Genomic DNA, 115,343 nt, shown 5'->3' on the forward strand with positions numbered 1-115,343 from the left:
CCCTCTTTAGAGGGCCACCACTAGAGAAAGACCCTTATAGGGTCAGAGCAAACCACCCGTTTTACGGGTGGTTATGATTATAAAGGATAATAAAAAATAGAGTTACTTTCCTGATCATATAATGCAGATGTTTTATTATATAGTAAATACAGCACATATATATTAACTAAAGGTACAAATAAGCAAATAAGCCAAAAAATACTACTATTGGTATCCATCAAGCGTCTACATATCATAGTAATTACAGTATATGTAAGATAAATGTATAAAGTATATCTTAGAATGGATGGCTCAATAGTATAAGTTACAACAAAATTATACATAATAAAAGCTAAAAACACATTAAACATATGCCACTGACGAACAGTACTGCGTCCATAAAACCATAAACTATCTATTAAAATGCTTTTATAGATATCAACCCAAAAAGGATATGTATCCTGACGACTATAATATAACTTTAAAGTCTTGATCTGCCCATCGGTTAAATCATTTCTATTGCCCCAACACACATCAATAACTTTATTATCAAAAATAATCCCATTAGTTTCAATAGTATTATGAGCAGACCACAATTTATCGATTCCAAATGCCCAAAATAGTATCAGCCCCATCAGAAAAGGAAAGAACATCTCAGGTGTATCTACGCTCCATAGTACCTCATTCCCCAATATATAGTCAGTAGTGCCTCTAAAGCTAAAATTAGAACTAGAAATAGTAATACTTTTACCCAAAAGTAAAACCATTACTAAAGAAATCATTATAATGACATTAAGCCAATTAAGAGAAGCCTTTTTATAATAATTCAACCGCATGTAATTTGTAATAAAAACAAAAAGAATATAAAGAGTATGCCCTACATAAAATAACATATTATAGTATTCTTGATTATATATTCTATCAAAAGGAAGAGAAAGCATGAAAATATTTGCTTCTATGCCCAAGAAAACTAAAATATTTATTGAAAGATAAGTTTGCACATTCATCGTAAGTGTTTTAAGATTTCTTACATATTGAATTAACGCTACTACTTCAATTTTAAACTTACTAAATTCATCAACTAAAAACTGTTTCATACTTTTAATTATCATATAGATACCAATAATGGTGAAAGTTTTTAGCAGTATTTTATATAATCCAATATAAAACAATCACCGAAAAAAGATAGATTTCAGAACTAATGGTAAATGAATGCACACAAATGCTACCCTCTTTTACGTCTTAAATAGTTATAAATATAGTTCCATACCACATAAAACAAAAGTATTATAACATATGCGATAACAAAGAAATAAAAATCTACTTCATCTTCAATCAACTCTGGATTTGTGACAAGACTATATGGAATACATATAAGTAAAAAAAGTACTAAGACTCGCACAAAATAATTATAAAGTTTTAAAAACATATGCTTACTCCTAACATAAAACCTATATATTCACAAGGTTTATAGTCATTAATATAATCAAGAATATGATGAGAATAGCCTGTTTTGTATTTAACAGTTCATAGGTCTCGTTAAATGTATCATTCTTAAATGCCTGTATTAGCAGTTTTTCTTGTTTACTGAATTCCAAGTATAAATCTAAATGACATCCAATTGCCACTAGTATTGCTATTTTGAGATATCCCTTATATATATCCGATTTCATAGCGCAAATTAAAGAGATATCAAATAGCATAAGCAGAGTAATACATATAAGGATTTTATGGATAAAAGATGTATTATACATGATTGTATCCCTATAGAGAGCATAACTTATAACCTAAGCAACTCCGTCAAAGAATGTAATGACTGTAATTTCTCGTGGGCAGTTGATACGGATTGGGAACCAGTGTCCTGTACCATTATTAACGTAGCATACGCTTTGTTCTTCTACATAGCGACCTTTTGTATATGGTGTGCCTGTTGGTACTAACGGCATACCCATGAATACGATTTGACCTCCGTGGGTATGTCCAGATAGCGTCAACGGAATCTTTCGTTCAATAGATTCTTCGAAGAATTCAGGGTGATGAGCCAATAGAATAACAAAGGCATAGTCTGGAATTCCAGATAAAGCTTTGTTAATCATGGCTTCCCGGTTATCCTTTTTACGATCGTTATCATACGCAACGCCCGCAATATATACAGGTTGTTTGCCACCCATGATTTGAATATTACTATTCACGAGAATATTCATAGGTGTATTTCGTTTAAGTGCGTCAAGTACCTTATTTACATCGTGATGATACTCGTGATTTCCCAAGATAAAGTCAACCCCATCTGGGATTTGTTTTGCAAAGGTTGTCAGTCTTTCACAGACTTGTGGCAACCATGCAAGCTTATCAATGAGATCGCCAGTGATAACAACGCGATTAGGTTTTTGTAAAAGCGCTAGTTTTAGGATTTCATCAAAGTCATCTAAATCGATACTCGGTCCTATATGAATATCACTAAGTTGAACAATTTTATAGTTTTTCAAACCAGGTGGTAGGTTCGTGTAGCCAAAACTTTCATGAGTTACTACTACCTCTTGTTGACCTGCAAAGGCAGCATAACTAGAACCACCCATAGTAGCCAACGGAACTATAGTTGCAGCAGTTCTAAAAAAAGCACGACGGCCTGTTCTATTTTCCTCTGGTGTTTTGCTCCAAATCTTATTGATTGTCCAATATAATAGACTAAGTATGATAAATACAGGAATCGCTAGGAATACACCAAAGAGGAATCCGTAGCTTTCAGTACGGAACATATTCATCAAAGGATAGTACATCGTACCATATAAATCCACTTGATTGAGTATATAGTATCGGATAGCCGCGAACCACGCACCGATAATGATGATATAGCCCACCCAGGCTGGCCATTTCTTTTTAGGCTTCCACAAGTTGAGGAATAGAGCCCAAAATCCTACCAGACCTATTGCGAGGATGGCAGAAAAAATGATATTAAATAGAATTCTCATTCATTGCTCCTACAAATTACTTTGCGATTTCCGTCAGTTTACCATGAGGTCCCGCCCAAGCATAGTCGGAGAACTCATCGCGCTTGATGAGCATCCAGTCCTTTGGTAATTGCTGTTGGATATCTGCAATCGATATATTATTAGCGTCCCCTGTGTACGTTAAATCACCGCGGAATGCTTTCATAAACCATTTTCGGTGAGAGAAAACATGTGTTATTTCTTTCACAAGTACTGGTTGCAAAAATAGATCAAATCCAAGGGCCTGAACTAATTCCTCAAGGCCTCGTTCTCCATCCTCAAAGACAGATACCATTTCCACAGATGGGAATTCCCACATGGATCGTAAAAGTCCACGGTTCGGCCGTTTATGCAATAAATAATAGCCTTTATACTGCAAGATCCCCACAAATAAAGGCACCTCTACTACCTTTGTTTTCTTGATGCGCACAGGCAGTTTATCTGTATCCTTATGTTGGTATGCTTCGCACATATTTACGATAGGACATTCGCCACAGCGGGGTGTCTTTGGAATACATACGGCAGACCCAAAGTCCATCAAGGCTTGGTTAAAGTCGCCAGGTCGATCGTGAGGTAAAGTCTCCTCTACGATAGCCGTAATAGCCTTTTTACCTTTAGTGCTCAAAATATCATCAAAGATGCGATACAACCGAGCATAGATGCGCAGTACATTGCCATCTACAGCCACCTCTGGTTCGTTGTACGCCATGGATAGCACAGCCCCTGCCGTATAAGAACCTACACCCTTCAAGGATTCCATGGTCTTACGGTCATGAGGCACGATACCGCCGTAATTTTCAACGACGTCCTTTACGCCAAGACGCAAGTTACGAGCACGACTATAATAACCAAGCCCTTGCCATGCGTGAACCACCTCATCTTCGGAGGCCTTTGCCAAATCCTCCAAGGTTGGAAATAGACGCATCCAGTTATCATAATAGGGTTTCATCGCCTCAATGCGCGTCTGCTGACTCATCACCTCGGAAACCCAAATCTTATAAGGGTCCCCACAACCGCGCCACGGCAACTCCCGTTTATGTACATCATACCACGCCAATAGCTGTGGCACCCACTTTGGGTTCTTTTTATCAGTCATATTACCTCAATATATTATAAATTTAGGAGCCTAGTACCACTTTCATGGCTACATAGTCCCTTTTTCATACTTCAATATCCACTAATCAATAATTTTAATGTTAAATTGTAACAAATAGTACGCTTATCATCCGTTAATATACAAATCAATGCGCGCCAAGTGTTCGCTTTCAAGAACAGTATCAACAGTGGTCAAATCCATCTTGTCCACCATACTATTATCTCGACCAAACACGATAGGCCCTTTTAACTTCTTTCCTTCTAACAACATCGGCAACCATCTACGATCACCATCCCACATATGTTCGTAAGGAATTTGATTAGGCTCTAACCAATGAGGCTCCATTTCGTCTGTTTCCTCTACATCGCCTGTGAAAGCACGCAAGAAATACACATAACTCACGTGCGTTAAGCTTTCATCAAAAGGAAATTGAAAATCAAAAGCCGCGACACATTCTAAGTCTTCAGGGTTCCCCTGAAGGCCAGATTCCTCATAGAGTTCGCGAATGGCACACTCTCGGAAGCTTTCACCATCATCAAGTTTACCACCGAAACCATTATATTTATTAGCCCCAAAACCACGCTTCTTACGCCCTAACAATATACGATTTTGTTCATCAATGGGAAATACAAGCGTCGTTGGTTTCATAGGGCCTCCTTAGTCACAAAAATAACACACTATTATTATACCATTATTTCATGTACGAATGTGCTAGTTGTGGTATGATTAAGAGTATAGAATTTCTTACAAGGGAGGAGGCACATGATGAACAAACCACTTAGATTTAATATCGAATTAGGACGGACAAAGCCCGTCAATATTCGCAATGAACAAGTGCGTTGTCCCTTCTGTGATCGTTCCAAATTAACGGATATTCTCGATACATCAGGCCATATTATATGGCTCATGAACAAGTATCCTGTATTAGAAAAAACTTGGCCTACCGTCATTATCGAAACGGAAACTGACGAAGGCGAATTTTCTACCTTACCTACAGACGAAGCCGCCCATATTCTCCAATTTGGTCTCGATAAATGGCGCGAAACTCGTCAGCGTAAAGAGTTCAAATCCGTACTGTTCTTCAAGAATCATGGCTATATGTCCGGTGGCTCTATTCGTCATCCTCACAGCCAAATCATAGGCCTTGAGAATTACGATTACCACAAAGATATTACGGTGCAAAATATGGAGGGTTGGCTCTTACACGAGGATCAAGATGTACGCATCACCTTGTCTACCCATCCGATTATCGGGTTCTTTGAGTACAATATTCGCTTTAAACCAGATACACCGGTTCGTGCTGTAGCCCTTCGACTACAGCAAATTTTGCGCTATGTATTGCATAGTGTAGCAAACTTTAGCCAGTCCTATAATTACTTTGTATATAATCTTGAGGACGGCTATGATTACATCAAAGTAGTGGCGCGCTATGTAACGACGCCCCTCTATGTAGGATACAAAATACCACAAACTTGCGATGAGGGACGAGCTGCTAAAATCAAGCACGATATTACGCCTTATTTTCAAGCTACTAAATAGCTCTAACCATATACCGTACATAATTTGATATATAATTTTATATATGGTTTTAACCATACATATTTGAAAGGATTTTTATGAAAGTATTTGCCATCGGCGACCTCCATCTATCTGGCAATCCTCCCACAAAGCCGATGGATATTTTTGGTCCTCACTGGAATGATCACTGGGCCCGCATCAAAGAGCATTGGAATGCCAATGTAAGCGATGAAGACATCGTCTTTCTCGTAGGCGACATGAGCTGGGCCCTCCGTCTCGAGGAAGCGGTCTGCGATTTACAAGAAATTGCATCTCTACCTGGTAAAAAATATATGATTCGTGGCAACCATGATTATTGGTGGGCATCAGCGAACAAGATGCATAATCTCATGGGCGACACTATTACCTTTATACAAGGTCACGGCACCGCAGAACTCATCCAAACCGAAGAAGGTCCGCGTCTTATTGCATTCGGAGGAACGCGTGCCTACCTCTGTCCTGGAGACGCCCACTTCTCTCCGGAAACGGACCAATCCATTTACGATAGAGAATTGATGCGTACCGAAGCGGCACTTCAAGAAATGGATAAAGCAATACATAAAGTGCTTGAAGAACTCAGGACGGAAACAAAGGTCTGTATAACAGAATCATCCGGTTCTAAAAAGTCCTATTCACCAACACCTGATTCTATTATAGATATAGAGACTATTCCTGTAACAAAGTTATTGTTGCTACATTACCCTCCATTTAACGAATCCAACGCTCCTTCTGGCTTTACGGACCTCATGGAGCAATATATGGTAGATATCTGTATCTTTGGCCACTTACACGATCAAATTTCCTTTAACCGGATTCCAAAGGAATTTGGTACGACAAAACTAGAATTGGTATCTGCAGACTATCTAGATTTTAAGCTAAAGCAAATTATCTAAGGAGAGACCATGAGTCGTATTCATAAAGAACATTTACAAGCTGGCTATATCTTTGGTGACAATGTTAACCAAGAATATATTTACTTGCCTTCTGGTGAGGTAGGCACGGAGCATCCGTTAGCAGTCCTAGAAACACCAACGAAGCGCGAAGATATTACATTGGACGAAGCAGTCCATATGATTGATACCCTAACACTAAAACGTTGTAGCCACCCTACACTAGGTAAAAAATCATTTTAATAACGCCATCAATAATGTAATTAATTGAACAAAATAATAAAATAGCGGATAGTTGACTATAATCTGCACTCCAGAAAAGGATCATAATTTCTGATTTCTGAAAGTGCAGATTGTTATTAACTCAACTATCCGCTAGATGAAAAGAGGCTGTTTATCACGGCCTCTTTTGTTTTTTCTTTAGTTTATAAAAGAACTATTTTGTTGTCTTCCTTTTAGTTTAAAAGGTTATTTCAAGACAAGTAATTACTTCGCATTACGCTCGATATGACTACCGTAAACATCTCTGTAATCATTAGTTTGCTTATTGTCTTTATTGTTTACACGAAGTCGTTCTACCTTATGACGATCATTGTCTTTACCAGAGATTCGATCCACGCGAGTACGATCCAAGTCACGAAGACGAGCCAATTCAGGATTAAATTCGTTAATCGCACGCCCCATTTTGCCATCAATTGGGGCACCCAATTGTAAAGCACGGTAAATGATCGCAGCATACTCATAACGAGTCATCGCACGATTGCCTTTAAATTCGCCATCAGGATAGCCTTCAACAAGACCTTTATCAGCCAAGTCTTTTACATATTCATAAGCCCAATGATTAGCTGGTATATCAGGGAAGTTCACATCTTTCTTGTCATACTGAGGTGCCATTCCCATGGATACCTTCATTTGTTGAATCTCTACATTTTGGGCTTTTACAATGGCCTTTAAGTCTTGAACCTCTTTAGCCAAAGCTACTCTAGAAGTAGATACACCATTTTTTTGACCTAATTTCAATGAAACGCCGGCATTGACCATGTTTTCACCGTTACCCATGGATCCAGCTACGCTGAACATAGTGTCTTCATTTGGTCTGTAGAAAGCACCTAATGCCATCGCATTTTCACCGGCATAGTTACCGTAACCAGCCGCAAAATTCCATTTATCATCAGGATCAAAATCCAATGGATGAATAGCCGCTAATGCAGCCGCACCAGCACCAACTTTTCCTATTTTGCTATTTAATAGGTTCACACCATTACTAATACCGCTAGTAGCTTGATACAATTGGCTACCGTTAACGGCATCTTTAGATGTAGCGGATACTTCACCATCGGCTACATTAGTGATTTTATTGCCACCATTATTTAGACCTTTATTGTCCAAAGAAACATTACCAAATTTAACTTTATCTACAGATACTTTGTAATCAGTACCACCAGCAGCATTTGTGCTTGTAGTTACAGTTACATTATTACCTGCAGAAATGCTAGTATGTTTTTTAGCTTCTTTTAATGCTTCTGTGGCTAAAGTCTTATTATATTCAATACGACGTTCATGACTTTCGATACGCTCACTATGATTTTCAATTCGAGCATCATGATTATCAACACGATTATCTAAATAATCTAAACGCTTATCTTGATTGTCAATACGTTTTTCTTGATTATTCATACGTTCAGTTTGATTTTTTAATTGAATGTCATGATTTTGAATTTGATCTTCATGACGAAGTAAATCAGCATCTTGACGAAGATTTTCTTTAGTTAAACGAGTAATTTGATTATCATGATTTACAATTAATTTATTATGTTTTTCTAATTCTTGACTATGTCCATTTAAAATATCTTCATGTTTTTGTAAGACATCTGTATGATCTTTTAATTTTCGTTCATTGTCGGCAATTTTTTCTTTATTTTTATCGATTTCATTAATATTATTTTGAATTAATGTATTGTGATTATTAAGAATTCCGCCCACTGTATTTGCTACTGCATATAATTGACTACCATTTATAGCATCCGTGCTATCAGAAGATACTTTCCCAGATGCTACATTAATCACCTGACGTTCTTTACCAGATGCACCAACACTCGTAACGCCGTTACGAGCTGACCCTACCCCAGCAAAGCCGGAATAGTTAATACCATTTATATTAGCTTGTGTTTCTGTTGTGGTAGCTCTATCGGTAGATGCATTGCCTAAGAGAACACTATTTCCTTGTGTTGACGTCACATTACTGCCCAGTACATATGTATTTGCTTGCGCTACGTTATTTCTAACCCCAAAAGCGCCAGAATCAATGCCAGAGACAGAATTACTGCTACCAATTCCAACTCCACCACGTGCAGTAATCGTATTACCTGAACCTAGTGCAACAGCATTTGCAGCACCAGCATTAGCATTATTACCTACAGCAGTTGCACTCTCTTCAGCTTTTGCATTATATCCAACAGCTACTGAACGATTTCCCTTTGCTCTAGCATCATTACCATATGCTGAAGAGAAATTACCAGATGCCTCAGCATTAAAGCCAGTAGAGGTACTTGAAATACCATTAGCCTTTGTACTATTACCAACTGCAGTAGAACCTTCAGCAGATGCTTTCGCGGATGAACCAAAGGCATTTGAATTACGTCCAGAAGAAACAGATCCATGGCCTATTGCAGTGGCATTCTCGCCTTCCGCCCGTGCACTCCGACCGATAGCATTACTATTATTAGCGGTTGCCTGCGCACTTCGTCCGATAGCCAGTGAGGTTCCACCAGATGCGGTAGATGACTGACCTACAGCAGTTGAATACGAACCGGATACCGTATTTCTGAAGCCTACTGCCAAACTATGGTCACTGGTAACCGTGTTTTCATCACCAAAGTGACGTGAATACTCTGTCGGATTTCCTTGTGCTTCTACATGTAATACAGTTCCCGTGCCTAACGCAAGTAGTATTGCCAATGATAATGCAACTTGTTTGCTTTTCATCGTTTACTATTCCTCCCTACATCTAAAATTATAAATACAACGGATAATATATTATCATTTATAATATATATTCAACAAAACTCAGCATAAAATACGTCCGTTATTAAATAATGTATTATCATTATCCTTAACTATTATTGTACTTTAAATATTAAATGAAGTAAACGAAATTTTTAATAAAATCGATAAAAATATCAATTTTATCGATAAATAAAAATTCTACCAAATTCATCATACTATAAATTAATAGCATAATAACAATATAAGGAGATAAGATTTATCTTATCTCCTTATATTGGCTATATTAACTATATTCATTATATTAGCTATACTAATTATTCTAGTTATATTGTTTGCTTTAGCTATATTACTTAAAATAGCTATATTGGTTATTTTAGCTAATCTTGTTATACTAGCCTATTAGCCCAAGAATCCTCCATGGCCCATAGCTATACAATCTTCTTTGGTGATTTCATCATCTGCAACAAGACGTGGCACAATTTCATCAAAGGCAGTCGGTTTACTGAATAATACGCCCCCTGGTACACCAAGGATTGGTGTGCCATCTGCACAGTAAGCAATGCAAACCATGGACCCTGGTAACACTGGTAATCCATAGGTAACTACGCGATCTGCATAGCGTTTAATGGCTCCTGGGGTGAGATCATCTGGGTCAACGCTCATACCGCCGGTACAGAAAATTATATCCGCGCCTGCGGCTTTCACCTCATCGATAGCCGCCACGATATCGTCTGTATTATCCGTTACAATTTCGTGAGCTACCTTTGTAACACCAAATTCAGCACAACGTTCTTCAATGATTGGTGTGAAAGCATCTTTAATACGACCTTCAAATACTTCAGAACCAGTCGTAACAATCCCCATTGTTTTGCGCACGAACGGCTTTACATGTAACAAAGGCTTACCATCAGCAATTTTCTTTGCATCTTCTACTTGTTGTTCTTCTAACAATAATGGAATACAACGCATACCTGCTAATTTATCACCAGCTTTCACAGGTGTATTATTAAATCTCGTTACAATAGTCAGCTCACCAATGCTATTGATAGCATGTAAGCGTTCCACATCGACCTTGAAAAGACCATCTACATCTGCAATGGCTTCAATTTTACCTTGTGCCATAGGGCCATCGTGCATATTTTCGCCGCCTGCCATATGGTACAAAGCACGAGCTACATCCTCTTCGTGCAAGAACCCCTCATCTTCTGGCTCCATTACAAATACATGTTCCTTGCCAAGATCCAAGAGTTTAGGAATGTCCTCTTCTGTAATTACATGTCCACGGCGGAAGGGCGTGTCTTTCACCTCACCGATGACGATTCTTACGAGATCGTGTAATAATATTTGCCCTACGGCATCTTGTGTTCTAATGGATTTCATAATATCTCCCAAGTCATTAATAACAAAATACGCTATTGTATAACATCAAAATGTATTTAATACTATTATTCAATGCTAATATGTTTAAATAGTACAGAGTAGACGCACTACTAGCATACCAATCCAACAGAGGGTTAAACCACCCACTACTTGTACCACACCGTACCATAATGCTTGTACATAGGATTCAGCCATCATAAGCTGTAGCATTTCAAAGGCAAAGGTTGAAAAGGTGGTAAATGCGCCGAGCCCACCTACAACGAGGAAGAATCTCGCCCACTGAGGTAGATCTGGCTTTTGCATATAAAGGCCTAAGACTAAACCGATAATGAGGCAACCAACGAGGTTTACTACTACCGTACCATACGGAAAAGAGCTGACCTTTGTCATAACCCATTCACCGAGAGCCATACGGCATAAGGCCCCAGTAGCGCCACCGAGGGCAACGGCTATGTATTTTTCCATATTGCCTCCTTTACTCACGATAACATACTAGATGGTATGATCACATTACTATAGCATACATGTAATACTACTTTCACAATTCGTGTAATTATCTGTAATAGCCGATAATTATCTAGTTTTCTATATTAGTCAGATGCTAATAATCTCAGTATACTATATTTAGAGAGTAGGGAAAAGGAAGGAGTCCCTATGAACCCCTCGTCTACACCGCTCACCGAACTGCGGATCAACACATACGAAGACCCGTTTTTACAACATCAATATGTTTGTTTAGGTCATAAAATTGCCATTATTCGCCTATCCCTAAATATGTCTCAACAAGAGTTAGCTCGTCACATTGGTATCAGTCGTAGTTATTTAAGTAAATTAGAATGTGGTACAGGCATCTCCGGCATGTCTTTGGAAATTCTTTTTAAAATCGCCCAAGCCTTTCAAATCAACGTAGGTCAACTCGTAAGACTGCGTGTTGTAGATTATAAAAACTGTAATGCGCACCTAACATCACACTATAAACGACTAGAGCTTCTGAACCACACCAAAAGAACGTCTCGAAACAAAATAAGAACAAACTAATCCGATAGACTAAAAGAACAGTTAATTAAATACAACAAATAATAACTAATTTATATCAAGATGCTCTAAATACTCTAAATGAAAATTGAATTTACTATTCAAAATAACAATCAAAAAAGCTCCGTCAATGGCGGAGCTTTTCATATGTCATTATGCCTATTACATCAGCATCAGCATCAGCATCAGCATCAGCATCAGCATCAGCATCAGCAGGCATTATACTTCATTAAGTTTTTTATGCTGTACTTCCGCATTTGCTTTTTTGAAGATAAATGCATTGTTGATATGCTGACGCATAGCCGTTTCTGCTGCTACTTCGTCGTGGCGTTCAATAGCGTCTACGATTTGGTCATGTTCATCATCACAGTCATGTGTACGTACAGCATTGAAAGAACTGATGTACATGTCACGATTAACGCGTTCACGGAAACCTGCTAGATAATCTACAATACGTTCATTGCCAGAGTAATGAGCAATCATTGTATGGAATCGGCTATTCACATCAACACGTTCTGTGGCATCTTCAATTTCATGCATCTCTTTACAAAGGGTTCTTAGCTCTTGTACTTGCTCAGGTGTAGCATGACGAGCACATAATCTAGCACCAAGTCCTTCCATTACTTCGCGAACTTGGTAAAGTGCTACAATTTCTTCTGGAGTGTCAGCTTTTACAGTAACGCCTTTCCAAGGAACGATAACTACGAGATTATCTTTAGCTAATTTACGGAATGCTTCACGTACAGGTGTAGCACTCACTTGTAATTGTTCTGCAATCTTTACTTCGTTAAGCTTCTCTTGAGGCATCAATTCGCCTGTTAAGATAGCTGTTTTTAATGTTAAATATACTTGTTCACTGAGAGGTAATCTTTCGATAGAATCCACTGCGGACAATTTGTATTTATCTTTTGAACTTTGTCTTCCCATTACTAGCCCCTAAACCTTACTAACCATTCGTGCTTTCAGACTTTCAAAGAACGGTTAAAATGAGTATAATATAGTATACAACATATCTTAGAAAGTATGTTGTGCGAAATTAAGTATATACATTACAATTATAGAACTCATCATTAAGACTGTCAATTTAACTATAGATAATAGCTATATCTCATTTTTGAAAGTAAGGAAGTATACTATGAGCCGTTGTTTGATTATCATCAACCCTGTCTCAGGAGGAGGTGCAGCGCGCCGTTATGCCCTCGATTTACAATGGAAATTGAGTACCTTGTTCGAAACGATTGAGGTCAAATTCACCAGAGGCGAAGGCGATGCTACACGTTTTGCTAAGAACGCTTGTGAACGCGGGTTTGATGCCGTATTCTGCATGGGTGGTGACGGCACTGTTAACGAAACCGTTAATGGTATTGCCCAAGGTGGATTCTCCTGTACCTTTGGGTTTATTCCCGTTGGTACAGTAAATGATATGTCTCGTGCGCTCGGCATTCACCAAAATCCAACGCAAGCTATCAGACGTATCGATATCAATGAAACTCGAACCATTGATATCGGCCGTTGTAATGATCGGTATTTCTGCAATAATATTGCAGCTGGCGTTATTCCTAAGGTTGTAGATGAAGTTACACCAAAGGAAAAGAGCATACTCGGCCCTCTCGCGTATTTCTTGAGAGCAGGCCAAGCGTTGTTCACTACAAAGGACTACACGTACCGCATTAAAACAGAGGACGATGATTTCATTTGCAAATCTCCTCTCGTTTTAGCCCTACTTACCAATGTAGTATCTAGCTTTGAGCGTTTTATGCCAGAAGCCTCTGTAGATGATGGTTATATGCGTATCATCATCTTCAAAGAATATTTTATCCTCGATATTCTCAGCGTATTACCACTCATTATCAGTGGTGCCATCTATAACTCTCGTTATACAACGACATTAACTGTGAAAAAAGCTCATATCGAACTTCTATCTGACGTCGATGATTTATCGACCAATATGGATGGTGATGCAGGTCCTGCTATGCCAGTAGACATTGAAGTATTGCCGCGCGTACTCAAAGTATTTGCACCTGCAAAGCATAAAAAGAAAAAAGCCTTAAATCTGCCTAAACTACCACATATATAACAAGTAATTGGTAACACAAAAGCTCTCTATCAACGAATAGAGAGCTTTTGTGTTTATTAATTTATAAGAATCTATACACTTTAGTCCACGATGATTGCATCGTGCAAGCGGAAGCTATAAATATAGCAAGCTTTCACGGGCATCCCCGTCAATCGCTGCAAGGCCTCTTTATAGAGATCCATTTGGATTTTATAGCGCTTGATAAGGTCTTCTCCGGATGTAACACGATCCGTTTTATAATCTACGAGAACCCATTCGCCATCCTCCTCAAAGGCCGTATCAATAATACCTTGAAGGAACAGATTTTCCCCATCCTCTAAAGTATCGTATACGCGTTTTCCTTCAAAGAGCATGCTAAACGGCAACTCTCGTTCGATACGTTTTGCATTGATAAGGCGCTTACCAAGATCAGAGTTGAAAAATTTATACAAACTTGTATCGCTTAATAAATTCCGTTCTTCCTCTGTAAAAGTCCCTTTCGCCACCAATGCATCGAGTTCTTTCGTCAAAGAAGCTTGCGTATACTTCACAAGAGGTAGCCATTGCATAGCCTCATGCATCAAGGTACCCCATTGAGCACCGGTCAATACATCATCTTCAGACTGTAATGCTTGTGGCTTTCGACCGAATACGGAGTTTGCTAGGGCATCTGCTGAAACTTCTACCGTTGCAATCGGTTCATTCAAAGTATCAATAGTTCCTGCTTCAAGTTCTCGTTCTTGGAATCGTCGCTTCAATTCACTAACAGAAATTTTAGCAGTACGTCGTGTAGCATCGTTGTATGGATAGATATAGTTAAAACGGTCCACGATTTTCTGCGGTAATTCTACGGAATTAACAGCTTTTAAGTCCCGCACCTTATTGATTGTTGTCTCGTCAATATCCGCTTTGTAATCGAGATCACCATAGAGAGAACCATCATGAATTTCAACCTTTAAACGACACTGTTTATCAGGCAAATCAAAATAGGTGGGGCCTTCGTACTCGATGGCTACGCGCAATGGATTACCGCCATCTAAATGACGAGCAAAGCCCATCATCATCCAGTCTAGATAGGTATTAGCTTGTGTAATAATATCTGTCGGTAACTGTTGAGTTTCTACGGAAGCCGCATTTTTAATGAGCTCACCTATGGTGCTTAACACACCTTTAGAATTTTTAAAGCCTTTAATAAAGCCTGTCATGAACAGCTTATCTCGTGCCCGTGTCAAGGCAACATAGAGAATGCGCTGCTCCTCCGCCTTGAGGGCCGCTTCTTTTACGTCTTTCACATAAAACCAAGGCATGGTCGGGAAGGACACTCGAATATCTGGGAAATACCCTTTCAAACCAAGACCTGCATTTTTATCGATAAGAAGCTCTGAACGCAAGTCCATCATGTTGAATCTTTTTTGTACACCAGATAGGAACACTACAGGGAATTCAAGGCCCTTACTCTTATGGATGGTCATAAGGCGCACCACATTGTCTGCCTCGCTCACCACATTGGCAAGAGGCATATCTTGGTTGCTGTCGCGTAAGCTTTCCACAAAGCGCAAGAACCTAAAGAGCCCACGGAAGCCAGAGGCTTCATAGCCCTTGGCTCTATCGTATAAGGCGAGCACATTGGCACGGCGAACGAGGCCATTCGGCATAGCTCCCACATAGTTTACATAGTCTTGAGATTCGTAAATATCCCACAACAAGTCGGTCACACCGTGACGACGCGATAAGGTGCGCCACCTTTCCATATGCTCAATAAAGGCCAATAAACGCTCATCTTGAGCCTCTTCTGCATAGGCTGGCATAAGAGACCATAAGGAGCCCTCACCAGACAGGCGCAATGCACCTAGTTCGTTGGCATCAAGGCCTACGAGGCCAGAGTGCAACACGGCAGCCATCGGCAAATCTTGTTCCGGATTATCTATGACGGATAACAACGCCAATAAGAGTTGAATCTCTTGGGCTTCAAAGTAACCGTCTCGCTCATTTACCACCGCAGGAATCCCCGCTTGCCGCATGGCTTCTACGGCACGCGTCCCCCAGCCCGCTAAGGATCTGCGCAAAATAGCAAAGTCTCGCCACTCGATTTGACGGAATGTGCCATCTGGATTTTGTACCTGCTTCTTAGCAGCATGGATTTCTTTGATTTTTTGAATGATAAAATCTAGCTCACGCTCGTTGTTTTCAGGGTCATCCCCTTCATCTTCGTCACTTTCACTAGCACCAAGGGTATCCTTACTCACATCTAAGAGTTGCAATTCTACGTCACCACCGACCCAATCCTCAGGCGCATCCTCCACGATACGGCCAGGAATGAGCGATTCAGCCTCTGTGTAATTGAGCTCTGCCGCGTCTTCCGTCATGATTTGGTAGAACAAGAAGTTCGTAGCCGCCAAAATATTTGCGTCAGATCGGAAGTTTTTTGCCAAGTCGATACGACGTTCTACCGCATCATTGCCGCCGTACGTATTATATTTCTCCATGAACAGAGAACTATCGGCCATACGGAAGCTATAAATAGCCTGCTTCACGTCCCCCACATAAAACCTATTATCGATGCGAGAAATCAAGTTAATAATCGTCTCTTGCACGCCGTTCGTATCTTGGTATTCATCAACCATGATTTCTTTGAAAGTATCTTGTAGTTCCTTCGCTACTTCAGATAGCTGAGGATCATCCTCTGTGCCAGGCTCAACGAGAAGGGCCAAGCATAGATGCTCAAGGTCGCTAAAATCCATGATGCCTTGCTCTTGTTTCATATCCCGATACGCTTGATGGAACGCAATCGTCAGTTCTACTAACCCTTCTATGATTGGATATTGAGCCTTAAACTGCTCTTGCAAGGTAGCCTCCGGAACGGTGAATATAGCGGTTTGCATAGCTTTGAGGTCATCTTTATTTTGACCACCCAAAGATTTAAACTCTGCCACCAATATAGGGTCATAGGCTTGCGCCTCTTTTGAGCCCATACGGAACTGATCTTTAATAAAGGTATCCATATGTTTACAAGCTTCCCCCATGTCGTCCCAAGTTTGAGCCGCTGAAAGCATGCCTAGTGCAGCCAGTTGATTATCGTATATGTTTTGCCATTTATGAGGTCCTGTTGGATCGAGCAAGATTTGTTCCATCCGCTCTAAGCGCTCGCGAATGCGATCGATGACAGCCATGTGATTAGACCACATATATTGACCCCACAACGTATCACTAGGGTTTATGTCCATCGCCTCTTTATAAGGCTCTAAGGCTTTGCGTAGCCATCCATCGGGATTGGCGAGGGACATGGCGTAGTTATACAGGGACATAATCTTCGCCGTTAAGCCTGCATCGGATTTATCATCGCTGAAGAAATCCGCTAGCTCATAGATATTATAAAGGCCCTCTTCATAGGATTTAGTTAACAAATCGGCTAATACCTCTTGTTGTAGCAATGCCATTTCTGCTTCATTGCCGATGCGCGCTGTTGGATTAATGTCGAGCTTATAGAAATAGGACCGGATTACCCATTGGCAAAAGGAGTGCAATGTAGAAATATGAGCAGACGGCAACAGATTGAGCTGTCGTTCAAGGCGCGCTTGTAGTGCAGCATCATCTGTAGATTCCATGGCTTTAGCCAAGGCAAGGCCAATACGAGCGCTCATCTCTTGGGCCGCAGCCTTTGTGAAAGTTACAACCATGAGTTCTTGAACAGATAAGGGATTATCCATGTCCTTAAGGCGCGTAATAATGCGTTCTACGAGGACCGCTGTCTTACCTGAACCGGCAGCGGCCGCAACAAGTAAGGTCTGATTATCTAAGGAGGAATCCTTAGGCGCTATAATAGCAGACTCCTGCTCTGGCGTCCATTTAACACCCATGGTTTTCACCTCCTTCGCTACTATTATTTCCGTCATTATTGTTATTTCCGTTATTGCTGCTATTTCGGTCGTTATTGCGATTCCCATTGTTATCGCTATTTTCGTCGTTTAAGACCTCTTTCATCCGTTCTAATGCATCATCTTCGGACAATTTAGACAAATAATTATATCGATTACGGCTAGAGTCAAAGCGACATACCGTTCTGTAGTCGCAGAATGTACAAGGTCTAAGGCCATTCAATTGATATGGCTTAATCGGGAACTGCCCTTCCCCAATGTGACGACCCGTCTCAGCCATCACGTGATTTGTATAGCGGCACATTATGTCAAATTCACCTGTAGACTTAACCTTCCGCAAATCTCTGCTAGAAATGGTTTGATCTTTTTTCGTAGCAATCGGCACATAAGGCCCTCGCTTAGATCCATAGGACAAGAACTTATTGTCAATATGCGTCAACAACTCTATATCATCGGAGAAGTACCCACTGTTTTGCCAAGCATCGCTTTCATTAGCCAACGAAACCGCATCTTCATAAGATATAGGCGCATCAGCAGGGATTTTAGGGTTCTTCACGTAAGAGTAAACCACCGCCGCAGGGGACATAGATCCGCCATGTGTTTTACCATAAGCGGACTCCAAAGCCAACAGATAGGTCATGAGTTGCAGTTTAAGTCCATAATAGACATCTTGGGCCGTCACATGAGCACCACCCGACTTGTAGTCGATAACCATGCCATAGGTTTGATCATTTTTTGTATATTCGTCGATGCGGTCAATTTGACCGATGAGTCGCAAGTAACGGTTTTCACCAAGAGGGACTCGAATAGGATCCCAGCCACCTTGACGACCAAAGTCTTGCTCTAAATACTTCGTATCAAAATCGCTGCGCTTAGACCACTCTATGAGGCGGTCTACCGTCACATGTAATGTTCTCTGTACACGCTGTTCAATGGCCTTTTGGTAGGCATCGCTCGTTTCTTCACCTAGCTGATTTTCTTGCAAGATTTCGTCTGCCACAGTACGGCATAGATTTTCTTGTTCCTCTTCGTCGAGGTCACGCCATTGTTTGTTATTTTCTAATAGATAATTACCTAAGCGCTCTAAATTAGCATGTAAGAACGTACCGATTTCAGGAGCTCCAAAGGAGCGTACTGGACGTGGTTCTAGTTTCAAACCATATTGGGCATAGAACTTAAACGGGCATTGTTGGTATCGTTCAAGGCGTGTCACAGAACCAGACATGTAGCCTTTAGACAAGAATAGACCATTCACTAAATCCTGCGTTATGACAGGCACATCGTTGTTATCTCGAATGCCACGTGACACCTCCGCTAAACGAGGACGATAGGTTTCGCTTTCACGAGCCCAGTTATAGAGTCCCCACCAAAGAGGATTGACCTCATAACCACTAAAGAGAGCCCCCCAACGCTCAGATAGCAATGACAGACTTTGGAGTGGGCGCCACACGTAATCTGCCTCTGTATCAGGTGCAATGGAGAGAGGAATATCTACTGCCTGATCTATGTACCCAAGAGATTCTAATCGTTTCACAACGAGGGATGGCTCAAGACCTGTTCCATCCTCACCAGAGCCCGCATAGGACAAGGTCAACGAATCAGACGCCCGTGTCATGGCGAGATATAATAGGAAATTCTCGTTGAAAGCCTTCGGCAAGGCCCCTTCTGCTAAGGTAATTCCTGCATCGGCCAATTCTTGACGCTCCTTATCCTTAATGAGCCCTTCATCGCCCATACTTTGAGGGAATACACCTTGGTTGAGACCCATTACAAACACCTTAGGCCACCACTGGCTGTAGCCACGTTCGATGGTAGTAATCACCACATGATCTAAAGAAGGTGGAATCATAGAGTAGTTTACATCGCTAAGGCCTTCTTCGAGGAGGAGCATCATCTCATCCAGAGTCAATATTTCATCCTTCATGACCATAGAAATTTCGTCTATAAAGGAAAGAACCGCATTATACATCTGTTCATGACTAGCTTTGGATTCTTGATCACCTATAGTTTCTGCGTCCTTCGCCCATTCATAGAGCCGCTCTGGCACTTGTAAGATTTCTAATAAACCATAAAGTTGTGTACCCCACTCAGCCCCTGTATGACCCTCCGCATTAGCAGCAAAGTCAAACCATGGAGATAATATATCCATAATGGTTTCTCTTGCTTTGTTAACACGTGCTCTGCGTGGTGCATCTACGTGGCTCTCTTCATCTTGCCCCTCATGAAAGCCTCGTAGGTACGGCCAGCTTTCACGTTCCCATTTATAATGGTCGATACCAAACTCGAGAACGTAGTTCTCTAACTCATCTACAGCCTCACGAGTAAGCGGCATCAAGTCCGTCTTGAGCAATAGAAACATGCTGTCCCGACTATAGTTATGACGCACGATATCAAATAGAGCCGTCAATAGCTCGCCTAATGGATGGTTTTTCATAGGCCGCTGACGGTCAATAAAGTGCGGAATGCCGTAGCGAGCAAAAACCTTTTCTAAAGTGTCACCATAGGTTTCAGACTCGCGGAGCATAATACATACATCTCGGTAACGAGCCTCTTCAGATGAGTCTATATAGGCTAAAATACGACGAGCCACCGCATCGGCTTCGCGTTCCCTGTTATAGCCTCGAATAAGCGGAATCATTGCATCTGTAGTATTTTTCTTACTAGGGCTAGCAAAATAATTAGCCTCTAGCGCTTGAACGATTTGAGGTCCTCGTTTCCCATCAAAGCCAACCCAGTTGATACTAGAGCCATAACGAGCAACTAAGGTGTCGTAAATCTCTAAAGGGCGGCTGAAGAGATGCTCCCCTCGACGAACTAGATTTAACGCCTTTGGGGCCATCGGTAAATCGATAGTAATAACGGCTTCCTTTGCCAAGTCAAACAAGGTATAAATCAACTCGTAGTGTGTGGGCGTAAACCAATGAAAACCATCGATAAAGACGTGGCTATTCTCCATGAGAGGAGATTGTGGCAAAGCCTCTACGATTTCCATGATAGGATCGATGTCGCGCTCCCCATGACGACTGAGTTCCTCTTCATAGGCGGACATACAGATAGCTAGCTCGCGCAATTTCTTTTGTAATACATTATTTTTAACAGATTCTGCCCCTCGTTCTAGATCAGCAGGGCCTACACGGAAGGCGCGGAATTCAGAAAAGAGCTGTTGCAATACGGAGGAAAACTCAGGCCGCTTTGTAGCCTGTTCTAACAGCCCCAGTTCCTTTTGCTTTCGTTTCATTACAAGGCGCAACAACATAGACCGGCCAAAGCTTGATAAACTTGATTGACCAGCCCCTTTTGAGCCTATCGATTGATATACCTGATAACCCAAACGCCCAAAGCCTACGACACGAACCGTAGTAAAGCCTTTTTCAGGCATAAATTCAGCTAGCTCCCGTTCTACCCGATAGGTGGCAGGTTCAGGAACAAGTAAAATTATTGGTTCCCCTGGACAATCTGTCATGACCTGACGTATGCGCTCATATACGGCACGTGTCTTGCCTGATCCAGCCCGTCCATAATAGACGCTAATACTCATGAGACCTCCCTAGTGAAACTTTCACCATCTCAATTGATGTAATTCACAAATGTATGTTGCTCATATCATTTAACGCATTAGATATAGCACTACACAAATTAGTTGTAGCACTATACGAATTAGATATAGCATTAAACGAAGTTTTTCGATATAATAAATTACTATACTGATTATTATTATATAGTAATATGACATTCTATGGCTAATTGTACAATATTTGACTCATCTGATTATATTTATTTATAATTAAGATAATATTTTATATTTTATTTACAATTAGCATGAATTCCTATATAATACAAGTTAGTATCTGTGTTATTTGTAAAATCATGTATTTAGGAGTAAATTATTATGAACAAAAAACATTTAGCAACTGCTTTTGCAGTATTTGCAGCGACAACAATGTCTTTCTCTGCTTTTGCTGCAACTATCGATGCTAATGCACGCGCTTATGAACGTGCTTCAGCAGAGCAATATTCTTATCCTGCACCACAAGCGGCTACGCCAGCTTACCAAACTAGTTATGCCACAAGTGCACCGCGCCCTGGTTACAAACCATTGCCAGCAGTGCCTTATACAGCAGGCGATATGGCTCAACAAATGCCTGTATCTAAAGAATTAGGTGATCCAATCTTTGTGGCACCACAAACAACAGCTGTAGGTCTTCAAATCATGGATCCTATCCCTACTGAAGCCCAACCGGTATACCAAGAAACTGTAAACTCCGTAACAGCTAATGGCAACGGCAGCTCCTACGTTTCTCGCTACAAAGCTAACCAATTAAATGCGTTTGACTTATTGTTAAATGGCAAAACTTACACATATGACTTGCCTGCATACACTAATGGCTACCAAGTGAAAACTGCTAGCTCTTACAACCGTGCTGGCAACGGTGTTGCGAATGTATTCTCTACAAACGTAATCACTGAAGCAGTTGTAAATAACAACTCTTTGCGCATCACTGTAAACATGACTCAACCAACAGCTGTGGCAGCTGCTAAATTGCGTTCCATGCAACAATCTGGTCAAGTAGCTAGTGGTGAAGTAGCTGCATTGTTCGCTTACAATGAAAGCTATGATGGTGTAAAACAAGCCGCTCATTATGATATCTTCAACAACAACGGTCGTTACATTGTTGTTAAATCCGGTGCTGTAACTGTACCAAATGGTGCGCAACACCCTTACGCAACTGCATTATTCGCAGTAACTGAAGACACTGTAGCAGCTGTAACCGTATCTGGCAACACTGCTGAAGCTTCTGATTTAGTAAAAGGCACTGCATACGCAATTGCACAATCTGCTAAGGTGTCCAATAACAAAGTATCTACTAAATCTAAAAAATAATTCGTTACGAATTTATTTTTATCTGGTGAAAGCCCCCAACTTTCACTAGCACAAAAGACTATAAATCACTAACTCCCCCAATGAGGCAACTCATTAGGGGAGTTTTTATGTTCTTTATATTACGTTGTATTATAATCCCGTTCCAGTTCTATTATAGCTCCGTTATAATCGCGTAAAGACCTCTAATGCCTTATACGCCATTAATCGATAACCACGCTCGTTGGGATGAACCTCTCCGGCAAAGACAATTTGTCCAATTTGATCTGCTTCAAACAAGGTAGTATAGAAATCTATAACTTTAATATTATGCGCCTCTGCGTAAGCTTTTAGCTGTTCATTAACCTCTCGTACAACCAGATCCAATCCGTCCATATCGCTATCAATTTGAGTTTCTAAACCGATGATTACCGTCCCTTTTGTACTAGCTAGCTCAATAGCTTTGACCAAAGTCTTGTACACATAGGTACTATCTCGACCTTGTAAAATATCGTTAGTGCCACACATCAAGAAAATATGACGTGTTGGATCGGATACAGCAGTAACCGCCCAATTTTCAATATTATAAATCATACCCTGTACGGAGCAGCCATCTTCACCGTAGTTTGTAAAATTAACACCCTCTATGGATGCATCACAGATTTCGACCCAACCGCGTCCATAGGGCACATCATAGCCACGCGTAATGCTATCGCCAAAACAGATGATTTCCATCTTCACCCCTCCCTCCTGTACTATGACTTAATCATATAATAAAAGAATACCATACACAATATACATATTAATTACAAAAAAGGATCCGTTTTGATCTGCCCTCCAATTAGACGCAATTTTTAGAAGAGCAATTCATGTACGGATCCATTTATATTATTTAAGACGAATAAAGAATAATGCACATGCACCAATAATAGGAGCTATAGCGATAGACATCAAAGACATTTGGTAGCTACCCGTCATGACAAGGACATTGCCCAAGAGAAGTGGTGCCAAGAGTGCACCAATTTGGTTAAACAAGTTTACAAAGCCCGCTGTAGTACCGCGCAAATGAGGTGCTGCAGATTGAACTACGAGAGCATTGGTCAACGCACTATGCATGAAGGCCCCAATACCAAGAATCGGACCTGTTATAAAGAGCATATTTGGATTTGACGTGCTTGCAAACAAAATTAAAGCTGGCCCAAACAAGAACATAACGAGAGCCGCTAAATGGTTCTTCTTAATTGGTAAGATATCAGATAAAATACCGATCGTTGGTTTCGCAATTAGCGCAGCCGTACCGAACACGCTCATGACCTGGCCTGCATAGATAGCCGTTACACCTAATTGTTTAACCATGTATAAGTTCGCCCATTGTGTTACGCCCCAAGTCGTACCTGTTGCGAAGAATCCCGCAATCGCCAAGCAACGAATGTTACGGTTAGAAACGATATGCTTCAAGTTTTCTACTAAAGACGTTTGTCCTACGCCAAGCTTAGCAGCCGCTTCGGAAGCCTCTGCTTCTCGTTGTGCGAGAATTTCTGCACTCGGCTTACGCACCGTGAAGTAACATAATACGAGTACTACCAACGGCAAGATGGCTGTAGCAAGGAATGCAGTTTGCCAACCGTAATGTGTAGCCACATAAGGTGCGTAAAGGTTTACCGTAGTAATACCAAAGGAGGTACAACTCATGAAGATACCTACGGCCGCACCCCGTTGGTTCGGACCGAAGTGATCGCCGATAGCACTCAAACAAGAAGCTTGTACAGGACCAGACATAACGCCTAACAAGAAGCGCAAGCCCCAAGCCATGTTATAGTCTGTAATGGTACTCATCAAAGCCGTTACAGCAGCCATACCAATCAAACTAAACAAGATAGTACGTCTATAACCGATTTTATCGGCTAAGATGCCGCCTGGTAATACCGTTAAAGCATAACCAAAGTAAAAGGCCGAAATATGTTGAGCCCCCATCTTGGCTGTAAAATGCAATGCCTCATTGAGGATAGGCATAACAGATGCCCAAGACAAGCGCATAACAAAGCTCAACAAGAACGTGAGCCACACGCTAAGGAGAATTAAAATCTGAGTTCGCGAGAAACTAAGTCGATTCATACGAGCTCCTTTCTACAGAAAACCTAATAAATATATCGATAGCATATCATAGTGAGTAAAGATTGAAAAGCCCTCTAGGCATAAACCTAGAGGGCTTTATTATGTGGCGGAGAGGGTGGGATTCGAACCCACGGCCCCTTGCGGAGTCACTGGTTTTCAAGACCAGCTCCTTAAACCACTCGGACACCTCTCCATAACGGTATTATTATATCAAATTGGTCTAATAATAAGCAACAACGTAATACGTAAATAAGCAATAATATAATACATAAGCAAGCAAAAAAGCTGACTTACAGCCAGCTTTTTCATTTGTATTTAACATTTAGTATTGCCCTAATCTATTAGTTATTTGTCATATATGTTAGAATAGGTCTTTTTTCCACATGCCGATGATAGCAATGATAGAACACACCACGGAAATACCTACTACTTCGTAGAATCCATTCGGATCATCCTGGAACGGCAACGCCACATTCGTTCCCCACAGACTGAATATGATTGTCGGCACTGCCAAAGTAATCGTAAGGGCCGCCAACATTTTCATCACCATATTAAGGTTATTTGAGATAATCGATGTAAAGGCGTTCATCATATTCATCAAGATATTAGAATACATTTCAACCATCTCGATGGCCTGTTTATTCTCGATGATAACGTCTTCCAAAAGATCCTCATCCTCTTCATACATTTTAAGCAAATGTCTATAAGTGCTGTGACCACGCAAGCGCAATAGGCGTTCCATAACAGTTCCATTCGTACGCAACGCAGAGGTAAAGTATGTCATGGATTTCTGTAATTCCAATAGTTGGAAGAAGTCTTTATTCTTCGTCGTATGACGCAACTGAACTTCAATATCGTCAGTACGGCGGTTAATTTGTTGTAAGTAACGTAAGAACAATGTGGCTGTACGGTACAAGATTTGGAACAAGAACCGCGTCTTTTTATATGTATAGAATGTAGACAGTTGGTTTGAAATGAACGGATACAACACCTCGGACTCTTCAAGACATACAGTAATGAAGAAGTCAGGCGTCAAAAAGATGCCAAGTGGCACCGTATCGTACATATCATTACCGCGAATCGCAGGAATGTTGATAACCACGAAAATATAGTTGTCCTCTAATTCCACGTGAGAACGTTCTTCCATATCGAGAGCGGTCTTTAAAACGTCCGTTGGAATTTCCGTCAAAATATTGATGAGGGACAACTCATCGGGGTCTGGGTTCACCAAATTTACCCAAGAACCTTTTGTGGCATCTGATACAGTGCAGTCTGAAACCAACTCTTCTTCTATGTGTTTGTACACCGTGATCATGCTATCCCTCCTTCCAACGAACATATAGTAATCATCTAATAAATTATATACTATTTTATAGCTATTATTCAATTCAATTGTGAAAGTTTTGTTTATGTAGTATATACATAAACCACTTTATGTCTATTAACAATGCACAATTGTATATGTTAAAAGCATCTCAAAACATCCTTTTATCAAATCTACCAAAAAATCTAGCGAGCACATAGATTAATAAAGCTGCTAAACTAAAAAATCCACCAAAAGATTAAACCACTAAAACTTACAGTGAGTAAGTATGCAAACAAATAATCAGCAATATATCATTAGGTTAAATCTTATAAAAATAACCTCTATACTAGCTTATCGCTAATATAGAGGTTATTTGTTTTATCCTACTCTGTCAAATCAGAATCATGTCATTTGTTATATTTCTGCATTAATCTATAAGATTACTTTCACCAAATTAACGGCGCAAGATACGAATAGAGTTCAAAATACAAAGAATGGATACGCCAGTATCACCGAATACCGCCCACCACATGGATGCATAGCCCATAAGGCCTAGCGCCATGATAAGAATTTTAACGGCAATAGCGAATACTACATTTTGCCAAGCAACACGCAATGTTGCTTTGGACAAGTCTAGGATATGTGCAATGGCAGTCAAAGATGGACGCATGAACACAACATCTGCCGCCTCGATAGCCGCATCAGCACCACTACCCATCGCGCCACCTACATCAGCACCTGCAAGTACTGGAGCATCGTTGATGCCATCCCCTACGAACATAGTTGGACCATATTCAGAGCGAATATCTTGTACAACAGACAATTTATCTTGAGGCAACAACTGAGCACGTACAGCACTTACGCCAGTTTCTTTAGCAATGTAATTTGCACTTGCTTCAGCATCACCTGTAAGCATAACAGTTTTAATATCTTGACCATTAAGATTAGCAATCGCTTCAGCAGAGTCTGGGCGAGCTTCATCGGCGATGATGATACGACCTAAGTATGTATTCCCTTCTGCGACAAGAACTTCTGTGCCATATTCAGCAGCTTCTGTTGGATAGCCTTGCACATTATAGCGTTCCATAAGACGACGGTTACCAATAAGTACTTGTTGACCATCTGCCATACCTACCATACCTTCACCAGCTAACTCTTGAACGAAATCAGAAGGTTCCACTGTAAGGCCTTGATCTTTTGCTTCAGACACGATGCTTGTTGCGATTGGATGTGTAGAAACGGCTTCGATAGCTGCCGCCATGGATAACAATTGACTGGAACTTACATGAGAGCCTACAGTTTCTACGCTGTGAACTTTGAACTCACCAGATGTGATAGTACCAGTTTTATCAAGAGCTACTGCTTTCACATTAGCCAACGCCTCGATAACTCGACCACCTTTAAGCAAAATACCGTGTTTAGAAGCATTACCGATACCGGAGAAGAATGCAAGTGGCACACTAAGTACCAATGCACATGGACAGGAAATAACGAGGAATGTTAAGGCTGTATAGATCCATTTATGCCATTCACCTGTAATAAGGGATGGGATGATAGCAACCACCAAGGAAAGAGCTACAACAATTGGTGTGTACACACGAGCAAAACGCGTAATGAAGCGGTCGATTTTAGGTTTGGAAGATGCTGCATTTTCCACGGCATCAAGAATTTTAGTAACCATGGATTCTTCAAGAACCTTGTCCACACGCATCGTAATGCGGCCAGATTCGTTGATGCAACCAGACATAAGTTGAGTGCCAGGTACAGCGCGAACCGGTACAGGCTCACCTGTTACAGGAGCTGTGTTAACGCGAGTTTCACCTTCAAGAACTGTACCGTCTAGAGGGATTAAATCACCAGGACGAACTTCGATAGTCCAGCCTACTTCAACCTTTTCAGGAGCCATAACTACGATTTCACCGCCACAGCCTGTGTCTACAACGCGCACCTCTTGAGGACGCATATCGACAGCGTTCATGATTTCTGTACGACTACGATCAGTTGCTTTTTCTTCGAAGAACTCACCAATACGGTAAAACAAGATAACGCCTACTGCTTCAGGCAATGCGTCGATTGCAATGGCGCCCAATGTAGCGATAGACATCAAGAAGTTCTCATCAAATACTTGACCTTTTAAGATATTACGACCTGCGATACGCAATACTGGGAACGCAAGTAAGATATAGGCAATATAGTAAATTGGAGTTTCAATACTCTCTGGCAAGCCGATGGATGGGACAAAGGATGACAAAACTTCATAAATCATGAATAACAAACCTGCTACGATGACTACAATTGTTACAGCATCACTACCACGATCCTGGTCAGGACCATGATCATCCATAGCCGCTTTAGATTTACGCTCGTAATCCGCTACGGTTACGCCCTCTTCGATGGCATCACAAATATCTTGAATGTCACGTTTAAGCGCTTCACGGTCTTCCCAAGAGCCGGTTAATTTTAATTGATGTGTAGCAAGTGTAAAATTGGCAGTCTCTACAACATCCATTTTACGGATACGATCTTCAATTTTTGCTGCGCAGTTCGCACAGTTCAAATCCTTCAACAACAATGTTTCTTCCATGATATCTCCTTTGATAATAGTGAAAGTTTCTATCCTGTATTATAAGTTAATTTATTGTCTATTTCTAATACTTATTAGACATATCTTGTTTCATATCTTGTTATATATGTTCCTAAACATTATTCATCAGATATTTTTATTTATATGAATATCTGTTCATATGTTTATATTACATCAAAGGAGATTAAATGTCAATACAAAATCATATTCAATATATATCAAATTTTATTTACTTTAGTTCTAACTATATTCACCTTATATCAAATTTCGTTCTACCAGGAATTTATGTGCTACATCAGCTGGCAGTTGATGTTCCGTTTCAACGGCGTAATTCATCTTCGCCATCTCTTGATCTGTAATCGTATGATTTAAACTTTCTAATACAGGCCGCAGTTCAGGATGAGCAATCAACACTTCGCTACGTACGACATTACCAGCCATATAGGATGGATATAAATGTTTATCATCTTGTAACACCGTAATCGGTGCAATACTTAATTGACCATCAGTCGTGAATATCGGCATTGCATCCACCTCACCACGACTAATAGCCGTATATTTTAGCCCTATATCCATATCTTTAGTAGCTTTAAAGCTCATACCATATACGCGTTGCAATCCAGCATAGCCATCCTCACGGCCAAAGAAATCATATTCCCCTCCTAATGTTAGGGATGGTGCTATACGAGCAAGATCGGAATATGTTTTTACGCCATAACTCTGAGCGATTTCATTACGCACCCCTATGCCATAGGTATTATTAAAGCCGTACATGCCGACCCACTCAAAATTATATTTCTCTTTGTAGGCCTGTGAAAGCTCATTAAATAGGCTTTCATCATAAGCATCTGTACGTTTCAGCACAGCAGACCAAGCCGTACCGGTATATTCAGGATATATATCAAATTGGCCAGAAAGCATAGCTGGTTGAATATTGGATGTACCACCGCCTACACCTTCTGTAACCTCTACGGTTAAATCAGTCTTCTTCTCGATTAATTCTTTTAAAACATTCCCCAAAATAAGCTGTTCCGTCATAGGTTTCGTTGCAATATGAATAACATCGGTCTTCACATGACGGCAATACATAGCCCAGCCACCTATACCCATTGCAATTAGCGTCATAATCGAAACAAATATAATCGTATAACGCTTCATATGAGGGCTAATACGCGTTACTCTTTCACCTAGAGAAAATAGCGCATCAACCGTAATGGCTAATAGGGCAATCAGTAGACTACCTGCAATAGTCAAAGCACTTTGATTTGTTGTAATCCCCCTATAAATCGCCACACCTAAACCACCAGCACCAATAAAGGATGCAATACCCGTTAAGGCAATGGTCATAACGAGCATGGTCCGTATACCAGCCATAATGGTCGGCATAGCCAAAGGAATCTCTATATTCCACAAGCGTTGAATCCGCGTGAGTCCCAACGCAATTCCCGCTTCACACATGGCTTTATCAATCTGGTTAAGACCAGTAAATGTATTTCGTACCATCGGTAATAAAGCATATATAACCAATGCAATAATAGCGGTCGTATTACCGACACCGGATACATACAATAAGAGACCTAACATCGATATAGAAGGAATCGTATATAGGAAATTGACCATTACCATAACTGGCGCAGCTAGCCTTTTATATTCGTATATAAGAACACCCAACAATCCGCCGATAATGATCGCAACAACAGAAGCTAATACTGAAATTTCTATATGCTCCCATAATAGCTGGAGGAAAAAATCATAGCGATTTATAAGTAATGATATGACATCATGCATTACATACACCGCCTTTCTAAGTCAAAAAACACGAAAAATTATATAGGTATATTAGAGTCAACAAAACTAAAGAAATCTTTATAAAGCTATATTTACCCATGATACTATTATATACCTAATTATTTCTTAACTCTAGTCTATTTACCATACACAGTAAAAGCCATCATTTATATTTATATATCATACAAGTTTAGCTCTTTAATATATCTGAAAGGAATAACAGTTCCTTGTACAGATAGAATTTGTAATTGCTCACTAATCATATCAACAGCTCCTATAAGTTCCGTATATTTTCGTTTGTTGTAGTAAACGATTCGTACCCACTCCCCACAACGTACAGATTGTAAAACTGTATTTAACTCGTCTATTTGATCCTCTGATAACTCTGCCCGATTTTCTTTTGGCTTTGCTACAGTGGCTAATAACGCTTCAAATCCCCTCAATGCCGCAAAGGGCATAAATTGTTTTGCTCGCTGTAACCGAGACATGCGATGTTTCATTAATGTATACCTCCCCTTACGCGACTAATGTATTTCCAATGTATCCATTATAATATCTATTCCCCATTATGACCGCCTACCAAGGTATTTCTAAAGCGCATGGTTCCTTCCTCTTGTAAGCTCGATGCACGCAAAATAGAATTCTTACCAAACTGTTTCTTAATGGATAGCATAGCCTCTTGTACCTGTCGCTCTTTTTCCTCTTCATTTGTAGTAAGAGTGCTAAATAGGTCCACCTCTTGAGGTATGGCGGATCGATTGACTAAATCCTCAAAGCTGATTCCTATGCGACGGATGAGCTCATTTTTACGGCAATGCTGCTCGTATAATTTAATAACTGCCGCCGTTAACACCTGCAAAGAGTCAGTGTACTGCTTAAGCTTTTTAGAACCTCCTGTAGAGCGCATCATTTCATCAGCATAGCCGATATGAACGTGAATATGGTTCGTAACCCCTTTGATTTGTAAAAGCTCTAATACCAAGGACTCTACCATTTCGCGCATAGGCACGTATGCCTCTTCATAGGTATAATTACGCAACAAAATCTGACTGTGCGAGATAGAGTGCTTAATAGGTCGATACGCATGGATATCCGCAATCGTACAAGGCTCACGGCCCCAAGCATGGTCAATGATGAGCTCTGCATTAATGCCAAACTCCTTGTACAACTTCGTCTCTGGAATCATAGTAATACCATGTAAGTCATAAGCACCATACTTATGCAAACGATTAGCTATGCCCTTACCAATCTGCCATATATCGGTCAAAGGCTGATGATACCAGATTGTCTCTTTAAAAAGGCTTTCATCAAGATAGCCTATAAAATCAGACGCATGTTTCGCCAAAATATCAAGGGCAATCTTAGCAAGAAACAAATTTGTTCCGATTCCAACGGTGGCATAAATCTTCGTTGCCACTAGCACCGCATCAAGCAACATCTGCGCCAACTGACGAGGCGTCTTTTTATATAGTGGTAAATAGGGCGTAATATCGATGAAATACTCGTCGATAGAGTACACATGCACATCTTCGGGCGCCACATACTTGAGCAAGGTTCCATAAATCTCAGCAGACACCTGCATATACCGCTTCATATGTGGCTTCACCGTCAAATACTCAATATACGGTGGAATCTGAAATAATCGGCTGCGATTTTTAACACCTAACTTTTTTAAGGCAGGAGAAATAGCCAACGTAATAGCCCCCTTGCCACGAGAACCATCGGCCACCACCAGAGGCGTCATAAACGGATCCAGTCCTAAATCGGCGCATTCTACAGACGCGTAAAAACACTTCAAATCAATACACATATACAGCCGATCCGTATCAGCTGAACCCATACAAACACCTCCCTAAACCGCTAAACAAGTAGCTTTTACAAAAATTAAGAACACAAGAATTTGTATGACTAGTATAACAAAAAAACAAAGTATTTTCAAACATATGTTTGTTTTTATGCTAGTAAATTTATAGAAAATAAAAGCACCTAACTCTAGATATATAATCTAATGTTAGATGCCATATGTTTAACAGACTATTAAAGATAGCTAATTTATTTCTATCAAAACAAACTTAATAACACTAATCCCCCTAATACAATTGAAACAGCGCCATACTCAATAGTTATCGTCACATTATCTATACTTACTTCTCCATTTTTTGCAAGCACACCTGTCGGACTAAATTGAACCATAGGTCCACTGGTTGGTGCAAAAGGAATATAAAACTCTACACTCTCAGCAGTATGAGTTTCACCATTCAAAATATACTTAATATCATAACCATAAATATATCTATCCGCACCAATCACTCTAAATGGTATTTCCTTTGTAACTCGTGGAAGTATAGACACAATCGTTACTGGAGTTCCATTGTGACGTAATAAAAATCGTTTGATAATTAAATACAACCCACTAATTATTAACCCAAGAGCCACACAAAAGAAGTAAAACACAAAAAACTCAGTACCTCTAACCATCATACGCTCCTCTCCCAACAATACAACGAAAACTATCGAGTGCCACTATATTGATGGGACACCTTCATATCTACAGTGATAAAAAGAAAGGACTATACTTATGCAGCGACATCAGGTCACGAGGAGCAAAGAAGTATAGTCCTTTCTTTTTAATTAAAATGTAGCTGTGTTATGGGGCCCCATCAATATAGGGCACCCCCACGATAGTTTTCATTATTGTTCCGGCCCTAAGTCTCGGAATTCTACGTCTCTAAATTGTGTTAATTCTCCAACGAATTGGAGTTCTACGGTACCGATGGAGCCATTACGATGTTTACGAATAAGGACTTCTGCATTGTCCCCTTTTTCGGAGTTTTCATCGTAATATTTATCGCGGTACAAGAAGATAACGATATCCGCATCTTGCTCGAGGGAACCAGATTCACGAAGGTCCGAAAGTACAGGCCGTTTATCTGGTCTGCTTTCAACACTACGAGATAACTGAGACAAAGCGATAACCGGTACGTTAAATTCACGAGCAATCAGTTTAAGATTACGAGAGATTTCGGACACCTCTTGTTGACGATTTTCACTGCCCTTACCAGCATTTCGACCTTGCATCAACTGAATATAATCGACGATAACGAGATCGAGGCCATGTTCCACCTTGAGACGGCGCAATTTAGAGCGCATATCTTGTACGGTAAGACCCGGCGTATCATCGATAAAGAGCTTGGATTTACTCATGCGATCCGCTGCGGCAATAACCTTTTCCCAGTCAGCAGGATCCATGTTCGCACGGCGCAATTTTTCAGAGCTCACACCTGCCACGGAGGACAAAATACGACCAACGAGCTGTTCCTTGCCCATTTCCAGGGAAAAGAACGCCACCGTCTTGTCGTACAACATCGTTACGTTTTGAGCGATGTTCAAGGTGAAAGCTGTTTTCCCCATCGCAGGACGAGCCGCTACGAGGATGAGGTCAGATTTTTGTAAGCCGTTGAAAATATGGTCCACATCTTTAAAGCCTGTTGGCACACCTGTAATAGCACCATCATGCTGTTGCAGTGCATTAAGTTTATCTAGATTAGATAAAACCACTTCACCAATAGCTGCAAAGGAGGATTCAGACTGAGTTTGACCGCTTACGTCTAGCACCATTTGCTCTGCCTTATTGAGGATTGCCGTCGGCTCATCTTCGCCAGCATACGTCATGCCTACGATTTTATTCCCTGCATCGATGAGGCGGCGCAACTGAGCTTTCTCGCTGATGATTTTCGCATGTTCCTCTACATTGTAGGAAACCGATTCATTCGCAAGAGATGTAATATAAGCAAGACCACCTACTGCATCAAGGCGCTTACGACGGTCTAGTTCTTCACCAACTGTGATAAAGTCAGCCGTCTTATTGGCATGCACGATTTCTAGAATAGCATCGTAAATAATACGATGTGCATCTCGGTAAAAATCTTCAGATTTAAGAATACTCGTCACCGTATCTACAACGGCACCCATATTGGATCCATTAGTTAATAAAGCCCCCAAAACGGCCTTTTCCGCATCTAGATTATGCGGTGGAATGCGTACATCCATGATAATCCCCTTCACACAACCACTATGGATAAAAGAATTCACCATACTCAAAGAGCATGGTGAATACTATTATTCGGCTACTACATTAACCTTGATAGTACTTGTAATTTCAGGATGAACACGAACTAATACGTCATGTACGCCCAATGTTTTCAATGGTTCTTTAATTTCGATTTTCTTTTTATCGATATCTACTTTGTATTGAGCTTTAGCAGCATCGGAAATATCTTTAGCAGTAACGGATCCGAATACACGGCCTTCTTCGCCCATACGAACTTTTACAGTTACTTCAACCTTAGTCAATTGAGCTGCCAAGATCTTAGCTTCGTCATTTGCAACGGCTTTATTATGAGCAATGGATTCTTGTTTTTGTTTCGCATTATTTACGTTAGTTGCTGTACCTTCAAGGCCGAGGCCTTTTTTGATCAATACATTACGACCATATGCGTCGCTAACTTCAACGATTTCGCCCTTTTTACCAACTTTTTTAACGTCTTCTAACAATACTACTTTCATTGTTGTTCCTCCTCTTGTTCTACGGAATGAAGCGCATCAAGAGCATGCTCCAAAATGGCCTGCTTCGCTTCCTCTATGGTCATACCTTGTAATTGAGCACCAGCCACAGTTCTATGACCGCCACCACCCAAGGCTTCCATTACAACTTGTACGTTCACCTTGCCTTTGGATCGAGCGCTGACGCCGATACCGCCATCATTTAGGGAATATAGTACAAAAGCTGCTTCAATATCTTCATTACTAATGAGCATGTCCGCACTTTGTGCAGCCAACGCCATCATATCCTTCAAACCTTCAGGCGCTACGGAAATAGCAATCCCTTCAGTACGACTTGCTTCAAATACCATTTTAGCACGCAATTGGATAGAATCGAAAGTTTCAATAAACAATTGTTTAACTCTGTCGATATCCGCTCCTGCACGGCGCAAAAATGCTGCAGCCTCAAAGGTACGCGCACCAGTTTGTTGAACAAAGTTCTTCGTATCTAATACGATACCTGCATAAATGCCTGTAGCTTCCGCTTTTGAAAGTTTCACAGGAACACCTGCATATTGTACAAGCTCTGTTACGAGCTCAGATGTAGACGATGCAGATGGTTCCAAATAGGTAAGTAATGGATTTTCTACAAAGTCCGCTGCACGACGGTGATGGTCGATAACGATGCGTCGTTCAGAAATTTCAAGCGCCTCTTGAGCCGCCACCATTTCCTGACGATGCGTATCACACACGACAGTGAGCGTATTCGCATCTACCCATACTCTTGCAGCTTCTGCAGTAATAATATTCTCTTTCCAGAACTCTGACTCATTAAGAACATTCACCATTTTATCGATGGCGCTAGTTTCTTTTGAAAGCGCAATGCGCACGTCTTTACCAAGTGCTCGAGCAATGGCTGCTACACCGATAATGCCACCTAAGGCATCATAGTCTTCGCGCTGATGCCCCATGATAAGGATCTTATCAGAATCAATCATAAGCTCATGTATCGCTTGAGATACAACACGAGCACGAACGCGCGTATTCTTCTCAACGCCTGCCGTATTACCGCCAAAGAAGCGCGTACTTTCACCATCCATAATACACACTTGGTCACCACCGCGACCTAATGCAATATCTAAGGCTGCACGAGCACGGCCAGATACATCTTTCACAGAACCTACATTTTCACTAATACCAATAGAAATCGTAGCTGGTACTTGACGCGGAGAAGGTACTTTACGGATTCGTTCGAGCACTTTAAACCCGTCTTCCTCCATCTCATGAAGCGCACCACGAGAAATGGCAAAGGTATACATATCATCTTGGAAGTTACGAATAAAACCTTCGTAGCGGTCAATTTCATCCATGATGATATTATTTATATCTGTCCAAATACTAGTATACTCACGATCACTAAGACCTTTTGTCAATTCTTCGAGATTATCAATCTGAATCATGCCCCATACAGGCTGTCCCTCTTCCGCTTTAATACGGGCCTTTTCTAGGTCAGTAATGTCCTTAAAGTACAATGCCATCACTGCATGTTCCGCAAGTTCATCTTCGCTATCAATATCTGATCGCGTATCCCGAGGATCGATAAATTTATAAATAATTTGGAAGTATCGATTTTCATATTTTTCCGTCATATATCCGGACTTACCCCAGATTTTATCGATACGGAAACCAGGCAACAAAGCAGACATTTTTTGGAGCTTATTCCAATCCACCTTAACCCAGTCAGCGAAAACACTATTATTCCACACCAATGTGCCTTGCTTATTAACAAGAACAATCCCCATTGGCAAATTTTGTAAAGCAAAATTAGAAGCTTGTGTGACGTTTTTCATCATCGCACTAAACTGTTCTCTTGCTAAACGACGCCGGTTATGAAGGGTATTATAATTAACCAAATACGCCGCTACTACAATGATTAATGCTAAAATTGCAATAGCCCAACTTAAATAGGCCAACAATAATAGCAATAATACGAGAACGGCAACAATGGTAATTTCTAAACCTTTCCATCTCCGTTGAAAGGATTTCATAACGGCCTCCTTTCTATTACTATTGACGCGCTTTGTAACGTGTCCGTAAATCTAAAAACATATCTATAACACCAAATATCGCTAGTGCTTGTCCAAAGAAGAAGGCATATACACCAAGTAATATCCACTTCAATTTATTACTCATGCGATAACTACTCATTAAATCTGCTAAAGCAGCAAAGCCATGAACAGAACACATAGAACTACCAAGAAGAACTAAATTATTACTAATAGTTGTAATCCATGAAGACTCCATATTAATATGTGGAGCGCCATAAATCCCAATGATACCAAGTGCATATAAACCAGCACTCCAAATAGGCATCTTCCATTCTTCAATCGGTAAAAATCGAGGTATGGAAATATGTAATCGCTTGCCTAACCATATAGATATCTGAATTGTTACATAACTATATGCTACTGCGGCTATTGCCACAGCTACAAAAAACATATCCTTCAAAGAAGCAGTAAGCTTATTCATTCTTTCTAAGAATAAATCCGCTTGCTCTTGTGTCATATTAGGATTTGTTTGTAACGCCTGTTCTGCTAATGTACGAGCTTGTTCAGTTATTTGAGTATCTATCATTGATAAGTCAATACCAGATATATATACTTGTGAAATTAGGCTAACTAATACAGCAATAAACATGGCAATACTAGGAAGTAGTAACCGTTTAATCGTTCCCAACGAAAGACGATTGCCTTCTCCAACCCCTACGCCTACAACAGAAAATAACCCTACGGCCAATCCATTCCATGGTCCGAATAACACTACTGACAAAAATGTAGTAATAACGGCTGCCGATATACTATACTTGCGGCCCCATTTTGTTCCAATTATTCCAATCGCTGCAGGCGTAACCAAAAATGCTAAAAAAGCGAAACCAGGCACATATACACTGATAGCACCTAGCATAACACCTATAGCACTAACAAACGCAGTTTCTACCATCGCTCTTGTATTTGTTTTATTCATAAATCACCATTCTTACATAAGAAGATATATTAATTGGTATCTTTTAATTATAACAGTTTAAAAGGGTAACTTCAAATACCCCATATAGTAGACAATTGCGATAGTGGTGCTATTTATAGTACTGGCAATACATATAAATAACGAAAAATAGGGAGCCACCTAAAGTAGCTCCTCATCTCATATTACCATATGTAATTGACGCATCATTTCAAATACATTCACATATGAAACATCAAAATGCTCACATATATCCGGTATTTTGACTTTCGTAGTGCTTGGTCCCGCTAAGGTTTCGTGGGTTACAACCACACCCCTGCGGACACTCGCATAAGCTATAAGCCAAGGATCCGCTTTAGCCAAAAAGCGATGTTTTTCTGCATCCTTATATTGTTGATTTGACATCACATATTCAGCGATATCTACATATGAATTTTGTATCTCATCATCATTTGTCGCTTCAGTAAATGTCAAATAATGAGTGTTAAACCAAGTAGATAACTCATCATTACCGCTCATAATTTCATTTTTAATGTGATCAATAGTTAAAATATTACCTCTACTGCGAGATATCAACTCATTCCAGAACGATGGAACAATATCAAACCCATAATAGCGGTTCTTTGCATCTATAAAGGTATTACTATCAAGAACATACATAGTTTTTTCTCCTAAAAACTATACTCATTCACATATTTTGTAAAAGTACTACCACGTAAGCCTAACAACTCATACGCATCTCGATACGCCAATTCACCTGCTCGAGCAGCTTTGACAACAGTACGACTAAAACTTTCACCCAACCGAGCGTGAGCAGTGACATAAAAATCCCCACCACCTCTTGTCTCTCGTTCAGGTAAGCTTTGTAATCGCTGATTAAAACGTTCCACTAGTCTATGATATTGAATTCGAGTAATATATCCATGCTCTAATGCTATACGATAGATAACATATTCACTCACCTTAAAACGCTTAGCTACGGTCTCATAATCCTCCAAATGTTCATTCCATACTGGAATAAATCGAGATTCCGGCACAAGAAATTCACCTGCAAAGCTGTTACAATACGGCTCAGAAGAGCTATCAGTAACGCCTTCCTCACCTAATAATATATGACAAAACTCATGAATAATCGTAAACAGCCTCCCATGATTCGAATCAGCTCCATTGATAAAAATAACAGGTGCATAAGAATCAATTAATGTAAACCCTCTAAACTCATCGACAGATAATTTACGTCTAGTGTTAGAGCCCACAATACCGTTAACAAATACAGTAACACCGATAGCCTCGATGCGTTCACGTATATATGTAAACGGATCTGCTATACCTATTTGCCAACCAGCCTCTATATTTAATAACGAATAAGCTTGATGCACAAGACTTCTGCTATCCATGTGTTTAGAAAAACCCCCTACATAAGATAACGCATCTATTCCTAAATTAAGCTTTCGATATTGACTCAACCAATCTTGGCGAATCTGCATATCATAAATAGTATCTCTTAACTCAGGACTATATGGCCTATCAGGGATTTCACCATTTAGTCTTCTAAAATCAGTAATCTCTTTATCCGATAACTGTGGAGGATTCTTTAAATAAATATACCCTAACGGTACATTGGAAAAAGTAGCTAATGCCTGTATTTGGCAAATTGTCGGATGCACACTGCCGGCAATCCACTCTCCATACTTTGGAAACCGCTTATAAAAAGCTTCATAACCTTTACCACTATATTTAGGTAACCAGTTTAAAATAGCTCCACTCACCGGAAACCGTCCGGACATACCCTCACCTCCCTTTCCCCTTTATTACTCTTCTACTAAATAATATTCGCTACTTATTATAAAATTCCTACTTTGATTACATTAATTTTACAATCATATACCAATGAAAAACAAGCAGTTGTTAAATAAATATTTTAACAACTGCTTGTCTTAATTATATCTATACGTCTTGAATAATTGGCAAGATCATAGGGCGACGACGAGTTTTATCATAGAAGAATTTACCCAATGCGTCACGTACGTTTTGCTTAATGGTTGTCCAGTCTTTGATGCGTTGCATTTCGCAATCTTCAAGAACTTGTTCTACACGGCGCTCCGCAGCAAGCATGAGTTCTTCTGCGTCACGAACATATACGAAACCACGAGATACGAGGTCTGGACCAGCTACGATAGTACCGGAAGCTTTATCCATCGCCATAACGACGATAACCATACCTTCTTGTGCCAATTGTTGACGGTCACGGATAACGATATTACCTACGTCACCAACACCAAGGCCATCAACGAAGATAGCGCCAGCTTGTACGCGGCCACCTTTGCGACCACCATCTTTATCGAATTCAAAGATTTGACCATTATCACCGATAAGGACTTTCTTAGGATCTACGCCCATGGCCACACCAAGTTCACCATGACGGCGCAACATGCGATACTCACCATGAACTGGGATAAAGTATTCCGGACGAACAAGGTTAAGCATTGTTTTAAGCTCTTCTTGGCTCGCATGACCAGATACGTGAATACCACGGTCTTTACCGTATACCACATTACAACCTAAACGAAGCAAGTTATCGATAGTTCTACCTACAGCACCTTCGTTGCCTGGAATTGGTGTTGCAGAAATGATAACAGTATCATTCGGTGCCAATTCTACAGTGCGATGGTTGCTTGTTGCCATACGGGACAAGCCTGCCATCGGTTCACCTTGAGAACCAGTCGTTAAGATCATGATTTGGTCATCTGTGTAGTTGTGCATTACATCAACGTCGATGATTGTATTTGGTGGAATATTCAAGTATCCGCGTTCTTGGGCAATTTCTGTAACATTGACCATGCTGCGGCCCATAACTACAACCTTACGGTTGAACATAACCGCCGCATCAATAGCTTGTTGGATACGGGATACGTTGGATGCGAATGTTGCCAAAACAACGCGGCCTTTTGCTTCTCCAACAGCTTGTTTAATCGCAGGACCTACGGAACTTTCAGAACCAGTAGTACCTGGTTTTTCTACATTTGTAGAGTCCGATAATAGCGCTAATACGCCTTTGTTACCGAGCTCAGCAAATTTGTGCATATCCATCAAACGGCCATCAACTGGGGTTTGGTCAATTTTAAAGTCCCCTGTATGAAGAACCGTCCCGATTGGTGTATTAAAGTATACAGCGCAGGAGTCAGGAATGGAGTGATTTGTTTGGATGAAACCAACAGTCACTTGACCAATTTGAACTTCATCGCCGGCAGCAATCGTACGCAGACATTTTGGAGATACCTTATGTTCTTTAAACTTGCCTTCGATTAATCCACAAACGAGGTTTGTTGCGTATACTGGGCAACTAATTTCTTTCATAAGGTATGCCAAAGAACCGATATGATCCTCATGACCATGAGTAATTACGACAGCTTTCACGCGGTCTTTATTCTCGATAATATAGCTCATATCAGGAATAACGATATCTACGCCAAGCATATCTTCACTAGGGAATGCAAGCCCAGAGTCAAGAACGATGATTTCGTCCTCGTATTGGAAGATAGTCATATTTTTACCAATTTCACCAAGACCACCTAATGGAATGATTTGGAATTTTCCCTTGTTGGCGCCATTTGGTGTGCGACCGACTAATTCCACTTGTTCCTCTTGATTGTTCCAACCTGTAGAACGATTATTTGAGCGGTTATTATTGCGGTTCTGACCATTTTGACCATTGCGACCATTATTAGTACGCGTATTACGTGTATTTTCACCACGCGGTGCACGAGTTTGACGAGTTTTGCGTTCTTGACCTTCACCTTGTTCGGCATTGCGACGTGTATTTGTACGGCGAGTCGTATTAGTACGGCCACCATTCGCACTTGTGCGAGTATTTGTAGAACGGCGTTGGCGTGTTGCACCTTCACCTTCACCAGCTGTTTGTTGGCGCGTACGACCTTCGCCAGCAGGGCGACGTGTATTTGTACGGCGACGCGTTTGTTTTTGCTCGCCTTCAGCCGCAGCTGTAAGAGTAGCAGTTTTTGCTACTGTTGGTTCTGCTTTCACTTGCGCAGTAACCTGATTATCTGTTGTATTCACAGTTCCTCCTAAAATTTTGTTCATTAATTTATTTAACATAGTTTTTCTCACCTATCACTTGAATTGATCTATGCCACGAGGAAATGTCACACAAAGAAAAAGGCGCTATTATACTAGCGTCTCGTCAAATGGGCGCAAAAATGCGCTATCAAATTTTGCCGTTCCTAGTTTGTGTGCCATTTGCCGTAGCAAATGAGTATAGTGCACTATCAGATGCTTCAACCGCAAGAGACTTCTATTTTTATCTCAATCCGATACGCAGTGCAATATAGTCCGATCTGTTTTGATGAAAGCCTCACTTTCATACGTTGTGCTCATTATAACATAAAAACAACATAAACAAAAGAGTTCTACGCTTGATTCATCAAAAGTAACATAAAATTTTACTACTACTTAAAAGGGCGGCTCAAACCGAACCACCCCAAAGCATTTCATTATTTATCATCTGGCATACTTTTATAAAATCCTTCAATATGCCATTCGCCATTTTCTTCGACCAGAGATATGTAGCGTGTCATGTGCGCAGCCTCAACCGCGCCATCTCCGGGTTTAGTGACTTGCAGATCCGCTTCGTAAATGATGCGTTTCATGCTGTTTATACGAGTGATACGACTCGCACCTAAGGACCCGACAACCACCTTCGGCGCCGACTTCATAGATTCCATCCATTTTTGCTTTTCTACGGGATTCGTCTTAGTCTGATTGATAACATAGGTGAAAGCCTTATCATAGTTCTTTTCATTGACGGCATCAAAATAATCGTGTATCGCATCCCGTGCAGCTTCATCACTGCCTTGACCGACAATGATGTTCGTAAACCATCCGCCCAGCTCCAGTTCACTTTCCGGTCCCATATAACGAGCCGAAACACTGCATACGCAGATAGCACTCACCAGCAATGCAACGAGAATTCGAGTGGTGAAAGCACTGCTCGTAGGCGATACTTTCATAATAGATGCCAACCGTTTGTCAATGACGATGTTCCTTAACGCCTCACCATATTGATTGGCCTTCGGTTCACCCTTCTTACACAGTAGAGCAAATAGAATTATTGGCCCTATAAAAGGTATTAAAACAAAAAATAGATGTTCACTACTTTTACCGGTATCATGAAGGCGACGGATACATAGAGCCCCCAACGGAATTAGCAAGACTAGACCGATGATTGTCAGTAACATCCATGCCAACAGGATTAAATAAATACCCCTATGAAGCACCGCCGTAAGTCCATAAGCAAGCGCCAGAATTCCAACGATAACTAATAGCCACAACAAAAAGAACCGCAAAAATTCTCCTTTAGACGCGCGGCCATCTGAATTCATAAATTTGTGGCCTACCACATAAAGAAATGTATCCTTATAACTCAACTGATAATGCGCCAGCGGATAGATAATATCCCCTTCCGGTGCAATTCTCTCAACCTCCACCGCAGTCGTATACTGCCCGCAATGCGGACAGAACATGGCCGCCTCGTCACAATATTGACGGCAGGATTCACAATAACGTTTCATATGTAATACCTTCTATCTCAAAACTCTCTCTATATATAGCTTCAACAAGATCTTTACGGTATAAATTGGCCTATAGCTTTAGCAAAACCTTCACGGTATAAATTAACCCCACCGTTAGCGGGATGTCTAAGACCGATGGCTGAAAGACCGAATCGCCCCATCGTGTCCGCCGATTTTTGACCGACAGCGAGCACGAGCGACTTCGGTCCACCTAATTCGGTATGCAATGCCAGCAGTCTTTTCGTATATTCCCAACCTAGCTGCTGCTCCGACTCGGTCGGTGTCCGATTAGTGAGCGGTTCGTCCGCCTTATGAGGATGAAAGGGAAATATATTCCACAACAGTGCATCGTACGGATCGATTCCCTGTTCAATGATGGCACTCCATACTACCGTATCCGTAGGTTCGTTGAACCCTTGTTCCTGTTGAGTCCGTTTCAGCATTGGACTCACAGGGGAGCTAGTTCTTTGTAATGTAACAGGCGTTATCTGATGCGCCCGAATCGTTTTATGCTTATCCAGCAACATGCGCTCACAGGTAATGGCAATGCCCGAAAAGCGCCCACCTTGATATCCGACAGCCTCCGCCACCACAAAGATCTTGGAGCGTCCCAACCGCGGCAGCAAATACGCCATCAAATTGTTACGACGCACCTGAGCCGCATCAAAATCAGGCCGAACAATTTCGAGGTCAGGATTCACCTCGCCCCATGGATTATGAACAAGCTCGCCCCTATATTGACCGAGCCAGTCTATAAACTGCTGTACTTTTGCAATCTGATTCGTATCAAACGAGGTCATATATTCATCAAAAGACAGCGTTTTCTCTTCCTCTGATGTAAATAAGGACATAGGCTCTCCCCCAATTTATACTACCGAACCATATAATAAATAATGCTGTATATCATGATTATCAATCCTTTATATACTGTATTTATACACTAAATCCCATAATAATACAATTCATATATTACGATATCCAATCATGATATGTGATAATATATCTGATAATCACGCACTACATAAAATGTATACCGTTACTATATTATAATAGCATCCATTTCTGAAAGTTTGATGCGAAATTAATATTCAAAATATCCACATGCAACAAAATATAAAAAACTGTAATTTCAAAGCGACTTTAGATTCTCTACCATCAAAACGACAGGCCTCATTTAACAGCCTTGATGGTAATGAACGATCCTACTATCTTTGAAACTACAGTTTTTGTTGGGCTTCTGTTGCTACTAATATATACAATATCACATTTATATATAAAACTCGATTTTGTCTTCTTTGGCGAGTTGGAATTGTTCAAATATGTGATTTCGAATATTGACGAAGGATGCGGAGGTCCTGTCCGTCCTATCGATGAGATTGACGGGGATGATCGTTTGCACCCGTCCCGGATTAGCGGCGAGCACTACGACACGATCCGCAAGGACTACAGCCTCTTCAATATCATGCGTAACAAATACGACCGTTTTACCCTCTTCACGGCAGATGCGGGAGATTTCGTCCTGTAAATTAATGCGTGTCAACGCGTCGAGGGCCCCAAGCGGCTCATCCATAAATATAATATCCGGATCGACCGCTAGCGCCCGCGCAATGGAAACACGTTGCTGCATCCCGCCGGACAACTCCGCCGGATAGCGATTCCGAGCATGATCGAGCCCCACCATTTTCACGTATTTATCGATAATATCAGGTCGCTCTTCCTTTGGTACATTCTTACTTTCAAGACCCAGTTCAATATTGCTTTCCACCGTTCGCCACGGTAACAGTCCGTAATTCTGAAAAACCGTTACATACCGCAATTGGGGTGCTTTCACCTCTGCGCCATCAATGGTAATAGAACCCGAGGTAACGAGCTCAAAGCCTGCCATAGCATTTAAAAGCGTACTTTTACCGGACCCGGAAGGACCTAAGAGACAAATAAATTCACCTTGTTCAATGTCCAGATTAATATTCTCAAGGATGGTGAGTGGTTCTCCATCTTTCATAAATTCCTTGTGTGCATTGCGCACCGAAATGTAACCCATGCGTCCACCTCCTATTTCTCAATGCCCCAACGTCTATAAATCCATTTTTCGATGAGGGACACGCCCCAATCAAGCAAAAGTCCCACAAAGCCGATCGTCAGAATCGCCACCATCAGGAGGTCGTTGCGCAAATTGTTCCGCATATCGATGATGAGGAATCCAAGACCCGTCTGGGACCCTACCATTTCCCCCGTCACCAGGAATATCCACGCCGTGCCGAGCGCGATGTGAAGTCCTGATGCAATACCGGGAAACACCGCGGGCAATACAATTTTAAATAACAATTCCGGCTGCTTGATACCAAAATTTCGAGCCACCTTGATGTATACGGGATCGATATTCTGAATCGCGGACACCGTGGACAATAGAACCGGGAAAAACGCCGCAATAAAGATGATAACGATGGCAGGCGCCTGTCCGATACCGAAGAACAGAACGATAAACGGCAACCATGCTACCGGTGAAATGGGACGAATCACCTGAACGATGGGATTGATATAGTTCCAAATGCCCTTATACCAGCCTAAAATGAGCCCCAGGAAAACGCCGGCTACGACGGAAATGATATAGCCTATGAAAAAGCGCACCAAACTGTCCGCAATATCCTTGAACAATACGCCGTCCCCGATGAGTTCCCCGAAGCCGAGCAGCACCTTGTACAGCGTCGGCAACAAGGCTTCGTTAAATCCGCCGATGCGGACAACCAGCTCCCAAATCAGCCAGACCGCGATGAACGCCCCCGGCACATATGTGTATTTCTTCATGGTCTACCCCCTATGGCAATAGCGATGTATCTACAAACTCTGAATAACTCGGCACCTTTTTAATCAAATCGACATGGGTCATGTGATGCACGAGCGCCTTATAACGCTCCTCGGTGAGGGCCAAATCTCCAAACCCAATCACCTGCAAGGAACGCTCGATAACAGGATCCTTGAACTTCATATATTTCAAGGCAATCTCCTTTTGCGCCTCCGGATGCTCATCTAAATATGTACCTGCATCGAGATAGGCTTTTGTGAAAGCCTTCGCCAAATCGTGGTGTTCATCGATGAACTGACCGTTGAACACGAGGGCGCAGCAGATATTGTCATGCCATAAGTGATCAGGGTCTTCAAAGACCTTTCCGGCGCCCATTTCTATGGCAAGAGAACCGAAAGGCTCAGCCACGCTATACCCAGCGATTTGACCGACCGACAATGCGGACGGCATTTCAGGAGGACTCATCTCCACTATCTGTACATCCTTCTCACTAAGGCCTGCCCGTTCAAGCATGAGGTCTACAAGAATTTTTTGAGTTGATTGCTTATGAGGGATAGCAAAGGATTTACCTTTCAAATCCTGTACAGAATTAATGTCGTTATTTACAACGATAATGTTGCCTTCCGTATGGCCTAATGCCGCTGCGCGCACATCAATTCCCTGTTCACGAGCCTTTACGCCCAGTTCAACGAGAACGGCTGCAGCATCTACTTTACCGGTGTTGAGCGCATCCATGAGTTCCGGCCAGGAACCGTATTTAACAAGCTCTACATGGACAGGACCATCCGCTGTCTCCAATTCCTTCGTAGCAAATACGGGCAGCGCATGAGTAATCGGTAAATACGCAACGCGTACAGTTTTTAATTCTTGGGCGGTCTTCGGTTTACTGTATTCATGATAACCATACGCCACCCCACTTACTACCAACAGCACGATAGCAGTGATTAGATACCAAGTTTTTTTCATAGTGTCCCCTCTTTCTACCTCACAACAAGGGGCGTTTATGACTCATGTCACTTTTTCGCATTTTTCTAAACCTTAGATGAAATAAGGCTTTAGAACACCTCGTCTTTTAAACTTAATATAACCTACTATATCAATATGTATTAATTATGTCAATAAATCATATTAATATTGTAGGTATTATTATTTATGTACGAAAAATATCAATATGCACAGAATCATATTCTCTTTAAACAAGCATTTAACTAAGAATGACAAACATAACAAAAAGCAGGTAGCATCCGTTGAATACTACCTGCTTTTAATGTTTATTAAGTTTTCACAATTATTTGAATAGAGTCTTTTTATTTAATATGTAAACTTCTGATGTACCTGCTTCACTAGACTCAGATACATGTGGATAAATGGAGGACTGACGGAAATGCTTAACCTCCCCTTTAGGAACGATTAACATAAGTGGCTTACCAGATTCGATAGTCTTATTAAATTCCTCTTCACTTACTTGTTCCATAAGATATTTCTTCTGCCATTCAGCGCTACGTTTTTTCAATTTATCTCGATCATCCCAGCGACTTTCATCACCATTAATCTTGATAACCTTATGGCCCGTATAATACACAACAGCCGTACTATAGCCGTTATAGTAATAGACATCCCCTTCATAGGAATCCACTACTGGAACAACATCAATATTACTACGTTGCTTAACGAATGGCTCTAAACCTTCCATAACAACTATAGAAGATATAACCATCGTACCAAGGACAATAATTGTAACTAAACGATATCCTCTTTTCGTATACCATGTATAGAACATAGCCAATATTGCCATAGCAACCACGACATAGAGCAAACAATAAAAACCCCATGGTGCGAAGAAAGAACCTGCTACATAAGCAATCCACAAAAGCAACGTCGGCCCCATAATAATCCATTTTAAGGCTCTAGATTTGCCTTTGCGAATAAGCTTCATAACGCCCAAAGCACCGATAGCACTAAATGGGACTAAGCTAACAAAGGTATATAGAGGGTATTTTGTTGCCATCAAGGTGTAGAATAGCACAATTCCAACACCCCAAGTCATATTATAGATAAACCCTGTATGACGTTGTTTAAAGCCATCGATTATACCGTAAATAACAGCACCCGTCCACGGCATAGAAGCACCAAGGAAGATAGCGAGATAATACCACCACACATTATCTTCTGGATGTTCCGACTGAGTAGCACGCGTTACATTGTGAAGTCCTAAGAAGCCATTGATAAAGTCTTGACCATGAACACTATACATGTATACATACCACGGCAAACAAACTACACAAAAGGCTAAAATGCCACGCCAATCGAAGATGGCTTTCACCATAGACCAAGAACGATTAATACCTGCAAAAACAAGTAGAATCATACCAGGCAACACAATGGCTACCGGACCTTTAGTGAGTACGCCTAACGCAGCGAATACATAGGCCACAATCATGGCATACGGTTTCTGTTCCACCAGTCCCTTGTAGGAGTAAATCATGACCATCAATGTCGTATAAAGGAGCACCATATCCGTAATAACGCCATGAGCTACGGTCCAGAACATGAGAGATGTGCCTAGAACGGATGCCCCAATGAGACCAAGTGCCCACTTACCGCTCATGGTACGCGTAGATTGATACATGGTCGCCACCGACAAAGCACCGAAAATAGCACTCGGTAGGCGCACCACCCAATCAGCAATTCCAAAAATTTTAAAGCCAAGAGCAATGAGCCAATAAATCATGATGGGTTTATCGTACCAATAAGTACCATAAATCTGCGGAGATAGCCAATCACCTGAAAGAACCATTTCCTTTGCCGTTAACGCATAATTAGATTCAACGGGATCTGTAACAGGCAACATATTATTGCCAAACATATAAAACACTAGCCACACAATAAATACGACTGGTGTTAATCGAGAGAGTTTCATAAGGGCCTCCTTATCGACGATTACGATAGTATCTAAAGCCCAGTACTACAGCTATAATGACAAATACAACGATCATAACAATCAAGAACTCATGATTGTACTCGATAAGGTCTTGCCAATTTTCACCAAGTACCTTGCCTAAGTAAACGAGCAAAATCGTCCAAGGAATCGTACCGAGTACCGTCCAGATGATGAAATGCCACATGGGATAGCGTGCCATTCCTGCAGGGAAGGAGATAAAGGTACGAACACCAGGTAAAAGTCGACCAAAAAATACAGCTACACCGCCATATTTATTAAACATCTTTTCTGCCAGTTCAAATTTATGTTCATTAAAGAATATATATTTACCATATTTCAATAATAAAGGGCGCCCACCATGCTCACCCATCCAGTAGGATACTATAGAACCAACAATACCTGCTAAGATACCTACCACCATTGTTGTATGCATATCAAATATGCCTTGAGCTATCAAATACCCCGCAAAACCAAGTACGATTTCACTTGGAATAGGCACGTTAGCATTTTCTAGAACCATTGCAATAAACATGGCCGTATAGCCATATGTTTCCATAAACGAAATAATATATTCCACTATTTTACCTCATTAAAAATCCCCATCCGGGTTCTATAATGTACTTATGCTTGTACATCATTTCGTGAAAATTTCACCCAACCATTTGGTACACCATATATTTTACCATAATAAAGAGACCCTCACCACAGGTGGGGTCTCTTTAAGGTATAAACAGTATGCAATTTTCGAAATAGCTTTTTTGCTATTGTGTACATTTCAGTAAAAACAGCTAACAATTAACTAGTATATAGCATTTAAGTTCCTCTATTTAAGCAAGACCATATGGTACACATATAGGACATGTTTCTTCACTGCGAGGACTTTGTAAAATATCCGCTTTAATACCGAACCACTCTGCTAAATTCTCTGGGGTCATCATCATATGCGGAGTTCCATCACCTACAATAGCTCCCTCTTTAATAGCAATAATGCGGTCACTATAGCGCAAAGCTAGATTCAAATCATGGAGCACCATAACGACCATAATATTTCGTTCCCGCTGTGTGCGTTTAACTAGCTCCATCAACTCAATTTGATGGCGACTATCGAGATAGGTAGTCGGTTCATCGAGGAGTAAAATATTCGGTTCTTGCGCCAAACTTAATGAAAGCCATACGCGCTGCCGTTCACCGCCGGATAGTTCCCCTATTTGCCGATACCGATATTTCCATACATCTGTGCATTTCATCGCCTGCTCCACAGCAGCTAAATCCGCATCAGATAGTTCCTTAAAAATCGATACATACGGATTTCGTCCGGATCGAACCAACTGCTCAACTAACATTCCTTCAGGGGCGGTCGTAATTTGCGGTAACAAAGCTATATGACGCGCTAATTCCTTTGTATTCCACGAATGTAAAGATTTTCCATCTAACGATATAGTCCCTTGTTTTATCTTGATAAGCCGCGCCAAAGCTTTCAAAAACGTTGATTTTCCCGAACCATTTGGACCAATGATAGATATTATTTCCGGTTTATCAAAGACGATAGATTGATTCTCCAGTATCAATCGTTTCCCATAGCCTACCGTTATATTATCGACGGTTAACACACTCATCTTCGCCCCACCCCTTTCAATAGATACAAGAAGAATGGAGCACCCAAGAAGCTCATCAGTACGCCTACAGGAATTTCACCAGGCGCAATCATCATGCGCGCCAATGTATCTGCATAAACAATTAATATACCACCAAAGACCATGGACGTAGGAATCAAGTAACGGTAATCCACACCTACGATGAGGCGCGCCACATGAGGCACTATAAGACCTACAAATCCCAACATCCCCGACACGCTCACCGCTGATGCGGCTAACAAAGAGGCTAATACGAGCAAGGACAATCGACATCTTTCAACATGCACCCCCAAGGTACGTGCTGTATCATCGCCTAAACTGAGTAATGTAAGCCATCTGATAGATATCATAGATCCAATAATGCCTATAGCCGTATAAGGCCAGATCATCATCACATCGTCCCAGCTGCGCCCTACAAAACCACCTGCCATCCAGCTCACCGTTCCTTGAACACGATCTGGATAAAATACGGATAGAATCGTATTAAACCCGCAAAAAAAAGCAGCCACAGCCACACCAGCCAAAATAAGGCGTAACGGATTGAGTCCACCTTGCCAAGAAATCCCATAAACCAAAAACGATGCCACTAACGCACCAACAAAAGCACCAATAGGAACAAGCATAACGTAAGTAGGCATGAGAATCATAATAATCATAGCCGCCAAAGCACCGCCAGAGGTAATGCCGATAATTCCGGGATCCGCCAAAGGATTTCGCAAGATACCTTGTAAAATCACACCAGCTAAGGCAAGATTCATGCCAGCTAAAAAGCCCACTACAACACGTGGTAAGCGTATAGTCATGATAATTTGACCAATTTTCGATGTGTCGCCACCCGTTATGATTTGGTATAATTCGCCCCAAGTTAATGGAACGGCGCCCAGTTTCATACTCAGCAACACCCCTGCTATTAACAGAATCAGCGCAGCCACAAAAACGCGTAGGCCACGACGTTCCTGCACATTAATGAGATTGTCCATATAACACCTTTTCCGCATATAATAACACTTGATCCATTCGAGCGGTCGGCACCGACGCAAACAAAGGACCCGGCAAGACCTCTATATTCCCATTAGCAACAGCAGGTACATTCTGCCATGCCGGCGTTTTAAAAGCCTTTTTAAAAGCTGCTATATCTTTCTCACCGCTACTACCATGATTAATCAAGATAACCTTGTCACAATCAAGAACGGCCATCGTCTCCAGATTAAGCGGAATATATCCATCCAAAGCATTCTCCGATACATCCTGCGGCAAATATACATCAGCCACATTTTTTGCCCCTAATCTTTGGAGAATATCTCCCACATATGTTTTACTGGAGGCTAGTTGGTAACTCGTAGGTGTCCCAAAAACGATGAGGACACGCGGTGCAGACTCATCTTTATGACGCTGTATGATTTCCGTTAGGATATCATTATATTTCTGGACCAACGCAGCCGCCTCCCTATCATGACCAGTCATGGTGCCCACATGTCGAATATGGTCCATGATGTCATCATAATTGGAGGATAAGTGGTAAAAGCTAGGAATATGATTCGCATTAAAAGCTTTGCGCAACGCCGTTTGAAACGGCATGGCAATGCCGATAACGAGATTTGGGTCGGACATAATAATTCGTTCAATACTTGGAGATACAGCACTATTCATATTCGGATACTGTGCAATTTTAGCCTGCACATCTGTCGGTAACTCCCTTGAATTTACTACGCCTACGGGGCTAACACCTAAAGTGATAAGCAATTCACTATCCGCCGAAGAAATAGATACTACACGACTTGCTACACTTGGCAACGACACAATTTGCTTCGTATCATCTTCAATCTGAATAGCACCTGCCTCGCTGAATACCTCTCGCTTGCCTTCAAAACTTATAACCGTAGTGAAAGATCCCACAACGGCAACAATCCCCAATAAACATAATAACGGCTTATTGATAATGATCACCTCGCAGATTGCTTATGCAAGCTAAACCTCATACATTATAGTTTCAAATTAATGCCACTATATTACATACACCAATACATATGCATATATTTCATTCATACATTAAGGCCTCAGCATTTCATGCGTACATTAATGTCTCACTATTACATACGCAAGTTAAGACCCATGCGATAAGTAGCGCCATGAACATCCCGTAAGTCTTGTTTTTCACCAAATATATTTTCAACCCCTACATACATGGATGCATTGTCATTCAACTGACGAGTAACCATGACGTTCCAAGTTTGAATATTTTTCTTTTTCGGGATACTGAGACGTGGGTTAACAACGATAGCATCAATGCCATCAAGGTAATTAATATAATAATTACCCCAGAACGCGCCAGTCCAGCGACCTTGATGATAATTAACACCACCACTGAATACATGGCGACCACGGTTTAACAGACGGTCGTGGGTCACGTCATTTTTCGCATCCAAATATGTATAGTTGCCGAATACATCCCATTTATCATTGAGTCTATGATTTACAGATAATTCCACACCTTGCAATACAGCACGAGGTAAATTGGAATACGAAACATAAATTCGGCGATTTGCCATATCAATACGATTAGCACCGCTTTCAATATAATTTTTAATAACATTGTGGAAATAGGACGCCTTAACATTTGTCCGTTTCCAATCTTTTTCTACAGAGAAATCAAAGTTATAAGAGCTTTCAGGTTTCAAATTAGGATTACCTTGCAAATATATATCGAAAGTTCCTAATCGCCCTCTCGGCACATTAGATGCCATAAGCCAATGATGATACATTTCCGTCATACCAGGTGTGGAATAGCCTGCACCGTAGTTCATTTTAAAGCGAAGACTATCATTTGCTTTATAGGTAACACCAATCTTAGGCGACCAATGGCTATCAAATGCATTTGACGTATCGTAACGTACTGCAGGAATAATTACCCATTTACGACTAGGTTTCCATTGATGTTGTACAAAGTAACTACCGTAATTAATGGTTGCCTTACCTGCGGTATCTGTAATGCCTTCTCGAGTTCTTGACCATGCTATGGAGCCATTATTAATACGCGTACTAATCGCTTCTTGACGGCGGAATTGAACGCCATACGTCAAGAGATTCTTCTTATCAATTGCCGTGTTAACCTGTGCGTCTGTAATCCATTCTTTATTATAATATTCATCCCAAATGGATAGTTTTTTTATGCCACCCGTGCGCTTATATTGATCATAAGTGTCTTTGTAATGATTGTAGTAAGACTGCACCATAAGCGATGACCGACCGCGACGGCCATTCCAACGAAGACCTGTACTTGTAGTAGTCGTATTTTTATCAACCGATTGAGTTAATGAGCTACCCTTTTTCGTATTCATATCCAAGTCTTCAGTTTCTCGATCTATAAAGAAGGAAAATTTATCCCTTTTTCCCGCTTGATAAGATACGTCAAAATGAAGCGGTATCCGATCACCATGATAATTATTATCCGAGCCAGAATCATTATTACCCGCTATATTCCTGCGAATACCTGCACCAATCGATCCATTCCACTTTCCTTTTTGCCCGCTACGAGCCAATACATTGAAGTTATACCCTGTCGCACTCGATGCATCACGACGAGATATTTCAGTATTAACCTCTACACTTGGCTTTCTAGATTGCTTTGTAATAATATTAATAACCCCACCGTTCGCCTCAGAACCATAAAGGGCACTCGACGGACCACGCGTTATTTCGATACGCTCCACATTATCCATGCCTTGGCGAAGCCAGCCCATAGCGTTAGCTCTCGTTTTCGTCAATTCTCCCGTAACACGTCGTCCATCAATAAGAATTAATGTATGACGAGATTCGGCACCACGCATCGTAATATTTTGTCCACCGTGGGCATCGGTGCTGAAAGCAACGCCTGGCACACTTTGTAAGGCTTGCTCTAAATTACGATATTGGCGATCTTTAATTTCTTCTTGTGAAATAATCGTTGTCGCAATTGGCACATCGCGAACTAAAGCCTCCGTACGAGTAGCCGTAACCGTAATATCTTTCATGCGTCTTGACTGCTCATTACTCACAGTATTTTGAGATTCATTCACACTATCTACACTTGTAGAACTATTATTTTCTGCACCTACCACACCTGCAACAGACGTTAGACATACAACACACAATAGTGCTGCCCATGACTTTTTCATCACACACCTCCAGAAAATATATTAGGGCTCTAATAGTATAAAACGATATCTAATCTCAATTATATATTCATCAGAAATAACTATCAATATTATTTTATGTTATCAAAGTAATATATATACATATAAAAAAACTAGTATCCATAAAGACACTAGTTTTTCATTATACTTATAAATTATAGTGAATTGTAATATCTGCATATTGCTGTGTACCTGTAGAATTTTCAGCACCGCCTACACTATAAGCATATTCCCTAGCATGTTCTGATAACATAGGGTCATCAGAATTGAGGACTTCCACACTGGCAACACTGCCACCTGGGGCAAAATAAATTCTTAGTGTCACATCACCTTGAATCCCCATAGTGTATGCATCTGTAGGGTAATTACTATTAATTGCACTTTGTAAATTACTCCAATACCCATCATAACTGAATGTGCCGCCACCACCGACATCAACTTCAGTACCTCCGGTACCTTCACGATTGCTAAGCCCTTCTCCGCTACCTGTTGGTGCGTACCCGATCCCAGAACCTTCAGCTCCGACAAGTCCACTCCCCGTATTGCTACCAACAGAAGATTGTTTAACCGTTCCTATTTCACCAGCACTCGCTTGTTGACTAGACGGACTTACATCACTTTTTGTAGGAACAGCAGAGTTCCCATTTTGTCCTCCGTGACCGGCTCCACCGTTATCAGGTTGAACTTTATTATTTTCCAATTCTTTTTGGTATTGAAGCTCATGAACCTTCTCTTCTTTAATCTGCTCTTTAATTTCTTCTACTTGTTTCTCCGCTTCCTGTTCCGTTAGAAAATTAATTTGCAAAGATCCGGTCATTTGAGATTCGATGTAATCAGAAAAGGAAATAAAAGCAACACCAACCGTAATAATACTGATAATAGTAGCAATAACAAAGGCTTTTTTATAGGTCATATGTGGATATTTCCACACATCTACATATTTTTTCGGCATAGCATCACCTATTTATTAACAGTGGCAATACTAATACTTGCAGCGCCAGCTACTTTCATATCATCCATTAACTCCACGACCTTACCATAGCTCAAATCCTTATCGGCACGAATAAGGAAATTTTGATTTTTATTCTCTCCAATCTTGGCTTTCACAGAGCTAATAAGCTGTTCTTTCGTCACATACCCATCATCTATCATCAGCTGCCCAGATTTTTCAAAATCAATTAAAACCGGGCGCAACTCAGCGGACTGCTGCGTTTTCGTTTTTGGCAGCATAATAGATAAGGATTGTTGTGGAATTGTATATATGGTGCTAATCATAAAAAATACGAGCAAGAAAAAGATGATATCAATCATAGGAATAACCATTAAAGTAGGCTTTTCTCCCTCCATACGACTCATTCGTTTCATGCAGCATGCCCCCGATCATAAGAATCTAAAACACGAGAAAATGAATCTTCTAAACGAGATATCGTCATGCGTACATGATGGGTAAATGCAGCATGGAAACATAATGCTACAATAGCCACGCAAAGCCCGGAAGCAGTTGCGACAAGGGCTTCCCCCACACCACCGGTAATAGCAGTAGGTACCGCACCGTCAGCACCCAATACCTGAAAGGCACCAATCATACCCGTTACAGTACCAAGTAAGCCTAACAATGGTGCTATCGTAACAATGGTAGAAAGCCAATCAAGGCCACGAGAAGCGTGCGTATAAACATGAGCCACCATATCCTCCATTTTAGACTGCAATACATTACGATCCTGACACTGTCCAATCACGCGAGGTAGATTATACGAAATATTAGCTGTATATTTAGATTCTAAGGTAGTTAATAAGGATTGCCAGTTTATTTCGCTCTCTTCTAATGCATCATTCAGAGCAAACATTTCCCGCTTCAATTGTCGATAATAAGCTATACGTTCAATCGCTATAGCTACGGCAATGATAAGGGCCACTAGTAACGGCCACATAACAAATCCACCATGTAAGAATAATTCCCAAGCCTCTTTCATCGTAAACCTCCTTTATTAACAGCTTAATTCTATAAACTTATTTTCTCCCCTACTAAACTAGTTTTAAATAAATCAAGTTGCATCAAAACGATAATCAAAATCACTTAATAAGTCTATCATATCATACTATATTTTCCAATATCATATAAATACCAGTCATTTTAAAGGATATTATAAATTATAAACCTGAAATAATTTTGAATTCACATCTCAATTACAACACAAAAAAGAGACCTCGCTTTGATCAAGGTCTCTTTTTATTAAATTATATTTCCACTAACAAAATCACATCGTACATAATCAGTACTATTGCAATTCAGTAGTTTGTGTCTTTACTTCGCGAGCCGTAGTGAATGCTACTAATTCTGCATCACCAGCACCAAGAATGACTTTGTTAGCCACTAATGCATTAGCCGCTGTTTTAGCATCTTGTAAAGTAATTCCAGCACGAGGAGCACTAATTGTGACTGATGTGCTTTTACCACCGACCGTAGAAAATGTAAGATATACAACGCGTTTTTCCGCCATGTGGGCGCCTCCTTTCACGTTTCATAAACAAGTTCATCGAATCTAAATAGACTATATAAACAAGTTAAATTACAAATATGCCTATCTTCGATTCATATCAATAAGGATGGGAATGTGTGGACTTGCTATTTCTACACCTCTTTACGACTATGTGAGAATGTACGAAACCAGCAATAAAAATGTGTTTGGATCACCTAAAACAAAATGGTAGAAAACCTACACTTAATGTCCTAAGGATACTTCATTGACGCGGACCACGTCGGACAAACTGTGGTCATACAAGGCTGCCAGCGCATTACCAACGGTTTTCACATGATCGTCAGACGCTTCTTCCGCAACACGAGTATAGGTTACGTCTTTGTACTTCGGCGCATCTTCGGTACCGATGTTAAAACGCAACACCAATTTAGTGCGTTTAATATTGGCCATCGTATCACCTCCTTTCACCCTCTTATATTCCTGAGGCCCTCATTCGACAACCCTCTTGCCGTTATTTAAGGTACTTATGGTGAAAGTAGCTGAACTCTGACTGTAATACTATGAATTGAAATAGAAAAAGACCTCTACCTAATGTTATCTAGAAGCTTATCAATCTAGATAACACCGGTAAAGGTCTATAAAGTGCTCTTACTATGAGTACTATCCATATACATATTATTCGGTTTTCAAAGCCAACATAAAGTCATATGCTTTAACAGCGGCTTCAGTGTCTACAAAATGTAGAGGATTTAACATACGACAGAATTTAAAAAGATATTCATGTTTACCCAGAATGTCTTTTATATGTAGAACGGTCTCACGGGCTGTACAAGCTGAGCTATAGCCATTCATCATAGCATATAGATAACATATAGGTAAATTATCCTCTCGGAAAAAACTGTGAACAAAGATGAGTAAATCCCAGCCTTGCGGTGTAAACTCAGGCCAACGACGGCTATTCTCCCAATCTAGCAGAGTAATCTTATCTTCTTCTGGCTCATAAGTAATGTCTCGCATGGCAGGACGACCATGACTTAAACCATAATCATGCAAGCGACCCAATGTCTTGCCAAACATATAAAAAATATGACTTAACATATCTTGCAAACTATCATCCTCTGGATGTTGAGCAGGCAATTGGCTATAATATGTTAACGTTTTGCCACAATCTTCTGTAACAAAATAATGTTCTCTAAAACCAGCAATAACAGGAGCTACTGGTAATTGCGTATTCACAAAACAAATCTTGTAAAACTCATAATCAAAAGAAGCTCTAGGTGCGGGTTTAATCCAACTAGAGCGATGGTTACTTATATCCTGTTTTACAAAGTACTGTTTGTTGTTAAAATCCACAGAAAAAACACGATGTTCTGTCTCTTGATCAATCATTCGATCGATATATTCTAATAGCATATCATTCATTATTTTCCCCCGTATATACACTCTATAATGCTAATCGCCCTCTCAAAGCATAATAACTAGCATTTCCAATATAATATCTCCCAAATTTATATTGTATAGTCTAGTATATATAGCATTATAATAATTTATGAATTGCAACATATTAGCTATTACTCATATAAGTGTATACAATTTGTGTACTTATTATACTACAATTATCAATCGATATCAAAATCAAATTTATTTATAAAGTTAGTATTTTACTGTATTTATTTTACATTTATCGGTTTATATATATTTCACGATTAATATTTCAGTACACTTAAATCCAAATCTATTACTATTACTATTACTATTACCATTAACATTACTGGAGCTCTATTTATAAAAAAGAAGAACCCCCTAGCCTAAGCTAGGGGGTTCTTCTGGTAATTATGATAATAGGTTTAGATTCAGACTACTATATAGATCAACTCTGATCATGCCTAAATCAAACGAATTAACCTACAAATTTTGTCACTGCCGCAGTATCAGTTAAGTGACGTTTAGGCATACCCATTTCAGCAGGAGAAATGCCAAGAGCAAGACCTACTAATTGGGACATATGCAAGATTGGCATATCTTTGCCACCGCCTACAACTTCTTTAGCTTCTTTTTGGAACATATCAAGTTGCATTTGGCAAAGTGGGCAAGGAGTTACTACACAATCTGCGCCTTCTGTAGCTGCATCTTTGTTGATGGAACCAGTCATTTGCATTACGGAATCATGTGCAGGGTATACAGCATGGAAACCGCAGCAATCAAGTTTACGGGAGAAGTCGATTGGTGTAGCACCGATAGCAGAGATCAAATCTGCTAAAGATGTAGGCATTTGATAATCTTCGAAGCCCAGTTCAGTTTGAGGACGAAGAATATGGCAACCATAGTATTCAGCTACACGTAAACCAGTTAACGGCTTAACAACTTTAGCTTTCAATTTATCCAAACCGTAATCGCGAATCAATACCCATAAGAAATGAGTAATATCAGTTGTACCGCGGTATTGTTTACCGATTTGAGCCAATTTTTTATTAACTTCGTTCTTTTCTTTTTCGTTTGCATCAAGTTCATTTTTAGCTTCACGAAGCATCAAAGTACAAGTATTACATACAGTTAAAAGGTTTAAACCTTTTTCTTCTGCTAATGCAATATTACGTGCGTTTGTAGCAAGTGTAACTTCTGGAGCGATATCTTGAACGTGGGAAGCGCCGCAGCAAGTCCAGCCGTCAAGTTCTTCCAACTCAATACCTAATTTTTTAGCTACAGCAACTGTTGCTAAGTAATCTTCTTTGGCAGCGCTTTCAAGAACGCAACCTGGGAAAAATGCGTATTTCATTATTTGCTTACCTCCTCAGCTGCTTTCATAAGTCTGCGAACACCATCAATACCGTTTACAGGTTTTTGAGGTACTACAAGTTCAAATGGGTTGATTTTGCTGTGTTTCCACAAACGCAATGCATAGAATGCTTGTTTAGCGGAATCTACAACACCATCAGATTTCAAGCTCATAGAAACTTCTTTCAAGCGACCAGTTTTGTAAAGGTCCTCTTTGAAAGCAACTGCATGGCGAACGCCTTTGCTGTTAGTAAGACCAGCTTTTGTAGCTTCTTTACGCAAGTTGGAAATGTCTTGAGCAGGTTTTAAGTGTTTAGGGCAACGGGAGATACAGTTCATGCAGTGAACGCATTTCCAAAGACCATTGTCGAATGCAGGTTGAATGTGAGCCATAGGTGCATCATCACGGCTATCCAATACGAAACGGTTAGCTTTTGTGAATACATATGGTTCTAAGAAGTCGTCTTCGCGAGCAGTCAATTTGTTACATTCAGACGCACAGCAACCGCAAAGGATACATTCTGTACCAGCAACGAATTTTTTGAAGTCAGCTGGAGTTTGGCGAACGATTTTGTCCCCTTCGTTGAATTCAGCTTTAAGGAAAATCCAAGGAGCAACTGTTTTCAAACGATCAACTTTGGATTCCCAATCAACAACTAAGTCACGGATAACACGGAAGTTGCCGATTGGAGCGATTGTCAATTCGTCTGTGCCATAACGTTCTGTTAATTCATCGATTTTAGATTCACAGCCGAGCATCGCTTCGCCATTTACACGAATGGAGCAAGCGCCGCAAACTGCGGAACGGCAAGCTGCCAAGAATGTCAATGTTGGATCTTGAGTATCTTTAATTTTTTGAAGGCCCCAGAGGATTGTACGGTCAGGTTCGTAATCGAATTTGAAAGTCTGTACAAACGCGCGACCTTGTTGGTAACGGTGAATATGGTAGGTGATTTGTCTCATCTTAGTACTTCCTTTCTTGTGGTTCGTATTTAGTGAACACTACGTCGCGTTCTGTTAATTCGTATTGACCGTCAGCACCTAATTTGATCAAGGAATGTTTTAAGTATCTTTCATCATTACGTTTAGGATGGTCTTCACGAATATGAGCACCACGAGATTCACGGCGGTGTAAAGCGCCCATAGCAATAGCTTTTGCTACTGTTAACATGGAGCCAATTTCACAATAGTTTACGAATGCCATGTTGTAAGTACGTTCAGGGTCACCTACATAGCAAGTTTTATAATCTTCAATCAATTGTTCGATTTCTTTTAATGCTTCAGTAATACCTTCTTCATTACGGAAGATACCTACTTTATTCCACATTGCATCAGCCAATGCATCGCGGATTTCTACAACCGGACGACCGCCTTCACGAGTTGTTACTTCAGTGAATTTAGCTTCCCAAGCTTTAGCAGCTGCAGCTAATTCTGCATCTACATTAGGTTGTTCATGTGTTTCAGCATAGTCAGCTGCGCCAGCACCGGATACTTTACCGAATACTACGCCATCTGCCAAGGAGTTACCACCCAAACGGTTAGCACCGTGGATGGAGATACAGGATGCTTCGCCAGAAGCGAACAAACCAGGCAATTCACATGCACAAGTTTTGTAATCCACTACGTCGATACCGCCCATTGTATAGTGACATGTTGGACGAATAGGTACCGGTTGAGTCAATGGATCGCAATGTTCGAAAGTCATAGCCAAGTCACGAATACCATGAAGTTTTTCGATGATAACTTCAGGACCTAAGTGACGAAGGTCAGCTACTACGTATGCGTTAAGACCGGAACCGAAACCACGACCTGCAGCGATTTCATCTTCGATTGCTTTCGCTACAACGTCACGGGATGCCAATTCCATTTTGTTAGGCGCATATTTTTTCATGAAACGTTCGCCTTCAGAATTAAGAAGATAACCACCTTCACCACGAACCGCTTCAGACATCAAGATACCAGTACGACCAAGACCTGTTGGATGGAATTGGATCATTTCCATATCTTTTAAGCCATTACCAGCGCGGAATGCTGCTGCCATGCCATCACCTGTGGAAAGGAATGGGTTTGTAGTACGAGTCCAGAAAATACGACCTGCACCACCAGTAGACAAGATAATTGCTTTTGCTTTAATTTGCTCTACTTTACCTTCTTTCATGTTCCACACAACTGCGCCACCAACGTGACCATTTGCGTCTTTAACAAGATCTAAAAGGTACCATTCTTGTAAGAAGTGTACGCCTTCTTTCAAGCATTGTTCGTAAGTTGTGTGCAAAATAACATGACCAGTTTTATCTGCAGAGTAGCAAGTACGTGGATAGGATTGACCACCGAAGTTACGTTGCGCAATTTTATTCTCTTCAGTACGGGAGAATGGAGCACCCATGTGGTCCATTTCAAGTACGCCTTCTGGGCAACGAGAGCAGAAGAATTCGATTGCATCTTGGTCGCCAAGATAGTCAGAGCCTTTTACAGTATCAAAAGTATGAGTTTCAACTGTATCTTCAGCTGCAACATTGTTCAAACATGCATTTACACCGCCTTGCGCCATTGCTGTTGCAGAGCGAGTTGGGAAAATTTTAGTAATAAGAGCTACTTTTAAGCCTTTGCGACGACCTACTTCAAGAGCCGCGCGTTGACCAGCGCCACCGCTACCTACTACTAGAACATCAAACTGTTCCATAATGACCTCCTCATAACTACCTATTAATAAGAAAACTTGTTAGACTATCTCATTTCAAAAACTTATAAAAATTTTTGATAACCTAATCATTTTTTCTTTCAAGAAAAACCCCATACTTATGCGATTTTTCTTATTCCTTTACCTATAATTATAGAGAGCATTTCAGGTCATGTCTAAACCCTATTATGCATAATTAATTTTGATTAATCTAATTGATAATTTATTTCACTTAGTATTTTTAAGGTAAAAAGAGGAGTCAAAAAAATACCTATATGAATAATTTTTACAAGAAGTTAAGGATTTTACGAAAGTAATTCGGTTCCGAAATTTTTTTACTTTTTTATTTCCTTTGTTATCTATATAATCCGCATAAACACTAGCTTTTTAATCATTGCTAACAGTTTATAATAATTAATATCCATTAAATTCCTACCAAATTCACCTCGAATTTAATTATCGAAAATTATCGTTTTTCTCCGCTCATAACAAGTATTTATTCCTGTGATAATAATTATCATAAGTTTTTTTAGTGATTTATCGCACATCATCTAAAATCGATAAAATCATCCTCATCTATGCGCATACGGCAATCTTCGATATAGTTAGATTTTATTCATTAGCAGAATTCATTAAGTTTCTGTCTTTCACCATTTTTAAGACTTTTAAAGATGAAGAAAAGTCTTGTAAACTCGCATGTACATTCATCTTTTGCTCATTACTATTGTATAAGGTATGATAATAGATAAATAAGTTATATAATATTATATATATAGTCACCTTATATGGTGTTGTAGCTTTCAAAAAAAGGAAGTATATATATATATAATGACTATAATTAATGTAGTTGGAGAGCTATATTTTTAAATCATACATAAGGAGAACAGAGAATGAAAATCTTACTTGTAGAAGACGAAGAAATGCTGAATGGTATCACGGCTAAATATTTACGTGCAGAGAATATGACAGTTGATACATGCTTCAACGGGCAACAAGCGATCGATTACGTTAACACATCCAGCTATGACGTTATCGTAATGGATATTATGATGCCAATCCTCGATGGTATCAGTGCTCTTGCACAAATGCGTAACGACGGTAATACAACACCGGTATTGCTTTTAACAGCAAAAGATTCCTTACAAGATAAAGTTACAGGCCTTAACACTGGCGCGGATGATTACCTTGTAAAACCTTTCGATCTTGAAGAGTTAACTGCTCGTATTTATGCATTGGCTCGTCGTAATGCGCGTCATGCACAAAACGATATCCATGTAGGTCCACTTACCATCAATGTTCCTCAACGTACAGTTAAACGCGACGGCGAAACAATTACATTGACTGCAAAAGAATTCGACCTATTATTCTATTTAGCAAGTAACGAAAATATCGTATTATCTCGTCAACAAATCCTTGACCATGTTTGGGAATACGATTATGAAAGCTACTCTAACCTTATCGACGTATACATTAAAGATTTGCGTAAGAAAATTGATACTGATGAAAATGTAAAACTCATTCAAACGGTTCGTGGAGTAGGGTATGTCCTCAAAACAGAAAACTAATGATCCTCACCGAGATCTAGATACCATGTCTGGGGCAGCCACCGATTTATTTAATCGGCTGCCCCTAACCTTTAAAATTATGTCGTGGTATACCATCTTTTTGCTTATCATTTTGATGGTTGCATCCGCATGGATTTACGCATATACACATGAATCCGATAACAAAGAAGTACGCGAGCGCTTACAGCAGCAAGCGATGATTATGGCTACGGATATCCGCAAGTTTAAACCGTACCAAGATAATACATTCTTCTTTGTATCAACTCAAGACGGCTATATTATTAAAGGGGCCTTGCCAGATGGGTTTCCAAACCAAACAATTCTTTCCTTAGGCCAAGTTGGTGAAATTGCTGCAGGCGATGATACCTTCTACTACTACGATACACCGGTCAATGAACCAAACTATCGTGGTATTTTGCGTGCTGTTACAAAAGTAAAAACAGCCTCTAAAAAAACGGAAAACCTTTTATACAGCCTATTATTAGGAAATATCATTTTCTTACTAATTTCCTCCCTAGGCGGTTATCTTTTCATCAAAAAAGGACTTAAACCGGTCCGAACCTTGACGAAAACAGCTAAAGTCATCGGTAAGAACAACGACTTGAGCCGTCGTATCGACATTCCAGCTCGCACAGCGAGAGATGAAATCTACGAACTAACTACAACATTTAACCGTATGATTTCAGGTCTTGAGGATTCTTCCAATCGTGAAAGACAATTTAGTTCTGACGTATCTCACGAGCTACGTACACCAATTGCCGTTATTAAAGCAGAAAGTGAATTTGCTTTAAAATACGGTCGTACGGAAGCAGATCTACGGGAAGGTTTAACACATATCTTAGAGCAAGCTAAATTCATGACTAACCTCGTAAGCCAACTGCTTGATGTAGCCCGCCTTGAAAATGCACAAGGTCTAAGCTTTGCACCTGTCAATGTATCATTGATGTTATCCAATATGGTCCACGACTATACAAGACTCTGTACAGAAAATACAGATAAACAGATTACGATTACATCTCATATTGAGCCTAATTTACATATGAATGCTCACGAAGTATCATTACGTCGAGCTATCACAAACCTAGTGGACAATGCCATTAAGTTTACAAACTCTACTATTGATATTTCGGCTAAACTCGTAGGCAGAGACTTAGTCATTACCGTAACAGATAATGGTATTGGCATCGAACCTGAAGCTCTGGATCATATTTGGGATCGTATGTATCAAACGGAACAATCGCGAAATAAAAAATCTAATCACGGTATAGGTTTAGGCCTCTACTTTGTAAATAAAGTTATTAACTTACACCATGGTACAGTAACGGCCACGAGTGAACCCCAAGTAAAAACTACATTTACCGTGCGATTGCCGTACAATACAAGGGAAGAATAACATAAAAGGGACTGACCAATGGTCAGTCCCTTTTCTATATCAATTTTAATCCAAAAGCCCATAATGTAGAATTAATTAAACCATAAAAAACTAGCATATAGAAGCTCCTTCTATATGCTAGTTTTTGTGTATTTAATTTTAAAGCAACTTATTATAGATAATTAACTTTAGCCTACAAATTGTTGCCAAAACGGCATATATACATATTCTAAGAAAGTCCATACAAGCAGACCCGCTACAGCACCAACGATAGCACCATTAATGCGGATCCAGCTGAGATCGTCCTCCACCTTAGATTCAATAAAGTAAATAAATTTATCTGTACTGAGGCCACCTAATACTTGACGTATGATAGTTTCAATGAGGTCATACCCTTGTTCAAGTACATAGTCGCCAATATCGTGTAAGGTTTTTTCAATACGATTTCTAAGATCTTCTGATTGGCCGTATACATTCCATAATTCAAGAGCAATATTAACTAAAACCTGAGCCGGAGTTTCTCCGTTTTCATCCCCTACGAGCAATAGTTCTTCTATATAAGGGCATAAATGATTTTCGATAACAGATTCCCAGTCTTGTTCGCGAATCCAACGTTCCCACGCTTCATTAAGAGCATCGCAGACTTCATGATTCTCTTCAATATTACGAATTGGTTCTACCCATTGTCGCAACCAAGCAGTTCGTTCGGGGCTATTGGGCCGCTTCCAGCTTTCCAGCATCGCATAGGCCTCTTGTACAATAGCCTCTGCCATTTCTTGATAGTTTACTACATCGGTAGCTTCGGACATAGAAATAAGGAAATCAGACCAGAAGCCTTTTCGCTTTTTCTTATGTGCCTCTTCTGCTACGACAGCGGTAAGCCAGGTAACCATAGCCGGATGATTAATCCGTTCTTGAATCACGTTTAGAACTTGCACAACCATACTTTCATAGCGATTATGCTCACATAAATCGAGTAATACGTGTTTCAAAACGGGCACGAGAGAATGTTGTTGAAGCAATCCACGAATGCGTTTTGCCCCCCATTGTGCCCATTCTTCATTAGTTTGAGATTTCCATAAAAGGTGTAGTCCTTGATGAATCACAAGGCGTGCTGCTCGTTGCCCCTCAGGAGACAACAAGAACTTCTCAAACAATGGCACAAATTGCACATTTTTTAATAATACTTTACAACGCTCCTTGGTAAGCATCTTCGTCTCTACAAGTTTAATGACACCATTAATGAGGCGATCTTTATTGCGAGGAATTAGCGCTGTATGATATGGGAAGCCTAGTGGCTTGCGAAATAAAGCCGTTACAGCAAACCAGTCAGCCACACTGCCGATGAGGGCAGATTGAACAGCCCAGTACAACGGTTGATACCAACTTTCATGGCCAAAGAAAAATTGTCCTACAAAAGCAAAACAATACAATACGGCAGTCAAGCCTAGAATGCCATTAGCACGCTGTTTCAAGGTAAGGGATTTCAAATAACTAATCATTTGAGCACCCCCTCTACAATGATGGTCAAACCGTATAAGATGCCGCCAAGGACAGCGCCTATAAGGGAACCATTAATACGCACCATTTGAAGGTCATAGTACATTTTGCCGCGAACAATTTGAGTGATTTCATCAGGCGAGTAACGAGATAATTCCTGACCTACCACACTGTCGATGAGCGGGTTCAACTTCTGCAACCACGGAATACTACGCAACAAGAAGAACCGCTCAAACGGCGCCTGCTTGTCTGGATTCAACAAAATTTCGGTGCCAAGCACATTAAAGCGATCTATAACGATGTCCATGAGGCGTTTCCAGTCCAATGTATCCCCATCGATAAGTTTGCCTTCCCATTCTTCAAGAACCATTCTAATCCACTGATTTTTATGTTCTTCGATGAAAGCTTGCCATTCTGTATTGGTTTCTAGGTTATTGAAGAATCGAATCGCTTGGCCCCATACATAGCGCCCCAATGCAGAATCAATAGATTCATTTTCCTTCAAGAACTGAACAGCTTTTTTCTGTACCGTTTCTACCAATCGTTCTGGTGAAAGTCCATCTCCACCAAAGGCGATAGCCAATTCGCGAAAAAAAGAATCCTTTGTATAAGTTTTCATAATGTCTAGCATGACGCGATACAAATACGGGTATACCTGATTTGATGCGATAACACGCTGACATGTGCGGTTAAAATAAAGCCAAAACACGCTTGCTGTGTGACGTTCTAGCATACAACGACCAAAGAGAATAACAAGGGGTGTTGCTTTCCAGTTTGTAACCCCCTTATAAATGGCCTTATTAATCTCTTGGCGCATCGGTTCAATATCCATATGAGATAAAACTTGATTGCCCACACCGTACAAGAGATTTCGAATTTGAACTTGTCCCACATCGCTCATGCCGTATTCAACGATACGGACCATAACGCGTTCTTTTTTGATAGCATAATACATCTGTGGCACGCGCAATAGCTCTTCGCTGAGCATAGTACGGCCTATCTGAATTAATCGTTCCTTACTGCGTGGCAAGATTGCCGTTTTGAAAGGAATGCCTAAAGGCTTCGTAAAGAGAGCCGTTACTGCATACCAATCCGCGAGGCCACCTATCATAGCTGCTCCAGAGATATGCATGATAAAGGCCCAAAATGTATCATGTCGTTGCGGATATGAAATTAAAAATATAATAGCCATGACAACCAATAGGGTGGTTGCCACTGGTTTGGTTTTCATCATCACTTGATCCTAACTTACTCAATTACGCATATAGACTATCCCTATATAACGTAGTGACCTCGAGGCCTACGGACTTTCACAAATTATATCTACAATCTAAAAAGTAGCCTCATCGCCATCTTTTTGAGGCTCCCAAATCGGCACCTCCCCAAAGAGAGCTTTAAAGTATACAGACGGTACCCATAATGGACCATTTAAATGCATTGGAATAAAGGCTTTATTCACCTGTACACGGCGCAAAAATTCAATACTACCCCACTCCATAGCGTCTTCGAGACGATTGTCTACTGGGAACATCGCTACATCTACGGATAAGCCGTCTAATTCCTTGAACTCACGCCAAGCCATACGCTTTGCATCCGCATTGTTTTCTGGCGTATCGCCAAGCCAATGCCACCAATTAAGGTCGCCTGCATGGAAGATAGAGTCAGAGTCGATATTCGCCGTATTTGTCTTTACGTAAAAAGAACCGCCTTCATCGGTGCTGCCATACATATGGATGCCTACATCATCTAATATCGCATCTTGGCCAGAACGCATGGTAATACATTTTTTTACCTTGCCTTCTAATGGCACATCTTGATGGCAAATATAGCGCGTTTGAGGACCATCAAATTCCGTAATGGACGGATTAAAGTGATCTCCATGAGTGTGACTCACGAAGAACCAAAGTTCACGACCTCGTTTAGCCAACTGCCAAACAATATTATTAGGATCCTTATAATAATCAAATACATAGCAACGCTTACCATCCTCTACAAGGAATCCGCTATGCGCTAAAAAAGTAACATGTAACATTATTATCAATACCTCTGATTTATTGAGAATTTATATCATTCGTATTTTTTATTATACCATATTTTTCTAAATGCATGGCATAAACAAATGGCTATTCATGACACATATAAAGGACTTTTTTTAAGACTTATCAAATATATAGTGCCCCATATGTATCATAATAAGGGCAGAAATGCCGCTGGCATTTCTTAGATGCGGCCAGCGGCTTTCATATAGTCGATATATTGGTTACCCCAGTTTTCAAGGGAAGCTAATACAGTTTTAAAACCAGCTCCCACTTCGGTAAGGCTATATTCAACCTTTGGTGGAATGGTTCCATATACTTCACGATGTACAAGGCCATCATCTTCCATTTGGCGCAACGCTCTTGTAAGTGTTGCTTGTGTGATTGGATGTAATCTCCGTTCTAATTCACGGAAGCGCACAGGACCTTCAGATAATTCATGCATAATCAACAAAGACCATTTGCCAGCCAATAACTTTTGGCTCGTTGCAAAAGGACACCGCCCCACTAAATCATGAACATTTACAAGTTGCTCTGCCATTGTCATTCTCCTTATATATCTAGCTTAAGTAGCTTGTTATAACAAAATTAACATCTATAACTAAGCTACTCTTTATAGCTACACTACAAATTTCTATTTCGGTATTAGAAATATTTCCACTTAATGTAGTTCAAATCATATCACAATTTTTTAGAATTGCAAGTATTTTATAGTATCATTTTTTAGGGTACAAAAATTTTTGAAAATTTTTTAATCAGTAAATATCACAATTCTATTATATTTGATAGTACCTATCTCAAATAATTCTACTATTCAAAATATTTGCACCAATATATAATAAACTTACTAACTAAATACAATTATCGGTTGGTGAATCAATAACTATTAGATTTAGTCATCAACATTTATAGCTAAACAATTGTATCAATTTTACAGCATTAAACAGATTACACATTATCAATTGAAGGATTAGGTGATATTATGAAACGCATGCCTACACTATTCGTCGGTCACGGCAGCCCTATGATGGCTTTAGAACATACAGAAACAACAAATACTTTCAAAAGTATAGGACAAAATATAATTAACAACTATGGCAAACCAAAAGCCATACTTGCCATCTCTGCCCATTGGTATGCAGATGACACCTATGTTCAAAGCGCAGAGAACCCAAAGCAAATTTACGATATGTATGGATTCCCTCAAGAACTTTACGAAGTTGTGTATCCTGCAAAGGGTGACAGCAATTTAACAAAAAAAGTACAAAAATTACTGGGTAACTCCGTTTCTATAAATGACACTTGGGGTATCGATCACGGCATGTGGACTGTGTTAGTTCACATGTTCCCTGATGCATCGATTCCCGTTGTCCAACTATCTATCAATAAATACCTAAGCCCAAAAGAAGCCTATCAACTAGGAACAAAGCTTCAGTCATTACGCGATGAAGGCTATCTTATCATGGGCAGCGGTAATATCGTTCATAATCTAAGACGCATAGAATGGGATAATCCATCCGGCACCTCTGCCACAATTGAGTTTGACCAATATATTTCTAAGGCAATCTTAGAAAATGATGTAGATACTGTTGTTAATTACACATCACATCCTCATGCAAGCTACGCAGCACCTACACCAGATCACTATCTACCATTAATCTATATTATGGCCGCTAGCGAAGGGACAAAACCGACTGTATTTAATCAAACCTATAATTCGGGCTCCCTATCGATGACAGGATTTATCTTTGAAGATGAGCCTCAAAACATACTTTAAGCCCATAAAGATACAAAAATCTCCTAGGAAATTTTATTTCCTATTCACATAAAACCTTACATTACTATGTATAAACAAAAATAAATAAATATATATGTATTTATTTATTTACACAAAAGAACCGCTAGTTACAAAAACTAGCGGTTCTTTTCTTTACCATACTAATGACTCTACTAAATAATTTTTTTAATGAAAGTTTCCATTTCCATCGGTTTTACAACAGGCTCGAAGCGCCCTACCACATTACCTTTACGATCTATAACAAACTTAGTGAAGTTCCACTTTACCTCATCGTCCTTTAAATAATTAGGATCGATACCATTGAGATAATCTGTAAGCATTTCAGTTTTATCACTAGGTGGGAAGCCTTGGAATGGTTGTTCCCGTATCATGTATTTGAAAAGGTCTAATGCACTTTCATCGCGTACATCTGCTTTCCCCATAACGGTAAAAGTAACACCGTAATTCAATTTGCAGAAAGATTGGATTTCGTTATTAGAACCAGGTTCTTCCTCTCCAAATTGATTGGAAGGAACAGCAATAATTTCTAATCCTTGCTCTTTATATTGCTTATAAAGAGCCTCTAGACCCTCATATTGGTGAGTAAATCCACATTTGCTCGCCGTGTTAACAATGATAAGAACCTTACCTTCATAAGTTTGTAAGGATTGTAATTCACCAGACTTAGTAGGCAGGGAAAATTGATATACAGACATGGAATCTCCTAATTTAAATTAAAAATCTTTATTACACTAATAATGTTTTCACATCATAATTAAATTTTGCCGTTGTTTCCGCCGCAGTTTTTTGCCATTCTGTTGTTGCTGTACCATCTTTTTCAAGGAAGAATCCAGAGTCAAGATAGCGAATAATAATATAGTTGGAATCCTTTTGATCAAAGCCATTACCGCGGGAGAAATCGATACCATGGCCTGTATTACGCGTTACGATAGCTTCCAACAAAGGCAACGTAATAGCATTCAACGTAATTTTCATATCACATTTGTCGAAAATCTTTTTAAAGAAAGAACTAGGTTTTTCTTCTTTATATACTAATAGTTTACTAATTGTACCATTAGATGCACACACTACGCGACGAATTTCATTAATAGGAATATCTACCTTACCATTCGAAATAACACCGTTTTTAATAGTAATTTCTCGTTTACCCATATAGGAGTAATCTAGTGGCAATTGAAGAGTATCTAAATTCGCAGGGAAGTCCGCTGTCAATTTATGGCGAGCAAAAGCAGCAATGATTGCTTTGGTTTCACGAATATTATGACCAGTATTATAATCTGTACGGTCAGTATCTAAATCTTGACCTTCTATATTTTTCCAATTATGGTCTCTAAATATAATCGAATAGTTACTATTTGAATTTAAATATCTTGTAAGATGAAGCTCATTTACATCATCAAAATCAATGTCAGTTATAACTTGTCCATTCGAATCTTTACAGAGTACACCATTGTAACTAACCGTCAATATACGATCCGTACTTTCAAAAACAACAGGATTTGTGTCGAATACAGAAATCATAGCCCTCTCCTTTTCACGACTTCAAACATACCTACACCTGTATATATCAAGTGCATTTACTCAATATATTGATTAAAGATATTAATCAAATATAGTTAACTTAATCATACACCTTCTATATGAATTTATGCAAATGATGTATTTCCCCCATACTATAGCTACAAACTCATGATTCTCAAGATAACAAAAGACACCAACCATTCAATTGGTGTCTTTACTACATACAAGGAGCCATTTTGCAATAGCTCCTTGTTCGTTATATAGATGATATTATAATCTATTTCATGTCAAACAAAACAGAATTTTCTAAGAAAATATGTTCATGAAGGCCTTCTTCTAAGGCTTTCATGGTCTTAAATACATAGACATAAGTAGCACAACCATCTGCTGGTGCCGTGTACTGATTGGTCAATGCACTTAAGGATTCCAAAAGTACACCTGCAGCTTCGTGTTCAGCACGAAGTTCTTCAAAGTCTACGGGTTTCCCCGCTTTAAACTCAGGGAAGTCTACATGTTCTTCATGCCGGAAATGAGGTACAAGAGCGGATTTGAGTTGCAAAAAGGTTTGATAAATCTTTGTCAATTCCTCACCATGATGGTCATAATGTACATTTAGCAGTTTTGCCAACCCTTGGTCAATTTCATCAATCATATTTAATTGTTCTCGATGGTAATTATGAACGATATAATCAATCAATTGGTCTTTAGAATAGCTAAGCACCTCTGCACGAGAAGATTTCTGAGCAACTTGTACATCATTTAGCATAGCAATGTATGCATCCACATCTTTACCTTTTTCTGCAATAGCCTCCGCTAAAGGATGTCCGCCACCACAGCAAAAATCAATTCCATCTTTTGCTAATACATCCATTAACTCTGGATTTACTTTAACCGCATCAGCTACGGTCATGGATTTATTAATAGTCCCAAAACTCATAAGATACACCTCCAATCGTTTACGCCGATCTATTTTCTTATAGTTATACTATACGACCAACCATGGATTCTGTCTGTCGCAGTGGCTACGAATTTGAAAGTAACATGACAACAATGGTAACGCTGTAGGAAATAACATGGCGTGATAAATATAAAATATATGGATATATGTTGAACATACAAAAAGCTGGCCCTATAGAGCCAGCTTTCAGCATATCAAAACATACATGACATATGTGTATATATAATTATGTAGGCAGCTATTAGATACTTTCAACAGCAGCGATAGCAGCAACGTCTACAACGTCTTGAGCAGAGCAGCCACGAGAAAGGTCATGAACTGGTTTAGCCAAGCCTTGAATCAATGGGCCAAGAGCATCAGCGCCGGAGAAGCGTTGTACCAATTTGTAACCAATGTTAGCAGCTTGAAGATCAGGGAAGATCAAGATGTTAGCTTTACCAGCTACGTTGGAACCAGGAGCTTTCTTTTCTGCTACGGAAGGAACGATGGAAGCGTCCAATTGTAATTCGCCGTCAAATTTGAAATCAACGTTGCGTTCTTTCAAGATGTTAACAGCTTCAACCACTTTATCTACTTCTGGAGTGGAAGCGGAACCTTTTGTGGAGAAGGACAACATGGATACGCGAGGGTCAGCCATGCCAACAACTTTGCGAGCTTTTTCTACAGTGGATTCTGCAATATCAGCCAATTGTTCGCTAGTTGGATTAGGCAATACGCCGCAGTCAGAGAATACTAGCATACCGTCGTCGCCATATTCTTTTTTGCTTGTGAACATGAACATGGAAGAAGATACAGTTTTAAGACCTGGTTTAGTACCTACAACTTGCAATGCAGCGCGCAATACGTTTGCTGTTGGGCAAGCGGAACCAGCAACCATGCCATCTACTGCGCCAAGGCGAACAAGCATAGCGCCGAAGAACAAGCAATCGCCTTTCATAGTTGCGTCAGCTTTTTCAGGAGTCATGCCTTTTTTAGCGCGCAATTCTACGAATGTATCAACCATTTCTTGGTAACGATCATAGTTGGCTGGATCGATAATTTCAGCACCTTCGATGGATACACCAACAGCTTTAGCAGCCTCAGCGATTTCAGCAGGATTACCAACGAGTACAGGTGTTACGAAACCTTCTTTCAAAATAATTTCAGTTGCTTTCAATACGCGTTCATCTTTGTATTCTGGCAACACGATTTTTTTACCTAATGGTTTTACTTGGTCTTTTAATTTTTGAATTAAATCCACGATTTTTGCCTCCTTAACATTGGCTTTACGCCATATCAATACTATTATTATAGCAAATTCAACCTATTGGTAAAAGTAAAAATTATTTCTTAACATATCATTCCTAGTATTATACTCTTTTGTGAAAGTTGGAACTCATTCCAACTTTTCTCAATTTTAACTATCAACTTGGATTTCATTCCAACTTTTTATCATTTTAAATATAAGATTGGATTAGATTCCTAATTTTTTAATTTAAAACCTAACGCCTCAAATAAGTTTTATCTACGAACTACATACCAATAATTGAACTCTTTACACATACACGCTACAATAATAGAAATAAAATACGGATAGCAAAATGCCAATTTATATTCCTTATACACTCATTTAGGAGGGCTTATGGCAAATACTGAGACAACAATCAACGCCGTTATAAATCCAGAAAATAACGAAACGCCTATAGACATAGAGAAAACGATTAAAGCCTTGGAGCGAAATAAATTTGTAGTTCATTATTTTGAAACAGGCGCAGAAGCTATTTCCTATTTAAAAGGCCGTATTCAAAATAAATGTGTAGCCATCGGTGATTCTCACACCTTATTGGAGCTCAAGGTTCATGATGTCTTAGCCCAGGTCAACGATGACATAACAGATATTCAACGTCCGCTTCCCGGTGAAAGCTTCCGCGACACCGCATTACGCACCATGGGCCGTGATGTATTCCTCACCTCAGTCAACGCTCTTGCTCAGACGGGAGAGATGGTGAATATCGATGGTACGGGTAATCGTGTTGCAGCCTCTTTATTCGGCTCTCAGGAGGTATTTTTTGTGCTAGGCATCAACAAAATCACGCCAGATTTAGCTTCCGCCATCTATCGCGCACGAAATGTAGCCGCTCCGCTCAACAGTAAAAAGAATAAAAAGAGCTCTCTCAATCCATGTGCTACATTAGAAGAAAAATGCTATGACTGTGGTTCTCCGGATCGTATATGCAATGCATTAACGATTTACTATAAAAAGATGCGCAATATGCAAACCATGGAAGTCATCATCATTAATGAATCTTTAGGCTTCTAATTGTTTGCGGCCCATTCAAAAAATCTTGTATGTTCATTTCTCCAAGTCCATATATGACTCTATAAATTGTAGACCACCGAGGATCTACGGCACCACTTTCAAGGTCACTAATATAAGATTGGGCTAAACCCGATTTATCTGCCAATTGATATTGAGTCATTCCCAATTGTCTACGCCAAAGTAAAATCAATACACCAAGCTTGTGAACTTCTTCTCGAACTTGTAGATCTTGACAACATACGATAGGATTCATGGCAGCCTCTATCTACTTTCTCCCTCAACACATATTTATGCCTTTACTATAAATCTAGGCTCAATCATTTCCTAGTAATGGTTGAAAAGCGATAACACAAAAGCCTTAACAAAAACTAATGCACCAATTAGTTTAGTTAAGGTTTTTTTATATGTATTATATGTAGCGTAATATTTCATCATTTCGTGGAATTTTAGTATATATAAAAGTTATTATCATTAAAAATACAGATAGCAAATCAAAAATACAGGTATTATCTATATATTGCAATTTTTATACAGCATTTATACATTATGCATACACTTGATTTATAAAATCACCTAGTTCTATTCATAATACAAGAAGACTATACGATATATAGTAAATGCGATATATAGTAAATACGCAATATTGTTAAAATACATTTAGGAATAATAAGTCTATTAACAATACAAAAGGACTATACAACTGAACTGTATAGTCCTTTCTATGTATTTATATAAAATTATTGATTTGCGCTTTCTTGTGCTTTTTTGATTTCCATGTATTTAACCATGCCATCAACAGCTTTTTTAGCTTCACGCATAGCCAATACTACAGTAGCAGGTTTATGAACAACGTCACCACCTGCAAATACGCCTTCACGACTAGTCATACCATATGGATCTTCAGATGTAATAATATAACCTTTTTCATCTACTTTTAAGTTATTACCTTCACCTACAAGACGAGCATTTGGTTTATGACCTGCAGCGATAATGATTTTATCAACAGGCATGACTTGGAAGTTACCAGTGCCGTGGATACCTGCACCATCTTCGTTAAGCGCCATCACTTCATATTTGAAGCCTTCAACCTTATCTGTACCTTCTACGCCTACCGGAGAAGCGAACCATTGGAATTGAACGCCTTCAGCACGGGCTTCTTCGTATTCAGACAACAAGGCTGGCATTTGTTCTTGGCTACGACGATATGCTACTGTTACCGCTTCGCAGCCTAAACGTACGCATGTACGAGCCGCATCCATCGCTACGTTACCACCGCCGATGATGATAACACGGTCACCTTTTTTAACAGGAATTTGATTTTCATCAAGTTCCCCATTTTCTACCAATTGTACATTCGTCAACAAGTACATTGCTTGGAATACACCAGGTACTTCATCGTTTTCCATGCGCACGTCTTGAGGAATATGCGTACCAGTACCGATGAAGATAGAATCATATCCTTCAGCAAAGAGATCGTCCAAAGTTTTATCTTGGCCGATAAATGTATTGCATACGAACTTAACGCCTAACCCTTCAAGACGAGCGATTTCACGACGTACAACAGCTTTAGACAAGCGGAATTCCGGAATACCAAATAAGAGTACGCCCCCTGGTTCAGATTGACCTTCAAATACGGTTACTTCATAACCGAGTTTAGCCACATCACCTGCTACGGACAAACCTGCAGGACCAGACCCTACTACCGCTACCTTACCAAGATCTTGTTTAATCTTCTTAGGTTTGCGAAGTTCATTGATGCTTTCAAAGTCAGCAGCGAAGCGTTCCAATTTACCGATGTTAATAGGCGGTTTTTTCGCCTTATTCATGATACAGTTGCCTTCGCATTGATTTTCTCGTGGGCACACGCGACCGCAGATAGACGGTAAATTTGTTCGTTCCGCCAAGATATCATTAGCTTCACCAAAATTACCACGTGCGATAGCTTGGATGAAACGAGGTATTTCGTTTTCAATAGGACAACCCATACGGCACAATGGCTTTGGACAGTTTAGACAACGTTTCGCCTCTGCGAGCGCTTCCTCCATCGTATAATCCGCATCAAAATGTAGTGGTTTTAATTCGTTACTCATGGCACATGCCTCCTAACAAGGATCCAGTACTATACTTACAGCGTTGCATGCACCTAAGCATTCCGATGAGCCCTCTCACATAGGGACGCCGCCACATGCTGCTAACATTTATCTTTTGTAACCATTTGATAGACGTGTGGTCACTGGTCAGACTCACACTATTCTATAGTATATTCTAAATTGTGAAAGTCCCAACAGTCAAGCAATTATCACACCTTTGGTATGCCAATATAGCCCCTATACTTGCAAGGATTGCATAGAAAAAGAGGCACCAGTAGGCCTCCCCCCCTTTCATAGCGATATATAGCTCAAGGTTTGGTTTAGGATTGTTTTTTAAGATTAAATATGTGTGCGAATAAAACCTTCTGTGTGTTTTGTTTGAGATTTAAGAAAATGATTATGACATCGCTAATGTAATACTGATTTAGCACTACCTTAGCAAAACAATTATGTAATTAATAACATAATTGCTTTAGTACTATATGCAAGATTAAACTATGTTAATATTTACATATAACTTGATACATATATATTGATATAATATAAACAGAGATTTACGACTTTTGTACGCTAATCACAGCCAAATCTATCCTGAATTTTGACCAATGTGAGGCTCCCTATGAACACAGCAGAGTTTACCAAAAAATACTATATTGATCGCCAAGGATCTCATTCCAGAAAATGGAACGGACAACAGTTAAAATTCAATCGAACTGACCTATTACCACTATGGGTTGCGGATATGGATTTTATGCCGCCTCAGTGCATCCAAGAGGCGATTTGCAACTATGTAAAAGCCAATCCTTTAGGTTATACCATGACAAATCCCGATTACCTAAAGGCTGTCATTAGTTGGTATAAGCGCCGCCATCGTTGCATAATTGATGGTAGTTGGCTCACCAGCGCACCTAATGTCATTACGGGCATTATGTGGTGCATAGCAGCTTTCACAAAAACAAATGATGCCATCGCAGTGTTAAGCCCTGTGTACGGCGCATTCGACAGTAGCGCCAGCGATGCGAAGCGGCAAATCATCGCCGTTCCCATGACACACAACGAAGATAACCGCTATGCTGTTGATTACGCGGCCTTTGAAGCGGCTATCGTCAAACACGATGTTAAGTTATTCATTCACTGTAATCCGCACAATCCAGTAGGCCACGTATGGACTTTAGAAGAAATGGATCGACTATTTAGTATCTGCCAGCAACATAAGGTCCTTATCATTAGTGATGAAATCCATCAGGACCTCATCACGGGACTTAAACCATTTACATCTGCATTAACTGTGTCTAACGGAGCGTATACAGACAGGCTCATCGCCATGTCCTCGTTGTCAAAATCGTTTAATATGGCTAGCCTGCACCACGCAGAGGTCATTATCCCTAACGAAGAGTTGCGAAATCATTACAACGCCTTTAAAGCCCTTGTATATCATACAGATTCGGACGTCATTGCCGAGGCAGCCATCACAGCTGCCTACACGCATCCAGAAGCAGAAGCATGGCTAACGGACCTACTCGCTGTAGTGAAAGAAAACTATGATTATATGTACAATAAACTACTTGCCAACTTGCCTGAACTTCGCATTAGCCCTATGGACGGCACCTATTTGGCTTGGATCGATTTTAGCGCTTATCTTAAACCAGAGGAAATACATGATTTCTTTGAAAATAAATGCGGTATTGCACCAAGCTTTGGTGAATGGTTTGGTGGTGAAAGCTACGCAACCTTTGTGCGCTTGAACTTGGCCACAAGCCTTGAGAACATCAAAATTGCTACGGATGCTATCCTACAAAACATTTAAATATTTCAGGTTTAAAATAATAGTTAACTTTCAATATCACTATATAATCAAAAGAGGCAGTCACAGCTGTTTATAACACGTCTATGACTGCCTCTTATTATATTTAAACCTACTTTTAGCTAATCATACGTTACTATTAACGACATCTAAAGCCTTTATTAGGAGTATTAAAGCAATTATTTATCAGGAGTATTTAAAATAATCGATTATTCGGAACGTTTGAAAAGCCTTTTAGCAGGGATATTTAAATAGCTTTTACTAAGAATGTTTAAAATGGCCTTTTAGTAAAGATATTTAAAATAAAATTTACTAAGAACGTTTGAAATGGTCTTTTGCAAATTGCATGTCTTGTACTAATTCTAATGTACCAAGGTAATTATTGTTTTGGTCGCGCACCGCCATATAGTTTACATAGAATGGACGACCTACCTTTTCAAGCCATACCGCCACATTATCGCGTTCCCCTTTGCGGAAGGATTCAATAATACCGCGTACGATAGGCTCTATCTTTGGAGGATGGCAAGAGTATACATCGCGACCGATAGCTGTAGTAGGGCGTTTAAAGACCTTTTCACCATCGTTGAAGTAACGGTTAATGTCTTCGTGGTCAACGAAGGTGACTTCCATTGGCATTGTATTAAGCATGGCATTTAATTGATCTACAGTTAAGCTACCACCTATTAGAGCAATAGTATTATCATCGCCACTTGCTTTTGTTGTTTGTGTAGCTAATGCGGCTTCAGCCTCTGTCCAAACAGTGCGTTTTACCCCAAAGATTTCTTCATACTGCGCTGTATCTTTGTAGATTTGATACCACTCTTCAGTACTAAAGTTCTCTGCACAAATTGGGAACAAGATATTTTGCTCTTTATAGATCATCTCTTGAGCACGTGTGAGAAGACCATCAAACTCTTCGTACCAAGCATCATCAATAGACTTAGCACGAGCTAGACGACCAAAGCCATCGCGAATATCGTCATCAACCGTCCACATAACCATGGATGGGCCAGAAATATCATAGGCTACTTTCAAATGTGGATATAAAAGGTCGCCCTTCTTAGCGTAGTGAATAGACACTTGGCGCACTTCGTTCACATCATCTACCGTAGCAGTCTTATCGGCCACCTTAACCTTTGTAGCTTCAATCAACATATCAAGAGCTTTGTTTTCTTCTGTTAATCGATTGAGTGGATGGCCTACAGTTTCAACCAAGGATACCACACTTTTGCTCTTTTCTTGAGCCTCTAGTACAGCCTCAACCTTAGCGTGTTCAGACTCCATTTGTTCGTGGATAGTAGAACCGTGGAACAATGCGGAGTGAAGGTCACATAATTGTTGAACCTCTGCTAGTGGTGTGCCTTCACGCATAAGGCCTTGTTCAGCTTTCATGATTTCACTAGCCTCAACATGGGCGAATTGACTAGCAAAGTCTTCACGAACGGCACCAAGGTCTTCACCTGTACCTAAACGTTTCAAGAAACCTTTGAGCTGCTCTACGCGTTCGCTATCTTGAACTGTATCTTCAGCCTTAGCTCCGAAATTCTCGTCAGTGTTAGCTGGCGCTGTAGTAGATACTGGTACACTGCTTTCTACTGCATTTGCTGCAACAGTGCTAGATGCTACGTTAGTAGATGCGTCCGTAACATTAGACTTTGTAGCCGCTGCAGTAGGTGCCACGCCAGGATGACTCGCAGCTTCCGCATCATCACCAGATAGATTTGGCATTTCACCTTCTAAGGTAAAGCCAGCTTTCATGAAAGCGCCCACGATATCGATCATGGATACGCCTTTCATCTTCGCCCCTTTCGGGATGGTCATGATTTTACCAACAGAGTTCAACATCACCTTGTTTGTGATTTCGCTGAACCCTAATTCTTTCATAATATCTGCTACTTCAGGATATTCTTTTACCAAATCATATACAGATTTGGATAGATCTAATTTCTTTTCCATTTTGAGCCCCTCATGTCAAAACCTTTATAAAATACTTACTAATATTAATGAGCCCCTATACGTAAAAATCTCGCATATAAGGCTATCTATTTACTGTAAAAGGTCTATATATAATGACCTATGAATCTATGATAAACGATATCGATTAGAAAATCTGTATCCGTGGCAATACTTTTGAAAGTAATTCAAAAATTTTCAAAATGTCATGTAACGCTTTACCAATAGTAACTCTTTACCAATAAAATAAATTATACGCTTATACGCTCGAAAACAGTAAAAAAAGATAAAAATAACGGATAGATGATTATCCATCCCACCTCATACATGAAGGGAGACACATCAACTATCCGTTATATATTTAAATTACTTGTCTATTACTGTTACTGTTACTGTTTCTGTTTCTGTTTCTGTTTCTGTTTCTAACAAGTGTACCACTTAATCATGATGTGGTTTCAATGCTTTTTCGTAGTTTTCAGAAACTTTGTCCCAATTAATAACTCGGAAGAATTCCTTGATATAGTCTGGGCGACGGTTTTGGTAGTGCAAATAGTATGCATGTTCCCAAACATCTAAGCATAGAATTGCTTTTTTACCTTCCAATAAAGGATTATCTTGGTTCGCAGAGGATGTCACTTCTAGCTTGCCATCTTTGTTAACTACAAGCCAAGCCCAACCAGAGCCAAAACGTGTAGCTGCCGCAGTAGAGAAGCTTTCAACAAAAGCATCGTAGCCACCAAGTTCAGCATCGATAGCCTCTTTCAAAGGACCTTGCAATTTAGAAGTATCTGGTTTTGTCATGATGTCCCAGAACATGGTGTGGTTCTTGTGACCGCCACCATTGTTGATAACTGCTTGACGGATATCTTCAGGCACATTAGCAATATCGCCGAGAATACAGTCTACACAGCCATACGGAAGATCAGGGTATTTTTCGATAGCAGCGTTTAAATTATTAACATAGGCTTGATGATGCTTGTCATGATGCAATTTCATTGTTTCAGTATCGATAACAGGTTCAAGGTAATCATACGCATACGGTAATGGTGCGAGTTCGAAAGGTTTCATAGTAGTCCTCCTTAAATTTAGGGCATAGAACAATGCTAACTATTTCGTATCATCGTTCTTGTGAAAGCGATTCGATGCACCTGCATCGGTAATATAGAATCAATCTACTAGCATAGCATATATACTTCAAGAAGAGACTGATTATCCTAACGTAACCAGAAGTTAGGATATAATATTTTAGCTAACAAATTGATATGAATTATCATTCTTTATCTAATTGTACACATTATATAGAAAAACGTCAATATAAAAGACTAACATAAAAGGCCATAGGAACTCCTACAGCCTTTAATTAGTTAATTGTTATATGACTTTTGATCAGCAATCACATATAGTTTTATATAAATTTGATTCACAAGTTAGTCAATGATACACTGACACATTTTCATCGTTGTTAATGCCGCTTGATGGGACTCCTCTGTTACACCAGCACAGCAACTCGAATCAATATGAATAGGAATCTCTGGCAAGCCTGCTTTCAGCATAATCGCATTGGACACAACGCAAATATCTGTACATAAGCCGATGAGCGTAATAGACTCAATAGGATTTACCCTATCCATGCCCTCTAACCGTGTAAGCAACTCAAAAGAGGCAAAGTTTGGTTTATCTACAAAGGATACAGGACTCATAATTGATCGACCTTCTGCAGCCTCAATCAAGCCATCCACAATATGCCAGCCCTCGGTATTTTTAACGCAGTGAGGCACTGGTAAAAGTTTCCCTTCTTGACGCTCCAAGTAATCCCTATCATGTGTATCGCGAGTAAAGATAATAGGGCCATCAAAGCTTTCAATTTTCTTACGCACATTATCTACGATTAACTGTGCTTGCGATGAGCCAAGTGCACCATCGACAAAATCATTTTGCATATCGATTACTACCAGAACCTTTTGCATAGCTCCTCCTGTATATAGCTACAAAACAAAGTACTTATTTCCAATCAATATTATTTATACTCTTTATTCTTTATAACATCAATAGTATCTACCAACTCTATAAATTGTCATCAACTTGTTGCCAAATTGTCATCAAGTCTTGTCAAAGAGTTATCAATGAGTCATCGAAGCCCACCTCATACTTTATCGACAAGTAGATATATGACGGACTTCTATTCTTCTACTATAGCATGTTGTACACGATTTGGTTCATTATGTGCTAGTTTCCCTGCCGCTGCTGCCGCTACGGCACCTACCAAATCATCGAGGAATGTATTACAGCGTCCCCCTTCTTCGCTATCTAGTTTTTTGATGATACCTGGCTTCACCTTGTCTAAATATCCATAATTTGTAAAGCCAATAGATCCATACAAATTAACGATGGAAAAAGCTAAAATTTCATCAATACCATATAGGCTTTCATCATTAGCAACAATACGTTGCAATGGCTGAGATAATTTATTTTGCTCTGTCAACTTATCAAGCTCTATGCCCGTAATAATTGCATTATGTACCTCCCGTTTAGATAGTACAGACGCCACACTATCTCTACACTCTTCAAGTTTTAAGTTCGGCATATATGGTTTTTGTACATAAAAAACAAGTTCTGCAATGTCCTCTAATGTGACTCCCCGTTCAGCGAGAAGTTCGTAAGTATATCTCTCTAAATCTTTTGTAGCCTCCATAAGTCCTCCTTTATCATTTCTTTAGATTATTATCAGATAACATGACAATACTAACGGGAATCGTTACAACGAGCGCTTCATCAGTATCAACATGCTTAGTATTCCAAGCCGCCTCTTTAGCAGCCTCCTCAAAAATTGGGTACGCTTCACGATCTAGCTTCCAATTATTAGGACCCGCTTCAACAGCTATAATATTGCCCTTATCGTCCGTCTTAATCTCTATAGGAACGATTAATGTTCCGTCTGCACTCGTTTCAAAAGCCTCTGGTGGAATGATTACGTTATAAGAAATCTGTTGTTGCAATTCATAATTACGCTTGTCCGCAGGCTTTAAATCTGCAGCTAGAGAACTAATAGGACTCATCATAGATACTAATAAGGCCAATAAAATAACACGGTTAAACATAGTTTCCTCTCATCTAAAAACTCTCTTACTATATGCATTATAAGTTGATTATACCACGAAAAAATCCCTACCGAATTTTTATCGGTAGGGATTCCTTAGATTAGATTTTCTTAACCATTTCAGATTTCAATGCCATCGCACCGAAGCCATCGATTTTACAATCGATATCGTGACCGTCGCTTGCATCGTTGATGAGGCGAATATTTTTTACATGCGTACCTTGTTTTAATACGCCCGCACCTTTTACTTTGAGGTCTTTTACAACAACAACTGTATCGCCATCAGCGAGCTCGTTGCCGTTAGCATCGCGAATGATACCCGCCTCAGCAGCAGCCTCCGTATCGGCAGCGGTCCATTCATTACCGCACATAGGGCAGATAAACATATGACCGTCTTCGTATGTGTACTCGTCGCCACACTTAGGGCAGTTAGGTAAATTTGCCATTTAGATCTCCTTTTTCACTACATAATGAAAGTATTATACCATATTATTAAAAGCAAAAGCTCTACAATGATGCCCGTTCTATTGGATATTGTTCGAACTGTTCAGGGATATCTATTCTAATTTGACGATATATGAGATACAACCTATAATATAAATGATAGCCGAGCGAGTAGTCACGTCAGGCTCATCTCAAAAACTGAAAACTCAGGAAATGGCCTTTTGTTTTACCTAGCTACCCAGCGGTAACGAAGGGCTATTTGCTTTTTCTGGAGCAAATACGAACAATAAGTGTCCCGAAGGAAATACCAACTGTCAAAAAGCCAAGAACAGTCGAAAAGATCTCAAATTCACTCATAAGCATCCCTCCCTTTATAAACGAAGAGAGGCCCAACCTCGTCGGCTATCTACTTCATTATAAACCGAACTTATGTTCTATGCAATAAAAAATCTATTAATAAATATTAGTCTATTTATAACTAACAAAGGGAGACTCTTCATAGAGTCTCCCTTTTATTCGTGTACAAGTTGTACGAAATTAATCCATATTTTTCAATCAATAATTTCTGCTATATACTAATAACGAAAGAGCCATTAACGTGAGTTGGGTTCATCTCCGTCTTTTGAGGGAGGTGACATTATGACTGTATACGAAGCATTATCATTAATGATTTTATTCGCTACCCTCGTAGTGTTAATTCTTAAAAAATAATCAATATATTGATTATAAAATAAGATAAACCTAACGTTTAAGACTAAGTACGGCAATACTTAGACACGTTAGGTTTATCAAATTCCAATTTGTTTGATGAGCCTAACGCCAAGAACACGTTAACTGGCTCTTTTGTACTTATAGTATAGTCTGAATTCTAAAGACTGTCAATTTACATCATCCTTAGAGGAGATTATAAAATTAAATGGAATATAAATAACAAGCTCTTCTTTAACATCAATATCCCCTATATTCCAAACTGTATCTTTTGCAGACTGTACTAATTTTGAATATATCTCATCATTAGATATATACTCATTTGGATCTAACTCAACAGAAGTAATACGTCCTTGAGAATCCGTTCTTACCTGTAATGCAAAACTATAATCTTTATCATTCTTCGTTCTAAGGACTTCAGCCGGAATCTTTAACTGAGACTGTATCTGCTCATTAAGAGAGAGTTCTATATCAAGCGTGTCCCTCTGATAATCAGCAAAAGCATTAATAGGACTCAAAACAACTAGCAATAAAAATAAATATAAAACTCTAACCATAAAATTTCACCAATCATAACACACAACATAAAATTATTATTGAGTTTTATATTAACAAAACAAATAAAATATGTCCATTTATCTAAGCATCAATACTTTAAGGAAAATAATGACAATTAAAAGTTCATGGATAATTATAATAAAAACAAAGAAAGCACAGCGCTACTAGCGCTGTACTTTCTTGAGTGTCATCATTAACTATACTAACATCTTTTTCTACATCGTATACCAATAAGTATACTATTACGCAAGTCGTCTCCGTAATATAGCATATAAAATCATACTAATAATAACGCTCATAACAGCTTGAATAGTATTAGTTAAAATACTTACAATGGCTACGCCTGGATCAAATACAAAGTATTCGGCGATAAAGTAGCCAGCTACGATAACAATACCGCCTACGATAGTTGCTACCAAGGCAGAGGTAGTTGTCTTATTGTTATAGACAGTACCGACAAGATAGCCTTCAATGCCTTTCACCACGAAGGTGATGGGTACAAAGACTACATAGCCGAGGAATAAATCAGCTAGCGCCGGGCCGATAGCACCAATATAGGCGCCATATTTTCGACCTAATAATAGAGCTGACGTCATAATAACGACATCTCCTACATTGAAATAGCCGCGAATGCCAGGTACTGGGATTTTCGTGTACATGGTAAACAATGTTGCGAGGGCAATCAATACGGCTGTGAGTACTAACGCGGACGTAGTACTGCGGGTTTGAACGTGTTGCATAGCGTCCTCCTTATAAAAATAGACATGTGACTATATCCATCACATGTCTATACTATATACCTTTATGGTAACACCTGCAAATAGAAGAAATTAACAATACTTCCTTAGCAAATTCTATCGCCATTTACTTTCAGAATAAATACTCTTCACTAGACTTTAACTTAATATAGATACCATTTTACTATACAAATTGCTTCAACCTGACGATGATTAAATAGAAAGGAACTAGCCATGAATATTTTAATCATTTACACCTATCCTAATCATCAAAGTTTTAATAGCGCTATTCTGAAAGTAGTGCAACAGAATCTTTCAAAAGACCACAATGTAAAGACCTTGGATTTATATGAGGAGCAATTCGATCCTATATTGCGATTTGATAACACGCACAAACGTCGAGATTTAAGCACTGTGCCGGACATGGAAAAGTATCGCAATATGATTACTTGGGCGGACCATATCATCTTTATCTACCCAATTTGGTGGAGCGGTATGCCCGCAATGCTCAAAGGCTTTATCGATCGCGTATTTACAGCGGGCTTTGCCTATTCATACGGTAAAAGAGGCCTTATAGGTCATTTACAGGGGAAATCGGCCTGGATTATCACAACCCACAACACTCCCGCCTTTTTGACGCCGTTTATCCAGGACTATGGCAAGGTGTTAAAAAATCAAGTTCTGAAATCCTGCGGCATTAAACCTGTTACATATACCCAGTTGACGGGCACAGAAAACAGCTCAGATGAAAAACGCCGGCGCTTCTTAGATAAAATCGCTAATATCGCCAGCAGTATATAAAAATTATGGTGCGCGTATCAGAAATCAAAACAGCGATACACAAACAAAAAATTGCCACTCTATTTTATTGTGCCAATATAACAGTCAAAAATTTCATAATATTTTAATTTATTCCCTACGTTCATTATGCGTTTCCCATAAATATTGCATTAATGAAAATGATATATTTACCGCTAAATAAGCGTGTCTTTTCGTTAATCCCTGATATTGTGCGCTTCGCCCATGACCAGAACCATAATAGTTTCGTAGCTCTGCCATGCAATTAACAACACCAGATAGGTGTGCTAAAAGGCTAGCAACTAGCTTACCTTCTGGACGTTCCATATTAACTGATTCAGAAGAAATACCTAATATATTAAAAGTTTCTTTTGTTAATTTATTTAAGTTAATTGGAATTCGTTCTTGAAAGTTTCTTTGCTGTAATATTGTTTTACAACAACTTTCTAAAACTTCCTTTGCCTTACCAATAGCCTCTGTAGGATTAACATTTGCTTCATTCAAACACCTTTGTAACTGATCTGACATATATTCTGTAGAAAACGCACTTTCTAAATCATCAAAAATGGCAGCGGTTACCGCTGTACCACCAAAAGGTTCTCGATCCAAGATTTCTCTACATTTAACATACAAACCATAATATTTTTTATCTTTATGTTCAATTTCATAATGGTAGTTAGCTTCATAATAACTAACTAAATCAGCTAAAAGTTTTCTTGCTTCATCTGGCGAGCACTCTAAAAGAAATGCCTCTAATGATTTTCCTTTAGAAAGCCCATAATGATTACATAAAGCAATACCAATACTATTTATAGTAAAATTATCAAAACTATTTGTACTAAAATTCAATACATACCCATTCCGATTTAATAAACTAATAAAATATTGTTTTTCAACATTGGTAATCACAATATCCCCCTATTTAATTTATAAAATACCTTTATCTCCCCCTTATACTCTTATTATATCGTTACTAATATAATATACAAGAAGACTATTTATACTAAATGTCCATAATTTTATATAAATTATTAAAAGCAAAAAGGCATAGATCATACAAAACCTTATGCCTATTATAATTTGTATTGGTACACCTAACCATAACTAAACTCTTCCTTGCTCATATCTTTATAGACGCCCCATTTTATAAGTAACTTCTTTAGCTTTCGTTGAGAACATACCAAATCTAAGAATCTACTTAATAAATCGTAATCATCACATGCCCAGTCGATTCTAGTACTTTTTTATAAAACCCTTTCATCTGCTCGAAGTCATGGAGAAGCTCATCTATGATTTCCTCCTCTTCTTCGTCATAGTCCCAAATATTTGGGTATAACTCAGCCTCTTTACAGGCTTTCATATCGAAAGATTCGAGTGCTTGTTCCATATCAAACTGCTCTAAAGCCGCTACAATATCAGCTATTTGAGAATGTTCCGTATAGGCCATATAGTCTGATAAATCCTCTATAGACGTTACACCAAGCACAGCTTGACTAAGTGGATTATCATCTATTCTATGATCAGTACTCACACCAGTAAGCACGAAGTGAAGGACATCCCACATCTTATCGATGTCGAGCAATAACTCGTCCTCATCGCTCCACTCTTCAACGGTTTCAAAAAGATCCTTCTTTGATGAGCCTAACCCTTTGAGTTCTTTTAAGCTTTCATCACTTATACAATTATAATTTGCAATGAGTCCCATACTCTAAAACCTCCCTAGATACTCAGTAATCTAAAACTTACATAGTTACTTAGGAATCTATAATCTCCATAAATGCCGAATAATTCGAAGCCTCCACTGATAGTTAGTTTTCTATCTCTGTCAACAATTCTAGCAACGTAACCTCATATTTGTTATTTTTGTCTAACAATGGCTTACATAATAGAAGCACTTGTAAAGAATAGTAGTAGAAGCTAAAGAACAGATCATCCGGAAATACCTCTTCTTCCTCATATCTAAGAACATCTTCATCTTCATCATATTCTTCAGACCAAAGATACTCTTCGTTGAGCATATCCTCAAAGTTCGATAATTGATCTACATGTTCTAGCATAAGACCATCTCTAATACACTCAGCAATAATGATGAATAATTCAGCTAATTCTTTTACTAAATATCTTGCGATCTGATTATGGCCTTGTTCTTCAACGGCTTTTTTAAAAATACGTAATAGAAAAATCAACGCAAAGGGCGTAGCATGCCATAAAGTCGATTGATGCTCAATGTTTTGGGCCAGCTCTTCACCTGCCGCATCAATGGCATCAACGTCCTTCATATCCCACAACACCTCAAAATGAGCAGGAAAATCTGTAGCACGGCCGTAAGTTGTGGTCAAACGATGCCAGGGTATATCACTGACTTTCACAGTTTCTATATATGTTTGAGTTGTTGCATTCATCGCATCTACTCCCTTTTTTAGCGCAATAATTATTGGTGAACAATATCTTTCACCAATTCATTAGTATCTATCAGGCGAATTCTACCTCTTCTAGGCTCATCTGTAATCTCGGTGTAGATATCGTCCAATGTGCCTGCCGGTGCTAGTTTCCACAGCTTGCACGGATACAGTTCAACAGCCCCAATGATTTCTAAATGGTCTAGCAATAGGCCTAGATCTTTATGATTAAACCAACAATCGGTATCGATACCGAAATTTGTATTATCTTTACGACAGGAAATTTGACTATTTAAAAAATCATCCATACTAGGTTTGTGCGCTTGTAAAAGTCTTGTACAGGCCAAATGGTACTCGATTTTCCGCGGTGATTGATCCACGTCAGATACAAAAATAACTCCATACTCGTTTTCAAACGTAACAGCTAATACGTCGCCCACCTTAAAATGAGGTTCTCGCTTTGTTTTAGATTTACGAACCTTTAGAGGCTTTGGATTTTCACTTTGTAGTTGTACGGCTAATGTATCTAACACCTTTTGCCGTTGTTTGAGCGCCTTACTATCAATTTCTAGCCAAAACTCATGAGCGCCCTTCGCGATTATGTCTAATGCATTCTCTTTGATATCCTGCGGCAGATGACCTATCTTCCACAGCGAATAGGCTACGGCAGTCCAATAAATTTCTGTATAGAATTCGTCAGTACAAAAATTCTGCTCTTCAGCCAGAATTTCTGAAACAATGGTATCAATACTGATACCATCTCTATAGCGCTCAACAATCAAATTATAAATATCATGGCCATCATCACTATCTATGATTTTTACTCCATCAATAGCCATATAATTCTCCTTTTAAACAATACGTCTAGAAAAACAGATTATGTGATTCTGTAACGGTTCCATCATCTTCATGGAAATAACAAATATATAAAGGGGCTCGATGTGCAGCGTCATAGAATTTTTGTAATTCAGCAGCCACATTTGCTTCTAAAGGCATGCCTAGCACCTGAACAACGGTTTCCCATACATCCATTTCTGTATAAGAAGCGATTTGATCATGTCGCTCATTGGCATAGGCTTCAAGAGTAGATATGTCCGTATATTGGCTGGCATCACAATAATCATGCCAGCAAATGCTATACACCAACAAATGGATTAAATCATCTACACTTTCAGCTATACGACCACATTCCCCTTCGCTACTCATATATCCGATAGAGCCATCCTCTAATTGATGATATTCGCCACCGGCACCATCACGAGCAAAAGCTACTCCGTCCACGGAAAAGGTACATCGCCCCTCTACCTCATCACGTTTTGTAGGTTCATCGAGTAAAAAGAAATCAAATAGAGCATCAAAATTTGCTGCCAAGCTAGAATCTTCACACAATAGTTTTAAATAATCCATATTCTTCCCTCTTATTGATTCTCTCATCTCTCTATTTCATCTATTATTTTCTCGTAATGCCAATAATGCAGAAACTTCATCCATGTCGAGATTAAACATATTACTTTCAATATCAATTGGCTCAAAATAGTAGCGAACCGTATCCGCCCCAAATTCATCGTCTAATTTGGACCATTCTGCCCCTGAAAGCACGGTAAATCCGAGCGTATCATCGCCAAGGCTTTCAGCAAACCAGCGCACCTCATAATCAGGTTTAACGAAGTCATTAAAATATTTGATGGTCACATCCCGATCTTTCTCATCACCGTAAGGAATTAAGAGTTCTTTATCGCCTTTTTGTAGCATAATATCGTCACCATAGGGCTTGCCATTACTAACGGTTTGAATATCGATAGGCTCATCTATCATATCATTGAAATAACGCACCACATCTTCGTCATCCTCGTGCCAGTCAACCCAGATAATAGCCTCAGAATCAAATAAATCATCTAAATCCATATCATGACTAAAGAAATCTTTGACTAATTTATACATATCTTCCATAGGCTCTCTCCTGCATATCACTTATATTTTTAGGTAGAATACAACACCAGTATCACCACTTTCAAACAACTCTATAAGGTTTCGTATATCACATCTTGTTGAGCCGTAAAGTTTTCATCAAAAGGAACCAAAACATATAGATGTCCTGCTGAGGATTCTCCCACATCATAGCCTAGTGCAAATGCATCGTAACAACCTGATTTATCCAGCATTATATCCGTTAGCGTTAGTACAACAGACTCTTCTTGCGGTATTCCCTTTTGTATGAGCCCCTTCGCCAGTTGGTCTAATTCATCTAATTGAACATATAATTGCTCCCATATTGATAGTGAAAGTACATCATCTTCAGTATAACCGGTACAACTAATATTAAGTTTTTTAAAGGCTTGTCCTACATTCTCTAAACGATTAATGCCCAATCGGCGAGATACAAAGTAAACGCCATACGGTTCTTCAGACCAGCTTTCAACATTCCATAATGTCATTAATTCCGATTTTCTCATTAGGACGCTCCATTAGTTAATCAGCCTGCAATATCTGCATCAACAGGGTTCCCATCCGCATCAATATGAGCTATGATACAGTGCCCCCAGAAAATATCATCATCGTCATAATAGACCTCTATGGAGCCATCGTTACGAAACGCCAATTCACCCATCGTAATACGCTTAGCAAATACGTCTGATGTAATCGGATCTTGATCGTCATTGTCGAGCCAGTAATTAGCGAGTTCTAACAAGGTCTCACTAATATATATACTAATTCGTTGTTCAAATGCTTTGAAATTATCGATTGTATTGAAAGCAGCCAATGCTGTGGTACAGCTTTCATCAGAGCCCTCATCCACATCAAGAGTGAATGCATAATCACCAATTCTCGCTGTGTAATATTGATACTCTCGATTTAAGAGGAAATCGCCCCTATCGGTATGAAGGTATTTAGGAGTTTTCAAATACGCCGACAACGCCTCTAACTTGCTATGTTTAGCATGTTCCTCTAACACCTCGAGTACATAATAGCGATTATTCCAAGACGGGCGCATATAGCCCAAGTCCTCTAAGGGTTTTGCTTTCTTAACTAACAATTTATAGACCCCATGAGGCTCAAAAGAATACCCCCATCTATCGTCAAGACCCTCAATAATCCACGTCAAAATGCCTTCGCTACGGTCAAGCACACCGGTTCGAGTATCTAAAATAGCATCGGTAGACACTAATGGTCTATGGTACTTATCTAAATAAGGACTAGCTCCATTCGCATCACTGCGCGGCAATGCATAAATTTCAAATACTTCCGGCTCAAACTCTGCTTCATATTCTGGTAGACGTACAATACTCATATGACTCTCTCCTACATTATAATCACGCTACTCATCATAATTTCTGTTATATCATGAGCGTTCAGCTACATCGATTCTATGTAATAGTTCTTTTGCTAATTCTTGGGCTGTTTTGAATTCCTCATTTGAAAGTACCATAAGTACAAAGCTATCGGTTCCGATGTCCATGCCTGCTAACTTATAGTTTACCCACGTAGAATTAAGATCAGCACACCAATCCATAATACATTGGTCTTCATCTAATGCTGCTGTATCAATAGTTAGATTTTCGCTAGTATCTAAAGACTTGTTACGTATTAATTTCTGCACATTATGAACAAAATCCTCTAGTTCACACTTACAGCTTAGCTCTACGGCATATCCTTTAGATACTAGTTTCTCATAAAGGTTCCACCAACTATCTTCTAATTCTTCCATGGAGCGCAACTTAGCCTCGGGCATAAAAGATTTACCTTGTTTAGCATCGCCTAGTAATAACGTTGCTAGCTCTGTAAATGTTGGTTTCATCTGCTCTATATCTAGATTTGCTACTTCTACACACAAACTACGATCAGGTACTCTGCGTTTTGTCACAAAAGCCCGCATCATCTTCACTGCATCAGGATAACTTACATCAGCCATACGATACGTCTTACCATCTATGTCTAAGAATATATCTACTGCATCCTGTGTTTTCCCTACACGGGCTTTCATCGTAGTACAACCATTGATCGCATGAGGTGGGTATAACTCCATGTACATGAAAAATCCATCATGCATGGCCTTTAGAGTATTATCTATACCAACTATGTTAAAACCGTTTCGATTATAATCAGGGCTCTTCATATGCCACTCCTCGTAGTTATCGAAGAGCTTTTCTTGAATCCAATTGTAAAAGCTCATATACACTCTCCACTATACACTGCCCTTTACATACAATAATTATCTTAATTATATCATTATAAAGAGATACTTATCATAAAACTTATGTTTAATTAGCATAAGAATAATTTCTGATAAAATAGGTTTTCAAACCGATTCTGCTCTATGAGACAGTGTTTTAGATCTCAAAACCTAAAAAGAGCCAAGATTTAAGTCTTGGCTCCTAAAAAGACATAATACTAAAAAACATATGCCCATTAATTATTTTATTGGTGCGCCTAACCGGAATCGAACCAGTGACACGCAGTTTAGGAAACTGCCGCTCTATCCAACTGAGCTATAGACGCATGTATACTTTATTATATCGTTTTTAATAAAGTATACGCAAGGCGTCCTTATTGTTGTAGGTATTGGTTATTTACTTGTTTTTGTTCTTCTGGGCTTAGGTTTTGGTAGCCTTTAGCTAATGCACTTACCCAAGATCCGTAAGCAGGGTTTGGGAATACCACAAAGGTAGTACCAAAGTCTTCTTTATGAGCATCGATGATGCCATTTCTTTCAGCTAGTGTCTTGCCTTTTGTGCCGATTGGGAAATCGCCCGCGTTATCGCCCATGTATACAACGACATAATATTTTTTAGCAATCATATCAAAGCGGGGTTGTTTGTCAGAGTCTTTTTCGAATAGTAGCACATGGTCTTTATCAATAGATGGGAATCCTAATTCTTTAAAGTTCTGTATCGTTACATCAAGGTTTACTGGGGCGTAACGGTTTGATACGTAGAAAATTTCTACCCCTTGTTTATGTACTTCATTTAGGAATTCAACAGCGCCAGGCATGGCTTGCGATTTGCCTTGATGCACGGCTTGACGCCACCAAGGAGCATCAAAACGGCCATTACCATTTACAATGCTTTCACCCATCAACTTGGTATTATCCACTACGGTTTCGTCCGCATCAAGAACGATAGCTAAAGGTTTTCTTTGATGAGATGGATCAGTAACGGCCATCTTAACAGCATTCATTGCCACATTATACCCTTGATACGCCAATGCTCTGTACTCTGCAGAGGTACGCATCCATAGCAAGCCCATCGTTTCAGTTTCGGCTTGGTACTGTTGCTTTTGCTTGAGGGCTTCCTGTGCCGCTACATCATTAGCTACTACATTATTAGTTACTGTATTATTTGTTGTAGTACTAACTCCATCATTCTTAACTGCTGTAACAGTAACAGGCTGAGCTGGTTGAGCCTGCGTTACAACAGCAGCAGAAACAGGGCTATTTGTTTTTACCTTAGTCGGAGAATCCGCTTGTACCACAGGCCCCATACAAAGGCTTCCTCCAATACAAGCCACCGCCACATACCATGCCAAACTACTAGATTTCATAACTGCCTCCTATTCACATGTAACGTTTCGTGCAAATTCAACATATCATATAATTCTACATAGTTATACTAAAATCCTTTTAAAATTTGTATATTTTTAACACAGCAAAAGAGCCCTTGCTACACATCTTTGATGATTCTTAACTTAGATGTGATTAGCAAAGGCCCCTTAAAGGGTTTTATTTGTTTATAAGATAATTGGTGTCAGTGTATAAAAATTTTGTGTGAATTTAGATTTTTTATAGATTTGTTTTTATATAAGTGTAAGAGAGTTATTAGTTAAGAAAGTTCTTTTCAATCGTTAGTATTATTTAGATAAACTATTTTAATGTTGCTTAAATAATATCTTTAGTCTTATTTCACATCACTAAAATCAATGTCCATGCCCAATGCTTTGGCAACGCCTTCACCATAAGCTGGATCGCATTGGTAACAATGTTTTGCATGACGTTCTTTGATGAAATCAGGTACACCATTCATAGCCGCTGCCGTATTGTCAAACAAGGCTTGTTGTTGTTCAGGGCTCATGAGGCGGAACAGTTTACCTGGTTGTGTAAAGAAGTCAGAGTCGTCTTCATAGAAGTCATATTGGTAGGCTGGGCCAGATACGTCGAGAGGAGGATTTTTGAATTCCGGTTGTTCAGCCCATTCACCAAAGCTATTTGGTGCGTAGCCAATTGTAGACCCATGGTTTCCATCTATACGTCCTTGACCATCGCGATGATAGATATTTACAGGACATTTAGCGGCATTAACAGGGATTTGATAATAATTTGCCCCTAGACGATAGCGTTGCGCATCCGCATAGGAGAACAAACGACCTTGTAGCATTCTGTCAGGAGAGAAAGAGATACCAGGAACGATAGTTGTTGGTGCAAATGCAGCTTGTTCTACATCTTGGAAATAATTTTCTGGGTTGCGGTTAAGTTCCATCACACCAACTTCGATTAATGGGAATTCGTCATGATACCATACTTTTGTTAAATCGAATGGATTGTATGGCATATTGTTAGCTTGTTCTTCGGTCATCACTTGGATGCATAATTTCCATTTAGGGAAATCGCCTCTTTCAATAGCCTCAAAGAGGTCACGTTGATGACTTTCACGGTCACTAGCTACCACATTAGCCGCCTCAGCGTCAGAAAGATTTTCAATCGGTTGTTGGCAAACCCAATGGAATTTAACCCATACGCGCTCATCGTTTTCGTTAATAAGACTGTATGTATGACTGCCAAAACCATGCATTGTGCGGTAGGATTTAGGAATACCACGGTCACTCATGACGATTGTTACTTGGTGGATCGCCTCTGGCAAGCTAGTCCAGAAATCCCAGTTTGCTGTCGCATCGCGAAGATTTGTTTTCGGATTCCGTTTTACAGCGCGGTTCAAATCAGGGAATTGCAATGGATCGCGGATAAAGAATACAGGTGTATTGTTACCTACGAGGTCCCAGTTTCCTTCTTCCGTATAAAATTTTACGGCAAAGCCACGAATGTCGCGTTCTGCATCGGCCGCACCACGCTCACCGGCAACGGTGGAGAAACGTACGAATAACGGCGTTTGCTTGCCTACTTCAGAGAAAATTTTTGCTTTCGTATATTTTGTAATATCGTTAGTTACTGTGAAAGTACCAAATGCACCGGATCCTTTAGCATGCATGCGGCGTTCAGGAATCACTTCGCGCTCAAAATGCGCTAATTTCTCCATGAGCCAAACATCTTGCATCAATACAGGACCACGTTTACCTGCTGTAGCAGAGTTGCGATTATCTGGTACGGGAGCGCCAAAGGCGGTTGTTAGTTTCTTTTCATTATTCATGTTACAAACTCCTACTTAGAGATCAAAATTAAAGTAATTTACTTTACATAATTTTTAAATCATATATCTCAATTACGATAAAATTATTAATGGATAATTATTATCCATTAATATGTAATTAGAATAGCACAAATTTTTTAACATAACAACCCTAAACCTTTATAAATTTTGTATACACGATATCATTTATAATTTTAAAATGAGAATTTCAATGTTATATATTTAAATTCTGTTAAGATATACCTACAAAAATACGCAAAACAAAAAACACCTTGTTTCTACTAACTTGTAGATCACAAGGTGTTTTCATTCAATTTATGCCGGACGACTCCAATCAACTTGTACGTCGATCGCTTCCCACATACGTGTTAAAGCTAACTTAAGATTATCCAAAGATTCTAATGGTTTTACGGTCAATCGTTCATACGTATCAAGACCTGTAGCATGCTCAATAGCATGTTCATTATTCAAGTAAGCGATTACCTTATCAACCCACTCTTGTTCAGGTAAATCTACGGACACTGTTTTTGTTTCTGTATCATAGGACAAGAAACCATTGCTGTTTACGCCATAATGAATGGCCACACGAAATAAACTCATATCTATACCTCTCTTGCGGTAATTTATTAACACTACACCCATATTGTAACACGAACAATTATATTAGCGAAAGTATTCAATATAATCTTTATAAGTCCTTTTTGACGGTCTTTTTAGGTCCTTCAATAGATGGGTGTGTATCTGCAATTGTAGACCGATTAGCCTCTTTAGTTGAGACTACATCAACATTAATAGACTCCCCATCCTCTTGATCAGGCTGTGCATCCACTGCCGCTTTCAACTCTGACCGTTTTCTGCGTATTCCATTGTCTCCGTGAAAGCGTTGCCATAACGCCCCACTCATGACAGCGGTTTCACCAAATTTAGACTCTAAGGAGTCTAACACACTAGATAGCTTATCCTCTGTTTTATCCTGTGGGGATTCAAAGAGACTGTCCTGCATAGGAACCTCCTCATCGAGACCACTCACAGTAAGGCCTAATAAACGGATAGGACCAGGCGGATCCATAAAAGTAATCTCACTAGAACTACTATATTTAGAAGTACTATATTTAGAACCAATATGGTTAGAACGATTATCTTTAGAACTACTATATCTAAAATCAGTAGATTTCACTTTCATAGTTGCCCCTAGTGCTTCTACGTCTTTCTTTGTACCTTTCGGATTCTTACTCATTTTATCTTGCATGAGCTTATTCCACAAGAGCAGCGCAGTTTCAAAAAATACATGCTCATGATCTGACGGCGTATCTAGCCGCTTCTGCCGTGATACGGTAGTGAAATCATCATACCGAACCTTGATAGATACAGTATGTCCATAAAGGCTACGTCTCCGAAGCCGTTTCGATAAACGGTTTGCAAAGTACCTAAATTCTAATTCAATAGCACGGCCTTCTGTGAGATCTTCTTCATAGGTTTCCTCAGCGCCAATCGATTGTGTCTTTCGGTCTGTTTCAACAGGTCTATCATCGATACCATTCGCGAGTTCCCATATGCGCTTTGCCTGATTTCCAACAAGAGGAATTAAAGTGCTTTCATCAGGCAAAGACTGAATATGACGTATCAGATGAAAGCCACCAGCTTTTAAAATTTTCTCTGTCCGAGGGCCAACACCCCAAATACGTTTAATAGGCAAAGGAGCTAGCACCTCTTTTTCACGACCGTATGGGATGACCACAAGACCATCTGGCTTATCTAAATCAGAGGCTAATTTAGCAAGAAATTTATTGGGTGCTAAGCCTGCAGAGATAATAAGTCCTGTTTGCTCGAATACACGATCTTTAATGGCTTGTCCTAGCGCTTTAGGACCACTATACATGGTAGACATGCCGCTCACTTCAAGAAAGGCTTCATCAATAGATAGAGGCTCAATATAAGGGGTGAATTCTTTCATGATGGAAAAAATTTGGTTCGACACTTCTTTATATCGATCCATCCGAGGATATACATAGATGCCATCAGGACAGAGTTTCTTAGCCCTCGAGATTGGCATCGCAGAGTGAACACCAAATTTTCGAGCCTCATAGGAACAGGTAGCTACAACACCACGTGAAGAAAGACCACCCACGATTACGGGGTGGCCTTTATACTCTGGATGATCCAGTTGTTCTATGGACGCGAAGAATGCATCCATATCAACATGCATAATCCAACGTCTCATTGTTACGCTTCTTTTTCGTGCTCAGAAATGCGGCAGTATTTAATTTGCGCGCAAATGCACTCATCTTTAGTTTTGTATAATTGAGGGAGAATATCTAAAATATCCGCAAATGTAGCTTCATTAATGGAGTAACGCGTCCATAAACCATTACGTTGAGAGTTAACTACACCTGCATCAATTAAGATTTTCATGTGGTAACTCAACGTAGATTGAGACAAATTGAAGCTCGCTAAAATATCGGCTGCACATAATTCATTGCAAGACAACATATCGATGATGTGTAATCTCGTTTCATCACTTAATGCCTTAAAAATCGTCGCTAAACGTTCGTAAGAAACTTCAACCATATCTTTAACTCCTCAGATCCTTATCAAAAAATATCAATCTACTTCTTGGTATTATTATATACTATTTCTTAATGTAAATCTATTTTTTTCTTTATATTTGTATCTTAATAATTTATTATGAATACAAAAAAATTATAGATAAGTAAATTTCGTCTTATTATAAACTAATTTAAGCACGTATCTCTTTGTATAAAATGAATATTTTAAACAAATTTTCATTTTATAGATTTATCTGAATATACATTTTTTTGTATATATAACAATTGCGCTCTATTATCCATTATATATTTCTCGATATACTCACACTTTAATAACTATATAGCATACTTCGATATACCGCACCACTGTAGCAACCTAAAGGATTAGATATAGAGTATCCACGTTTATATTCTACATCTATTCAACACAAAAGACCCCTCTACGAGGGGTCATATCTGTATAATTCTATAAATCGATTGCATAGCAAAAAATATTAAAATGTATAATATTATATCAATGCTACCAAATACAAATTTCCTATTATATCAAATTAGTATAGCTTAGAATACATTTACTAAGTCGATAGTTTGGCTACGGTTAGGGCCAACGGATACGATACCCAAAGGTACACCTGTTACTTCAGCAATGCGTTCTACATATTTACGAGCATTTTCAGGCAATTTGTCGTATTCACGAATACCAGAGATATCAGTTTCCCAACCTGGCAATGTTTCGTACACTGCTTCGCATGCTTCAAGATCTTTCAAGTTAGCTGGGAAGCCTTCTACGTCTTTACCATTTAATTTGTAACCTACACAGATTTTCAATTCTTTGAAAGTATCAAGAATATCCAAGCGAGTTATAGCCAAATAATCAAGGCTGTTAAGACCTGCTGCGTATTTTACAACCATGAGGTCTAACCAACCACAACGACGAGGACGACCCGTTACAGTGCCGAACTCATGACCAAGTTCACGAAGGTTATCGCCAGTTTCGTTAAGAAGCTCTGTAGGGAACGGACCTGCACCAACGCGCGTAGCGTAAGCTTTTACTACACCGAAGATGTTTTTCAAGTAGTTAGGACCCACACCAGCGCCTGTGGAAGCGCCACCTGCAATTGGATGAGAGGATGTTACAAATGGATATGTACCATGATCAAGGTCGAGCATAGTAGCTTGAGCACCTTCGAACAATACCTTTTTATCCTCTTTTACAGCTTTAAGAACAGCCGCATTAGTATCTGTTACATAAGGCTTCAACGCTTCAGCGTATTTGATGTAATCCGCTAAGATTTCATCGTAGTTAACAGGTTCAGCATCGTATACCTTAGTAAGCATTTTATTTTTGAACTCTACATTGTACGCTAATTTTTGTTTAAATGTTTCCATATCATACAAATCGCAGATACGGATGCCGATACGATTGATTTTATCAGCATAGCAAGGACCAATACCATTTTTAGTAGTACCGATTTTAGCATCCCCTTTAGATGCTTCTTCCGCAGTATCTAGAGCGATATGGTATGGCATAATGACATGTGCACGGTCAGAAACTTGAAGGGTTTTAGCAGATCTGCCTTGCTTTTCAAGGCCTTCAATTTCTTGTAACAAAACTTTAGGGTCGATAACAACACCAGTACCCACAATATTTTGTTTGTTATCGTATAAGATACCACTTGGCAAAAGGCGAAGTGCAAACGCTTTATCATCAACTACAACAGTATGACCCGCGTTATTACCACCTTGACTGCGCACCACAACATCCGCACGTTCTGCGATCCAGTCAACAATTTTACCTTTCCCCTCGTCACCCCATTGAGTGCCGATAACCATACTAGTTGCCATATCTATATCCTCCATATGAAAGTCTAAATAATTCAATATCATTATACAACAATGTTCGGATTCTGTGAAAGTATTTATACAAATTCAATTTTTAGTTTCTTCCCAAACGCATGGGCTATTTTCTGTAAAGTTTTTAAGGATGGATTGCCATTACCATTTTCAATCTTACTAATATCAGACTGTGTAATACCTGTTAACCCAGATAATTGCATTTGCGTCATATGTGCTGCTAATCGCGCCTCAACTATATTCTGAATAATTTGGTACTCATCATCTAACGCATCCCACTCTTTCTTAAACTTCGGATTTTTTAATTGTTTCTCTAAATATTGATCTAACGTTTCCATATTATGTATACCTCTCAATATAGTCATTTTTATATTTAATAGCTAATTCAATTGCACTCTTTGGTGTTTTTATAGATTTCTTTACAAAACCATTTGTTAAAACAATCTTTCTAGCGTATCCCCACTTAGAGTTTCATAAAAAACAACAGAAAACGTATCCATGTCATTCCTCCTAATACTAGAAGAAATCTTTACTTAATTATATGTTAAAACATATATCAAGTAAAGATATTGAAATATAGAAAATCAAAGTCTTACTATATCCAATATAGATAACTGGTTTATTAAAGTAAACAAATGGGAGGTGACCAATGGTCACCTCCCATGTATTGACATTTTATCGAATCAAAATATTCTATTTTAGTTCTTTTATACGATTTTGCTACTTACATGTTATTATGTCTTTAATATGACCCTATTGCATTGATGTTATTTTGGTTCTTTTAACCAGAAGCTCATAAGCAAGCCTATAACCCCTACAGGGATCAGTGTCATCAATGCCGTTTGTACGTCATAAATATCTGCTAGATGTCCTACATAAGGTGCCACAAGGCCACCTAAGGTAATGCCAAGGCCTAGCGTAATACCAGATGCAAAGCCCGCATTTTTAGCAAGGTATTTTTGACCTAACACCGTAATTGGCCCGTATTGTGAGAACACACCAAAGGCCATCGGTATCATGGCGCCAAAGAAGCCCCAAACGTTAGGCACAAAGATAAATACTAAAACAGAAGGCAAGAAAATCAGATTACCTAAGCGCACAGTTTTAAGAAATCCAAGTCTATCCGATAAAGCCCCTCCCATATAGGTAAGAACGGCCCCCATCGCAAAGTACGCAGTAAGGGCCAAACTAGATGCACTAGCTTCACCATTAATAACGGTAATATACAAAATAGGAATAAAGATAGCCAATACAGAGAAGAGTATAGATCGAGAGGCAATCACAAAAAATAACTTACCAAAGCTCGCCCAATCATTTGTAGCAGTACTAAGAACCTTAGAACGACTTTCACGGTTACCAGTATCAACAGTATCAGCAGTATCATCGGTATCAGCTTCACCCTCGCCCATAAAGGCATAGAGATATAGCAATACGCCAAGTAGCGCGATAATCGTAAATACCCAAAGGAATTGTCCCCCAAAGACATATACACCCCCAGCGAGGAGAGGTCCAAGTGCAAAGCCAGCGCTACCACCGACTGCAAAGCGCCCCATAGCATTACCAAGCTCATGAGATTGCGTACGATTTACCAGTAGAGCTGCCTCAGGATGGAATAATGCGGCCCCTACCCCGGCCAAGAGCGACAAAGCAAGAATCATTTCGTAACTCGTAGCAATCGCTATAGCACTAATGGATACCAATGTAACCGAAAAGCCTACAGGAATAAACCACGGCACGCGCCAACGATCTGCTACATAGCCCAAAATAGGCTGAGCTATGGATGCAACTACGGTGTTACAAAATATAATAAACGCCGATTGATAATAATTAAGTCCAAAGTTAGTAATAAAGAATGGTATCAACGCAGCTAATGAACCTTGCCCAAAGTCATTAATGCAGTGAAAAATAGGTGGTCCGTACTTTCTTATGATACGTTTCATATAACCTCCTAATACAAAACAGGTAGGCACAGCCAACGCCTATTGCATGTACCATTGTACCATAGGCTGGTTGGTCTATACCTACCCTAATTTTATATGTTATGTGGAAAGCGCCTACAATTATAGGCCAAAGCGAGCCATGATTGTATCTACATGTCTTAGCAATTTATATGGGTCGAAGCATGCATCAATTTCCTCATCAGTCATGTATTTCTTAATATTTTCATCAGCTTTTAAACCTGTTGCAAAGTCTTTGCCTTCAAGCCAGCGTTCCATAGCATGTTTTTGAATCCAACGGTATGCTTCGTCACGTACCGCTCCTTTATCTACAAGGTGTGTCAAAATTGTTTGGCTGAATACGAGACCCCCTGTAAGGTTAAGGTTTTTAAGCATAGTTTCAGGGTATACCAACAACTTATCAATGGTGCGAATGGTTAGGTGCAACATATAATTTAACGCGATTGTCGCATCTGGCAAGATAACCCGTTCTACAGAGCTATGAGAAATATCGCGTTCATGCCACAATGCTTGATCTTCGTAAGCAGATTGTGCGTAACCACGAAGCAAGCGAGCCATACCACAAATTCTTTCACATGTAATAGGGTTGCGTTTATGAGGCATCGCAGAGGAACCCTTTTGTTTAGGGCTGAAATACTCTTCTGCTTCGCGCACCTCTGTACGTTGTAAGTGACGGATTTCTAAAGCGATTTTATCCAATGTGCCGCCTACAACAGCAATAGTGGACAATAATTCAGCGTGGCGGTCACGTTGTACTACTTGTGTAGCGATTTTAACAGGTTCAAGACCTAATTTTTCGCATACGTATTGTTCTACGAATGGATCGATATTGGAGTATGTACCAACTGCACCAGACAATTTGCCAACAGCAACGCTTTTACGAGCATGTTCCATGCGTTCAATATCACGTTCTACCTCTGCCATCCACAATGCCAATTTCAAGCCGAATGTAGTTGGTTCGCCGTGAATACCGTGGGTACGGCCAATCATAGGTGTGTATTTGAACTCCGCTGCACGACGACGCAATACTTCGTGCAAACGCTTTAAGTCATCAATTAAGATATCGCAGGCTTGTTTCATCATATACCCAAGCGCCGTATCTTTCACGTCTGTAGAGGTAAGGCCAAGATGGATGTATTTAGCCGCTTCAGGACCTACGTATTCACCCACTGCTGTTACGAAGGAAATGATATCATGGTTTGTTTCCTTTTCGATTTCATGAATGCGCTCAACGTCGAAATTGCCCTTTTCCCGAATTGTTTTCGCCGCTTCTTTAGGAATGACGCCCAACTCAGCTTGTGCCTCAGAGGCGAGGGTCTCCACCAATAACATTGTATCGAATTCGTTGCGTTCGCTCCAAATATGGCCCATTTCTTCTCGTGTATAACGTGGTATCATGATATCTCCTTTGCATGATAAAAGCTAGATTTATAGGATTATTGTACCATATGTGAAAGCTCCATTCAACGAACGGGTCTAAATTTTCCGAATGATAATTATATTAATTTTACTTATTGTTCGTATTTATTAAATTAATTATCACTTTAACGATTTTCTTTAAGACTTTGCTTGAGATTATATACCTCTATCCCTTCATTGATACGTTGTATTCGCTTAATCATTTTTGGATGAGTAATAAACAAGCGACTGAAAAATCCTGTACTTTCACAATCATATAATTCACCATTCTCTAGAATACCAATTTGTTCAGTAGCAAGTCCTAATGAAACTAGACCATCACGCAGCTCCCGCCCCAAACCAATCGAAACGGCATAGGCATCAGCAGCATACTCTCGACGACGGCTATCAAAATAATAGGTAATCCACTTCGGTAATAGAAGTACATATTTCACGATTGCAATCATAACGATAAGAATTAATTGAATAATACGTACTACGATATTAACAATTGGTATAATAGCCAGTATATTTAAAGCAAAATTTAGATATATTACAAGATTTAAAATTAATTGCCCTAGTCGATCCATAGCATAGGTAATGGTTAAATAGATAGTATCACGATGTCGTAAATGGCCTAATTCATGGGCAAGAACACCTAATAAATGCCGTTTATCTAACGAATACAAGGCTCCTGTATAAATCGTAATGTGATTTAATCCAGATGCAAAGGCATTAATTTCCTCATCTGTACGCATGCGCAATATCAGTGAGTTACGTGCTACACCGCTAAATGCACATAATTCCTCAAACAGCGGTTCAATATATTCAGATTCTTCTGCATTTGGTTTTCTTTCACCTTGCAATACATGGACAATCCAACTAAAAGGTGGCAAAAATAATCCGATGGCCACAATAATAGGCAACGCAAAGGATATAATAATATATACATCGAGCTTATCCACTAAATGTAGCGGTTTTATAAGCCAGTCCCATGAAAACGGATACACATATTGAACTACAGATTCTAAAATAGGAAAAAATACAAATACAATAATAACATTAACAATATAGGTAAGAATAACTTGAATCATAATCTCTCACTTTGATTTCTCATATAGTCATATAATAATAAATTAATCAATACTATATCATAGCTATACATTGTGATATATAATAAACATACAGACTAAATGTACTGCAAATAATTGCTCAATCTATACACGAGCTTTATACTAATAATAACAAACATTTCTACTATGGGGGAGGCTTTCATGGCAACTTTAAATCGTAAGGAACGCCGCGCACAGCGCAATGAATCTAATACTATAGGTATTCTATTACGTCTATTCTTTGGGCTCAGCTTTATCGGCTTGGCGGTAGTCCTTTTTGGCGAGTTTGATTACAACTTTATCTTCTCCATCTTTACGGCAGACATCGTAGTATCTTTAATTTACGTAATGATGAATAGATCCCGAATTACTACATCGTTAGCGGTACATACTAACGTACGCGTTATCATTGCATTTCTCATCATGTTGATTACCATGTTCTTCTACGCTTTCGCATTGTGGCGAGCTGATCAATTCAGCACTCCTATGCAGGTCACATTATTCATCGGCGGCGCCATCGTATATCTAGCCGTCTTCAACTCTACAAAAACAATGCTTACCAATCAAAATTAATACAATCTTTTTTCACAACCATAACAAAGAGGCATATCCCATACTAATGTATGTAAGATATGCCTCTTTATTGTCCTAAAACAACAGGAACCGCTAGATATACAGGTTCCCCTCTTCGATTGATAATAGAACCACTGCTTTTAACGATGCGCATTGCTTCCTCTTTGACTGGTTGCGGTACATCCTCAGCGATGAGCGGTGTATGTTCTCCTACGATGACATGTCCATTAATGTCAAAGTTAACGCGCACTACAACCTTACCTGTTACGATTGACCCCTTCCCCTGTTCTTGTACAGTTCGTAAATATTCTTGGGGATTTATATCCGACTTTTGTAAAAGTGCTTGTTGCCCTGGTGTTAGGAGCCCCCACGCAAGATCAGATAGGAAGGATAAATCACTAGCTTCGGCAAAGCCGTTTCCATTGGCATTCGGATCAGATGTTATATCCTTACCCATAGGAGCATTGTCAGGTTTAGAGGATTTCCCGTCTTTGGAATCATTTCCACCCGTAACTACAGCTTGTTCATTATTAGTCGTTTCCGATTCTATGGCCTTTGGAACGGCCCATTCACGACGATCATTAGATGTAGTCTTATTGGCATTTAAATTGTGAGCACTTTCATCACCTGTATTTTCCGTTACAAGAGGATCTGCCTTAGGCGCAGGGCCTTCTGGAGCCGGAGGTTCAACCGGTGGCTTATCCTTAGGTATAGGCTCAATAGCGGTAGTTTCCGCATCACTTTCACTATCCTCGGGCAGATGAAAGCTAACCTCTGCGGCATCATAAGCCACACCGGTTCCAACGATGCCACGCAAGGAAAGCCCCATGCCAGAGATAAGCATGATTGTAATGCCTAAAGATACAATAAAGGGTTTCAGATAATGTGATTCAAACATGGAATCACTTCCGTTCCGTAGCGACGCTAATATATTTAGCACCGTTCACCTTGAGCATGTCCAAAAGCTCGATAACATCGTTATAATATACATCTTTTGAAGCACGAATCACAAAGGCTTGTTGAGGTGCTTGTGTAACGATAGATTTGACCTCTTGCGCCAAGCGATCCGAAGAGATTTCCTGATTATCGATATATAGCGTGTGCGTTGTAGTTAAGGTAATGGTGATAGGTTCGATAGATTTCGCCGTAGACGTCGATGCAGATGGTAAATTAAGCGGAATTTGTTGCTCTGTATTCATGTACAGCGTGCCTACCATGAAAAATACTAATAAAAAGAATACGATATCAATCATAGGAATAATCATGATGGTAGGCTCTTTTTTAACCCCTAACGTGCGTCGTCTCATATATCATGTTCCTCGTTGTACGCATCAAGGATGTTGCCGCACTCATGTTCTAATGTCGCCACAGAATCATTGACCTTTGCTGCACAGTAACTGTGAAAGCCAAGGGCAATAATGGCCACGGTCAAACCTGTAGCCGTTGCCACTAAGGCTTCAGAAACACCACCTGTAATAATGGTCGGAGCCCCAATATCGCCACCTACCACAGCAAACGCACGAATCATACCGAGAACCGTCCCTAGCAACCCCAATAACGGAGCCATTGTTACAATCATGCTGAGCCAACTAAGGCCGCGTTTTAAACGTTCATCAGCGTACGACACTACATCTTGAAGGCGGTTTTCCAAGCCATTATAATTCTTTGCACTGCGGATAGCACGGGCAAATAAAGAACCAAGTTCCTCTGTATCCCGTTCCAAAACACTTGGTAACATAATCCAAGATTGGTTTTTCTCTAAGACCTTATTAAAACGGTGCAAATCCTTTGTAAACTTGCGATATAGAAAGATACGTTCAATGCCAATCATCAAGGTAAACAGTAAAAAAATCACCAGCGGATACATAACAAATCCACCAGCTACAAATAAATGCGCTATACTACTCATACTAACCTCCAAAAGCCACATACCTTTAGGCTCTATCCGGGTTAATTATACCACGTTTTATCCCACCGAAAACAGATATAGAGCGTAAAACCACAACATAAATAGATATAGGACGACTTGCAAGATAAATATAGACTAATTCGCTAGATAGACATAAGCTAGCTAAAGTCCACAGGATAAAATTAGGGTTATAGGGCAAGACCAACACGTTTTGTCCTATAACCCTAAAATTAAAATACAAAAAGGCTGCACTAGAAATGATATACATTCTAGTACAGCCTTTTATGCGTTCCTAAATAGATTAGTCTTTTTTAATAAAGCCTACAATGAAGCCACCTACTGACAGTGCAATGCCTAAACCGCTACAGAACATACCAATAGAATACCACAATGTGTAAGATTGGTTATTCTCAGAAATCGCCTTTGCTGCCGCTTGAGCATTTGTAGCATTTCTCGCAATTTCCAAATTAGCCGCCCCTGGATCTGGATTTAATAATAGAATCGCAATACCAATAATTAGAACGACTACACCTACAGGTAATAATAATTTTTTGTTCATTTGAATGCCCCTCTCGTAACATTAAACGATTAATAAATAATATAACTTAATTATACACTGATTTTTGCATTTTAAAAAGATGAACTTATATATTAATCATCTTTTATTAGACAATTAATAGCAAATAATTAGTCACAATTAGTTATTATGACATAGAAAAAGGCATAGTATGCAACTACTATTGGTCCAAATCCAACAGTGAACATTGATACTATGCCTTTTACAAATACATCTTTAATTATATCGAAATACATACGATTGCTAACGGAGTGCGTATTAAGATAAGTTATGCCGGCTTATCTAATATATATTTAGCAATACCATATATATTTAACAATACAATATGTATTTACCGATCTACTTATTGTAAGGACTTATCGAAAACGCCAATAAGTTCTTCAACGGCTTGAGATTCGCTCATTTCACCGTCTAAGACAGCAGCTTCGACTTCGCCCATGCGACCTTGAATGACTACATTATTAAAGAATAGGTTGTGCAAGTGTTCGTCAATCATATCGCGTACCCAACGAAGGGATTGTTCTTGACGGCGTTTTAAGAAAACTCCATTTTCTTTGCCTTGTTCAGTAAATTCTTGGATAACATCCCACAATTCATCGAGGCCATCCTTTGTGACAGCTGAACATGTATAGGCTTGAGTCTTCCATTTTTCCGTAGCCGGACGGATGTAATGCAACATCCGGTCATAATCACTACGAGCAATGAGAGCTCGTTTGAGGTTATCCCCATCGGCCTTGTTGACCACAATAGCATCAGCAAGTTCCATAACGCCTTTTTTGATGCCTTGCAATTCATCGCCTGCCCCCGTTAAAACGATGAGCATAAAGAAGTCTACCATGGAACGCACGGTAACTTCGCTTTGCCCAACCCCAACGGTTTCAACGAGAATAATATCGTACCCAGCAGCCTCGCAAAGTAGCATAGTTTCTCTACTTTTACGAGCCACACCGCCTAGTGTACCACCAGCTGGCGATGGACGAATATAAGCCTCTGGGTGTTTCGTCAACGTTTCCATCCGCGTTTTATCACCCAAGATACTGCCTTTTGTGACTTGGCTCGTAGGGTCTACAGCCAGTACGGCAACCTTGTAACCCGCTTCAATGAGCATGTTACCGAAGGCTTCAATAAACGTACTTTTACCGGCCCCAGGCACACCAGTAATACCGATGCGCAATGCCTTGCCCGTGCGAGGCAATACGGCTTGCAACACCTGTTGAGCTAGTTTGAAATGGTCCTTATTATTACTTTCTACTAATGTGATAGCCCGTGAAAGTATAACGCGGTCCCCCTGCTCGATACCGCGTACATAATCAGCGACAGTCAATTTCTTTCGCCGCTGTACGGGACGTACCGCTGGAGCCAGATGAGCAGAGCTGGATAAGAGGCCGTCATGCATTTCCTTGACGCCTTTCATTACGTGACACGCATAAGTGTCATCTTTCTTCGCTTCTTCTGGCACCCAGTCGGGACGATAGGTACTACCCTCGGTGCTTGCGTTTTTTACACCTAATTCAGGGGCCTTGCCTTCACCAGTGGTGAAAGTTGCATCCTGTGTATTGCGCAATTCATCCGGAGTAGGCCGTTTGTTATCAGTCATGAGACTCGTCTTGAACGTGACTAGTCAATGTTTCTAGTAATTTTTTCGCCGCTACTGGCAAAACTGTACCAGGGCCAAAGATAGCCACTGCGCCATGTTCGCGTAGGAATTCATAGTCCTGAGCAGGGATTACGCCGCCGATGGCAACTAAAATATCTCCACGGCCCCGCTTGTTGAGTTCCTCTACAAGTTGAGGCAATAATGTCTTATGCCCCGCCGCAAGAGAACTAAATCCGACAATATGAACGTCATTATCCACCGCATCTTGTGCTGTTTCTTCTGGAGTTTGGAACAAAGGTCCGATATCCACGTCAAAGCCCATGTCCGCGAAGGATGTAGCAATAACTTTGGCACCACGGTCATGACCGTCTTGGCCCATCTTCGCAATCATGATACGAGGACGACGACCTTCGAGTTCTTCAAAGTTATCCGCCATTTGGCGTACTTCTTTGATTACATCGTCATCTTCAAATTCGCTGGAGTATACACCGGAAATAGAGCGAATAACCGCTTTATGACGACCGCATACCTTTTCAACAGCAAAGGAAATTTCACCCAAGGATGCACGAGCACGAGCTGCTTCAAGTGCAAGAGCAAGTAAGTTGCCTTCACCCGATTCTGTAGCCTTTGTGATCGCTTCAAGACAGGATTGAACCTTTTCTTCATCCCGGTTAGCACGCAATTGTTCGAGACGACGAATTTGCGCTTCCCGTACAGCTGTGTTATCTACGTCGAGGATATCCAATGGATCTTCTTTATCTAGACGATATTTATTGATACCAATAATCGCTTCACGACCAGAGTCGATACGAGCTTGGCGACGTGCGGCAGCTTCTTCGATACGCATCTTAGGAAGCCCTGTATCGATCGCTTTCGCCATACCGCCAAGGGATTCGATTTCTTGAATATGACCCCAAGCGCGACGAATCAATTCGTCTGTCAATGCTTCTACATAATAGGAACCGCCCCATGGGTCGATAACCTTACATACCTTAGTTTCATCTTGGATGTAAAGCTGAGTATTACGCGCAATACGTGCAGAGAAGTCTGTAGGCAACGCAATGGCTTCATCAAGCGCATTGGTATGTAGAGATTGCGTATGACCTAACGCAGCACCCATCGCTTCCATACATGTACGAGCCACGTTGTTGAACGGATCTTGTTCTGTAAGAGACCAACCAGATGTTTGGCTATGTGTACGAAGTGCCATGGATTTAGGATTTTCAGAGCCGAAGCTATTGATAATCTTAGCCCACAACATACGAGCCGCACGCATTTTTGCCACTTCCATAAAGTAGTTTTTGCCGATTGCCCAGAAGAAGGACAAGCGTGGTGCGAACTGGTCAACATGAAGACCTGCATTAACACCGGTACGGATATATTCGAGACCATCGGCCAATGTGTAACCTAATTCGATATCCGCAGTAGCGCCCGCTTCTTGCATATGGTAACCAGAAATGGAGATACTGTTGAACTTAGGCATATACTGGGATGTATACGCAAAAATATCACCGATAATACGCATAGATGTAGCTGGAGGGTAAATATAGGTATTACGTACCATGAACTCTTTCAAGATATCATTTTGGATTGTACCAGCCATAACCTTTTTATCTACGCCTTGTTCTTCACCAGCCAAGATATAGAACGCCATTACTGGCAATACGGCGCCGTTCATTGTCATGGATACGGACATTTGATCAAGAGGGATACCGGAGAAAAGAATTTCCATGTCGAGGATGGAGTCTACCGCAACACCCGCTTTACCAACGTCACCTACTACACGAGGATGATCGGAGTCATAACCACGGTGAGTAGCAAGGTCAAAGGCGATAGACAAGCCTTTTTGGCCCGCTGCCAAGTTACGACGATAGAACGCATTGGATTCTTCCGCTGTGGAGAAACCAGCGTACTGACGTACTGTCCAAGGACGAGTAACATACATTGTGGAATAAGGTCCACGCAAGAATGGAGGTACACCAGCCATATAATCAAGGTGTGTCATCCCTTCATAATCCATCTCTGTATAGAGAGGTTTTAGTTGGATTTGCTCCATTGTTGTATTATATAAATCTTCAAAGCTTTTTCCTGTTTCTTTTTGAAGTTCAGCAAGCCATGCATCGCGAGATGTTGCTGTCTGAGATCCCAAGCCAAGAGAGGAGAAGTCTGGATTTTTAAACATGAGCTCACATCCCTTTCTTATCTTGTAACGTATTCAAGATTTCGTAACAATTTGCACGAACAGAAATGAAGTCGTCCACGCCAGCTTCACGGTATACAGGTTCTAAGTCCTTAGGAGGTGCCCCTGCTAAAATAACCGTTACATGCGGCATAGTTTCTTTCAATTCCTTAGCGAGTGGTGGTACCAATTCTGGATAGGTATCATCTGTAGAACAGATAACAACTACATCAGCACCACTTTCACGAGCAGCTTTCGCCGCATCAGCCGTTGTTTCATGGCCATCATTTTTGATAACTTCAAAAGCCCCTACTTCGAAGAAGCCTGTGGAGAAGTCCGCACGAGGTTTATGTTGAGGGATTGGGCCCATGTTAGCCAAGAATACCTTCACATTATCTTTCGTACGTTGTTTATAATTCTCAGTGCGCATGCGAAGTGCTTCAAACTGTTCAGTCCAGCGATGAGCTGCAATGGATTCAATCGTTTCGGATGCTATATCGCCAGCATCTAAAGCCTTGCGGATTTGACGTATTGTTAATTTTTGTAATGCACCGAGTTCAATAAGGCCAATCAAAGCGCCTGGCTCTGTCGTACCTGCTTCTAGGGTAGCCTGTGCTTTCACAACCGCATCTGGCTCCGCACTCGCCAAGTACTCTTCGATTTGAGCAACCCGTTTTTGACGCAATGTTTCTTGATTTTCTGGTTTTGGATCAAGCAATTCTTCAGTCATATTCGCATACATGTTGTTACCTACAGCCACATCTTTGCGGAATGCAAGGTTTTTGAAGCGTTCATCAAGAACTGCTTTAACTTGAGCTTGTGGATAGCCTTCTTTCAAGGCTGCTATGATACCACCTTTAGACTCAATAGTTTGGAACTCGGCCCAAATTTTTTCGCATAATTCAGCTGCCAATGTTTCCACATACCAAGAACCACCTACAGGGTCCACTGGTTGACGCAACTCGAATTCAGTTTGCAACATAACTTGAATATTACGGGCAATACGGCGAGAGAAATCGTCAGCTTTGCGAATTGGTTGGTCAAATGGGGATACTTCAAGGCTATTCAAACCGCCTACAACGCCAGAGAATGCTTGTGTTGTATTGCGCAACAAGTTTACATATGGGTCGTATACAGTTTTTGTGAAAGCCGATGTTCTGCCGTGTACATGAACAGCACGGTCAGCTTCTTCGGCACCGAACGCTTCCATGATGCGCGCCCAAAGCACACGTAATGCACGTAATTTAGCAATTTCCATGAAGAAGTTTGCACCCAAGGAGAATGTAAACATCATGCTGTTAGCAATAGTGTGAATATCGATGTTACGTTGTGCTAATTGACGCACATAGCAAACTGCTGTTGCCAATGCATACGCAACCTCTTGTACATCGTTCGCGCCACCATTAGCGTATACATCACCAGATACGAGTACAGTTTTAAGCTCTGGAGCTTGCTCTTTAGCCCATACAACAGTATGTGCCATTTCATCAAAGGCTGTAT

General features: G+C 39.9%; 104 protein-coding genes and 2 tRNA genes (1 of these 106 running past the window's edge). 14 read left to right on the top strand and 92 right to left on the bottom strand.

The window, feature by feature from the left end; all coding sequences use genetic code 11:
• Positions 1-77 precede the first annotated feature (77 nt).
• The 4 genes from E7L28_RS05260 to E7L28_RS05275 all read right to left on the bottom strand — a co-directional run bounded on the left by E7L28_RS05260 (position 78) and on the right by E7L28_RS05275 (position 4,710).
• Positions 78-1,076, bottom strand: coding sequence for a DUF805 domain-containing protein (locus E7L28_RS05260; RefSeq protein ID WP_316603815.1), 999 nt, complete (start codon positions 1,074-1,076; stop codon positions 78-80).
• Positions 1,077-1,766: 690 nt separating this feature from the next.
• Positions 1,767-2,948, bottom strand: coding sequence for a metallophosphoesterase (locus tag E7L28_RS05265; RefSeq protein ID WP_316603814.1), 1,182 nt, complete (start codon positions 2,946-2,948; stop codon positions 1,767-1,769).
• Positions 2,949-2,964: 16 nt separating this feature from the next.
• Positions 2,965-4,062 carry an A/G-specific adenine glycosylase gene (gene mutY / locus E7L28_RS05270; protein WP_316603813.1) on the bottom strand — a complete coding sequence of 366 codons (1,098 nt, stop codon included), beginning with the start codon at positions 4,060-4,062 and terminating at the stop codon, positions 2,965-2,967.
• Positions 4,063-4,188: 126 nt separating this feature from the next.
• Positions 4,189-4,710, bottom strand: coding sequence for an 8-oxo-dGTP diphosphatase (locus E7L28_RS05275; protein WP_316603812.1), 522 nt, complete (start codon positions 4,708-4,710; stop codon positions 4,189-4,191).
• A 117-nt stretch (positions 4,711-4,827) separates the two neighbouring features.
• Here E7L28_RS05275 and E7L28_RS05280 point away from each other — a divergent pair, with 117 nt between their 5' ends.
• From E7L28_RS05280 to E7L28_RS05290, 3 genes are all read left to right on the top strand, one after another.
• The gene (locus E7L28_RS05280) at positions 4,828-5,601 is read left to right on the top strand and encodes a DUF4931 domain-containing protein (protein WP_316603816.1); all 774 of its coding nucleotides are present in this window, start codon (positions 4,828-4,830) and stop codon (positions 5,599-5,601) included.
• Between the two features lie 77 nt (positions 5,602-5,678).
• The gene (locus tag E7L28_RS05285; protein WP_316603811.1) at positions 5,679-6,512 is read left to right on the top strand and encodes a metallophosphoesterase; all 834 of its coding nucleotides are present in this window, start codon (positions 5,679-5,681) and stop codon (positions 6,510-6,512) included.
• Positions 6,513-6,521: 9 nt separating this feature from the next.
• Complete coding sequence (locus E7L28_RS05290; RefSeq protein WP_004698256.1) at positions 6,522-6,752, top strand: hypothetical protein; 231 nt, start codon at positions 6,522-6,524, stop codon at positions 6,750-6,752.
• Between the two features lie 243 nt (positions 6,753-6,995).
• Here E7L28_RS05290 and E7L28_RS05295 read toward each other — a convergent pair whose 3' ends face one another.
• The 3 genes from E7L28_RS05295 to crcB all read right to left on the bottom strand — a co-directional run bounded on the left by E7L28_RS05295 (position 6,996) and on the right by crcB (position 11,360).
• The gene (locus tag E7L28_RS05295; protein WP_316603810.1) at positions 6,996-9,494 is read right to left on the bottom strand and encodes an S-layer homology domain-containing protein; all 2,499 of its coding nucleotides are present in this window, start codon (positions 9,492-9,494) and stop codon (positions 6,996-6,998) included.
• A gap of 420 nt (positions 9,495-9,914) precedes the next feature.
• Entirely contained in the window at positions 9,915-10,895 is a 981-nt protein-coding gene (locus tag E7L28_RS05300) for a molybdopterin-binding protein (RefSeq protein WP_316060976.1), read from the bottom strand.
• Positions 10,896-10,979: 84 nt separating this feature from the next.
• On the bottom strand, positions 10,980-11,360 hold the full coding sequence (gene crcB / locus E7L28_RS05305) for a fluoride efflux transporter CrcB (RefSeq protein WP_316603809.1): 381 nt from the start codon (positions 11,358-11,360) through the stop codon (positions 10,980-10,982).
• A gap of 189 nt (positions 11,361-11,549) precedes the next feature.
• Between crcB and E7L28_RS05310 the strand changes: the two genes are divergently transcribed.
• Entirely contained in the window at positions 11,550-11,933 is a 384-nt protein-coding gene (locus tag E7L28_RS05310; protein WP_316603808.1) for a helix-turn-helix domain-containing protein, read from the top strand.
• A 216-nt stretch (positions 11,934-12,149) separates the two neighbouring features.
• On the opposite strand, the gene E7L28_RS05315 is transcribed toward E7L28_RS05310, so the two are convergent.
• Positions 12,150-12,857, bottom strand: coding sequence for a GntR family transcriptional regulator (locus E7L28_RS05315; protein ID WP_004694848.1), 708 nt, complete (start codon positions 12,855-12,857; stop codon positions 12,150-12,152).
• Between the two features lie 208 nt (positions 12,858-13,065).
• Between E7L28_RS05315 and E7L28_RS05320 the strand changes: the two genes are divergently transcribed.
• A complete protein-coding gene (locus tag E7L28_RS05320; protein ID WP_287510918.1) occupies positions 13,066-14,007 on the top strand; it encodes a diacylglycerol/lipid kinase family protein in 942 nt (313 codons plus the stop codon).
• A gap of 80 nt (positions 14,008-14,087) precedes the next feature.
• Here E7L28_RS05320 and addA read toward each other — a convergent pair whose 3' ends face one another.
• Entirely contained in the window at positions 14,088-17,843 is a 3,756-nt protein-coding gene (gene addA, locus E7L28_RS05325) for a helicase-exonuclease AddAB subunit AddA (RefSeq protein WP_316711483.1), read from the bottom strand.
• A complete protein-coding gene (locus E7L28_RS05330; RefSeq protein ID WP_316055317.1) occupies positions 17,833-21,399 on the bottom strand; it encodes a PD-(D/E)XK nuclease family protein in 3,567 nt (1,188 codons plus the stop codon). The genes addA and E7L28_RS05330 overlap by 11 nt, the downstream gene beginning before the upstream one ends.
• 351 nt (positions 21,400-21,750) lie before the next feature.
• Between E7L28_RS05330 and E7L28_RS05335 the strand changes: the two genes are divergently transcribed.
• Positions 21,751-22,743 carry a hypothetical protein gene (locus E7L28_RS05335; RefSeq protein ID WP_004694840.1) on the top strand — a complete coding sequence of 331 codons (993 nt, stop codon included), beginning with the start codon at positions 21,751-21,753 and terminating at the stop codon, positions 22,741-22,743.
• A 162-nt stretch (positions 22,744-22,905) separates the two neighbouring features.
• On the opposite strand, the gene E7L28_RS05340 is transcribed toward E7L28_RS05335, so the two are convergent.
• The 36 genes from E7L28_RS05340 to E7L28_RS05515 all read right to left on the bottom strand — a co-directional run bounded on the left by E7L28_RS05340 (position 22,906) and on the right by E7L28_RS05515 (position 63,151).
• Positions 22,906-23,454, bottom strand: coding sequence for an SGNH/GDSL hydrolase family protein (locus E7L28_RS05340; protein ID WP_008602190.1), 549 nt, complete (start codon positions 23,452-23,454; stop codon positions 22,906-22,908).
• 153 nt (positions 23,455-23,607) lie between these two features.
• On the bottom strand, positions 23,608-24,834 hold the full coding sequence (locus E7L28_RS05345) for an MFS transporter (RefSeq protein ID WP_316603806.1): 1,227 nt from the start codon (positions 24,832-24,834) through the stop codon (positions 23,608-23,610).
• 104 nt (positions 24,835-24,938) lie between these two features.
• Positions 24,939-25,027: transfer RNA gene (locus tag E7L28_RS05350), tRNA-Ser, on the bottom strand.
• A 168-nt stretch (positions 25,028-25,195) separates the two neighbouring features.
• A complete protein-coding gene (locus E7L28_RS05355) occupies positions 25,196-26,149 on the bottom strand; it encodes a magnesium transporter CorA family protein (protein WP_004694714.1) in 954 nt (317 codons plus the stop codon).
• Positions 26,150-26,594: 445 nt separating this feature from the next.
• Complete coding sequence (locus E7L28_RS05360; protein WP_316711484.1) at positions 26,595-28,724, bottom strand: heavy metal translocating P-type ATPase; 2,130 nt, start codon at positions 28,722-28,724, stop codon at positions 26,595-26,597.
• Between the two features lie 255 nt (positions 28,725-28,979).
• On the bottom strand, positions 28,980-30,512 hold the full coding sequence (locus E7L28_RS05365; protein WP_316115493.1) for an ABC transporter permease/substrate-binding protein: 1,533 nt from the start codon (positions 30,510-30,512) through the stop codon (positions 28,980-28,982).
• Between the two features lie 173 nt (positions 30,513-30,685).
• Positions 30,686-31,012, bottom strand: a complete 327-nt coding sequence (locus E7L28_RS05370; RefSeq protein ID WP_004698125.1) for a YolD-like family protein — start codon at positions 31,010-31,012, stop codon at positions 30,686-30,688.
• Between the two features lie 56 nt (positions 31,013-31,068).
• Positions 31,069-32,352: a Y-family DNA polymerase gene (locus E7L28_RS05375; RefSeq protein ID WP_004694705.1), complete on the bottom strand. Its 1,284-nt coding sequence runs from the start codon at positions 32,350-32,352 to the stop codon at positions 31,069-31,071.
• A 221-nt stretch (positions 32,353-32,573) separates the two neighbouring features.
• Positions 32,574-32,993, bottom strand: coding sequence for a hypothetical protein (locus E7L28_RS05380; RefSeq protein ID WP_227037275.1), 420 nt, complete (start codon positions 32,991-32,993; stop codon positions 32,574-32,576).
• Positions 32,994-33,203: 210 nt separating this feature from the next.
• Complete coding sequence (gene dnaB / locus E7L28_RS05385) at positions 33,204-34,562, bottom strand: replicative DNA helicase (RefSeq protein ID WP_008714774.1); 1,359 nt, start codon at positions 34,560-34,562, stop codon at positions 33,204-33,206.
• 69 nt (positions 34,563-34,631) lie between these two features.
• A complete protein-coding gene (gene rplI / locus E7L28_RS05390; RefSeq protein WP_004694699.1) occupies positions 34,632-35,078 on the bottom strand; it encodes a 50S ribosomal protein L9 in 447 nt (148 codons plus the stop codon).
• On the bottom strand, positions 35,075-37,102 hold the full coding sequence (locus E7L28_RS05395; RefSeq protein ID WP_316711485.1) for a DHH family phosphoesterase: 2,028 nt from the start codon (positions 37,100-37,102) through the stop codon (positions 35,075-35,077). The genes rplI and E7L28_RS05395 overlap by 4 nt, the downstream gene beginning before the upstream one ends.
• A gap of 19 nt (positions 37,103-37,121) precedes the next feature.
• Positions 37,122-38,078 carry a DUF2232 domain-containing protein gene (locus tag E7L28_RS05400; protein ID WP_021148697.1) on the bottom strand — a complete coding sequence of 319 codons (957 nt, stop codon included), beginning with the start codon at positions 38,076-38,078 and terminating at the stop codon, positions 37,122-37,124.
• A gap of 177 nt (positions 38,079-38,255) precedes the next feature.
• The gene (locus tag E7L28_RS05405; RefSeq protein ID WP_101928550.1) at positions 38,256-38,735 is read right to left on the bottom strand and encodes a DUF4411 family protein; all 480 of its coding nucleotides are present in this window, start codon (positions 38,733-38,735) and stop codon (positions 38,256-38,258) included.
• Between the two features lie 11 nt (positions 38,736-38,746).
• Entirely contained in the window at positions 38,747-39,862 is a 1,116-nt protein-coding gene (locus tag E7L28_RS05410; protein WP_156697312.1) for an ImmA/IrrE family metallo-endopeptidase, read from the bottom strand.
• A 160-nt stretch (positions 39,863-40,022) separates the two neighbouring features.
• A complete protein-coding gene (locus tag E7L28_RS05415) occupies positions 40,023-42,191 on the bottom strand; it encodes a ribonuclease J (RefSeq protein WP_083791382.1) in 2,169 nt (722 codons plus the stop codon).
• A gap of 395 nt (positions 42,192-42,586) precedes the next feature.
• A complete protein-coding gene (locus E7L28_RS05420; protein WP_058948253.1) occupies positions 42,587-43,663 on the bottom strand; it encodes a DUF805 domain-containing protein in 1,077 nt (358 codons plus the stop codon).
• A 53-nt stretch (positions 43,664-43,716) separates the two neighbouring features.
• Positions 43,717-44,514 (bottom strand): uracil-DNA glycosylase, encoded by a 798-nt coding sequence (locus E7L28_RS05425; RefSeq protein ID WP_316692356.1) that lies wholly within the window; start codon positions 44,512-44,514, stop codon positions 43,717-43,719.
• 416 nt (positions 44,515-44,930) lie between these two features.
• Positions 44,931-45,704, bottom strand: a complete 774-nt coding sequence (locus tag E7L28_RS05430; protein ID WP_316692354.1) for an ABC transporter ATP-binding protein — start codon at positions 45,702-45,704, stop codon at positions 44,931-44,933.
• A gap of 11 nt (positions 45,705-45,715) precedes the next feature.
• Entirely contained in the window at positions 45,716-46,468 is a 753-nt protein-coding gene (locus E7L28_RS05435; RefSeq protein WP_316711486.1) for an ABC transporter permease, read from the bottom strand.
• A gap of 10 nt (positions 46,469-46,478) precedes the next feature.
• A complete protein-coding gene (locus E7L28_RS05440) occupies positions 46,479-47,432 on the bottom strand; it encodes an ABC transporter substrate-binding protein (protein WP_316711487.1) in 954 nt (317 codons plus the stop codon).
• Positions 47,433-47,754: 322 nt separating this feature from the next.
• Positions 47,755-49,386, bottom strand: a complete 1,632-nt coding sequence (locus E7L28_RS05445; RefSeq protein WP_316692133.1) for an ArnT family glycosyltransferase — start codon at positions 49,384-49,386, stop codon at positions 47,755-47,757.
• A gap of 10 nt (positions 49,387-49,396) precedes the next feature.
• Positions 49,397-49,984, bottom strand: a complete 588-nt coding sequence (locus E7L28_RS05450; RefSeq protein WP_008602158.1) for a DedA family protein — start codon at positions 49,982-49,984, stop codon at positions 49,397-49,399.
• A 250-nt stretch (positions 49,985-50,234) separates the two neighbouring features.
• The gene (locus E7L28_RS05455; RefSeq protein ID WP_118091237.1) at positions 50,235-51,023 is read right to left on the bottom strand and encodes an ABC transporter ATP-binding protein; all 789 of its coding nucleotides are present in this window, start codon (positions 51,021-51,023) and stop codon (positions 50,235-50,237) included.
• Entirely contained in the window at positions 51,020-52,021 is a 1,002-nt protein-coding gene (locus E7L28_RS05460; protein ID WP_316692134.1) for a FecCD family ABC transporter permease, read from the bottom strand. The genes E7L28_RS05455 and E7L28_RS05460 overlap by 4 nt, the downstream gene beginning before the upstream one ends.
• A complete protein-coding gene (locus E7L28_RS05465) occupies positions 52,005-52,937 on the bottom strand; it encodes an ABC transporter substrate-binding protein (RefSeq protein ID WP_316692135.1) in 933 nt (310 codons plus the stop codon). Before E7L28_RS05465 ends, E7L28_RS05460 begins: the two co-directional genes overlap by 17 nt.
• Positions 52,938-53,131: 194 nt before the next feature.
• Positions 53,132-55,195: a TonB-dependent receptor plug domain-containing protein gene (locus tag E7L28_RS05470; protein WP_316692137.1), complete on the bottom strand. Its 2,064-nt coding sequence runs from the start codon at positions 55,193-55,195 to the stop codon at positions 53,132-53,134.
• Between the two features lie 166 nt (positions 55,196-55,361).
• A complete protein-coding gene (gene tolA / locus E7L28_RS05475; protein ID WP_316692139.1) occupies positions 55,362-56,165 on the bottom strand; it encodes a cell envelope integrity protein TolA in 804 nt (267 codons plus the stop codon).
• 8 nt (positions 56,166-56,173) lie between these two features.
• Positions 56,174-56,578 (bottom strand): ExbD/TolR family protein, encoded by a 405-nt coding sequence (locus tag E7L28_RS05480; RefSeq protein WP_004698134.1) that lies wholly within the window; start codon positions 56,576-56,578, stop codon positions 56,174-56,176.
• On the bottom strand, positions 56,575-57,186 hold the full coding sequence (locus E7L28_RS05485) for a MotA/TolQ/ExbB proton channel family protein (protein WP_315307549.1): 612 nt from the start codon (positions 57,184-57,186) through the stop codon (positions 56,575-56,577). The genes E7L28_RS05480 and E7L28_RS05485 overlap by 4 nt, the downstream gene beginning before the upstream one ends.
• A 306-nt stretch (positions 57,187-57,492) precedes the next feature.
• Positions 57,493-57,714 carry a DUF2922 domain-containing protein gene (locus tag E7L28_RS05490; RefSeq protein WP_315307548.1) on the bottom strand — a complete coding sequence of 74 codons (222 nt, stop codon included), beginning with the start codon at positions 57,712-57,714 and terminating at the stop codon, positions 57,493-57,495.
• A 222-nt stretch (positions 57,715-57,936) separates the two neighbouring features.
• Complete coding sequence (locus E7L28_RS05495) at positions 57,937-58,143, bottom strand: DUF1659 domain-containing protein (protein WP_004698290.1); 207 nt, start codon at positions 58,141-58,143, stop codon at positions 57,937-57,939.
• 225 nt (positions 58,144-58,368) lie between these two features.
• Positions 58,369-59,115 carry a BUD32 family EKC/KEOPS complex subunit gene (locus E7L28_RS05500; RefSeq protein ID WP_316711488.1) on the bottom strand — a complete coding sequence of 249 codons (747 nt, stop codon included), beginning with the start codon at positions 59,113-59,115 and terminating at the stop codon, positions 58,369-58,371.
• A 478-nt stretch (positions 59,116-59,593) separates the two neighbouring features.
• The gene (locus E7L28_RS05505) at positions 59,594-60,469 is read right to left on the bottom strand and encodes a CoB--CoM heterodisulfide reductase iron-sulfur subunit B family protein (protein ID WP_004698224.1); all 876 of its coding nucleotides are present in this window, start codon (positions 60,467-60,469) and stop codon (positions 59,594-59,596) included.
• The gene (locus tag E7L28_RS05510; RefSeq protein ID WP_008714753.1) at positions 60,469-61,431 is read right to left on the bottom strand and encodes a succinate dehydrogenase/fumarate reductase iron-sulfur subunit; all 963 of its coding nucleotides are present in this window, start codon (positions 61,429-61,431) and stop codon (positions 60,469-60,471) included. The genes E7L28_RS05505 and E7L28_RS05510 overlap by 1 nt, the downstream gene beginning before the upstream one ends.
• A 1-nt stretch (position 61,432) precedes the next feature.
• The gene (locus tag E7L28_RS05515) at positions 61,433-63,151 is read right to left on the bottom strand and encodes an FAD-binding protein (RefSeq protein ID WP_278606536.1); all 1,719 of its coding nucleotides are present in this window, start codon (positions 63,149-63,151) and stop codon (positions 61,433-61,435) included.
• Between the two features lie 887 nt (positions 63,152-64,038).
• Here E7L28_RS05515 and E7L28_RS05520 point away from each other — a divergent pair.
• Together E7L28_RS05520 and E7L28_RS05525 are read left to right on the top strand one after the other, a co-directional pair.
• On the top strand, positions 64,039-64,713 hold the full coding sequence (locus E7L28_RS05520; protein WP_004698139.1) for a response regulator transcription factor: 675 nt from the start codon (positions 64,039-64,041) through the stop codon (positions 64,711-64,713).
• The gene (locus tag E7L28_RS05525) at positions 64,691-66,106 is read left to right on the top strand and encodes a sensor histidine kinase (protein WP_004694649.1); all 1,416 of its coding nucleotides are present in this window, start codon (positions 64,691-64,693) and stop codon (positions 66,104-66,106) included. The genes E7L28_RS05520 and E7L28_RS05525 overlap by 23 nt, the downstream gene beginning before the upstream one ends.
• Positions 66,107-66,273: 167 nt before the next feature.
• Here the strand turns inward: E7L28_RS05525 and E7L28_RS05530 are convergent, their stop codons facing one another.
• From E7L28_RS05530 to E7L28_RS05545, 4 genes are all read right to left on the bottom strand, one after another.
• A complete protein-coding gene (locus E7L28_RS05530; RefSeq protein WP_316691964.1) occupies positions 66,274-67,587 on the bottom strand; it encodes a DUF445 domain-containing protein in 1,314 nt (437 codons plus the stop codon).
• Positions 67,584-68,819: a DUF445 family protein gene (locus E7L28_RS05535; protein WP_012864917.1), complete on the bottom strand. Its 1,236-nt coding sequence runs from the start codon at positions 68,817-68,819 to the stop codon at positions 67,584-67,586. Before E7L28_RS05535 ends, E7L28_RS05530 begins: the two co-directional genes overlap by 4 nt.
• Before the next feature lie 96 nt (positions 68,820-68,915).
• Complete coding sequence (locus E7L28_RS05540) at positions 68,916-69,617, bottom strand: MBL fold metallo-hydrolase (protein ID WP_101928557.1); 702 nt, start codon at positions 69,615-69,617, stop codon at positions 68,916-68,918.
• A gap of 188 nt (positions 69,618-69,805) precedes the next feature.
• Positions 69,806-70,162 (bottom strand): winged helix-turn-helix transcriptional regulator, encoded by a 357-nt coding sequence (locus tag E7L28_RS05545; protein WP_004694640.1) that lies wholly within the window; start codon positions 70,160-70,162, stop codon positions 69,806-69,808.
• Positions 70,163-70,603: 441 nt separating this feature from the next.
• On the opposite strand from E7L28_RS05545, the gene ygiD reads away from it, so the two are divergent.
• Positions 70,604-71,398, top strand: coding sequence for a 4,5-DOPA-extradiol-dioxygenase (gene ygiD / locus E7L28_RS05550; RefSeq protein ID WP_101928558.1), 795 nt, complete (start codon positions 70,604-70,606; stop codon positions 71,396-71,398).
• A 173-nt stretch (positions 71,399-71,571) separates the two neighbouring features.
• Here the strand turns inward: ygiD and E7L28_RS05555 are convergent, their stop codons facing one another.
• From E7L28_RS05555 to pta, 4 genes are all read right to left on the bottom strand, one after another.
• Positions 71,572-72,114 carry a glutathione peroxidase gene (locus E7L28_RS05555; protein ID WP_174892382.1) on the bottom strand — a complete coding sequence of 181 codons (543 nt, stop codon included), beginning with the start codon at positions 72,112-72,114 and terminating at the stop codon, positions 71,572-71,574.
• Between the two features lie 31 nt (positions 72,115-72,145).
• Complete coding sequence (locus E7L28_RS05560) at positions 72,146-72,940, bottom strand: hypothetical protein (RefSeq protein WP_101928560.1); 795 nt, start codon at positions 72,938-72,940, stop codon at positions 72,146-72,148.
• Between the two features lie 277 nt (positions 72,941-73,217).
• Complete coding sequence (locus E7L28_RS05565) at positions 73,218-73,877, bottom strand: DUF542 domain-containing protein (protein ID WP_101928561.1); 660 nt, start codon at positions 73,875-73,877, stop codon at positions 73,218-73,220.
• 262 nt (positions 73,878-74,139) lie between these two features.
• A complete protein-coding gene (gene pta, locus E7L28_RS05570; RefSeq protein ID WP_008602113.1) occupies positions 74,140-75,138 on the bottom strand; it encodes a phosphate acetyltransferase in 999 nt (332 codons plus the stop codon).
• 381 nt (positions 75,139-75,519) lie between these two features.
• Between pta and E7L28_RS05575 the strand changes: the two genes are divergently transcribed.
• A complete protein-coding gene (locus E7L28_RS05575; protein WP_316604251.1) occupies positions 75,520-76,197 on the top strand; it encodes a lactate utilization protein in 678 nt (225 codons plus the stop codon).
• Here the strand turns inward: E7L28_RS05575 and E7L28_RS05580 are convergent.
• Together E7L28_RS05580 and E7L28_RS05585 are read right to left on the bottom strand one after the other, a co-directional pair.
• Complete coding sequence (locus tag E7L28_RS05580) at positions 76,175-76,450, bottom strand: helix-turn-helix domain-containing protein (RefSeq protein ID WP_227037261.1); 276 nt, start codon at positions 76,448-76,450, stop codon at positions 76,175-76,177. The genes E7L28_RS05575 and E7L28_RS05580 overlap by 23 nt on opposite strands.
• A gap of 484 nt (positions 76,451-76,934) precedes the next feature.
• Positions 76,935-78,287, bottom strand: a complete 1,353-nt coding sequence (locus E7L28_RS05585; RefSeq protein WP_004694624.1) for an NAD(P)-dependent oxidoreductase — start codon at positions 78,285-78,287, stop codon at positions 76,935-76,937.
• Between the two features lie 619 nt (positions 78,288-78,906).
• Between E7L28_RS05585 and E7L28_RS05590 the strand changes: the two genes are divergently transcribed.
• A complete protein-coding gene (locus E7L28_RS05590) occupies positions 78,907-80,094 on the top strand; it encodes a MalY/PatB family protein (protein WP_316604250.1) in 1,188 nt (395 codons plus the stop codon).
• Between the two features lie 309 nt (positions 80,095-80,403).
• Here the strand turns inward: E7L28_RS05590 and E7L28_RS05595 are convergent, their stop codons facing one another.
• The 6 genes from E7L28_RS05595 to E7L28_RS05620 form a co-directional block, all read right to left on the bottom strand.
• Positions 80,404-82,047, bottom strand: a complete 1,644-nt coding sequence (locus E7L28_RS05595) for a DUF438 domain-containing protein (protein ID WP_316604249.1) — start codon at positions 82,045-82,047, stop codon at positions 80,404-80,406.
• A gap of 435 nt (positions 82,048-82,482) precedes the next feature.
• Positions 82,483-83,112 (bottom strand): superoxide dismutase, encoded by a 630-nt coding sequence (locus E7L28_RS05600; RefSeq protein ID WP_316604248.1) that lies wholly within the window; start codon positions 83,110-83,112, stop codon positions 82,483-82,485.
• Between the two features lie 359 nt (positions 83,113-83,471).
• Positions 83,472-84,011: a cysteine hydrolase family protein gene (locus tag E7L28_RS05605; protein ID WP_287508050.1), complete on the bottom strand. Its 540-nt coding sequence runs from the start codon at positions 84,009-84,011 to the stop codon at positions 83,472-83,474.
• Between the two features lie 212 nt (positions 84,012-84,223).
• Entirely contained in the window at positions 84,224-84,736 is a 513-nt protein-coding gene (locus tag E7L28_RS05610; RefSeq protein ID WP_298713719.1) for a phosphatidylglycerophosphatase A family protein, read from the bottom strand.
• A 13-nt stretch (positions 84,737-84,749) separates the two neighbouring features.
• Complete coding sequence (locus E7L28_RS05615) at positions 84,750-85,142, bottom strand: hypothetical protein (RefSeq protein ID WP_316604247.1); 393 nt, start codon at positions 85,140-85,142, stop codon at positions 84,750-84,752.
• 100 nt (positions 85,143-85,242) lie between these two features.
• Positions 85,243-85,587: a zinc ribbon domain-containing protein YjdM gene (locus E7L28_RS05620; RefSeq protein ID WP_316692238.1), complete on the bottom strand. Its 345-nt coding sequence runs from the start codon at positions 85,585-85,587 to the stop codon at positions 85,243-85,245.
• A gap of 637 nt (positions 85,588-86,224) precedes the next feature.
• On the opposite strand from E7L28_RS05620, the gene E7L28_RS09810 reads away from it, so the two are divergent.
• A complete protein-coding gene (locus E7L28_RS09810) occupies positions 86,225-86,296 on the top strand; it encodes a putative holin-like toxin (protein WP_219565824.1) in 72 nt (23 codons plus the stop codon).
• Positions 86,297-86,463: 167 nt separating this feature from the next.
• Here E7L28_RS09810 and E7L28_RS05625 read toward each other — a convergent pair whose 3' ends face one another.
• Positions 86,464-86,850: a succinylarginine dihydrolase gene (locus tag E7L28_RS05625; RefSeq protein WP_227037256.1), complete on the bottom strand. Its 387-nt coding sequence runs from the start codon at positions 86,848-86,850 to the stop codon at positions 86,464-86,466.
• 243 nt (positions 86,851-87,093) lie between these two features.
• On the bottom strand, positions 87,094-87,591 hold the full coding sequence (locus tag E7L28_RS05630) for an ECF transporter S component (protein WP_316604245.1): 498 nt from the start codon (positions 87,589-87,591) through the stop codon (positions 87,094-87,096).
• Positions 87,592-87,822: 231 nt separating this feature from the next.
• Here E7L28_RS05630 and E7L28_RS05635 point away from each other — a divergent pair, with 231 nt between their 5' ends.
• A complete protein-coding gene (locus E7L28_RS05635; protein WP_316604244.1) occupies positions 87,823-88,389 on the top strand; it encodes an NAD(P)H-dependent oxidoreductase in 567 nt (188 codons plus the stop codon).
• Positions 88,390-88,497: 108 nt separating this feature from the next.
• Here the strand turns inward: E7L28_RS05635 and E7L28_RS05640 are convergent, their stop codons facing one another.
• The 21 genes from E7L28_RS05640 to E7L28_RS05735 form a co-directional block, all read right to left on the bottom strand.
• A complete protein-coding gene (locus E7L28_RS05640; protein WP_316604243.1) occupies positions 88,498-89,295 on the bottom strand; it encodes an abortive infection family protein in 798 nt (265 codons plus the stop codon).
• A gap of 289 nt (positions 89,296-89,584) precedes the next feature.
• A complete protein-coding gene (locus E7L28_RS05645; RefSeq protein ID WP_316604242.1) occupies positions 89,585-90,091 on the bottom strand; it encodes a YfbM family protein in 507 nt (168 codons plus the stop codon).
• A 103-nt stretch (positions 90,092-90,194) separates the two neighbouring features.
• A complete protein-coding gene (locus E7L28_RS05650; RefSeq protein ID WP_316604241.1) occupies positions 90,195-90,788 on the bottom strand; it encodes a hypothetical protein in 594 nt (197 codons plus the stop codon).
• Positions 90,789-90,817: 29 nt separating this feature from the next.
• Positions 90,818-91,624 carry a hypothetical protein gene (locus tag E7L28_RS05655; protein WP_316692225.1) on the bottom strand — a complete coding sequence of 269 codons (807 nt, stop codon included), beginning with the start codon at positions 91,622-91,624 and terminating at the stop codon, positions 90,818-90,820.
• Between the two features lie 25 nt (positions 91,625-91,649).
• Positions 91,650-92,192: a hypothetical protein gene (locus tag E7L28_RS05660; RefSeq protein WP_120055055.1), complete on the bottom strand. Its 543-nt coding sequence runs from the start codon at positions 92,190-92,192 to the stop codon at positions 91,650-91,652.
• Between the two features lie 36 nt (positions 92,193-92,228).
• A complete protein-coding gene (locus E7L28_RS05665; RefSeq protein WP_316604240.1) occupies positions 92,229-92,735 on the bottom strand; it encodes a hypothetical protein in 507 nt (168 codons plus the stop codon).
• 71 nt (positions 92,736-92,806) lie between these two features.
• The gene (locus E7L28_RS05670) at positions 92,807-93,238 is read right to left on the bottom strand and encodes a hypothetical protein (protein ID WP_278467445.1); all 432 of its coding nucleotides are present in this window, start codon (positions 93,236-93,238) and stop codon (positions 92,807-92,809) included.
• Between the two features lie 20 nt (positions 93,239-93,258).
• Complete coding sequence (locus E7L28_RS05675) at positions 93,259-94,074, bottom strand: DUF2262 domain-containing protein (protein WP_316604223.1); 816 nt, start codon at positions 94,072-94,074, stop codon at positions 93,259-93,261.
• Positions 94,075-94,125: 51 nt separating this feature from the next.
• Complete coding sequence (locus tag E7L28_RS05680) at positions 94,126-94,956, bottom strand: DUF6630 family protein (protein WP_316604222.1); 831 nt, start codon at positions 94,954-94,956, stop codon at positions 94,126-94,128.
• Positions 94,957-95,205: 249 nt separating this feature from the next.
• Positions 95,206-95,282 (bottom strand) — tRNA-Arg (locus E7L28_RS05685).
• Positions 95,283-95,330: 48 nt separating this feature from the next.
• Complete coding sequence (locus tag E7L28_RS05690; RefSeq protein ID WP_287517329.1) at positions 95,331-96,323, bottom strand: 5'-nucleotidase, lipoprotein e(P4) family; 993 nt, start codon at positions 96,321-96,323, stop codon at positions 95,331-95,333.
• A gap of 353 nt (positions 96,324-96,676) precedes the next feature.
• Entirely contained in the window at positions 96,677-98,140 is a 1,464-nt protein-coding gene (locus E7L28_RS05695; protein WP_287517328.1) for a catalase, read from the bottom strand.
• Between the two features lie 315 nt (positions 98,141-98,455).
• The gene (locus E7L28_RS05700; protein WP_004694573.1) at positions 98,456-98,740 is read right to left on the bottom strand and encodes a hypothetical protein; all 285 of its coding nucleotides are present in this window, start codon (positions 98,738-98,740) and stop codon (positions 98,456-98,458) included.
• Between the two features lie 88 nt (positions 98,741-98,828).
• Positions 98,829-100,361, bottom strand: a complete 1,533-nt coding sequence (gene dinB, locus E7L28_RS05705) for a DNA polymerase IV (protein ID WP_195213363.1) — start codon at positions 100,359-100,361, stop codon at positions 98,829-98,831.
• A gap of 2 nt (positions 100,362-100,363) precedes the next feature.
• The gene (locus E7L28_RS05710; protein WP_004694570.1) at positions 100,364-100,708 is read right to left on the bottom strand and encodes an ArsR/SmtB family transcription factor; all 345 of its coding nucleotides are present in this window, start codon (positions 100,706-100,708) and stop codon (positions 100,364-100,366) included.
• A gap of 539 nt (positions 100,709-101,247) precedes the next feature.
• The gene (locus E7L28_RS05715) at positions 101,248-102,531 is read right to left on the bottom strand and encodes an adenylosuccinate synthase (RefSeq protein WP_316692021.1); all 1,284 of its coding nucleotides are present in this window, start codon (positions 102,529-102,531) and stop codon (positions 101,248-101,250) included.
• A gap of 74 nt (positions 102,532-102,605) precedes the next feature.
• Positions 102,606-102,878: a helix-turn-helix domain-containing protein gene (locus E7L28_RS05720; protein ID WP_316055502.1), complete on the bottom strand. Its 273-nt coding sequence runs from the start codon at positions 102,876-102,878 to the stop codon at positions 102,606-102,608.
• 1 nt (position 102,879) lies between these two features.
• Positions 102,880-102,984 carry a hypothetical protein gene (locus E7L28_RS09815; protein ID WP_287529297.1) on the bottom strand — a complete coding sequence of 35 codons (105 nt, stop codon included), beginning with the start codon at positions 102,982-102,984 and terminating at the stop codon, positions 102,880-102,882.
• Positions 102,985-103,307: 323 nt separating this feature from the next.
• Positions 103,308-104,480, bottom strand: a complete 1,173-nt coding sequence (locus E7L28_RS05725; RefSeq protein WP_316692020.1) for an MFS transporter — start codon at positions 104,478-104,480, stop codon at positions 103,308-103,310.
• Between the two features lie 120 nt (positions 104,481-104,600).
• Entirely contained in the window at positions 104,601-105,896 is a 1,296-nt protein-coding gene (gene purB, locus E7L28_RS05730; protein ID WP_316604217.1) for an adenylosuccinate lyase, read from the bottom strand.
• A 146-nt stretch (positions 105,897-106,042) separates the two neighbouring features.
• Positions 106,043-106,990 (bottom strand): zinc metalloprotease HtpX, encoded by a 948-nt coding sequence (locus tag E7L28_RS05735; protein ID WP_004698199.1) that lies wholly within the window; start codon positions 106,988-106,990, stop codon positions 106,043-106,045.
• Positions 106,991-107,170: 180 nt separating this feature from the next.
• On the opposite strand from E7L28_RS05735, the gene E7L28_RS05740 reads away from it, so the two are divergent.
• A complete protein-coding gene (locus tag E7L28_RS05740; RefSeq protein ID WP_316073390.1) occupies positions 107,171-107,581 on the top strand; it encodes a CAAX protease in 411 nt (136 codons plus the stop codon).
• A gap of 67 nt (positions 107,582-107,648) precedes the next feature.
• Here E7L28_RS05740 and E7L28_RS05745 read toward each other — a convergent pair whose 3' ends face one another.
• The 7 genes from E7L28_RS05745 to E7L28_RS05775 all read right to left on the bottom strand — a co-directional run.
• A complete protein-coding gene (locus E7L28_RS05745) occupies positions 107,649-108,479 on the bottom strand; it encodes a hypothetical protein (protein WP_316604216.1) in 831 nt (276 codons plus the stop codon).
• A gap of 4 nt (positions 108,480-108,483) precedes the next feature.
• The gene (locus tag E7L28_RS05750; protein WP_004694558.1) at positions 108,484-108,888 is read right to left on the bottom strand and encodes an ExbD/TolR family protein; all 405 of its coding nucleotides are present in this window, start codon (positions 108,886-108,888) and stop codon (positions 108,484-108,486) included.
• Complete coding sequence (locus E7L28_RS05755) at positions 108,885-109,490, bottom strand: MotA/TolQ/ExbB proton channel family protein (RefSeq protein WP_287508032.1); 606 nt, start codon at positions 109,488-109,490, stop codon at positions 108,885-108,887. The genes E7L28_RS05750 and E7L28_RS05755 overlap by 4 nt, the downstream gene beginning before the upstream one ends.
• A gap of 301 nt (positions 109,491-109,791) precedes the next feature.
• Positions 109,792-110,049 (bottom strand): hypothetical protein, encoded by a 258-nt coding sequence (locus tag E7L28_RS05760; RefSeq protein WP_004698152.1) that lies wholly within the window; start codon positions 110,047-110,049, stop codon positions 109,792-109,794.
• Between the two features lie 361 nt (positions 110,050-110,410).
• The gene (gene meaB, locus E7L28_RS05765; RefSeq protein ID WP_004694551.1) at positions 110,411-111,664 is read right to left on the bottom strand and encodes a methylmalonyl Co-A mutase-associated GTPase MeaB; all 1,254 of its coding nucleotides are present in this window, start codon (positions 111,662-111,664) and stop codon (positions 110,411-110,413) included.
• Complete coding sequence (gene scpA, locus E7L28_RS05770; RefSeq protein WP_004694550.1) at positions 111,657-113,846, bottom strand: methylmalonyl-CoA mutase; 2,190 nt, start codon at positions 113,844-113,846, stop codon at positions 111,657-111,659. Before scpA ends, meaB begins: the two co-directional genes overlap by 8 nt.
• Before the next feature lie 4 nt (positions 113,847-113,850).
• Positions 113,851-115,343, bottom strand: the 3' portion of a protein-coding gene (locus tag E7L28_RS05775) for a methylmalonyl-CoA mutase family protein (protein ID WP_008714670.1). 670 nt of this gene lie beyond the right edge of the window; the window shows 1,493 of its 2,163 coding nt (coding positions 671-2,163); its start codon lies beyond the right edge, outside the window; it ends in the stop codon at positions 113,851-113,853.

The sequence above is a fragment of the Veillonella parvula genome (genome assembly GCF_032575955.1).
In the GTDB taxonomy this organism is placed as follows: Bacteria; Bacillota; Negativicutes; order Veillonellales; family Veillonellaceae; genus Veillonella; species Veillonella parvula_J.

Bases quoted from the DNA above. Each gene is read 5' to 3' on its own strand.
- E7L28_RS05260 (WP_316603815.1), bottom strand. From the start codon at position 1,076: ATGAAACAGTTTTTAGTTGATGAATTTAGTAAGTTTAAAATTGAAGTA.
- E7L28_RS05265 (WP_316603814.1), bottom strand. From the start codon at position 2,948: ATGAGAATTCTATTTAATATCATTTTTTCTGCCATCCTCGCAATAGGT.
- mutY (WP_316603813.1), bottom strand. From the start codon at position 4,062: ATGACTGATAAAAAGAACCCAAAGTGGGTGCCACAGCTATTGGCGTGG.
- E7L28_RS05275 (WP_316603812.1), bottom strand. From the start codon at position 4,710: ATGAAACCAACGACGCTTGTATTTCCCATTGATGAACAAAATCGTATA.
- E7L28_RS05280 (WP_316603816.1), top strand. From the start codon at position 4,828: ATGAACAAACCACTTAGATTTAATATCGAATTAGGACGGACAAAGCCC.
- E7L28_RS05285 (WP_316603811.1), top strand. From the start codon at position 5,679: ATGAAAGTATTTGCCATCGGCGACCTCCATCTATCTGGCAATCCTCCC.
- E7L28_RS05290 (WP_004698256.1), top strand. From the start codon at position 6,522: ATGAGTCGTATTCATAAAGAACATTTACAAGCTGGCTATATCTTTGGT.
- E7L28_RS05295 (WP_316603810.1), bottom strand. From the start codon at position 9,494: ATGAAAAGCAAACAAGTTGCATTATCATTGGCAATACTACTTGCGTTA.
- E7L28_RS05300 (WP_316060976.1), bottom strand. From the start codon at position 10,895: ATGAAATCCATTAGAACACAAGATGCCGTAGGGCAAATATTATTACAC.
- crcB (WP_316603809.1), bottom strand. From the start codon at position 11,360: ATGGAAAAATACATAGCCGTTGCCCTCGGTGGCGCTACTGGGGCCTTA.
- E7L28_RS05310 (WP_316603808.1), top strand. From the start codon at position 11,550: ATGAACCCCTCGTCTACACCGCTCACCGAACTGCGGATCAACACATAC.
- E7L28_RS05315 (WP_004694848.1), bottom strand. From the start codon at position 12,857: ATGGGAAGACAAAGTTCAAAAGATAAATACAAATTGTCCGCAGTGGAT.
- E7L28_RS05320 (WP_287510918.1), top strand. From the start codon at position 13,066: ATGAGCCGTTGTTTGATTATCATCAACCCTGTCTCAGGAGGAGGTGCA.
- addA (WP_316711483.1), bottom strand. From the start codon at position 17,843: ATGGGTGTTAAATGGACGCCAGAGCAGGAGTCTGCTATTATAGCGCCT.
- E7L28_RS05330 (WP_316055317.1), bottom strand. From the start codon at position 21,399: ATGAGTATTAGCGTCTATTATGGACGGGCTGGATCAGGCAAGACACGT.
- E7L28_RS05335 (WP_004694840.1), top strand. From the start codon at position 21,751: ATGAACAAAAAACATTTAGCAACTGCTTTTGCAGTATTTGCAGCGACA.
- E7L28_RS05340 (WP_008602190.1), bottom strand. From the start codon at position 23,454: ATGGAAATCATCTGTTTTGGCGATAGCATTACGCGTGGCTATGATGTG.
- E7L28_RS05345 (WP_316603806.1), bottom strand. From the start codon at position 24,834: ATGAATCGACTTAGTTTCTCGCGAACTCAGATTTTAATTCTCCTTAGC.
- E7L28_RS05355 (WP_004694714.1), bottom strand. From the start codon at position 26,149: ATGATCACGGTGTACAAACACATAGAAGAAGAGTTGGTTTCAGACTGC.
- E7L28_RS05360 (WP_316711484.1), bottom strand. From the start codon at position 28,724: ATGGAAGAAACATTGTTGTTGAAGGATTTGAACTGTGCGAACTGCGCA.
- E7L28_RS05365 (WP_316115493.1), bottom strand. From the start codon at position 30,512: ATGCATGATGTCATATCATTACTTATAAATCGCTATGATTTTTTCCTC.
- E7L28_RS05370 (WP_004698125.1), bottom strand. From the start codon at position 31,012: ATGAAACATCGCATGTCTCGGTTACAGCGAGCAAAACAATTTATGCCC.
- E7L28_RS05375 (WP_004694705.1), bottom strand. From the start codon at position 32,352: ATGGGTTCAGCTGATACGGATCGGCTGTATATGTGTATTGATTTGAAG.
- E7L28_RS05380 (WP_227037275.1), bottom strand. From the start codon at position 32,993: ATGATGGTTAGAGGTACTGAGTTTTTTGTGTTTTACTTCTTTTGTGTG.
- dnaB (WP_008714774.1), bottom strand. From the start codon at position 34,562: ATGGATGTACGCATTCCACCGCATAATCTAGATGCGGAAAAGGCCGTT.
- rplI (WP_004694699.1), bottom strand. From the start codon at position 35,078: ATGAAAGTAGTATTGTTAGAAGACGTTAAAAAAGTTGGTAAAAAGGGC.
- E7L28_RS05395 (WP_316711485.1), bottom strand. From the start codon at position 37,102: ATGAAATCCTTTCAACGGAGATGGAAAGGTTTAGAAATTACCATTGTT.
- E7L28_RS05400 (WP_021148697.1), bottom strand. From the start codon at position 38,078: ATGAATAAAACAAATACAAGAGCGATGGTAGAAACTGCGTTTGTTAGT.
- E7L28_RS05405 (WP_101928550.1), bottom strand. From the start codon at position 38,735: ATGTATGTTCTTGATAGTAATACCTTTATAGATGCAAAGAACCGCTAT.
- E7L28_RS05410 (WP_156697312.1), bottom strand. From the start codon at position 39,862: ATGTCCGGACGGTTTCCGGTGAGTGGAGCTATTTTAAACTGGTTACCT.
- E7L28_RS05415 (WP_083791382.1), bottom strand. From the start codon at position 42,191: ATGTTAAATAAATTAATGAACAAAATTTTAGGAGGAACTGTGAATACA.
- E7L28_RS05420 (WP_058948253.1), bottom strand. From the start codon at position 43,663: ATGAAACGTTATTGTGAATCCTGCCGTCAATATTGTGACGAGGCGGCC.
- E7L28_RS05425 (WP_316692356.1), bottom strand. From the start codon at position 44,514: ATGTCCTTATTTACATCAGAGGAAGAGAAAACGCTGTCTTTTGATGAA.
- E7L28_RS05430 (WP_316692354.1), bottom strand. From the start codon at position 45,704: ATGGGTTACATTTCGGTGCGCAATGCACACAAGGAATTTATGAAAGAT.
- E7L28_RS05435 (WP_316711486.1), bottom strand. From the start codon at position 46,468: ATGAAGAAATACACATATGTGCCGGGGGCGTTCATCGCGGTCTGGCTG.
- E7L28_RS05440 (WP_316711487.1), bottom strand. From the start codon at position 47,432: ATGAAAAAAACTTGGTATCTAATCACTGCTATCGTGCTGTTGGTAGTA.
- E7L28_RS05445 (WP_316692133.1), bottom strand. From the start codon at position 49,386: ATGAAACTCTCTCGATTAACACCAGTCGTATTTATTGTGTGGCTAGTG.
- E7L28_RS05455 (WP_118091237.1), bottom strand. From the start codon at position 51,023: ATGAGTGTGTTAACCGTCGATAATATAACGGTAGGCTATGGGAAACGA.
- E7L28_RS05460 (WP_316692134.1), bottom strand. From the start codon at position 52,021: ATGGACAATCTCATTAATGTGCAGGAACGTCGTGGCCTACGCGTTTTT.
- E7L28_RS05470 (WP_316692137.1), bottom strand. From the start codon at position 55,195: ATGAAAAAGTCATGGGCAGCACTATTGTGTGTTGTATGTCTAACGTCT.
- tolA (WP_316692139.1), bottom strand. From the start codon at position 56,165: ATGCCGAAAAAATATGTAGATGTGTGGAAATATCCACATATGACCTAT.
- E7L28_RS05480 (WP_004698134.1), bottom strand. From the start codon at position 56,578: ATGAAACGAATGAGTCGTATGGAGGGAGAAAAGCCTACTTTAATGGTT.
- E7L28_RS05485 (WP_315307549.1), bottom strand. From the start codon at position 57,186: ATGAAAGAGGCTTGGGAATTATTCTTACATGGTGGATTTGTTATGTGG.
- E7L28_RS05490 (WP_315307548.1), bottom strand. From the start codon at position 57,714: ATGGCGGAAAAACGCGTTGTATATCTTACATTTTCTACGGTCGGTGGT.
- E7L28_RS05495 (WP_004698290.1), bottom strand. From the start codon at position 58,143: ATGGCCAATATTAAACGCACTAAATTGGTGTTGCGTTTTAACATCGGT.
- E7L28_RS05500 (WP_316711488.1), bottom strand. From the start codon at position 59,115: ATGAATGATATGCTATTAGAATATATCGATCGAATGATTGATCAAGAG.
- E7L28_RS05505 (WP_004698224.1), bottom strand. From the start codon at position 60,469: ATGAAATACGCATTTTTCCCAGGTTGCGTTCTTGAAAGCGCTGCCAAA.
- E7L28_RS05510 (WP_008714753.1), bottom strand. From the start codon at position 61,431: ATGAGACAAATCACCTACCATATTCACCGTTACCAACAAGGTCGCGCG.
- E7L28_RS05515 (WP_278606536.1), bottom strand. From the start codon at position 63,151: ATGGAACAGTTTGATGTTCTAGTAGTAGGTAGCGGTGGCGCTGGTCAA.
- E7L28_RS05520 (WP_004698139.1), top strand. From the start codon at position 64,039: ATGAAAATCTTACTTGTAGAAGACGAAGAAATGCTGAATGGTATCACG.
- E7L28_RS05525 (WP_004694649.1), top strand. From the start codon at position 64,691: ATGTCCTCAAAACAGAAAACTAATGATCCTCACCGAGATCTAGATACC.
- E7L28_RS05530 (WP_316691964.1), bottom strand. From the start codon at position 67,587: ATGATTAGTTATTTGAAATCCCTTACCTTGAAACAGCGTGCTAATGGC.
- E7L28_RS05535 (WP_012864917.1), bottom strand. From the start codon at position 68,819: ATGATGAAAACCAAACCAGTGGCAACCACCCTATTGGTTGTCATGGCT.
- E7L28_RS05540 (WP_101928557.1), bottom strand. From the start codon at position 69,617: ATGTTACATGTTACTTTTTTAGCGCATAGCGGATTCCTTGTAGAGGAT.
- E7L28_RS05545 (WP_004694640.1), bottom strand. From the start codon at position 70,162: ATGGCAGAGCAACTTGTAAATGTTCATGATTTAGTGGGGCGGTGTCCT.
- ygiD (WP_101928558.1), top strand. From the start codon at position 70,604: ATGAAACGCATGCCTACACTATTCGTCGGTCACGGCAGCCCTATGATG.
- E7L28_RS05555 (WP_174892382.1), bottom strand. From the start codon at position 72,114: ATGTCTGTATATCAATTTTCCCTGCCTACTAAGTCTGGTGAATTACAA.
- E7L28_RS05560 (WP_101928560.1), bottom strand. From the start codon at position 72,940: ATGATTTCTGTATTCGACACAAATCCTGTTGTTTTTGAAAGTACGGAT.
- E7L28_RS05565 (WP_101928561.1), bottom strand. From the start codon at position 73,877: ATGAGTTTTGGGACTATTAATAAATCCATGACCGTAGCTGATGCGGTT.
- E7L28_RS05575 (WP_316604251.1), top strand. From the start codon at position 75,520: ATGGCAAATACTGAGACAACAATCAACGCCGTTATAAATCCAGAAAAT.
- E7L28_RS05580 (WP_227037261.1), bottom strand. From the start codon at position 76,450: ATGAATCCTATCGTATGTTGTCAAGATCTACAAGTTCGAGAAGAAGTT.
- E7L28_RS05585 (WP_004694624.1), bottom strand. From the start codon at position 78,287: ATGAGTAACGAATTAAAACCACTACATTTTGATGCGGATTATACGATG.
- E7L28_RS05590 (WP_316604250.1), top strand. From the start codon at position 78,907: ATGAACACAGCAGAGTTTACCAAAAAATACTATATTGATCGCCAAGGA.
- E7L28_RS05595 (WP_316604249.1), bottom strand. From the start codon at position 82,047: ATGGAAAAGAAATTAGATCTATCCAAATCTGTATATGATTTGGTAAAA.
- E7L28_RS05600 (WP_316604248.1), bottom strand. From the start codon at position 83,112: ATGAAACCTTTCGAACTCGCACCATTACCGTATGCGTATGATTACCTT.
- E7L28_RS05605 (WP_287508050.1), bottom strand. From the start codon at position 84,011: ATGCAAAAGGTTCTGGTAGTAATCGATATGCAAAATGATTTTGTCGAT.
- E7L28_RS05610 (WP_298713719.1), bottom strand. From the start codon at position 84,736: ATGGAGGCTACAAAAGATTTAGAGAGATATACTTACGAACTTCTCGCT.
- E7L28_RS05615 (WP_316604247.1), bottom strand. From the start codon at position 85,142: ATGTTTAACCGTGTTATTTTATTGGCCTTATTAGTATCTATGATGAGT.
- E7L28_RS05620 (WP_316692238.1), bottom strand. From the start codon at position 85,587: ATGGCAAATTTACCTAACTGCCCTAAGTGTGGCGACGAGTACACATAC.
- E7L28_RS05625 (WP_227037256.1), bottom strand. From the start codon at position 86,850: ATGGTTAGAGTTTTATATTTATTTTTATTGCTAGTTGTTTTGAGTCCT.
- E7L28_RS05630 (WP_316604245.1), bottom strand. From the start codon at position 87,591: ATGCAACACGTTCAAACCCGCAGTACTACGTCCGCGTTAGTACTCACA.
- E7L28_RS05635 (WP_316604244.1), top strand. From the start codon at position 87,823: ATGAATATTTTAATCATTTACACCTATCCTAATCATCAAAGTTTTAAT.
- E7L28_RS05645 (WP_316604242.1), bottom strand. From the start codon at position 90,091: ATGGGACTCATTGCAAATTATAATTGTATAAGTGATGAAAGCTTAAAA.
- E7L28_RS05650 (WP_316604241.1), bottom strand. From the start codon at position 90,788: ATGAATGCAACAACTCAAACATATATAGAAACTGTGAAAGTCAGTGAT.
- E7L28_RS05655 (WP_316692225.1), bottom strand. From the start codon at position 91,624: ATGGCTATTGATGGAGTAAAAATCATAGATAGTGATGATGGCCATGAT.
- E7L28_RS05660 (WP_120055055.1), bottom strand. From the start codon at position 92,192: ATGGATTATTTAAAACTATTGTGTGAAGATTCTAGCTTGGCAGCAAAT.
- E7L28_RS05665 (WP_316604240.1), bottom strand. From the start codon at position 92,735: ATGGAAGATATGTATAAATTAGTCAAAGATTTCTTTAGTCATGATATG.
- E7L28_RS05670 (WP_278467445.1), bottom strand. From the start codon at position 93,238: ATGAGAAAATCGGAATTAATGACATTATGGAATGTTGAAAGCTGGTCT.
- E7L28_RS05675 (WP_316604223.1), bottom strand. From the start codon at position 94,074: ATGAGTATTGTACGTCTACCAGAATATGAAGCAGAGTTTGAGCCGGAA.
- E7L28_RS05680 (WP_316604222.1), bottom strand. From the start codon at position 94,956: ATGAGCTTTTACAATTGGATTCAAGAAAAGCTCTTCGATAACTACGAG.
- E7L28_RS05690 (WP_287517329.1), bottom strand. From the start codon at position 96,323: ATGAAATCTAGTAGTTTGGCATGGTATGTGGCGGTGGCTTGTATTGGA.
- E7L28_RS05695 (WP_287517328.1), bottom strand. From the start codon at position 98,140: ATGAATAATGAAAAGAAACTAACAACCGCCTTTGGCGCTCCCGTACCA.
- E7L28_RS05700 (WP_004694573.1), bottom strand. From the start codon at position 98,740: ATGAGTTTATTTCGTGTGGCCATTCATTATGGCGTAAACAGCAATGGT.
- dinB (WP_195213363.1), bottom strand. From the start codon at position 100,361: ATGAGACGTTGGATTATGCATGTTGATATGGATGCATTCTTCGCGTCC.
- E7L28_RS05710 (WP_004694570.1), bottom strand. From the start codon at position 100,708: ATGGTTGAAGTTTCTTACGAACGTTTAGCGACGATTTTTAAGGCATTA.
- E7L28_RS05715 (WP_316692021.1), bottom strand. From the start codon at position 102,531: ATGGCAACTAGTATGGTTATCGGCACTCAATGGGGTGACGAGGGGAAA.
- E7L28_RS05720 (WP_316055502.1), bottom strand. From the start codon at position 102,878: ATGGAAACGTTAGATCAATATTTAGAGAAACAATTAAAAAATCCGAAG.
- E7L28_RS05725 (WP_316692020.1), bottom strand. From the start codon at position 104,480: ATGAAACGTATCATAAGAAAGTACGGACCACCTATTTTTCACTGCATT.
- purB (WP_316604217.1), bottom strand. From the start codon at position 105,896: ATGATACCACGTTATACACGAGAAGAAATGGGCCATATTTGGAGCGAA.
- E7L28_RS05735 (WP_004698199.1), bottom strand. From the start codon at position 106,990: ATGATTCAAGTTATTCTTACCTATATTGTTAATGTTATTATTGTATTT.
- E7L28_RS05740 (WP_316073390.1), top strand. From the start codon at position 107,171: ATGGCAACTTTAAATCGTAAGGAACGCCGCGCACAGCGCAATGAATCT.
- E7L28_RS05745 (WP_316604216.1), bottom strand. From the start codon at position 108,479: ATGTTTGAATCACATTATCTGAAACCCTTTATTGTATCTTTAGGCATT.
- E7L28_RS05750 (WP_004694558.1), bottom strand. From the start codon at position 108,888: ATGAGACGACGCACGTTAGGGGTTAAAAAAGAGCCTACCATCATGATT.
- E7L28_RS05755 (WP_287508032.1), bottom strand. From the start codon at position 109,490: ATGAGTAGTATAGCGCATTTATTTGTAGCTGGTGGATTTGTTATGTAT.
- E7L28_RS05760 (WP_004698152.1), bottom strand. From the start codon at position 110,049: ATGAACAAAAAATTATTATTACCTGTAGGTGTAGTCGTTCTAATTATT.
- meaB (WP_004694551.1), bottom strand. From the start codon at position 111,664: ATGACTGATAACAAACGGCCTACTCCGGATGAATTGCGCAATACACAG.
- scpA (WP_004694550.1), bottom strand. From the start codon at position 113,846: ATGTTTAAAAATCCAGACTTCTCCTCTCTTGGCTTGGGATCTCAGACA.